Annotated in this window: 134 protein-coding genes and 3 pseudogenes (1 of these 137 running past the window's edge); 100 read left to right on the top strand and 37 right to left on the bottom strand. The window is 70.3% G+C overall.

All coding sequences use genetic code 11. The features are described 5' to 3' along the window. Positions 1–289 carry the beginning of an ABC transporter ATP-binding protein gene (locus ACZ7OY_RS37775; protein ID WP_472250105.1) on the bottom strand. 1,655 nt of this gene lie to the left of the window's left edge, so the window shows 289 of its 1,944 coding nt (coding positions 1–289); it begins with the start codon at positions 287–289; its stop codon lies beyond the left edge, outside the window. Positions 290–810: 521 nt separating this feature from the next. On the opposite strand from ACZ7OY_RS37775, the gene ACZ7OY_RS37770 reads away from it, so the two are divergent. Further along, positions 811–1,449, top strand: coding sequence for a L,D-transpeptidase family protein (locus ACZ7OY_RS37770; RefSeq protein WP_472250127.1), 639 nt, complete (start codon positions 811–813; stop codon positions 1,447–1,449). A gap of 21 nt (positions 1,450–1,470) precedes the next feature. Here ACZ7OY_RS37770 and ACZ7OY_RS37765 read toward each other — a convergent pair whose 3' ends face one another. Continuing rightward, complete coding sequence (locus ACZ7OY_RS37765) at positions 1,471–1,926, bottom strand: MarR family winged helix-turn-helix transcriptional regulator (protein WP_472250104.1); 456 nt, start codon at positions 1,924–1,926, stop codon at positions 1,471–1,473. A gap of 93 nt (positions 1,927–2,019) precedes the next feature. On the opposite strand from ACZ7OY_RS37765, the gene ACZ7OY_RS37760 reads away from it, so the two are divergent. Next, a complete protein-coding gene (locus tag ACZ7OY_RS37760; RefSeq protein ID WP_472250103.1) occupies positions 2,020–3,822 on the top strand; it encodes an ABC transporter ATP-binding protein in 1,803 nt (600 codons plus the stop codon). 43 nt (positions 3,823–3,865) lie between these two features. Continuing rightward, positions 3,866–4,747 carry an endolytic transglycosylase MltG gene (mltG, locus tag ACZ7OY_RS37755; RefSeq protein WP_472250102.1) on the top strand — a complete coding sequence of 294 codons (882 nt, stop codon included), beginning with the start codon at positions 3,866–3,868 and terminating at the stop codon, positions 4,745–4,747. Between the two features lie 12 nt (positions 4,748–4,759). Here the strand turns inward: mltG and ACZ7OY_RS37750 are convergent, their stop codons facing one another. Continuing rightward, positions 4,760–5,836 carry an NAD(P)-binding domain-containing protein gene (locus ACZ7OY_RS37750; protein WP_472250101.1) on the bottom strand — a complete coding sequence of 359 codons (1,077 nt, stop codon included), beginning with the start codon at positions 5,834–5,836 and terminating at the stop codon, positions 4,760–4,762. A gap of 54 nt (positions 5,837–5,890) precedes the next feature. Here ACZ7OY_RS37750 and ACZ7OY_RS37745 point away from each other — a divergent pair, with 54 nt between their 5' ends. Then, on the top strand, positions 5,891–6,313 hold the full coding sequence (locus ACZ7OY_RS37745) for a secondary thiamine-phosphate synthase enzyme YjbQ (RefSeq protein WP_472250100.1): 423 nt from the start codon (positions 5,891–5,893) through the stop codon (positions 6,311–6,313). 92 nt (positions 6,314–6,405) lie between these two features. Continuing rightward, on the top strand, positions 6,406–7,332 hold the full coding sequence (locus ACZ7OY_RS37740) for a CHAD domain-containing protein (RefSeq protein ID WP_472250099.1): 927 nt from the start codon (positions 6,406–6,408) through the stop codon (positions 7,330–7,332). Between the two features lie 60 nt (positions 7,333–7,392). On the opposite strand, the gene ACZ7OY_RS37735 is transcribed toward ACZ7OY_RS37740, so the two are convergent. The 3 genes from ACZ7OY_RS37735 to ACZ7OY_RS37725 form a co-directional block, all read right to left on the bottom strand. Next, on the bottom strand, positions 7,393–9,144 hold the full coding sequence (locus ACZ7OY_RS37735; protein WP_472250098.1) for a SpoIIE family protein phosphatase: 1,752 nt from the start codon (positions 9,142–9,144) through the stop codon (positions 7,393–7,395). A 141-nt stretch (positions 9,145–9,285) separates the two neighbouring features. Beyond that, positions 9,286–9,966 carry a class I SAM-dependent DNA methyltransferase gene (locus tag ACZ7OY_RS37730; RefSeq protein ID WP_472250097.1) on the bottom strand — a complete coding sequence of 227 codons (681 nt, stop codon included), beginning with the start codon at positions 9,964–9,966 and terminating at the stop codon, positions 9,286–9,288. 95 nt (positions 9,967–10,061) lie between these two features. After that, positions 10,062–10,460 (bottom strand): DUF5997 family protein, encoded by a 399-nt coding sequence (locus ACZ7OY_RS37725; protein WP_472250096.1) that lies wholly within the window; start codon positions 10,458–10,460, stop codon positions 10,062–10,064. Between the two features lie 58 nt (positions 10,461–10,518). On the opposite strand from ACZ7OY_RS37725, the gene ACZ7OY_RS37720 reads away from it, so the two are divergent. Then, complete coding sequence (locus ACZ7OY_RS37720; RefSeq protein ID WP_472250095.1) at positions 10,519–11,382, top strand: LysR family transcriptional regulator substrate-binding protein; 864 nt, start codon at positions 10,519–10,521, stop codon at positions 11,380–11,382. A gap of 17 nt (positions 11,383–11,399) precedes the next feature. Here ACZ7OY_RS37720 and ACZ7OY_RS37715 read toward each other — a convergent pair whose 3' ends face one another. Then, complete coding sequence (locus ACZ7OY_RS37715) at positions 11,400–11,876, bottom strand: Lrp/AsnC family transcriptional regulator (RefSeq protein WP_351614980.1); 477 nt, start codon at positions 11,874–11,876, stop codon at positions 11,400–11,402. A gap of 261 nt (positions 11,877–12,137) precedes the next feature. On the opposite strand from ACZ7OY_RS37715, the gene ACZ7OY_RS37710 reads away from it, so the two are divergent. Next, on the top strand, positions 12,138–13,637 hold the full coding sequence (locus ACZ7OY_RS37710) for an FUSC family protein (protein ID WP_472250094.1): 1,500 nt from the start codon (positions 12,138–12,140) through the stop codon (positions 13,635–13,637). Between the two features lie 554 nt (positions 13,638–14,191). Then, positions 14,192–15,226, top strand: a complete 1,035-nt coding sequence (locus ACZ7OY_RS37705; RefSeq protein ID WP_472250093.1) for a lactonase family protein — start codon at positions 14,192–14,194, stop codon at positions 15,224–15,226. A 191-nt stretch (positions 15,227–15,417) separates the two neighbouring features. Here ACZ7OY_RS37705 and ACZ7OY_RS37700 read toward each other — a convergent pair whose 3' ends face one another. The 4 genes from ACZ7OY_RS37700 to ACZ7OY_RS37685 all read right to left on the bottom strand — a co-directional run bounded on the left by ACZ7OY_RS37700 (position 15,418) and on the right by ACZ7OY_RS37685 (position 19,402). Further along, positions 15,418–16,341 carry a sirohydrochlorin chelatase gene (locus ACZ7OY_RS37700; RefSeq protein ID WP_472250092.1) on the bottom strand — a complete coding sequence of 308 codons (924 nt, stop codon included), beginning with the start codon at positions 16,339–16,341 and terminating at the stop codon, positions 15,418–15,420. A 95-nt stretch (positions 16,342–16,436) separates the two neighbouring features. Beyond that, positions 16,437–17,471, bottom strand: coding sequence for an N-acetylglucosamine kinase (locus ACZ7OY_RS37695; RefSeq protein WP_472250091.1), 1,035 nt, complete (start codon positions 17,469–17,471; stop codon positions 16,437–16,439). Continuing rightward, on the bottom strand, positions 17,468–18,145 hold the full coding sequence (locus tag ACZ7OY_RS37690) for a uracil-DNA glycosylase (RefSeq protein ID WP_351604188.1): 678 nt from the start codon (positions 18,143–18,145) through the stop codon (positions 17,468–17,470). Before ACZ7OY_RS37690 ends, ACZ7OY_RS37695 begins: the two co-directional genes overlap by 4 nt. A gap of 171 nt (positions 18,146–18,316) precedes the next feature. Beyond that, the gene (locus tag ACZ7OY_RS37685) at positions 18,317–19,402 is read right to left on the bottom strand and encodes a WD40/YVTN/BNR-like repeat-containing protein (RefSeq protein WP_472250090.1); all 1,086 of its coding nucleotides are present in this window, start codon (positions 19,400–19,402) and stop codon (positions 18,317–18,319) included. Between the two features lie 293 nt (positions 19,403–19,695). Between ACZ7OY_RS37685 and ACZ7OY_RS37680 the strand changes: the two genes are divergently transcribed. Further along, entirely contained in the window at positions 19,696–20,280 is a 585-nt protein-coding gene (locus tag ACZ7OY_RS37680; protein ID WP_472250089.1) for an Rv1733c family protein, read from the top strand. A 3-nt stretch (positions 20,281–20,283) separates the two neighbouring features. Here the strand turns inward: ACZ7OY_RS37680 and ACZ7OY_RS37675 are convergent, their stop codons facing one another. Then, positions 20,284–21,996 carry a DNA alkylation response protein gene (locus ACZ7OY_RS37675; RefSeq protein WP_472250088.1) on the bottom strand — a complete coding sequence of 571 codons (1,713 nt, stop codon included), beginning with the start codon at positions 21,994–21,996 and terminating at the stop codon, positions 20,284–20,286. Positions 21,997–22,072: 76 nt separating this feature from the next. Here ACZ7OY_RS37675 and ACZ7OY_RS37670 point away from each other — a divergent pair, with 76 nt between their 5' ends. Continuing rightward, positions 22,073–22,933: a PaaX family transcriptional regulator C-terminal domain-containing protein gene (locus ACZ7OY_RS37670; RefSeq protein WP_472250126.1), complete on the top strand. Its 861-nt coding sequence runs from the start codon at positions 22,073–22,075 to the stop codon at positions 22,931–22,933. A 31-nt stretch (positions 22,934–22,964) separates the two neighbouring features. On the opposite strand, the gene ACZ7OY_RS37665 is transcribed toward ACZ7OY_RS37670, so the two are convergent. From ACZ7OY_RS37665 to ACZ7OY_RS37655, 3 genes are all read right to left on the bottom strand, one after another. Next, complete coding sequence (locus tag ACZ7OY_RS37665; protein WP_472250087.1) at positions 22,965–23,771, bottom strand: pectate lyase; 807 nt, start codon at positions 23,769–23,771, stop codon at positions 22,965–22,967. A 31-nt stretch (positions 23,772–23,802) separates the two neighbouring features. Next, positions 23,803–24,780, bottom strand: coding sequence for a pectate lyase family protein (locus tag ACZ7OY_RS37660; RefSeq protein ID WP_472250086.1), 978 nt, complete (start codon positions 24,778–24,780; stop codon positions 23,803–23,805). 356 nt (positions 24,781–25,136) lie between these two features. Next, positions 25,137–26,492, bottom strand: coding sequence for an FAD-dependent oxidoreductase (locus ACZ7OY_RS37655; protein WP_472250085.1), 1,356 nt, complete (start codon positions 26,490–26,492; stop codon positions 25,137–25,139). Between the two features lie 209 nt (positions 26,493–26,701). Here ACZ7OY_RS37655 and ACZ7OY_RS37650 point away from each other — a divergent pair, with 209 nt between their 5' ends. Then, positions 26,702–27,277: a DUF6214 family protein gene (locus ACZ7OY_RS37650; protein WP_472250084.1), complete on the top strand. Its 576-nt coding sequence runs from the start codon at positions 26,702–26,704 to the stop codon at positions 27,275–27,277. Between the two features lie 34 nt (positions 27,278–27,311). Here the strand turns inward: ACZ7OY_RS37650 and ACZ7OY_RS37645 are convergent, their stop codons facing one another. Then, entirely contained in the window at positions 27,312–27,986 is a 675-nt protein-coding gene (locus tag ACZ7OY_RS37645) for a DUF305 domain-containing protein (RefSeq protein WP_472250083.1), read from the bottom strand. A 211-nt stretch (positions 27,987–28,197) separates the two neighbouring features. Here ACZ7OY_RS37645 and ACZ7OY_RS37640 point away from each other — a divergent pair, with 211 nt between their 5' ends. Next, positions 28,198–29,700, top strand: coding sequence for an LVIVD repeat-containing protein (locus ACZ7OY_RS37640; RefSeq protein WP_472250082.1), 1,503 nt, complete (start codon positions 28,198–28,200; stop codon positions 29,698–29,700). On the opposite strand, the gene ACZ7OY_RS37635 is transcribed toward ACZ7OY_RS37640, so the two are convergent. The 5 genes from ACZ7OY_RS37635 to ACZ7OY_RS37615 all read right to left on the bottom strand — a co-directional run bounded on the left by ACZ7OY_RS37635 (position 29,688) and on the right by ACZ7OY_RS37615 (position 34,161). Next, entirely contained in the window at positions 29,688–30,362 is a 675-nt protein-coding gene (locus tag ACZ7OY_RS37635) for a TetR/AcrR family transcriptional regulator (protein WP_472250081.1), read from the bottom strand. The two genes, ACZ7OY_RS37640 and ACZ7OY_RS37635, sit on opposite strands and share 13 nt — an antisense overlap. Positions 30,363–30,510: 148 nt before the next feature. Beyond that, positions 30,511–30,669: a hypothetical protein gene (locus tag ACZ7OY_RS37630; RefSeq protein WP_472250080.1), complete on the bottom strand. Its 159-nt coding sequence runs from the start codon at positions 30,667–30,669 to the stop codon at positions 30,511–30,513. Between the two features lie 137 nt (positions 30,670–30,806). Continuing rightward, complete coding sequence (locus ACZ7OY_RS37625; RefSeq protein ID WP_472250079.1) at positions 30,807–31,754, bottom strand: M56 family metallopeptidase; 948 nt, start codon at positions 31,752–31,754, stop codon at positions 30,807–30,809. Positions 31,755–31,947: 193 nt separating this feature from the next. Then, positions 31,948–33,318, bottom strand: coding sequence for an integrase (locus ACZ7OY_RS37620; protein WP_472250078.1), 1,371 nt, complete (start codon positions 33,316–33,318; stop codon positions 31,948–31,950). 432 nt (positions 33,319–33,750) lie between these two features. Further along, on the bottom strand, positions 33,751–34,161 hold the full coding sequence (locus tag ACZ7OY_RS37615; RefSeq protein ID WP_472250077.1) for a hypothetical protein: 411 nt from the start codon (positions 34,159–34,161) through the stop codon (positions 33,751–33,753). A 199-nt stretch (positions 34,162–34,360) separates the two neighbouring features. Here ACZ7OY_RS37615 and ACZ7OY_RS37610 point away from each other — a divergent pair, with 199 nt between their 5' ends. From ACZ7OY_RS37610 to ACZ7OY_RS37460, 31 genes and pseudogenes are all read left to right on the top strand, one after another. Continuing rightward, positions 34,361–34,612 carry a helix-turn-helix domain-containing protein gene (locus tag ACZ7OY_RS37610; protein ID WP_472250076.1) on the top strand — a complete coding sequence of 84 codons (252 nt, stop codon included), beginning with the start codon at positions 34,361–34,363 and terminating at the stop codon, positions 34,610–34,612. 1 nt (position 34,613) lies between these two features. Beyond that, a complete protein-coding gene (locus tag ACZ7OY_RS37605) occupies positions 34,614–34,907 on the top strand; it encodes a hypothetical protein (protein ID WP_472250075.1) in 294 nt (97 codons plus the stop codon). 103 nt (positions 34,908–35,010) lie between these two features. After that, on the top strand, positions 35,011–35,241 hold the full coding sequence (locus ACZ7OY_RS37600; protein ID WP_472250074.1) for a hypothetical protein: 231 nt from the start codon (positions 35,011–35,013) through the stop codon (positions 35,239–35,241). After that, positions 35,238–35,534, top strand: a complete 297-nt coding sequence (locus ACZ7OY_RS37595; protein ID WP_472250073.1) for a hypothetical protein — start codon at positions 35,238–35,240, stop codon at positions 35,532–35,534. Before ACZ7OY_RS37600 ends, ACZ7OY_RS37595 begins: the two co-directional genes overlap by 4 nt. Then, positions 35,531–36,175, top strand: a complete 645-nt coding sequence (locus ACZ7OY_RS37590) for a hypothetical protein (protein WP_472250072.1) — start codon at positions 35,531–35,533, stop codon at positions 36,173–36,175. Before ACZ7OY_RS37595 ends, ACZ7OY_RS37590 begins: the two co-directional genes overlap by 4 nt. Next, positions 36,172–36,360 carry a hypothetical protein gene (locus ACZ7OY_RS37585; RefSeq protein ID WP_472250071.1) on the top strand — a complete coding sequence of 63 codons (189 nt, stop codon included), beginning with the start codon at positions 36,172–36,174 and terminating at the stop codon, positions 36,358–36,360. The genes ACZ7OY_RS37590 and ACZ7OY_RS37585 overlap by 4 nt, the downstream gene beginning before the upstream one ends. After that, the gene (locus ACZ7OY_RS37580) at positions 36,357–36,815 is read left to right on the top strand and encodes a hypothetical protein (RefSeq protein WP_472250070.1); all 459 of its coding nucleotides are present in this window, start codon (positions 36,357–36,359) and stop codon (positions 36,813–36,815) included. The genes ACZ7OY_RS37585 and ACZ7OY_RS37580 overlap by 4 nt, the downstream gene beginning before the upstream one ends. Beyond that, positions 36,812–37,180: a hypothetical protein gene (locus tag ACZ7OY_RS37575; RefSeq protein WP_472250069.1), complete on the top strand. Its 369-nt coding sequence runs from the start codon at positions 36,812–36,814 to the stop codon at positions 37,178–37,180. Before ACZ7OY_RS37580 ends, ACZ7OY_RS37575 begins: the two co-directional genes overlap by 4 nt. A 173-nt stretch (positions 37,181–37,353) precedes the next feature. Next, positions 37,354–38,304, top strand: a complete 951-nt coding sequence (locus ACZ7OY_RS37570; RefSeq protein WP_472250068.1) for a YqaJ viral recombinase family nuclease — start codon at positions 37,354–37,356, stop codon at positions 38,302–38,304. Continuing rightward, positions 38,301–39,086: a recombinase RecT gene (locus ACZ7OY_RS37565; RefSeq protein WP_472250067.1), complete on the top strand. Its 786-nt coding sequence runs from the start codon at positions 38,301–38,303 to the stop codon at positions 39,084–39,086. The genes ACZ7OY_RS37570 and ACZ7OY_RS37565 overlap by 4 nt, the downstream gene beginning before the upstream one ends. A 65-nt stretch (positions 39,087–39,151) precedes the next feature. Beyond that, entirely contained in the window at positions 39,152–39,526 is a 375-nt protein-coding gene (locus ACZ7OY_RS37560) for a hypothetical protein (RefSeq protein WP_472250066.1), read from the top strand. Between the two features lie 106 nt (positions 39,527–39,632). After that, the gene (locus tag ACZ7OY_RS37555) at positions 39,633–39,797 is read left to right on the top strand and encodes a hypothetical protein (protein ID WP_472250065.1); all 165 of its coding nucleotides are present in this window, start codon (positions 39,633–39,635) and stop codon (positions 39,795–39,797) included. After that, positions 39,794–40,204 carry a hypothetical protein gene (locus tag ACZ7OY_RS37550; protein ID WP_472250064.1) on the top strand — a complete coding sequence of 137 codons (411 nt, stop codon included), beginning with the start codon at positions 39,794–39,796 and terminating at the stop codon, positions 40,202–40,204. Before ACZ7OY_RS37555 ends, ACZ7OY_RS37550 begins: the two co-directional genes overlap by 4 nt. Beyond that, positions 40,204–40,464 (top strand): annotated as a pseudogene (locus tag ACZ7OY_RS37545) (WhiB family transcriptional regulator); the annotation flags it as partial. The gene ACZ7OY_RS37550 and the pseudogene ACZ7OY_RS37545, both read left to right, overlap by 1 nt. A gap of 125 nt (positions 40,465–40,589) precedes the next feature. Beyond that, positions 40,590–42,377 (top strand): DNA cytosine methyltransferase, encoded by a 1,788-nt coding sequence (locus ACZ7OY_RS37540; RefSeq protein ID WP_472250063.1) that lies wholly within the window; start codon positions 40,590–40,592, stop codon positions 42,375–42,377. Between the two features lie 85 nt (positions 42,378–42,462). Beyond that, positions 42,463–43,638 (top strand): hypothetical protein, encoded by a 1,176-nt coding sequence (locus ACZ7OY_RS37535; protein ID WP_472250062.1) that lies wholly within the window; start codon positions 42,463–42,465, stop codon positions 43,636–43,638. 49 nt (positions 43,639–43,687) lie between these two features. Continuing rightward, complete coding sequence (locus ACZ7OY_RS37530; protein WP_472250061.1) at positions 43,688–44,614, top strand: hypothetical protein; 927 nt, start codon at positions 43,688–43,690, stop codon at positions 44,612–44,614. Further along, positions 44,611–45,057, top strand: a pseudogene (locus ACZ7OY_RS37525) (hypothetical protein); the annotation flags it as partial. The gene ACZ7OY_RS37530 and the pseudogene ACZ7OY_RS37525, both read left to right, overlap by 4 nt. After that, the gene (dnaB, locus tag ACZ7OY_RS37520; protein WP_472250125.1) at positions 45,039–46,550 is read left to right on the top strand and encodes a replicative DNA helicase; all 1,512 of its coding nucleotides are present in this window, start codon (positions 45,039–45,041) and stop codon (positions 46,548–46,550) included. The pseudogene ACZ7OY_RS37525 and the gene dnaB, both read left to right, overlap by 19 nt. 205 nt (positions 46,551–46,755) lie before the next feature. Continuing rightward, complete coding sequence (locus ACZ7OY_RS37515) at positions 46,756–47,490, top strand: hypothetical protein (RefSeq protein WP_472250060.1); 735 nt, start codon at positions 46,756–46,758, stop codon at positions 47,488–47,490. A 76-nt stretch (positions 47,491–47,566) separates the two neighbouring features. Beyond that, positions 47,567–47,785 carry a hypothetical protein gene (locus ACZ7OY_RS37510; RefSeq protein ID WP_472250059.1) on the top strand — a complete coding sequence of 73 codons (219 nt, stop codon included), beginning with the start codon at positions 47,567–47,569 and terminating at the stop codon, positions 47,783–47,785. 59 nt (positions 47,786–47,844) lie between these two features. Beyond that, entirely contained in the window at positions 47,845–48,945 is a 1,101-nt protein-coding gene (locus ACZ7OY_RS37505) for a hypothetical protein (protein WP_472250058.1), read from the top strand. After that, positions 48,942–49,226, top strand: a complete 285-nt coding sequence (locus tag ACZ7OY_RS37500) for a hypothetical protein (protein ID WP_472250057.1) — start codon at positions 48,942–48,944, stop codon at positions 49,224–49,226. The genes ACZ7OY_RS37505 and ACZ7OY_RS37500 overlap by 4 nt, the downstream gene beginning before the upstream one ends. Next, positions 49,223–49,507, top strand: a complete 285-nt coding sequence (locus tag ACZ7OY_RS37495; protein WP_472250056.1) for a hypothetical protein — start codon at positions 49,223–49,225, stop codon at positions 49,505–49,507. The genes ACZ7OY_RS37500 and ACZ7OY_RS37495 overlap by 4 nt, the downstream gene beginning before the upstream one ends. A gap of 286 nt (positions 49,508–49,793) precedes the next feature. After that, positions 49,794–50,117, top strand: a complete 324-nt coding sequence (locus ACZ7OY_RS37490; RefSeq protein ID WP_472250055.1) for a hypothetical protein — start codon at positions 49,794–49,796, stop codon at positions 50,115–50,117. After that, positions 50,114–50,356 carry a helix-turn-helix domain-containing protein gene (locus ACZ7OY_RS37485; protein ID WP_472250054.1) on the top strand — a complete coding sequence of 81 codons (243 nt, stop codon included), beginning with the start codon at positions 50,114–50,116 and terminating at the stop codon, positions 50,354–50,356. The genes ACZ7OY_RS37490 and ACZ7OY_RS37485 overlap by 4 nt, the downstream gene beginning before the upstream one ends. Beyond that, positions 50,353–50,478, top strand: coding sequence for a hypothetical protein (locus ACZ7OY_RS37480; protein WP_472250053.1), 126 nt, complete (start codon positions 50,353–50,355; stop codon positions 50,476–50,478). Before ACZ7OY_RS37485 ends, ACZ7OY_RS37480 begins: the two co-directional genes overlap by 4 nt. 28 nt (positions 50,479–50,506) lie before the next feature. Next, entirely contained in the window at positions 50,507–50,863 is a 357-nt protein-coding gene (locus tag ACZ7OY_RS37475; RefSeq protein ID WP_472250052.1) for a response regulator transcription factor, read from the top strand. Between the two features lie 32 nt (positions 50,864–50,895). Next, the gene (locus ACZ7OY_RS37470) at positions 50,896–51,513 is read left to right on the top strand and encodes a hypothetical protein (protein WP_472250051.1); all 618 of its coding nucleotides are present in this window, start codon (positions 50,896–50,898) and stop codon (positions 51,511–51,513) included. Between the two features lie 135 nt (positions 51,514–51,648). Then, the gene (locus ACZ7OY_RS37465) at positions 51,649–51,933 is read left to right on the top strand and encodes a hypothetical protein (protein WP_472250050.1); all 285 of its coding nucleotides are present in this window, start codon (positions 51,649–51,651) and stop codon (positions 51,931–51,933) included. A 106-nt stretch (positions 51,934–52,039) separates the two neighbouring features. Continuing rightward, positions 52,040–52,288 carry a hypothetical protein gene (locus tag ACZ7OY_RS37460; RefSeq protein WP_472250049.1) on the top strand — a complete coding sequence of 83 codons (249 nt, stop codon included), beginning with the start codon at positions 52,040–52,042 and terminating at the stop codon, positions 52,286–52,288. 51 nt (positions 52,289–52,339) lie between these two features. Here ACZ7OY_RS37460 and ACZ7OY_RS37455 read toward each other — a convergent pair whose 3' ends face one another. From ACZ7OY_RS37455 to ACZ7OY_RS37435, 5 genes are all read right to left on the bottom strand, one after another. After that, a complete protein-coding gene (locus tag ACZ7OY_RS37455; RefSeq protein WP_472250048.1) occupies positions 52,340–52,723 on the bottom strand; it encodes a hypothetical protein in 384 nt (127 codons plus the stop codon). Positions 52,724–52,782: 59 nt separating this feature from the next. Then, the gene (locus ACZ7OY_RS37450; RefSeq protein WP_472250047.1) at positions 52,783–52,962 is read right to left on the bottom strand and encodes a hypothetical protein; all 180 of its coding nucleotides are present in this window, start codon (positions 52,960–52,962) and stop codon (positions 52,783–52,785) included. Between the two features lie 193 nt (positions 52,963–53,155). Next, positions 53,156–53,470, bottom strand: a complete 315-nt coding sequence (locus ACZ7OY_RS37445; protein WP_472250046.1) for a GIY-YIG nuclease family protein — start codon at positions 53,468–53,470, stop codon at positions 53,156–53,158. After that, positions 53,467–54,228, bottom strand: coding sequence for a helix-turn-helix domain-containing protein (locus ACZ7OY_RS37440; protein ID WP_472250045.1), 762 nt, complete (start codon positions 54,226–54,228; stop codon positions 53,467–53,469). Before ACZ7OY_RS37440 ends, ACZ7OY_RS37445 begins: the two co-directional genes overlap by 4 nt. Before the next feature lie 97 nt (positions 54,229–54,325). After that, a complete protein-coding gene (locus ACZ7OY_RS37435) occupies positions 54,326–54,571 on the bottom strand; it encodes a hypothetical protein (protein WP_472250044.1) in 246 nt (81 codons plus the stop codon). Between the two features lie 215 nt (positions 54,572–54,786). Between ACZ7OY_RS37435 and ACZ7OY_RS37430 the strand changes: the two genes are divergently transcribed. The 26 genes from ACZ7OY_RS37430 (at position 54,787) to ACZ7OY_RS37305 (ending at position 74,043) form a co-directional block, all read left to right on the top strand. Next, positions 54,787–55,275, top strand: a complete 489-nt coding sequence (locus ACZ7OY_RS37430) for a DUF6907 domain-containing protein (protein WP_472250043.1) — start codon at positions 54,787–54,789, stop codon at positions 55,273–55,275. Continuing rightward, a complete protein-coding gene (locus ACZ7OY_RS37425) occupies positions 55,272–55,511 on the top strand; it encodes a hypothetical protein (RefSeq protein WP_472250042.1) in 240 nt (79 codons plus the stop codon). The genes ACZ7OY_RS37430 and ACZ7OY_RS37425 overlap by 4 nt, the downstream gene beginning before the upstream one ends. Then, a complete protein-coding gene (locus tag ACZ7OY_RS37420) occupies positions 55,511–55,855 on the top strand; it encodes a hypothetical protein (RefSeq protein WP_472250041.1) in 345 nt (114 codons plus the stop codon). The genes ACZ7OY_RS37425 and ACZ7OY_RS37420 overlap by 1 nt, the downstream gene beginning before the upstream one ends. Before the next feature lie 156 nt (positions 55,856–56,011). After that, complete coding sequence (locus tag ACZ7OY_RS37415) at positions 56,012–56,242, top strand: hypothetical protein (protein ID WP_472250040.1); 231 nt, start codon at positions 56,012–56,014, stop codon at positions 56,240–56,242. Next, the gene (locus ACZ7OY_RS37410; RefSeq protein WP_472250039.1) at positions 56,242–56,400 is read left to right on the top strand and encodes a hypothetical protein; all 159 of its coding nucleotides are present in this window, start codon (positions 56,242–56,244) and stop codon (positions 56,398–56,400) included. The genes ACZ7OY_RS37415 and ACZ7OY_RS37410 overlap by 1 nt, the downstream gene beginning before the upstream one ends. Beyond that, positions 56,400–56,585 (top strand): hypothetical protein, encoded by a 186-nt coding sequence (locus ACZ7OY_RS37405; protein WP_472250038.1) that lies wholly within the window; start codon positions 56,400–56,402, stop codon positions 56,583–56,585. The genes ACZ7OY_RS37410 and ACZ7OY_RS37405 overlap by 1 nt, the downstream gene beginning before the upstream one ends. Positions 56,586–56,619: 34 nt before the next feature. Further along, positions 56,620–57,729, top strand: a complete 1,110-nt coding sequence (locus ACZ7OY_RS37400; RefSeq protein WP_472250037.1) for a hypothetical protein — start codon at positions 56,620–56,622, stop codon at positions 57,727–57,729. Positions 57,730–57,771: 42 nt separating this feature from the next. Further along, the gene (locus ACZ7OY_RS37395; RefSeq protein ID WP_472250036.1) at positions 57,772–58,323 is read left to right on the top strand and encodes a hypothetical protein; all 552 of its coding nucleotides are present in this window, start codon (positions 57,772–57,774) and stop codon (positions 58,321–58,323) included. A gap of 57 nt (positions 58,324–58,380) precedes the next feature. After that, positions 58,381–60,579, top strand: a complete 2,199-nt coding sequence (locus tag ACZ7OY_RS37390; RefSeq protein ID WP_472250035.1) for a hypothetical protein — start codon at positions 58,381–58,383, stop codon at positions 60,577–60,579. A gap of 198 nt (positions 60,580–60,777) precedes the next feature. Further along, positions 60,778–61,179, top strand: coding sequence for a hypothetical protein (locus tag ACZ7OY_RS37385; protein ID WP_472250034.1), 402 nt, complete (start codon positions 60,778–60,780; stop codon positions 61,177–61,179). A gap of 86 nt (positions 61,180–61,265) precedes the next feature. After that, complete coding sequence (locus ACZ7OY_RS37380; protein WP_472250033.1) at positions 61,266–61,451, top strand: hypothetical protein; 186 nt, start codon at positions 61,266–61,268, stop codon at positions 61,449–61,451. Further along, positions 61,448–61,951, top strand: a complete 504-nt coding sequence (locus ACZ7OY_RS37375; protein WP_472250032.1) for a DUF6197 family protein — start codon at positions 61,448–61,450, stop codon at positions 61,949–61,951. Before ACZ7OY_RS37380 ends, ACZ7OY_RS37375 begins: the two co-directional genes overlap by 4 nt. Positions 61,952–62,048: 97 nt before the next feature. Next, positions 62,049–62,414, top strand: a complete 366-nt coding sequence (locus ACZ7OY_RS37370) for a hypothetical protein (protein ID WP_472250031.1) — start codon at positions 62,049–62,051, stop codon at positions 62,412–62,414. A 180-nt stretch (positions 62,415–62,594) separates the two neighbouring features. Continuing rightward, a complete protein-coding gene (locus tag ACZ7OY_RS37365; protein WP_472250030.1) occupies positions 62,595–62,837 on the top strand; it encodes a hypothetical protein in 243 nt (80 codons plus the stop codon). Positions 62,838–62,991: 154 nt separating this feature from the next. Continuing rightward, a complete protein-coding gene (locus ACZ7OY_RS37360; protein WP_472250029.1) occupies positions 62,992–63,453 on the top strand; it encodes a hypothetical protein in 462 nt (153 codons plus the stop codon). Positions 63,454–63,492: 39 nt separating this feature from the next. Continuing rightward, on the top strand, positions 63,493–63,789 hold the full coding sequence (locus ACZ7OY_RS37355; RefSeq protein ID WP_472250028.1) for an HNH endonuclease signature motif containing protein: 297 nt from the start codon (positions 63,493–63,495) through the stop codon (positions 63,787–63,789). A gap of 526 nt (positions 63,790–64,315) precedes the next feature. Then, positions 64,316–66,814, top strand: a complete 2,499-nt coding sequence (locus tag ACZ7OY_RS37350; protein ID WP_472250027.1) for a hypothetical protein — start codon at positions 64,316–64,318, stop codon at positions 66,812–66,814. A gap of 8 nt (positions 66,815–66,822) precedes the next feature. Further along, entirely contained in the window at positions 66,823–68,250 is a 1,428-nt protein-coding gene (locus ACZ7OY_RS37345) for a phage portal protein (protein WP_472250026.1), read from the top strand. After that, positions 68,243–68,965 carry an HK97 family phage prohead protease gene (locus tag ACZ7OY_RS37340; RefSeq protein WP_472250025.1) on the top strand — a complete coding sequence of 241 codons (723 nt, stop codon included), beginning with the start codon at positions 68,243–68,245 and terminating at the stop codon, positions 68,963–68,965. Before ACZ7OY_RS37345 ends, ACZ7OY_RS37340 begins: the two co-directional genes overlap by 8 nt. Positions 68,966–69,241: 276 nt before the next feature. Beyond that, positions 69,242–70,504, top strand: coding sequence for a phage major capsid protein (locus tag ACZ7OY_RS37335; RefSeq protein ID WP_472250024.1), 1,263 nt, complete (start codon positions 69,242–69,244; stop codon positions 70,502–70,504). A 72-nt stretch (positions 70,505–70,576) separates the two neighbouring features. Then, a complete protein-coding gene (locus ACZ7OY_RS37330; RefSeq protein ID WP_472250023.1) occupies positions 70,577–70,795 on the top strand; it encodes a hypothetical protein in 219 nt (72 codons plus the stop codon). 13 nt (positions 70,796–70,808) lie between these two features. Beyond that, a complete protein-coding gene (locus tag ACZ7OY_RS37325) occupies positions 70,809–71,117 on the top strand; it encodes a hypothetical protein (protein ID WP_472250022.1) in 309 nt (102 codons plus the stop codon). A gap of 108 nt (positions 71,118–71,225) precedes the next feature. Beyond that, the gene (locus ACZ7OY_RS37320) at positions 71,226–71,624 is read left to right on the top strand and encodes a phage tail fiber protein (RefSeq protein WP_472250021.1); all 399 of its coding nucleotides are present in this window, start codon (positions 71,226–71,228) and stop codon (positions 71,622–71,624) included. Between the two features lie 21 nt (positions 71,625–71,645). Further along, positions 71,646–72,782 (top strand): hypothetical protein, encoded by a 1,137-nt coding sequence (locus ACZ7OY_RS37315; protein WP_472250020.1) that lies wholly within the window; start codon positions 71,646–71,648, stop codon positions 72,780–72,782. Then, complete coding sequence (locus tag ACZ7OY_RS37310) at positions 72,779–73,582, top strand: head-tail connector protein (protein ID WP_472250019.1); 804 nt, start codon at positions 72,779–72,781, stop codon at positions 73,580–73,582. The genes ACZ7OY_RS37315 and ACZ7OY_RS37310 overlap by 4 nt, the downstream gene beginning before the upstream one ends. Beyond that, on the top strand, positions 73,582–74,043 hold the full coding sequence (locus tag ACZ7OY_RS37305; protein WP_472250018.1) for a hypothetical protein: 462 nt from the start codon (positions 73,582–73,584) through the stop codon (positions 74,041–74,043). The genes ACZ7OY_RS37310 and ACZ7OY_RS37305 overlap by 1 nt, the downstream gene beginning before the upstream one ends. Here ACZ7OY_RS37305 and ACZ7OY_RS37300 read toward each other — a convergent pair. Then, on the bottom strand, positions 74,028–74,267 hold the full coding sequence (locus tag ACZ7OY_RS37300) for a hypothetical protein (protein WP_472250017.1): 240 nt from the start codon (positions 74,265–74,267) through the stop codon (positions 74,028–74,030). The two genes, ACZ7OY_RS37305 and ACZ7OY_RS37300, sit on opposite strands and share 16 nt — an antisense overlap. Positions 74,268–74,348: 81 nt before the next feature. Between ACZ7OY_RS37300 and ACZ7OY_RS37295 the strand changes: the two genes are divergently transcribed. The 18 genes from ACZ7OY_RS37295 (at position 74,349) to ACZ7OY_RS37210 (ending at position 88,894) form a co-directional block, all read left to right on the top strand. After that, complete coding sequence (locus tag ACZ7OY_RS37295) at positions 74,349–74,690, top strand: hypothetical protein (RefSeq protein WP_472250016.1); 342 nt, start codon at positions 74,349–74,351, stop codon at positions 74,688–74,690. Continuing rightward, on the top strand, positions 74,687–74,953 hold the full coding sequence (locus tag ACZ7OY_RS37290) for a hypothetical protein (RefSeq protein ID WP_472250015.1): 267 nt from the start codon (positions 74,687–74,689) through the stop codon (positions 74,951–74,953). Before ACZ7OY_RS37295 ends, ACZ7OY_RS37290 begins: the two co-directional genes overlap by 4 nt. Positions 74,954–74,955: 2 nt before the next feature. Then, on the top strand, positions 74,956–75,435 hold the full coding sequence (locus ACZ7OY_RS37285) for a phage tail tube protein (protein WP_472250014.1): 480 nt from the start codon (positions 74,956–74,958) through the stop codon (positions 75,433–75,435). Beyond that, a complete protein-coding gene (locus tag ACZ7OY_RS37280; protein ID WP_472250013.1) occupies positions 75,435–75,914 on the top strand; it encodes a hypothetical protein in 480 nt (159 codons plus the stop codon). Before ACZ7OY_RS37285 ends, ACZ7OY_RS37280 begins: the two co-directional genes overlap by 1 nt. Positions 75,915–75,921: 7 nt before the next feature. Next, positions 75,922–76,332 (top strand): hypothetical protein, encoded by a 411-nt coding sequence (locus ACZ7OY_RS37275; RefSeq protein WP_472250012.1) that lies wholly within the window; start codon positions 75,922–75,924, stop codon positions 76,330–76,332. A gap of 32 nt (positions 76,333–76,364) precedes the next feature. Further along, positions 76,365–76,487: a hypothetical protein gene (locus tag ACZ7OY_RS37270; protein ID WP_472250011.1), complete on the top strand. Its 123-nt coding sequence runs from the start codon at positions 76,365–76,367 to the stop codon at positions 76,485–76,487. 27 nt (positions 76,488–76,514) lie between these two features. Further along, positions 76,515–81,194 (top strand): phage tail tape measure protein, encoded by a 4,680-nt coding sequence (locus ACZ7OY_RS37265; RefSeq protein WP_472250010.1) that lies wholly within the window; start codon positions 76,515–76,517, stop codon positions 81,192–81,194. Further along, on the top strand, positions 81,191–82,648 hold the full coding sequence (locus ACZ7OY_RS37260) for a hypothetical protein (RefSeq protein ID WP_472250009.1): 1,458 nt from the start codon (positions 81,191–81,193) through the stop codon (positions 82,646–82,648). Before ACZ7OY_RS37265 ends, ACZ7OY_RS37260 begins: the two co-directional genes overlap by 4 nt. Positions 82,649–82,660: 12 nt before the next feature. Beyond that, positions 82,661–83,728 (top strand): DUF5047 domain-containing protein, encoded by a 1,068-nt coding sequence (locus ACZ7OY_RS37255; RefSeq protein ID WP_472250008.1) that lies wholly within the window; start codon positions 82,661–82,663, stop codon positions 83,726–83,728. A gap of 11 nt (positions 83,729–83,739) precedes the next feature. Next, positions 83,740–84,567, top strand: a complete 828-nt coding sequence (locus ACZ7OY_RS37250; RefSeq protein WP_472250007.1) for a hypothetical protein — start codon at positions 83,740–83,742, stop codon at positions 84,565–84,567. Continuing rightward, positions 84,564–85,313: a glycine-rich domain-containing protein gene (locus ACZ7OY_RS37245; RefSeq protein ID WP_472250006.1), complete on the top strand. Its 750-nt coding sequence runs from the start codon at positions 84,564–84,566 to the stop codon at positions 85,311–85,313. Before ACZ7OY_RS37250 ends, ACZ7OY_RS37245 begins: the two co-directional genes overlap by 4 nt. Then, a complete protein-coding gene (locus ACZ7OY_RS37240) occupies positions 85,313–85,690 on the top strand; it encodes a hypothetical protein (protein WP_472250005.1) in 378 nt (125 codons plus the stop codon). The genes ACZ7OY_RS37245 and ACZ7OY_RS37240 overlap by 1 nt, the downstream gene beginning before the upstream one ends. Before the next feature lie 71 nt (positions 85,691–85,761). Beyond that, positions 85,762–86,667 carry a hypothetical protein gene (locus ACZ7OY_RS37235; protein WP_472250004.1) on the top strand — a complete coding sequence of 302 codons (906 nt, stop codon included), beginning with the start codon at positions 85,762–85,764 and terminating at the stop codon, positions 86,665–86,667. A 4-nt stretch (positions 86,668–86,671) separates the two neighbouring features. Further along, positions 86,672–87,574 (top strand): GH25 family lysozyme, encoded by a 903-nt coding sequence (locus ACZ7OY_RS37230; protein WP_472250003.1) that lies wholly within the window; start codon positions 86,672–86,674, stop codon positions 87,572–87,574. 26 nt (positions 87,575–87,600) lie between these two features. After that, positions 87,601–87,969, top strand: a complete 369-nt coding sequence (locus ACZ7OY_RS37225; protein WP_472250002.1) for a hypothetical protein — start codon at positions 87,601–87,603, stop codon at positions 87,967–87,969. A 33-nt stretch (positions 87,970–88,002) separates the two neighbouring features. Next, a complete protein-coding gene (locus tag ACZ7OY_RS37220) occupies positions 88,003–88,413 on the top strand; it encodes a hypothetical protein (protein WP_472250001.1) in 411 nt (136 codons plus the stop codon). After that, complete coding sequence (locus ACZ7OY_RS37215) at positions 88,403–88,741, top strand: hypothetical protein (RefSeq protein WP_472250000.1); 339 nt, start codon at positions 88,403–88,405, stop codon at positions 88,739–88,741. The genes ACZ7OY_RS37220 and ACZ7OY_RS37215 overlap by 11 nt, the downstream gene beginning before the upstream one ends. 15 nt (positions 88,742–88,756) lie before the next feature. Continuing rightward, positions 88,757–88,894, top strand: coding sequence for a hypothetical protein (locus ACZ7OY_RS37210; RefSeq protein WP_472249999.1), 138 nt, complete (start codon positions 88,757–88,759; stop codon positions 88,892–88,894). Between the two features lie 137 nt (positions 88,895–89,031). On the opposite strand, the gene ACZ7OY_RS37205 is transcribed toward ACZ7OY_RS37210, so the two are convergent. Next, positions 89,032–89,277 carry a hypothetical protein gene (locus tag ACZ7OY_RS37205; RefSeq protein WP_472249998.1) on the bottom strand — a complete coding sequence of 82 codons (246 nt, stop codon included), beginning with the start codon at positions 89,275–89,277 and terminating at the stop codon, positions 89,032–89,034. A 116-nt stretch (positions 89,278–89,393) separates the two neighbouring features. On the opposite strand from ACZ7OY_RS37205, the gene ACZ7OY_RS37200 reads away from it, so the two are divergent. After that, entirely contained in the window at positions 89,394–90,368 is a 975-nt protein-coding gene (locus ACZ7OY_RS37200; RefSeq protein ID WP_472249997.1) for a tyrosine-type recombinase/integrase, read from the top strand. A 220-nt stretch (positions 90,369–90,588) separates the two neighbouring features. Here the strand turns inward: ACZ7OY_RS37200 and ACZ7OY_RS37195 are convergent, their stop codons facing one another. Further along, a complete protein-coding gene (locus ACZ7OY_RS37195; RefSeq protein WP_472249996.1) occupies positions 90,589–90,930 on the bottom strand; it encodes a DUF6233 domain-containing protein in 342 nt (113 codons plus the stop codon). Positions 90,931–90,986: 56 nt separating this feature from the next. Here ACZ7OY_RS37195 and ACZ7OY_RS37190 point away from each other — a divergent pair, with 56 nt between their 5' ends. Next, positions 90,987–91,427: a hypothetical protein gene (locus tag ACZ7OY_RS37190; protein ID WP_472249995.1), complete on the top strand. Its 441-nt coding sequence runs from the start codon at positions 90,987–90,989 to the stop codon at positions 91,425–91,427. A gap of 156 nt (positions 91,428–91,583) precedes the next feature. Here ACZ7OY_RS37190 and ACZ7OY_RS37185 read toward each other — a convergent pair whose 3' ends face one another. The 4 genes from ACZ7OY_RS37185 to ACZ7OY_RS37170 form a co-directional block, all read right to left on the bottom strand. Next, positions 91,584–91,772 carry a hypothetical protein gene (locus tag ACZ7OY_RS37185; protein ID WP_472249994.1) on the bottom strand — a complete coding sequence of 63 codons (189 nt, stop codon included), beginning with the start codon at positions 91,770–91,772 and terminating at the stop codon, positions 91,584–91,586. Positions 91,773–91,806: 34 nt separating this feature from the next. Next, positions 91,807–92,043 (bottom strand): GntR family transcriptional regulator, encoded by a 237-nt coding sequence (locus tag ACZ7OY_RS37180; RefSeq protein WP_472249993.1) that lies wholly within the window; start codon positions 92,041–92,043, stop codon positions 91,807–91,809. A gap of 567 nt (positions 92,044–92,610) precedes the next feature. Further along, on the bottom strand, positions 92,611–92,844 hold the full coding sequence (locus tag ACZ7OY_RS37175; RefSeq protein WP_472249992.1) for a helix-turn-helix domain-containing protein: 234 nt from the start codon (positions 92,842–92,844) through the stop codon (positions 92,611–92,613). A 600-nt stretch (positions 92,845–93,444) separates the two neighbouring features. Further along, positions 93,445–93,984, bottom strand: coding sequence for a DUF5134 domain-containing protein (locus ACZ7OY_RS37170; RefSeq protein ID WP_472249991.1), 540 nt, complete (start codon positions 93,982–93,984; stop codon positions 93,445–93,447). 179 nt (positions 93,985–94,163) lie between these two features. Between ACZ7OY_RS37170 and ACZ7OY_RS37165 the strand changes: the two genes are divergently transcribed. Next, positions 94,164–95,897 (top strand): FUSC family protein, encoded by a 1,734-nt coding sequence (locus ACZ7OY_RS37165; protein WP_472249990.1) that lies wholly within the window; start codon positions 94,164–94,166, stop codon positions 95,895–95,897. Beyond that, a complete protein-coding gene (locus ACZ7OY_RS37160; protein WP_472249989.1) occupies positions 95,894–96,460 on the top strand; it encodes a MarR family winged helix-turn-helix transcriptional regulator in 567 nt (188 codons plus the stop codon). Before ACZ7OY_RS37165 ends, ACZ7OY_RS37160 begins: the two co-directional genes overlap by 4 nt. Before the next feature lie 149 nt (positions 96,461–96,609). Here the strand turns inward: ACZ7OY_RS37160 and ACZ7OY_RS37155 are convergent, their stop codons facing one another. Next, entirely contained in the window at positions 96,610–97,374 is a 765-nt protein-coding gene (locus tag ACZ7OY_RS37155; RefSeq protein WP_472249988.1) for a VOC family protein, read from the bottom strand. A gap of 160 nt (positions 97,375–97,534) precedes the next feature. Continuing rightward, a complete protein-coding gene (locus ACZ7OY_RS37150) occupies positions 97,535–97,927 on the bottom strand; it encodes a VOC family protein (protein WP_472249987.1) in 393 nt (130 codons plus the stop codon). Positions 97,928–97,997: 70 nt separating this feature from the next. Here ACZ7OY_RS37150 and ACZ7OY_RS37145 point away from each other — a divergent pair, with 70 nt between their 5' ends. After that, the gene (locus ACZ7OY_RS37145) at positions 97,998–98,543 is read left to right on the top strand and encodes a GNAT family N-acetyltransferase (protein ID WP_472249986.1); all 546 of its coding nucleotides are present in this window, start codon (positions 97,998–98,000) and stop codon (positions 98,541–98,543) included. A gap of 80 nt (positions 98,544–98,623) precedes the next feature. On the opposite strand, the gene ACZ7OY_RS37140 is transcribed toward ACZ7OY_RS37145, so the two are convergent. Continuing rightward, positions 98,624–99,307 carry a glycerophosphodiester phosphodiesterase gene (locus tag ACZ7OY_RS37140; protein WP_472249985.1) on the bottom strand — a complete coding sequence of 228 codons (684 nt, stop codon included), beginning with the start codon at positions 99,305–99,307 and terminating at the stop codon, positions 98,624–98,626. Between the two features lie 423 nt (positions 99,308–99,730). Between ACZ7OY_RS37140 and ACZ7OY_RS37135 the strand changes: the two genes are divergently transcribed. From ACZ7OY_RS37135 to ACZ7OY_RS37115, 5 genes are all read left to right on the top strand, one after another. Further along, entirely contained in the window at positions 99,731–101,128 is a 1,398-nt protein-coding gene (locus tag ACZ7OY_RS37135; protein WP_472249984.1) for a DUF6421 family protein, read from the top strand. Positions 101,129–101,172: 44 nt separating this feature from the next. Continuing rightward, the gene (locus ACZ7OY_RS37130; protein WP_472250124.1) at positions 101,173–101,919 is read left to right on the top strand and encodes an SDR family NAD(P)-dependent oxidoreductase; all 747 of its coding nucleotides are present in this window, start codon (positions 101,173–101,175) and stop codon (positions 101,917–101,919) included. Then, positions 101,916–102,986, top strand: a complete 1,071-nt coding sequence (locus ACZ7OY_RS37125) for a threonine aldolase family protein (RefSeq protein WP_472249983.1) — start codon at positions 101,916–101,918, stop codon at positions 102,984–102,986. Before ACZ7OY_RS37130 ends, ACZ7OY_RS37125 begins: the two co-directional genes overlap by 4 nt. A gap of 119 nt (positions 102,987–103,105) precedes the next feature. Continuing rightward, entirely contained in the window at positions 103,106–103,699 is a 594-nt protein-coding gene (locus ACZ7OY_RS37120) for a transglutaminase-like domain-containing protein (protein ID WP_384729155.1), read from the top strand. An 8-nt stretch (positions 103,700–103,707) separates the two neighbouring features. Continuing rightward, entirely contained in the window at positions 103,708–104,400 is a 693-nt protein-coding gene (locus ACZ7OY_RS37115) for a B3/B4 domain-containing protein (protein ID WP_472249982.1), read from the top strand. A 144-nt stretch (positions 104,401–104,544) separates the two neighbouring features. On the opposite strand, the gene ACZ7OY_RS37110 is transcribed toward ACZ7OY_RS37115, so the two are convergent. Then, the gene (locus ACZ7OY_RS37110; RefSeq protein WP_469393416.1) at positions 104,545–105,273 is read right to left on the bottom strand and encodes a lysophospholipid acyltransferase family protein; all 729 of its coding nucleotides are present in this window, start codon (positions 105,271–105,273) and stop codon (positions 104,545–104,547) included. 375 nt (positions 105,274–105,648) lie between these two features. Between ACZ7OY_RS37110 and ACZ7OY_RS37105 the strand changes: the two genes are divergently transcribed. The 3 genes and pseudogenes from ACZ7OY_RS37105 to ACZ7OY_RS37095 all read left to right on the top strand — a co-directional run. Next, positions 105,649–106,062 carry a TlpA family protein disulfide reductase gene (locus tag ACZ7OY_RS37105; RefSeq protein ID WP_472249981.1) on the top strand — a complete coding sequence of 138 codons (414 nt, stop codon included), beginning with the start codon at positions 105,649–105,651 and terminating at the stop codon, positions 106,060–106,062. Positions 106,063–106,296: 234 nt separating this feature from the next. Next, the gene (locus tag ACZ7OY_RS37100; RefSeq protein ID WP_472249980.1) at positions 106,297–106,806 is read left to right on the top strand and encodes a flavin reductase family protein; all 510 of its coding nucleotides are present in this window, start codon (positions 106,297–106,299) and stop codon (positions 106,804–106,806) included. A 219-nt stretch (positions 106,807–107,025) separates the two neighbouring features. After that, positions 107,026–107,120 (top strand): annotated as a pseudogene (locus ACZ7OY_RS37095) (electron transfer flavoprotein subunit beta); the annotation flags it as partial.

Raw genomic sequence — 107,120 nt, 5'->3', positions numbered from 1 at the left:
TGACCGCGGCCCGGTGCAGGAAGGTGTCGCCGACGGCGATGCCCACGCAGCACACGGCCATCAGCCCGCCGGCGAGGGCCAGTCGGGAGCCGGAGCGGTCGACGACGGCCTGGACGGCGTAGCCGACGCAGAAGGGCTGGGCGGAGACGGCCGTGAAGTGCAGCAGGCCCCAGGCCAACGACCGGATCTGACCGCCCAGCTGGTTCCGGCCGAGCCACCACAGGAACCGGGAGCCCGAACGCACGTCGGGTACGCCCGGGTCGGGATACGGAAGGTCTTGAATCTGCATGACGTCCAAGTGGCTCGTGTCAGGGGGCGGACGGGGAGAGGGAAAGGAGGGCAGACAAGGGCGGAGCCGCGAGGTGCGGCAACAAACCGTGAAAGGTTCGCGTCGGAGCGTGGTCAAAATCAACCTGTTTTTCCGAGGCGCCGAACAGTTCAGGCTTCCCGGTCCGCGCGATCCGGGGTGGTCCGGAATTACTCGGATGTGCCCAACTCTGGTTGAATGTCCGGAAAGTTCTACGAGGGTGGGGTGAAGCCGGAGTGGCTGCGCACGGTGTGCGAGAACCGGGAGTGCGACCCGCGCTCCCCTCGACGGCCGTGAAGACCCCGACGGCCCGGGCGACCCGTGCGGCCCGTACGGCTCTGTCGGTCCTGCCGGTGCTCGTGACCCTGGCGGGCCTGCCGGCCCTGTCCGGATGCGACGGCCCGGACCGGGGAAGCGGCGGGGGCGCGGGATCCGCCGCGGCCGCGGACCGCACCCACTCGGTCCGGGCCGACCCGCACCGAGTCGACCCGAGCCGAACCAGCCTGGACCGCACCCACCCGGAGCGGACCCGGCCGGAGCGCCCCCGCGCAAGGTCTGTGGATCCGGCCCGTATCCCGGGCGTCGGCGAGCGCCTTCGGGGGCGGATCCCCGCCGACTCCCGCCAGGTGGTGGCCGTCTACGGGGACGGCAGGAACTCGGCCGACTCCACGGTCGTGCTGTACGCCCGGCGCGGCGCCGCCTGGGAGCGCCTCCGCGAGTGGCCCGCGCACAACGGGAAGAAGGGCTGGACCACCGACCACCACGAGGGGGACGGGCGCAGCCCCGTGGGGGTGTTCACGCTCACCGACGCCGGCGGTGTCCTCGCCGACCCCGGTACCCGGCTCCCGTACACGAGATCCGCCGGCTTCGCGGCTCCGCGCTGGTGGGCCAGGTCGCACTGGCACGACTTCGACTACGTCATCGCCATCGACTACAACCGCGTCAAGGGCGTCGCGCCGAACGACCCGGCCCGCCCCGAGGGCGGTGCCAGAGGGGGCGGTATCTGGCTGCACCTGGACCACGGCAGCGGTACGTCGGCCTGCGTCGGCCTGTCCCGGACGGCGATGGAGTACCTGCTGCGCACACTCGCCCCGGACCGGCACCCCGTGGTGGTGATGGGCGACAGGGCGCAGCTCGGCTGACGCGGCACCGGAGCCCGCCGTTCAGCAGCCGCGCCCCCGCACCGGAGGGCCGTCCACCAGCGTGTCCAGCAGGCTCCCGAGTGCCTCGCGCTGGGCGCCCGTCAGCGGCGCGAGGATCTCCTGCGCGGCGGACACGCGCGCCCCGCGCAGTTCACGCAGGGCCTCCTGGCCGTCGTCCGTGAGTTCGACGCGGATCACGCGGCGGTTGGTCGGGTCGGGGACCCGTCGCACCTTGCCGCTCGTCTCCAGCCCGTCGACCAGGGTCGTCACGGCCCGGGGCACCACTTCCAGCCGTTCGGCCAGGTCGGCCATGCGGGGCGAGGTGTCGCAGTGCGCCAGGATACGCAGCAGCCGGGCCTGGGCCGGTGTCACACCCAGGCCGCGCTGCTGGAGGTGGTGCTTCTGGATGCGGTGCACCCGGCGCGTGAGTCGCAGGAGTTGCTCGGCGAGCAGGCCGTCGGGATCGGGGCTGGTCATGGGGGAACAATATCAGGACCAGGTTCATTGTGAGTATAGGTAACAATGAGCTATGCTCCCTGAATCCTCACCGTCTCACCCTCCGTAGGAGCCATGCCCCGCGATCACATCGAATGGACCCCCTCTCCCGGCACCTCGACGGACCAGCCCCGCCAGGTGCGCCGCATCCTCTCCCTGTTCAAGCCCTACCGGGCCCGGCTCGCGGTCGTCGGCCTGCTGGTCGGCGCCTCGTCCCTGGTGTCCGTGGCCACCCCGTTCCTGCTGAAGGAAACGCTGGACGTAGCGATTCCCCAGGGGCGCACCGGTCTGCTGAGCCTGCTGGCCCTCGGCATGATCCTCAGCGCCGTCCTGAACAGCGTCTTCGGTGTACTCCAGACGCTGATCTCCACGACCGTCGGCCAGCGCGTCATGCACGACCTGCGCACCGCCGTCTACGGCCGGCTCCAGCGCATGTCGCTGGCCTTCTTCACCCGGACCCGCACCGGCGAGGTGCAGTCCCGCATCGCCAACGACATCGGCGGCATGCAGGCCACCGTCACCTCCACCGCGACCTCCCTGGTCTCCAACCTCACCAGCGTGGTCGCCACGATCGTCGCGATGATCGCCCTCGACTGGCGGCTGACCGTCGTCTCGCTGCTCCTGCTGCCGGCCTTCGTCTGGATCAGCCGGCGCGTGGGCAACGAGCGGAAGAAGATCACCACCCAGCGCCAGAAGCAGATGGCGGCGATGGCGGCGACCGTCACCGAGTCGCTCTCCGTCAGCGGCATCCTGCTCGGCCGCACCATGGGCCGGTCCGACTCGCTCACCCGGTCGTTCGCCGAGGAGTCCGAGCAGCTGGTCGACCTCGAGGTGCGCGCGAGCATGGCGGGCCGCTGGCGGATGGCCGTGATCACGATCGTGATGGCCGCCATGCCGGCCGTCATCTACTGGACCGCGGGCCTGGCCCTCCAGCTGGGCGGACCAGGCGTCTCGATCGGCACCCTCGTCGCCTTCGTCTCGCTCCAGCAGGGCCTGTTCCGCCCGGCCGTGAGCCTGCTGGCGACCGGCGTCCAGATCCAGACCTCGCTCGCCCTGTTCCAGCGCATCTTCGAGTACCTCGACCTGCCCGTCGACATCACCGAGCGCGCGGAGCCCGTCCACCTCGACCAGGTCAAGGGCGAGGTCCGCTTCGAGGACGTCACCTTCGGCTACGACGGCAAGGGCGGCCCGGTCCTCGACGGCATCGACATCACCGTCCCCGCGGGCAGCGGCCTCGCGCTCGTCGGTGCCACCGGAGCCGGCAAGTCCACGCTCGGCTATCTGGTGCCACGCCTGTACGACGTCACGGGCGGCCGGGTCACCCTCGACGGCGTCGACGTCCGTGACCTCGACTTCGACACCCTGGCCCGCGCGGTCGGCGTCGTCTCGCAGGAGACGTACCTCTTCCACGCCTCGGTCGCCGAGAACCTGCGTTTCGCCAAGCCGGAAGCCACCGACGAGGAGCTGTACGCGGCGGCCCGGGCGGCCCAGATCCACGACCACATCGTGTCCCTGCCGGACGGCTACGACACGGTCGTCGGCGAACGCGGCCACCGCTTCTCGGGCGGCGAGAAGCAGCGCCTGGCGATCGCCCGGACCATCCTGCGCGATCCGCCGGTCCTGATCCTCGACGAGGCGACCAGCGCCCTGGACACCCGCACCGAACACGCCGTCCAGGAAGCCATCGACGCCTTGTCCGCCGACCGCACGACCCTCACGATCGCGCACCGGCTGTCCACCGTCCGCGGCGCCGACCAGATCGCGGTCCTGGACCGTGGGCGCGTCGTCGAACGAGGTGCGCACGAGGAGCTGTTGGCGCGGGACGGGCGGTACGCCGCGCTTGTGCGCCGGGACGCCCAACTGGAGCCGACAAGCTGACGATATGCCAGGTTTGTAGGGTTTTGCGGGTTACCGTGCCCCCATGCAGATGAACACTCCGCCACGGAGAACGATTCGACTGACGCGCCGGGGCAGGATCACCCTCGTCGCGACCGGGGCCGTCGTGGCCGGCATCGCCGTGGCGGTGCCGCTGCTGTACCTGGGCCACGACGGGTCCGCCAGGCCCGCCCGGCCCGCTTCGCTGGTGATCCCGGAGGGCTGGCGGGCCGGCCAGGTCTACGACGCGGTCGACAAGGCCCTCGCCCTGCCCCCCGGCACCACCAGACAGTCCCTCACGAAGGCCCACCTCAAGCTGCCGGGCGACGCCGAGGGCAACCCCGAGGGATACCTGTTCCCGGCGACGTATGCGCTGACCGGGAAGACCACGCCGCAGATGGCGCTGGCGTCCATGGTCGACACCGCGAACCGCACGTTCAACAAGGCGCCCATCGCCGCCGGCGCGCAGCACAACGCGATGAACCTCTACCAGGCGGTCACCATCGCCAGCATCGTCCAGGCCGAGTCCGCGACCAAGTCCGACATGGGCAAGGTGGCCCGGGTCGTCTTCAACCGGCTGGAGCGCGGGATGCCGCTCCAGATGGACTCCACGATCAACTACGCCCTCAACCGCTCCACCCTGCGCACGACGGCCGACGACACCCGGATCGAGAGCCCCTACAACTCGTACCAGCGGATGGGCCTGCCGCCGACGCCGATCGGCAACCCCGGCGAGGAGGCGATGAAGGCCGCGGTCAACCCGCCGACGGGCGACTGGCTGTACTTCGTGACCGTCAAGCCGGGCGACACCCGGTTCACGGCCGACTACCAGCAGCACCTGCGCAACGTCGCCGAGTTCAACGCCGTGCAGCAGAAGAGCGCGAGTCCCGGGCCCGCGACCACGCCCGCGGCCAAGACCACGAACTGAGCGGACGGGACGTCAGGCCGCGAGGGCCTCGCCCGCGAGCAGACGCCTGATGTCCCGTACCGCCGCCCGTCCGGCCCGGTTGGCGCCGATGGTGCTCGCCGAGGGTCCGTAGCCGACCAGATGGACGCGCGGGTCGGCGACCGCGCGTGTCCCGTCCAGCCGGATCCCGCCGCCCGGCTCGCGCAGCCGCAGCGGTGCCAGATGGCCGACGGCGGGCCGGAAGCCGGTCGCCCACAGGATGACGTCGGCGGCCACGTGCCGTCCGTCCTGCCACTCCACGCCGTCCGGGGTGATCCGGTCGAACATCGGCAGCCGGTCCAGGACGCCGTCCGTCAGACCCTGCCTGATCGCGTCGTTCAGTGGCAGTCCGGTGACCGAGACGACACTCCTCGGCGGCAGGCCGCGCCGCACCCGCTCCTCGACGAGCGCGACGGCCGCTCGGCCCGCCTCCTCGTCGAAGGGGCCCTCGCGGAAGACGGGCGGCCGCCGGGTCACCCAGGTGGTGGCGGCCGCGTACGGGGCGAGCTCCAGCAGATGCTGGGTACCGGACGCCCCGCCGCCGACCACGACCACCCGCAGCCCCGCGAACGCCTCGGGCCCGGGGTACTGCGCGGTGTGCAGCTGCCGTCCGAGGAAGGTCTCCTGGCCGGGAAGGCGCGGCTGGAACGGCCGGTCCCAGGTGCCGGTCGCGTTGATCAGCGCGCGGGCCGACCACACCCCGTCGGACGTCTCCACGAGCAGCCGGCCGCCGGGACCCTCGCGTACCGCGTGCACCTCCACCGGCCGTCGGATTCGCAGATCGAAGGCCTGCTCGTAGCGGTCGAAGTATGCGCTGATGACCTCGGAGGAGGGCCGTGCGGGGTCGGCGTCCGTCAGCTCCATGCCCGGCAGCGCGTGCATGCCGTGCACCTTGCCGTACGTCAGCGAGGGCCACCGGAACTGCCAGGCTCCGCCCGGACCGGGGGAGTGGTCGAGGACCACGAAGTCGTGCTCGGGGCGGAAACCGGCGCGCCGCAGGTGGTAGGCGGCGGACAGTCCTGCCTGACCTGCGCCGACGACGGCCACCTCGACCTCGCGTGTGTTGTTCACGCTTCCACCAACCGGTGTGTGGTCGCGGATCTTCCCCTGGGCGAGGATGGAGACATGTCAGACGGCTTCACCACCCGAGTCCTGCGCGTCGCCACCGGTTCCACGGAGCGGGTCGTCGACCTCACCCGTGACTGCGAGGCGTTCCTGCGGGAGGCGGCCGCCGGCCGCGACGGTCTCCTGAACATCTTCGTCCCGCACGCCACCGCCGGGATCGCGGTCATCGAGACCGGCGCGGGCAGCGACGAGGACCTCCTCGCCGCCCTGCACACCCTGCTGCCCGCCGACGACCGCTGGCAGCACCGCCACGGCAGCCCCGGCCACGGCCGCGACCACGTCCTGCCGGCCGTCGTCCCGCCCCACGCGACCCTGCCGGTGATCGGCGGACGGCTGGAGCTGGGCACCTGGCAGTCGGTGTGCCTGGTGGACACGAACCGGGACAACCCCGACCGCCAGGTGCGACTGAGCTTCCTGGGCTGAGAACCCCGACCTGTGCTCCCTGACCCGTGCGCCCTGATCTCCGTCCTCCCGCACGGACGTTTGAATCGCGCCGTCGGGTGCACGCGCCCGGTATGACCCTTTCGAAGCAGGAGACAGAGCGAGAACACGAAGCCCCGTCGGCCGCGGACGAACTCCTCGGGTACCTGGACGAGCAGGTGAACACCCTCGTGGACGTCGAACCCGCGGTACGCCGGGGCCTGCCCGACTCCGTGCACCAGATGCGCGTCACCTGCCGACGGCTGCGCAGCACGCTGCGTTCCTACCGGTCGGTGCTGGCCCGGGAGCGCACCGACCCGATCCGTGAAGAACTCAGATGGCTCGGCGGGGAACTGGGCGCGGAACGCGACCAGGAGGTCCTGGTGGAACGGCTCGGCGCGCACATCGACGCCTCGCCCCCCGAGCTGGTCCTCGGACCCGTCGCCGCCCGGCTGCGGGGGTGGAACGTCGCCCGCGCCTCGGCGGCCCGCCGGCGCAGCCTCGACGCCCTGCGCTCACCCCGTTACCCGGCCCTGCTGAGCGCGCTGGCCGACCTCACCCGGCAGCCGCCGCTGCGTCCCAAGGCCGCTCGCAGGCCGGAGAAGGTGCTGGCCAAGGCGCTGCTCAAGGAGTACGACCGACTGGCCGGCCGGGTGGCACACGCGCTGGAACTCTCCCCGGGGGCGGACCGCGACGCAGCCCTGCACCAGGCCCGCAAGGCGGCCAAGAAGACCCGGTACGCCACCGAACCGGCACGCGGCTCGCTCGGCAAGCCCGTCCGGCGGCTCGGCAAACGCGTCAAGGCCGTGCAGCAGCTGCTCGGCGAGCACCAGGACAGCGTCGTCGCGCGCGAGGCTCTGCGGAACCTCGCCCTGGCGGCGCACGCGGCGGGCGAGTCCGCCTTCACCTGGGGCCTGTTGTACGGCCAGGAGCAGGCCGCGGCGGAACGCTGCGAACAGCAACTGCCGGCCGCCTGGGCCGAGGCCTCGAAGCCCGGCCCGCGCAACGCGCTCGCCCGCTGAGGGCGCCGACAGCGGGACCGCTCTCGGCGACACCGTCGTGAGAACGGGCCGCGGCGTCGGTCATGTGTCGGGGATCGGCAGCTCGAACCAGACGACCTTGCCCGCACTGAGTCTGGTCGAGCCCCAGCGCCGGGCGATCTGGTTGACCACGACCAGACCGCGCCCGCCCTCGTCGTCGGGCTCGGCGCACCGCATCCTGGGCGCCTGGGGGGAGTCGTCGGTGACTTCGCAGCGCAGTACGTCGGTGCGCAGCAGCCGGAGCGAGATGGGGCGCGAGGCACAGCGTACGGCGTTGGTGACGACCTCGCTGACCAGGAGTTCCGTCGATTCCAGCAGGGATTCGAGGCCCCAGCGCCGCAGGGTGCGATGGGTCAGCCGACGGGCCTGGCCCGCGGTGCGCGGGTGCGGTTCCAGGAACCAGTACCTGACGCTGTCCTCGGGGAATCCGTCGAAGCGGGTGGCGAGCAGCGCGATGTCGTCGTCCCGGGTGCGCGGGCCCAGGGTGCCCAGCACCTGGTCGCACAGCGTTTCCAGCGAGGGGACGGCGACCCCTTGACCCCTGGCCCGGGGCGGGGCCTGGAGATGGGCCCGCAGCGCCTCGACGCCCGAGCCCACGTCCTGCTCGCGGGACTCGACGAGACCGTCGGTGTACTGGAGCAGGGTCGCGCCCTTGGGCGCGGGCAGCTCCACGGACTCGAAGACGACACCGCCGACGCCCAGCGGAGCGCCCGGCGGGACCCTGAGCACCTCCACCCGGCCGTCCGGCTGGAGGAGCAGCGCGGGCGGATGGCCGGCGTTCGCCATCAGCATCCGCTGCGAGATCGGGTCGTAGATCACGTAGAGGCAGGTGGCGATGTGGTCGCTGCCGAGGCGCTGGGCCTGTTCGTCGAGGTGGTGCAGGACCTCGTCCGGGGGCAGGTCGAGCCCGGCGAGGGTCTGCACGATGGTGCGCAGCTGCCCCATGATCGCGGCCGAGGTCATGGAGTGGCCCATGACGTCGCCTACGACCAGGGCGATCCGGTTGCCGGGCAGCGGGATCGCGTCGTACCAGTCGCCGCCGACCTGCGCGGTCTTGGAGGCGGGCAGATACCTGCTGGCCAGCCGGACTCCGGTGGGCTCGGGCAGCGACGCGGGAAGCATCGTGTGCTGGAGCGTGTCCGCCACGGAGGCCTCGTGCCCGTACATCACCGCCTTCTGGACGCCGAGGGCGGTGTGGGTCGCGAGCTGCGAGGCGACGAGCTGGTCGTCGCCGGTGAACGCGGGCCGGTCGGTGCGGCGCAGCAGGACGACGCTGCCCATGATGTGGTGGCGGCCGTGCAGCGGGGCGATGATCAGCCGCCGGCCGGGCGGAAGCGCCCCCGGCGCGCCGGCCACGGGCCCGAGCAGCTCGGTCACCGCCGGGGCGATCCCCGGCGTGTCGCCGAACGCCGGCCGCCCGGACAACAGCAGCCGTGCGAGCCGGCCGGAGGTGGTCAGGTGCACGCGCTCGGTGAGGTCCGAGCGCCGCGGGACCTTGTCGGGCAGGGCGGGCGCGGACCGGCCGGCCGCCGGTGGGTCCGGCGTCCGGTCGATGCTGTGCAGCTTCAGCACGCCGGGCTCGGACATCTTCTCGTCCCCGACCGGCAGGGGATCGTGCAGATGGATCAGGATGACGTCCGCGAACGCGGGCACGGCCGCCCGGCGCAGTTCCCGGAGCGTCTCGTCCAGGTCCATCCCGCCGGCGATCCGCCGGGTCGCCACGTCGAGATACCGCAGCCGGTCGGTCTGCGGTCCGGTCCCGACCGGCAGCGGGTCCAGGGTGTGTTCCGCCACGGCGCGCTCCCTCGTCCCGTCCAGCAGGTCGCCGGAGGCCCGGCCGGCCTGGGCGGGGCCTTGATGAGAAGTGCGTTGCTTCGTCACACGTTGTGTCCCGTTCAGGGGGCGCCGCGGTCCGCGGTGTCGCCTCGTGTGTGGTCAGTCACGGCGTCGGCAGCAGAGCAACACCTGCTCCTCGGGCGGCACGTCGGCGACCGCCGGGGCGTAGGTGTACGACGATTCCCGGAGGATCTCGAAGCGCCCGGCCTCGATGACCTCGTACAGTTCCTCCCGCAGGTAGCCGGGGACTCTGATCGTGTTTCCGAGGAAAGGGACGGCGAAGTCGTCCACGTCGGCCTCCACCATCGACAGGGCGAACAGACCGCCCGGTACCAGCAGGTGCCGGACCATGCGCAGCGCGAGGGGGATCTCGGCGCGCGACAGCATCGACGGGGAGAGGAAGGCCGCGACGGCGGCGAAGCGGCCCAGGTCGTGGGGACCGTCCGGCCCGAGGCCGGGGAGGTCCGGCCGATGGCACGCGGCACCGGGGACGTTCTCCCGGGCGAGCCGCAGCATCCCGGGGGGCAGGTCGACGCCGACGACCTCCAGGCCGGCGTCCGCCGGCCGGCGCGTGGTCGGCAGTCCGGTGCCGCAGCCCAGGTCGAGTACCCGGGAACCCGGAAGCAGGGAGGCGATCAGCCAGGCACCGGCGGACAGCCGGCCGTCCTTCTGCCGGAACGCCTCGTCGTAGCGACGGCCGATCGCGCCGAAGACCTCGGCCTGGCCGGTGCGGTCGATCCGGATCAGCCCGTAGTCGGTCGCGTACGTTCCCTTGACCATGAAAGTAACCCTTCATCGGGCATAAGGGATTATTTCACAGTCGAGTGGATCGGGGTCACGGGAGCGGGGCCGGGCGGAACACCGGTCCGCGGACGTCAGGAACGCAGCTCCCGCTCGGCGCGCTCGGCGTCCCGCTCCTTGATACGGGCCGTCTCCTTGCGCACCTCGGCCTGCGTGGAGCGCTCCTTCTCCAGCCACTCCGGGCGGCTGTCCTTGAGCGCCGAGATCTGCTCGGTGGTGAGGGCCTCCGTGACCCCGCCGCGCGCCAGACCCGCGATGGAGACGCCCAGCTTCGCCGCGACCACCGGACGGGGGTGCGGGCCGTTGCGGCGCAGCTCCTGAAGCCACTCGGGCGGATTCGCCTGGAGCTCGTTCAGTTCGGCGCGCGTGACGACACCCTCCTGGAACGCGGCGGGCGTGGCGGGGAGGTACACACCCAGCTTCTTCGCCGCCGTGGCGGGCTTCATCGTCTGGGTGGTCTGGTGCGACTTCATACAGTCCAGACTATCGGCCCGGGGCGAGACGTCCGACCACAGCCGGTAGCCTGGCGGGGTGACAGGCTCGGAAGATTCCCCCTCGTTCCGGCTCGCGTACGTCCCCGGGGTGACACCCGCCAAGTGGGTGCGGATCTGGAACGAGCGCCTGCCCGACGTCCCCCTGACCCTCCTTCAGGTACCGGCCGCCCAGGCATCCGATGTGTTGCGCGGCGGCGACGCCGACGCGGGCGTCCTGCGCCTCCCGGTCGACCGTACGGTGTTCAGCGCGATCCCCCTCTACACGGAGGCCACGGTCGTCGTGGTCCCCAAGGACCACCTCCTGACCGCGGCGGACGAGGTGACCCTTGAGGACCTCGCCGACGAGGTCGTCTTCCATCCCCTCGACGACGTCCTCGGCTGGGAGCGGCCGCCGGGGCAGCCGGCCTTCGAGCGTCCGGCGACCACGGAGGACGCCGTCGAGCTGGTGGCCGCGGGCGTGGGCGTCCTGGTCGTCCCGCAGTCGCTGGCCCGGCTGCACCACCGCAGGGACCTCACCTACCGGCAGGTCGCCGACGCCCCGCAGTCGAGCGTCGTGCTGTCCTGGCCGGAGGAGGCCACCACCGATCTCGTCGAGGACTTCATCGGCATCGTCCGCGGCCGGACGGTCAACAGCACCCGCGGCCGCACCCCGTCCTCGCGGGATCCGAAGAGCGAGCGCGGTACGACGGCCGACGGGCGCCGCAAGCCGGGCGAGGGCAGGCAGGGCGGCAGGACGGCGGCGGGGGCCGCGGGCAGGACCGGCGGCAAGTCCACGGGCGGCACCGCGAAGAAGGCCGGCGGCACCGCGCGCGGCGGCCGCTCCGGCAGCCCGAAGAGTGGCGGCAGCGGCGGCAGCGGCAGCGGCGGCGCCAAGCGAGGCCGGCCCCGCCGCCGCTCCTGACGTCCGCCCGGCCGGGGCTACTTCCCGGCCGTGCGGCCGATCGACTCCACCAGCGGCAGCAGCCGGTGCGGCACCCGCTCGCGCAGCGCGACCTCCGTGCGGGTGCGGACCACGCCCGGCAGACTGATCAGCTTCTGGATCACGTCCTCCAGGTGGGCGTTGTCGCGCGCCACCACCCGGGTCATCAGATCCCCGCCACCCGTGATCGAGAACGCCTCGACGATCTCCGGTACGCCGGCCAGCTCCTCGCCGATGTCGTCCAGGTGGCCCTGGGTGACCTCGATGTGCACGAACGCCAGGACCGGATGCCCGAGCGCGGCGGGGGACAGCACCGGTCCCGTGCCGGTGATCACGCCGTCGCGCTCCAGCCGGTCCAGGCGGGCCTGGAGCGTGCCGCGCGCCACTCCCAGGACCCGGGCGTACTCGCGCACGCTGGTGCGCGGCTGTTCGAGCAGCAGCCGCAGGATGCGGGTGTCGAGCTCGTCCACGGCCATGGTGCCCGGCCTCCTCGTCGGCATTCGATGATCATCTACGACTGTACCAATGGCTCAGGAAGCCGCATACGGGGTGGACCGGACGACGTGGTCCGTTGGCCTCGCCATGGACCGGTCGCGCCCGTCTGCACTGCGCCAATGGCCCAGTGGAACCGAGGTCACTTGAGCCAGTGGCGGCGGGGGTGCTCTCATGGACACGTCGATGGCGCTGCGGATCCCGCGGCGCCTTTTTCATGCCGGTTTCCGAGGGAGCGACAAGCAGTGCTGAAGAGGGTGTTCATGGCTCCGGATCCGGGGCGCGTGCGGCTGCGTTTCGCCGCGCGGGCGGTCCTCGGCATCGGACTCGCGGTCCTCGGCTGCCAACTGGCCGGGAACCCCCTCGCGGGCACCGTCACCGGCGGGCTCGCCGCACTCCTCGCCCTGTTCACCGTCACCGACGCCACGGTCCGCGGCCAGGCCCTCACCACCGCGCTGCTGCCCGCCGTCGGCCTGCCCGTCCTCACCGTCGCGGCGTCCCTGCACGACCATCCGGTCGCCCGCGACCTCGCCTTCCTCGCCGTCGTCGGCGCGGGCGTGTACGCGCGCCGCTGGGGGCCGCGCGGCCACAGCCTGGGCGTGTTCGCGTTCATGACCTTCTTCATCGCGCAGTTCCTGCACGCGACCGCCGGACAGCTGCCCCGGCTCTACGCCGCCGTGCTCCTGTCCGTCCTCACCGCGGCCGCGGTGCGCTTCGGACTGTGGTGCTACGAGCGACGCCTGACCCCGCCCGCGGTGCCCGCCCCGCCCGGCGCCACCGGGCTGGCCCGCGTGACCACCCGCCAGGCGGTCCAGGCGACCGCGGGCGCGGGCTTCGCGCTGGTCGTGGGACAGCTGGTGTCCGGGCAGCGCTGGTACTGGGCCGTGGGCGCCACCTGGTGGATCTTCGTCAACACCGCCTCGCGCGGCGAGACGCTGGTACGCGGCTTCCGGCGCGTCCTCGGCACGGTGATCGGCATCGGCCTCGGCCTGCTCGTCGCCCTTCCGGTGCACGGGGCGGCGGTGCCCACGGCCGCGCTCCTCGCCGTCTGCGTCTTCGGCATCTTCTACACCGCCGCCGTCTCCTACACCTGGATGATGCTCTGGGTGACGCTCATGGCCGGGCTGCTGTACGGGCTGCTCGGCGTGCTCAGCCCCGGCCTCCTCGCGCTGCGGCTGACCGAGACCGGCGTCGGGGCGCTCGGCGCCGGACTCGCCGTGCTCTTCGTGCTGCCCGTCACCACGCACGCCGTCACCGACGCGTGGATCCAGCGCGCCCTGCGCTGTGTCCACCTGTGCACCGCGGAGGCCGCCGCCCGCCTCTCCGGGGCGGACCACGCCGACCCGGCCCGCCGCGTCGGCGAACTGGAACAGCTCCTCGGCCGGGTGCGGCTCTCCGTCGCCCCGCTGGTGCATCCGCTGAACCCGATGCTCGGCCGCAAGCGGCGCGCCCGTCAGGTGCTCGCGCTGCTCGACGACTGCGCCCGCGAGATACGCGGCCTGGTCGCCGTGGCCGCCGACCCGGAGGCCTCGCACGACGCTCGCCTCGCCGCCGCGTGCTGGCGCGTGGAGGCGGCGGTGGAGGCGCTCACCGAGCGCGGCGACGACGGCACGCAGCCGCTGTCCGCCACCGCCCAGCCGCCGGCCGAGCCCGCGCTGGCCCACCTCCACGGCCTGGAACGGGCCCTCGCGGAACTCGCCACGCCCCTGCGCACACCGTCGGGATCACCGCTGGTCGGCGCCTGAGGGGGAGCGTCGGAGCGCCCCACGGGCCACGAGGGGGCGCAGCGGCTCGCAGGCGGCTGCGGTTCGCGGCTCGCAGCGGTTCGTTCGCGGGTTGCTGCGGTTCGCCGGGACCGGCTCGGGCGTCATTCGCTCCGCTGCTCCAAACGGTCGTACGGAGTGCGGGTCGTGGCGGGTCGAGGCCGCCCCCGGAGCCACCCGCCAAGCCGCCCGGAGAGGGGCCCGGCCGCCCGGCCGTCCGGCGCGCGGGCCCGTACCGGCTTCTGCGTCCGACCCGCGCGGCGGCCTCGCGTACACGGCACGGACGGGACCCGGGGCGACCGTGCGATCCGGCCCGACTCACCTGGTCAGGACCGTCCGGACGTTGCCTCCGGTGAGCCACCCCGACGCTCCGCGGGCAGGGTCCGGCCGGCCTGCCCGGAGCCGTCCACGGGAGGTCGGGCGCGCCCGACCGGGTGGTCCGTGCAGGACGGACGGCGGACCGGGGATTTGGTCTAGACCGCTGGCGATCGACTGCTACCGTCGCGTCCGACAGATGCGGACGAGAGGGGACAGCGGTGACAGACGGCGGCAGGCGGCAGCAGCGGGCGTTCATCGGGTCGTTCACGGCGGCCGGGGGTCCCGGGCTCGTGACGGCGGCCGTGGACGCGGCCGACGGCGCGCTGACGGTCCTGAACAGCGTGGACGGCGTCCCCGACCCCTCCTACCTGGCCCTGTCGCCCGACCGGGGCACCCTGTACGCGGTGAGCGAGACGACCGAGGGCGCGGTGGCCGCCTATCGCGTGGACGGCGACAAGGTGACGCAGGCCGGGCCGCCGGTCCTGGTCGGCGGCAGCGGACCCACCCACCTCAGCGTCTTCGACGGACACGTCCTGACCGCCAACTACGGCTCGGGCAGCGTCAGCGCCGTGCCCGTCCGCCCCGACGGAACCCTTGCCGCCGCCGTGTCCGGGATCCTGGAGCACACCGGTTCAGGTCCGCACACGCGCCGCCAGCAGGGCCCGCACGCCCATCAGGTGCAGCCCGACCCGAGCGGCCGGTGGGCCGTGAGCGTCGACCTCGGCACGGATTCCGTGCGGGTGTGCACAGTGGCCGACGGCGCGCCCGTACTGCACCGGGAGACCGCCCTGCGGCCCGGCTCCGGCCCGCGCCACCTCGCCTTTCATCCCGACGGCACGTACGCCTACGTGCTGAACGAACTCACGCCGACCGTCACCGTCTGCCGCTGGGACGGTGCGCAGGGCTCGCTGCGACCGCTGGCCGAGACCCCGGTGCTGTCCGGTGCCCCCGCGGGCGACGCCTACCCCTCCGGCATCGTCGTCTCGCCCGACGGACGCTTCGTGTGGACCGCCACGCGCGGCGAGGACGTGCTGTCCGTGCTGGCCGTCGAGGGCGAGGGACTGCGGCTGGTCGGCACGGTCCCCTGCGGCGGGCACTGGCCCCGCGCGCTCGCCGAGGCGGACGGATTCCTGTACGTCGCGAACGAGCGTTCCGGCGACGTCACCTGGTTCTTCGTCGACCCGGAGACGGGCCTGCCGCGCCGCGGCGGCAGCGTCGAGGTACCGGCGGCCTCCTGCGTGATCTTCGGCTGACCCCGGACGGCCCGCGAGTACCGCTGGGACTGCCGAGGAGCGGCCGGCACCGGCGAGGGGCGGCGAGCACCGGTGGGGACCGTTGGGGGTGGCGTGCGCCGCTCTCCGGGCGGACCGGGGCGGCAGGACGGAAGGGCCCGCTCCGGCGTACGGAGCGGGCCCTTCCGGTGTGTCGCGGTCAGGCGTCCGGGTCAGCGGGCCGGCGTGCCCTGCGGCTGCTGCGGGGCGATGCCCAGGGCCGCGCTGTACTGGGCCAGGGCCAGCTTGCCGATGGCCGGGTAGGGGCCGATCGCCTCGGCGGCGGAGCAGCCCGCCTCCTCGGCCGCGTCCGCCACCAGGGCCGCGTCGATCTCCGGGCCGATCAGGTACGGCGCCAGCGCCAGCTGCTGCGAGCCCGAGGCGCGCAGCTGCTCGGCGACGGAGGCGATCGAACCCTCCTGGTCGAGGGCCGCGGCGATCACCGGCACGGCCAGGCGCGCGGCGAGCAGCATGCCGGTGATCCCGGCGGCCTGCACGGCCTCCTCGCCACCGACCGAGGCCAGGATGATGCCGTCCGCGGCGGTGGCCACGGTGAACAGGCGGGCGCGGTCCGCGCGGGCCAGACCCGCCTCGGACAGACGCACGTGCAGCGCCTCCGCCAGCAGCGGGTGCGGGCCGAGGACGTCGGTCAGATCGGCGGCGATCCGGCTCTCCATCACGGCCTGGCGGACCTGGCGCAGCAGGGCGCTGTCCGGACCGGCCAGCAGGGGCACGACGACCGCGACGGGGCCGTCGGGCTCCTTGACCTCGAGACCGGCGGCGAGGGCCTGCTCGTAGCGGGCGGTGCGCTCTTCGGCGGCGTGCGTGAGCACGGACTGAAGGGTCGGGAACTCCGCGTCGTCCCCGTCGAGGTAACCGATGCGGGCGTCGAGGCCGGGGAGCTCGGAGCGGGCGATGCTCACGACCTCCTCGGCGAGTCCGCGGGTGGCGATACCGGGGGTGCCCGGCACGGCCAGGACAAGCGCGGGCGCGCCTTCGGGAGCCGCCAGGGGCTCGGGTCGCCGGTGCCGCCCAGGCTGGCGGGGGCGCGGCATTCGTACAGGCAGGCCGGACGCGGGCCCAGTGGGGGAGCTCATGGCGCCGCATGTTACTGGCTTACCGGGTTCCCCTGTTCGGGGAGGGTGCAGGTGAGCGGTATCCGTCCGGTTTTGTCTGATGAGTTACGTGCGGATCAGAAGTGATCGGCGTGACTTCCGGGTGAATTGTCCCGCACGGGGGTAATCCCCTTTTTGGGGGCCACGTACAGCATTGTTCCGTCACTCGGCAGGGTGAGCTCATCAGTTGCCAGGTCAGCGGCCATGCGGACCGATCCGTGCAGGGGATCGCCGTCGGCCGGAACCGGTTGCGCGTGGGGGAGCTTTTGAGCCAGTTCGATCTCCAGCGGGCGGAGCAGGGGGTCGCCCATCCGGAACAGGCCACCGGTGAGGGCGATCCGGGGTTCGCCCGAGGCCGGGCAGACGGCGGCCGCGGACTCGGCCATCTGCCGGGCGGCCGCGCCCAGGATGTCCAGGGCGACGGGGTCGCCCCGGTGCGCGCAGTCGGCCACCGCGGGCGCGAAGGAGGCCAGGACGGCGGCCCGGTCGGCGCGTGGGTAGAGCTGGCCGGGCAGGGTGGGAAGTGGCCCGAACTCCGCCTCCGCGCGGGCCCGCAGCCGGGCCGAGCCGCCGGACCGTCCGTCGTGTGCGCGCAGCGCGGCCTCCAGGCCGGCCCGTCCGATCCACGCGCCGCCGCCGCAGTCGCCCAGCAGATGTCCCCAGCCGTCCGCGCGACGCCAGTGGGTGAGGTCCGTGCCGATCGCGATCAGCCCGGTCCCGGCGGCGATCACAGCCCCCGGGCTCGGTCCGAGGGCGCCGACGTAGGCGGTGACGGCGTCGGCCGCCAGGGCGACTTTCGCCACCCCGAACTCCCGGGCCAGCGCGCCGGGGAGTTCGGCGCGCAGCGCATCGCCCAGCGTGCTCAGCCCGGCCGCGCCGACGACGGCCGCGGTCAGCTCGCGCACCCCGGTCTCGGCGGTCAACGCCCGTACCATGGGCACCAGTTGTTCCATCAGGTGCTCGGGGTCGATGCCCCGCGCGCCGGTGCGCACCGGCACGGTGGACGCCCGCCGGGCCAGGACGCCCCGGTCCGCGTCGGCGAGGGCCGCACGCAGTCCGGAGCCTCCGGAGTCCACGGCGAGCAGACCGGCCGGGGCGCCCCGGTCCGTCACGGCAGGCGCCAGTCCACGGGCTGACCGCCCTGGCCGATCAGCAGGTCGTTGGCCCGGCTGAAGGGACGGGAGCCGAAGAATCCGCGGTCGGCCGACATCGGGGAGGGGTGCACCGACTCCACCGTCGGGAGCTGCCCCAGGAGCGGGCGCAGGTTACGGGCGTCGCTGCCCCACAGGATGGACACGAGCGGCTTGCCGCGCGCGGCAAGGGCCCGTATCGCCTGTTCGGTGACCTTCTCCCAGCCCTTGCCCCGGTGCGCGCCCCGCTCCCGCGGGGCGTTGGTGAGCGCCCTGTTGAGCAGCAGTACGCCCTGCCGGGTCCACGGTGTCAGATCACCGTTGGAGGGCTGGGGCAGCCCCAGGTCGGTGTTCAGCTCCCGGTAGATGTTGATCAGGCTGCCCGGCAGCGGCCGTACGTCGGGCGCGACCGAGAAGGACAGCCCCACCGCGTGTCCCGGGGTCGGGTAGGGGTCCTGGCCGACGATGAGGACGCGTACCTCGTCGAAGGGCTGCTGGAAGGCGCGCAGGACGTTCGCTCCGGCCGGGACGTAGGTGCGTCCGGCGGCGATCTCCGCGCGCAGGAAGTCGCCCATTTCGGCGATCTTCCCGGCGACGGGTGCGAGGGCCTGGGCCCAGCCGGGTTCGACGATCTCGTGCAAGGGTCGTGGTGCCACGGGCGTCACCCTACTGCCGTACGGGCTATGACGATCAACCGGTGGCCAAGGCCGTACAAGGGCGGCCCAACAGGCTTCATCAGCAAGTGCGTTGGTTCCATCAGGTGCTTCTGTCTCCTCTTTCCTCTGCCAGGCCTTCTCTGCCGGGTCTCTCGGCCCGGGTTTCCTCCGTCAGGCGACGACCGCCGCCCGGACGCACAGCACGTCCGGCAGATGGGACACCAGTTGCCGCCAGTTGTCGCCGTCGTCGGCCGACGCGTACACCTCGCCGTTGCGGTTGCCGAAGTACACCCCCGCCGGGTCGGCGTCGTCCGTGCAGAGGGCGTCGCGCAGCACCGTGCCGTAGTGGTCCTCCTGCGGCAGGCCCGCCGACAGCGGCTCCCAGCTCCGGCCCGCGTCCGTCGTACGGAAGAGCCGGCACCGCCGGTCGGCGGGCACCCGGTCCGCGTCGGCGTTGATCGGGTAGACGTACGCCGTGTCGCCCCGATGGGGGTGCGTGGCGGCGGCGAACCCGAACGTGGACGGCAGCCCCTCGCCGATGTCGGTCCAGTGGGCGCCCGCGTCGTCGCTGCGGTACACCCCCCAGTGGTTCTGGAGGTACAGACGGTCCGGGGTCGCCGCGTCCTGGGCGATCTTGTGCACGCACTGGCCGAACTCGGGGTGGGGATCCGGCAGGAACACCGCCGAGACACCGGAGTTGGACGGCGCCCAGCTCGCGCCGCCGTCGGTCGTGCGGAACACTCCCGCCGTGGAGACGGCCACCGTCACGGCGGCGGGGTCCCGCCTGTCGGTGATCACGGTGTGCAGGCCCTCACCGCCGCCGCCCGGCACCCAGCGCGAGCGCGTGGGGTGTTCCCAGAGCGGCCGGACCAGTCCGAAGCTCTCGCCGCGGTCCTCGGAGCGGTACAGCGCGGCGGGTTCCGTGCCCGCGTACACCACGTCGGGCTCGGCCGCCGCCGGGTGCAGCTGCCACACCCGCTCCAGCGAAGCCCCCGTGTCCTTGGGGAACCTGACGGCGGGCCGGGCCGGTTCGGTCCACGTCCGCCCCAGGTCGTCGGAGTGGAAGACGGACGGGCCCCAGTGGGCGCTGTCGCCGCCGGCCAGCAGCCGCGGGGTCGTACCCCTGGTGTCGACGGCCACGGAGTACACGGCCTGGGCGTTGAAGTACGGGCTCTCGTCGAACTCCCATGCGCCACCGCGACGCCGCCCGATGAACAGGCCTTTGCGGGTACCCACGGCGAGCAGTACCTCGGTCATGTCGATCACCTCCGCGACAGAGTGCTCCCGGACATCGGCCAGTCTGCACCCCGCCTCTGACAGTCACCCCGCAGCCGACGTCCGTGCAGGTCACAGGGCGCGGTGTCGGTCGAGGGACGCCAGTCTGCGCTGTTGGACGAACAGCTTCCGGGCACTTTCGGACAGACGCCTGCGCCGGTCGAAGCACCCGTGGGAACGTCGAGCCGGAGGACTCGCCCTGAGCATCGCGGCCACCTCTCCCGTATGGGAAGGCGGTCGGGGATGTTCGTGCGCTCACGAGGAGGAAGCCTTCGATGGCGTTCCGTGGTCCGAAGGTCTGGCTGTGGCGTTGGCGGCCCAATCCGCTCAGACGCCGTGCCGACGCGATGGAGGGCTGGGTCCTGCTCGGAGCCTGGGTGCTCACCGTCCTGGCCGGCGTGCTCGCCGGGCTGACGGCGACCCGGTCCGTCGAGGACGAACTGGCCCGCGAGCGCGAGGACTGGCGCCCCGCCGTCGCCCACCTCTCCGAGCGCGCGCCCGGCACGGCCGACGCACACACCGGCACCGCCAGCGGAGACCGGGTGTGGGGGAGGGCGGCCTGGACCGCGGTCGACGGAACGGCGCACTCCGGACTCGTCCGGGTACGGCCCGGCAGCGCCGCGGGCACCCCGGTCGTGGTCTGGACGGACCGCCGGGGCGCCCTGGTGAGCAGGCCCGCCACCCCCTACGAGGCCCGGCTGCGGGCCTCCCTGATCGGCGGCCTGGCCGGCGTGAGCACCGCCGCCGTCCCCTTCATCGTCGGCCGCGCCGTCCGCGCCCGACTGGAACGCCGCCGCATGGACCAGTGGGACATCGACTGGGCGCGGTTCGACCCGCTCTGGGGACACCGGACGGGCTGAGGCTCACTCCCCGTCGGGCAGCGCCCGGCCCAGGATCGCGTCGAGGTCCGCCGAGTCGGGCAGCGTGCCGAAGGCGTACCCCCAGTCGCCGCCGAGCCGGGTCGCGCAGAAGGCGTCGGCGACCGCGGGCGGGGCGTACCGCACCAGCAGGGAGGCCTGGAGGGCGAGGGCCATCAGCTCCACCAGCCGACGGGCGCCGGACGGCGACGCACCGGCCAGACCGCTCCTGAGCCGGGACACCGTCGCGTCCAGGCGGGCGTCCGCACCCCGGGCCAGGTCGAGTTCGGCGAACAGGGCGTCCGCGGCACCGGGCTCACGCCCCAGCGCCCTGAGCACGTCCAGGGCGTTGACGTTCCCCGAGCCCTCCCAGATCGACAGCAGGGGCGCCTCGCGGTAGTGCCGGGGCATGCCCGACTCCTCCACGTAGCCGTTGCCGCCCAGGCACTCCAGCGCCTCCGCCGTGAAGGCGGGGCCGCGCTTGGTGACCCAGTACTTGCCGACGGCGGTGGCGATCCGGCGGAACGTGCGCTCACCGGCGTCCCCGCGCACCGCCCGGTCCGCCGCGCCCGCCAGCCGCAGGGTGAGCGTCGTCGCGGCCTCCGACTCGAGCGCGAGGTCGGCCAGGACGTTGCGCATCAGCGGCTGGTCCAGCAGCCGCGCGCCGAACGCGCTGCGGTGGCGCACATGGTGCCCCGCCTCCACGAGCGTCTTGCGCATCAGCGCCGCCGACATCATCACGCAGTCCAGCCGTGTGCAGTTGACCATCTCGATGATGGTCTTGACGCCCTGCCCCTCGGGCCCCACCAGCCACGCCACCGTCCCGTCGAACTCCGGCTCGGAGGAGGCGTTGGACCGGTTGCCGAGCTTCTCCTTCAGGCGCTGGATGCGGAAGGTGTTGCGGCTGCCGTCGGGCAGGACCCGCGGGACCAGGAAGCAGGACAGCCCGTCCGGGGCCTGGGCCAGCACCAGGAAGACGTCGCACATCGGCGCCGACGTGAACCACTTGTGCCCGCGCAGCGTGTACACGCCCGGCTCGGCGGTGGGCGTGGCCACGGTCGTGTTCGTACGGACGTCCGAACCGCCCTGCTTCTCGGTCATCCCCATGCCCGCGAGCAGCCCGCGCTTCTCGGTCGGCACGCGCAGCCCCGGCTCGTACTCCCTGCTGGTCAGCAGCGGTTCGTAGACCTTGGCGAGCTCCGGCTGGCGGCGCAGGGCGGGAACGGCGGCGTACGTCATCGAGGTCGGGCAGCCGTGCCCGGCGTCGGTGTGCCCCCACACCAGACCGCCGGCCGTGCGGGCCACGTGGGCACCGGGCCGTTCGTCCGCCCAGGGGGAGCCGGCCAGGCCCTCGGCGACCGCGGTCCGCATCAGCTGGTGCCAGCTCGGATGGAAGTCGACCTCGTCGACGCGGTGGCCGTAGCGGTCGTGGGTGCGCAGTTCGGGCTCGTGGCGGTTGGCCAGCTCGGCCCACTCCTGCGCCTCGGCGCCACCGGCCAGCACGCCGAGGCGCAGGACGTCGTCCTCGGCCCAGCCGGCCCCCTCCCGGCGCAGCCCCTCCAGCAGCGCCGTGTCGGCGGAGGCGTCGTACGGGGTCAGGGGAGGGGCCTGGTTGGTGACGTCGTGGGTGACATCACGGGTGGTGCGGGGGCCGGCGCCGGCCGGGGCCGGGTGCGGGGCGTCGTGCTGCGGCTGCTCGTGCGCGAGTGTCGAGACCATGCCCTCATGTTGCACCTTCGCTGCGGTTGTAGCAATGATGCAATAACCGGGCGCACGTAAAGTAAGTGCCGTGCCCCTGCGGATGAACGTGCCGGCCGAGCCCGGCGAGGTCGACCTGCGGCCCCTGTCCGCGCGCTCGGTCGTGCTGAGCCTGCTGCTCGGCGCCCACCCGCCCGAGCTCCCGGTGCGCGACCTCGTCAGCGCCGTGGAGCCCTTCGGCGTCGGCGGGTCGACGCTCCGTGCGGCGCTGAGCCGGATGGTGGCGGCGGGCGATCTGCGGCGTACGGACGCCGTCTACGGTCTCAGCGACCGGCTGCTGTCCCGCCAGCGCCGCCAGGACGAGGCCGTGCAGCCCCGCACACGCGCGTGGCACGGCGACTGGGAGATGGTGGTGATCACGGCGACCGGGCGCGGCCCCGCCGAACGCGCCGACCTCAGGACCCGGCTGACCGCGCTCCGGCTGGCCGAACTCCGCGAGGGCGTCTGGCTGCGGCCCGCCAATCTGCTGCGCAGGCTGCCGGCGGACCTGGAGCCGGTGGCCCAGCACTACACCGCGCGCCCCGGGGGAACCGCGGCCGACCGGGCCGAGGCGGGCACAGGCGCGGGCGATGGCAGGGCAGCTGACGGCCCGGCGGCCGACCGCACCTCGGCCGGGCTGGCCGCGAGCCTGTGGCCGCTGGACGCCTGGGCCGCCACCGCCCGGTCCCTGCTCGCCCATGTGGCGCGCGCCGACCGCCCGGCCGACCGCCTCACCGGCTTCGCGGCAGTCGTACGCCATCTGCTCGCAGACCCCGTGCTGCCCGCCGAACTCCTGCCGGACGACTGGCCGGGGGCGGCGCTGCGGTCCGCGTACACGGACTATCAGGGGGAGTTGGCGCGGACGGTGCGGCAGCACGGCCGCCGGGACGGCGGCGCGGCGGCCGCGGGCGCCCGGTGAACCCGGTGCCGTGCGGCCGCCGCGCGGACGGTCACTTGTAGGTGATGTCCGAGGTGGCGTACTTGCAGTAGGTGCTGTCGGGGCCCGAGCCGTTCGTGGTCGGCTCGGCGCCCGTGTTGTTGCCGATGTACTTCTGGCAGGGGACGATCTTCTTGCTGGAGTCCCCGACGATGGTGATCTTCTTCAGGGTCGCGCTGTCGCCGTAGTTGGTGTTGATGCCGACGAGCTTGCTGCCCTTGTAGGTCGCCTCGATGGTGTTGAGGTTGATCGTCCGCTTGTACTGCGTCTTGCAGTTGCCGCACGAGCGGACGAAGGTGCCGAAGGTCTGCACCGCGAAGTTCGAGACGTTCAGGGTTCCGGCCCCGTTGAACTGGAACACCTTGTCGCTGGCTTCCTTCGCGCCGCCGCCGGAGACGGTGTACACGTTGGACGACGAGGAGCCCAGGAACGTCGCCGCGTCCTCGCCGACGTCCTCCCACCAGACGTTCTGGAGCGTGCAACTGCCCAGGCAGTGGATGCCGTCGGCGGCGGGGGCGCCGATGATGACGTTCTTCAGGACGGTGCCGGCGGCCAGTTCCAGGATCGGCCCCTGGTCCTCGTCCTGGCTGCCGCTGCCCAGGTCGCCGGTGCCGTAGAGGCGCAGCATCCCGTAGTCCTTGGTGCCGGAGACCGAGATGGTGGACGAGACGGCCTGGCTGCCGCTCGCGGTGGGCCAGGTGGCCGCGTTCGCGGGGGTGAGGGCACCGCTTGCCGTGATCATGCCAAGCGAGAGGCCGAGGGCGGCCAGGGAGCCGGTGACGGCGCGCCCTCGGGCGCGTGGCCGTGCGGGTGAGGTCATGTCCCGATACCTGCTTCCGGATGGGGGGTGGTCAGATCTTTCCGGCGCCCGCGCCCGACGTCACCGAGGCGACGACGGTCGAGGCGGGTTCGGCGGTGTAGCTGTACGGCGGGCTGGTGAAGGTGCCCACCTGGGAGATCTCGGTGGCGGCGCCACCGAGGTCGTTGCCGCTCAGGTTGGCGTAGCCGTCCACGTCGCTGTCGCGGCTCGTCGTCACGGCGACGGCGGTCGAGCGGAAGACGTTGTTCTGGACGAACATCTGGGCGCCCATGCGCGAGTGCACCGCGGTGTCGGCTCCGACCACGTAGTTGTCGTAGAAGTGCCCGGTGCCGAAACGCAGGCTGGGGATGCGCGAGTTGACGTTGCTGAAGTAGTTGTGGTGGTACGTCACCCGCAGATGCCCGGTGTCCTCGCTCGCGTTGCTGTCGCTGTGGCCGACGAGCGAGCCCTTGTAGTGGTCCTTGAAGGTGTTCCAGGACACCGTGACGTAGTCCGAGCCGTGGGTGATGTCGAGCAGGCCGTCGTAGTAGTCCTTGTCGTGGTCGCGGTCCGACGAGAAGGAGTTGTGGTCGACCCACACCTTCGTGGAGGCCTGGACGGTGATGCCGTCGGCGGGCGCCACCGGCTTGCTGATGTTGAGGTTGCGGATGACGACGTTGGTCACCTTCTTCAGCCGCAGCCCGCCGCCGGTGAAGCCGGACGCCGAACCGACGCCCAGGACCGTGGTGTTGGACCCGATGTCGACCTGACCGCTCAGCGAGATGAGGCCGTTGACCTTGACGACCTTGGCCGAGTCGCCCGTCACCGCCGTCTTGAAGGCGGCCAGTGTCGTGACGGTGACCGCCGTGCTGCTGCCGCCGCCGGTGGTCCCGGCGCCGAACCCGACCGGGGAGGTGTCGGCCGCCCCGGCCGGCCGGGGGAGGACGAGGACGACGGCCGTGGCGAGAGCGGCGGCGCCGGCGGCCAGTGCGGAGCTCCGTGCGCGGGTGTGCGGGAGGCGAGTGCGCATGCGGGTGCGTCCCTTCAGTGGGGGTCAGGGTGGTCATGTATGTGCATGACGTACGCCATGTAGAACGCTGCGTGCGGTCAGCGTGCCCCTTTCGTGGCTGGCGCCCGAGGTGTCGGTCACACTGCTGAACGGAACGTAGGGTGCAAGCGCTTTCTAGTCAACGCCTTGCGCAGAACGTGTTCCGGCTCTCCCCGTCGGCAGCGAGGGCTTTCCAGGTCAGGTGCGGGAGCGCTCCCACGGCGGATTTCGAAGTCACGGCGGCCGGGTCACGGCGGCCGGGGTTCCGGTCCGGTGGACGCAGGACGCGGGGCTGTCGTCCGGCGGGGTGAAAGGCGCCGCGAGCCGGCTGCGAGCTGCTACGGACGTCCCGGTCCGGCCGGGATCCGGGCCGCGGCCAGCAGCGATTCCCAGTCCGGCAGCTTGACGACACCCCGCCCCAGGGAGGCCCCGAGCTCGGCCTCGGCGCGTTCGATCGCCAGCCAGCCCGCCCAGGTGACCGGTTCGGCCCCCTCGGCCCGCAGAGCCGTGAGGGGATCCTCGGGCAGCTCCCTCGCGCCGAGCGCGGGGGCGTCCGCGAGCAGCGAGGCCACCGTCTCCTTCGCGCACGGCCGGTTGGTGCCGATGACCCCGGTCGGCCCCCGCTTGATCCAGCCCGCCACGTACTCGCCCGGCACCACGGCTCCCGCGCGCAGGACGCGTCCGGCCAGATGCGGGACCGTGCCGTGGTCCGCGTCGAACGGCAGACCCTCCAGCGGCAGCCCGCGGTAGCCCACCGACCGCAGCACCAGCTGCGCCTCGATGTCCTCGTACCGGCCGGTGCCCCGCACCCCGCCTTGTCCGTCGGGCTCCGTGCGCTCGAAGCGCACCGCGCCCACACGCCCGTTGTCGGCGAGCACTTCCACCGGCCGCAGGAAGAAGCGCAGCCCGATCCGGCGCGCGGACCCCGTCGGCGGTCGCGCCGCCCAGTCGCGCAGCACCTCGATGTTGCGGCGCTGCGCGGCGGGCAGGCCGCCGGGATCGCCGTACGCCGGATCGACGGCCAGCTCGGCGGGATCCACCGTGACCCCGGTGTCCGGCAGGGAGCCCAGCTCGCGCAGCTCCTTGGTGGTGAAGCGGGCCTGGGACGGGCCGCGGCGGCCCACCATCCGGATGTCCCGCACCCGGCTCGCGGCCAGCGCGGTCAGCGCGGCCTGCGGCATGTCGGTGGGGCTGAGTTCGGCGGGGCCGCGGGCCAGCATCCGCGCCACGTCGACGGCGACGTTCCCCATGCCGATGACCACGGCCGAACGGGCCCCGGCCACGTAGAGGTCGTCCGCGGCGTCGGGGTGGGCGCTGTACCAGGACACGAACTCCGTCGCCGACCAGCTGCCCGGCAGGTCCTCCCCGGGGATCCCGAGGTGCCGGTCGGTGGCGGCGCCCACGCAGTACACCACCGCGTGGTACAGCTCCCGGAGCCGGGCGGCCGGGACTCCGCCGGCGCCGACCCGCACCCCGCCGAGGAAGCGCACCCGTTCGTGCTCCAGGACCGTGCGCAGGTTCTTCTGGAGCGACTTGATCTTCTCGTGGTCCGGTGCCACGCCGTAGCGGACCAGGCCGTACGGGCACGGCAGCCGGTCCAGGACGTCGACGTACGCCCGGGGGTCCAGTTCGACGAGGTTCTGGGCGGTGTAGCACCCGCTCGGCCCGGAGCCGACGACGGCGACACGCAGCACGGCGGAACTCCTTGTCCGAGGGGTACGGGGGATCGGAGGAGGTCGCTGACGACTTCAGCATCGCACCGCTGCGGCTGCGCTGACAGGGTGCTGTGGCGTTCGGGCGTGCGCGTGTCCGTTCTTATGGAATGTGATCATGCGGTTACGTCACGTGTGTGCTGGATGCATCCTTTCTTGATCTTTCGGATCGCTCCGCCTCGGACGGTGTCGTGTCCGTGTGGCCGGCGTGGGAGCTGCGGGAGGGGGCGGAGTCGACCGCGTGGTTCGACGTCAGGCTGGTCTTCGCCGACGGAGCCCGGGTCGACGCGCTCGCCGTGATGTCCGGCGGCCGCGTCTCCATCGAGGAGGTCCGGGCGCAGCCGCCTCTCTCCTTCGGTGACCTCGCAGTTCTTCCGGACTGGATCAGGCGTCCGCTGTACGAGGTGTGCGGGCCGCCCGTCGAACGGGGGCAGGAGGTGGGCGAGGGTCCGGCCGGGGCGCCCGAGTACGGCATCGGTGAGACCGTCTGCGGCCTCGGCCTCGGCCTCGGCCTCGGCTTCGATCCCGGTCCCGGCCCCGGCACCGGCGCCGTGCCCTCCGGCGCGCGCCGCGCCCGGCCCGGCTGGCCGCGCGGTGTCGAGGGGAGGTGGCTGGTCGCGCAGGAGTACCGGGCGGCCCAGCGGGATGGTGTCGACCCCGTGCTCGCGGTGATGTGCGCGACCGGGCACAGCCGTCGAAGATCGCTCAGGATGATCTCGCAGGCCCGGGACGCCGGGTACCTGGCTCCGCGCCACGCACGGCGCTGACGGGGGCGGATCCTGCGGCGCGCGGCTTCCGGCCCTACGGCTGTTCCGTCTCCCGCATCCTCCGCATCCGGGTGATCTCGCTCGTCTGCTGGGCGATCACGTCGTCGGCCATCTCCTCGATCCGGACGTTGTTGCCCTGCGCCTTCACCTCCGTGGCCATGCTGATCGCCCCTTCGTGGTGGGCGATCATCAAGGTGAGGAACAGCTCGTCGAAGGCCTTGCCCCTGGCGGCGCGCAGCTCCGTCAGCTGATCCGTGGTCGCCATGCCGGGCATCGAGGTGTGCTCGTGCGCGTCGGCGCCGCCGTCCTCGGCGTAGGGCTTCAGCCAGCTCTCCATCGCGGTGATCTCCGGTCCCTGGGCCGCCGTGATCCGCTCGGCGATCCGCTTGACGCCGGTCGACTCCGCACGGCCTGGGACCAGCCGGGTCATCTCCAGGGCCTGGGCGTGGTGTTCGATCATGTGGCGCGCGTATCGGAGATCCGCCGCGTTGGGGGTGTCGTCGTCGGCGCGCTGCCGGGCCGCCTCCTCGGCGGACAGGGTCCGGTTCGCCTCGCCGGGTCCGCCCGGCACGATCACCGAAGGGCCGCCGGTGCCGTTCGGCCCGGGCCCGGATCCGGGAGCCGGGTCGCAGCCCCCGAGCGCGAGTACGGCCAGGACGGCCGCGCAGGCCAGGGCGAGGGACGTGCGGGACGAGTGGCGAGGGAGCACAACGACCTCCTGTGGCAGGCGGGTTGAGCAACGGGAAGTGCGGGGCAGGCTGGTACGGACAGGGGAGGCGGGGCGGGAGAGGTGCCCTGCGTGTCATGGATCGGGCGGTTCCCCGACTGTCCCGTTGCCCTCTTTTGGTATGTGCATGACGAAGACGATACTTCGGGGGAACGTGAACCGTTCCCGTGTGCATGCGACGAGGGAGGATGCAGTGACCCTGTCGAACCATCCCCGAACACGGCACAGAAGAACCGGAGTCGGCGCGGTCGTGGCCGGACTCGTGGCCGCACTGCTCACCGCGGTACCGGCGGCCGCCACCCCCGACCCGGGGGACGGCCCGGCGGCGCGCCAGGAGGTCTCCTCCGGGGCCGGAGCCCGGGCGGCACGGGCGATCGCCGACGGTGAGATACCCGGCCAGGACGAGATCGTCCACTCCGCCAACATCGAGCACCTGGCCAACGTCCCCAAGGAGGCCTTCACCGGCCTCAACTCGGATCTGGCCTTCCAGGGCAGGTACGCCTTCGCCGGTAACTACGACGGCTTCCGGATCTTCGACATCGGCAACCCGAAGGCGCCGAGGACGGTCGCCCAGGTGCTGTGCCCCGGCTCGCAGAACGACGTCTCCGTCTCCGGCGACCTGCTGTTCCTGTCCACCGACTCCTCGCGCAGCGACAGCAGTTGCAACAGCACCACGCAGCCCGCGACCGAGAAGTCGTCGTGGGAGGGCATGAAGATCTTCGACATCAGCGACAAGGCGAACCCGAAGTACGTCGCGGCCGTCGAGACCGCCTGCGGTTCACACACCCATTCCCTGGTGCCCGAGCGCAGGAACGTCTACATCTACGTCTCCTCGTACTCGCCGAGCGCCACCTACCCCGACTGCCAGCCGCCGCACGACGGCATCTCGGTGATCAAGGTGCCGCGCAACGCCCCCGAGAAGGCGGCGGTGGTGAGCTTCCCCGTCCTGTTTCCCGGTGAGGGCCCGGACGGCGGCGGCAACCCGGGCTCGCCCACCAACCCGGGTGTCTCCAGGACCACCGGCTGCCACGACATCACGGTGCTGCCGGACAAGGACCTGGCCGCGGGCGCGTGCATGGGCGACGGCATCCTGTTCTCCATCAAGGACCCCGAGCACCCGAAGGTCCTCGACCAGGTCGAGGACAACGTCAACTTCGCGTTCTGGCACTCGGCGACCTTCAACCAGAAGGCGAACAAGGTCGTGTTCACCGACGAACTCGGCGGCGGCGGTGCGGCCACCTGCAACGCGACCGTGGGCCCGGACCGCGGCGCCGACGGCATCTACGACATCGTCGGCAAGGGCGACCGGCGCAAGCTCGTCTTCCGCGCCTACTACAAGATCCCCCGCCACCAGGCCGACACCGAGAACTGCGTGGCCCACAACGGCTCGCTGATCCCGGTCAAGGGCAAGGACATCATGGTCCAGGCCTGGTACCAGGGCGGCGTCTCGGTATGGGACTTCACCGACTCGACCGCGCCCAGGGAGATCGCCTACTTCGAGCGCGGTCCGCTGTCCACGACGACGCTCTCCATCGGCGGTTCGTGGTCGGCGTACTACTACAACGGCTACATCTACTCGAACGACATCGCCAAGGGCTTCGACGTCCTGAAGCTCGACGACCGGCGCACGGATCCGGCCGAGCGGGTGCGGTTGCGCGAGCTGAACGTGCAGACCCAGCCGGACTACTTCGACTGATCGACCGGCCGGCCGTCCGTCGCGAAGAAGCGCGACAGATCCGTCTGCTCCGTCCCGCCGGGCGCCTCGGTGTCCGGCGGGACCCCCATCTCCCAGTCCAGTCCGTAGCGTTGGAACAGTTCGGCGCGCAGGGGCGTGATGGGCAGGGGGATGTTCGGCATGACCATCGCGTAGACGGCGCCCATCAGCAGGGAGCGCAGCATCGGGTAGTCGGCGTCGACGTTCTGCGAGCCGCGCCGCACCACGGTGTCCCGCAGCAGCTCGGCCAGTCGCTGCTGTTCCGGACACTGCACGAAGCCCTCGGCCTGGAGCAGGCCCGCCATGTGCTGGCGCATCAGCACGGGCTGGTCGCGGGCCAGTCCGAGGACCGCGTCGACGGCCCGTGCCATCCGCTCCCGCCCGTCCTCGGTGTGCGGCTCGCGCTCCAGTGCCTCGTCCAGGGTGCGGTGCATCAGCCGGTGCACGGCCGACTGCACGAGGTGGCGTTTGCCGGGGAAGTAGTAGGAGACCAGGCCCCGCGCGGATCCCGCACGGTCGGCTATGTCGCCGAGCGTCGTGGCCTCGTACCCGCGTTCCCGGACCAGTTCGACCGCTGCCTGAAGGAGCCGTTCCCGGGAACGCCGCCGCAATTCTTCATTGACCGAGGCGCTGCGCGGGGACATGCTGGAACTCCTGCGTTGACTGGCCGACAGCCAACTATACTCAACGCGTCCTGGCCGACCCCTGTGCGGGGCCGGCCGGGCTGTCGTCCGCCTCGGGCGACGCGGGGGATCGTCCGAGGCGGGCGTCCTTCCCGCACTGGTAGTTGCCTTAGGCGATGTGTGCTGTGTCCTGGGTGTTTCCGATGTCCCGGGTCAACTCGGTCCCGGAGACGGCGAGATCGGCCTCGGGGAGCACCGCGCGCTGCCAGGGGTCGACGGACTCGATACGGCGGAGAGCGCCGCGGAAGTCCGACAGGACGGCGCTCATGCGCGGGACCCTACCCGGTTGCCGTCCGGGCCTGTCCGCGGGGACCCGGCCCGCAGGTCGGCTGCGCGAGTCGGGCGTACGAGTCGGGCGTACAAGCCGGGTGGGGGAGCCGGGCGTGGGAGTCGGCCGGGCAGGCCCTAGCCCAGTGTCCGCAGTGCCGGTACGAGTGCCACCAGGACCGGGACCAGCGGCACCAGCGCGCCCGCCGCCGTCAGCCGCAGACGGTGCGCGGCGGTGAGCCGGTGCGCGGGAGCGAGGAGGCGGTCGACGCGCTGCGGAACATGGGCGTGCGAGGCCGGGCCGGGGCCGAACACGCCCCGGTCCTCGTTGAGTTCGACCAGCGCGAGGGCGGTCGTCAGCCGGCCGAAGCGGCGGGAGGCCATGTCGTCGGCGGCCAGTTCGACCAGCCGGTGCATCTCGGCCTGAAACGCGGCGAACACCGGTACCTGCGGAAACCCGTTGGCCAGCGCGGCCGAGCAGTGCAGCAGCCAGTCGTGCCGGGCCTGTGCGTGGCCCTGCTCATGGGCGAGGACGGCTTCCAGTCGGCGCCCTTTGAGGCGGCGCAACGCGCCGGTGGTCACCACCAGCCGGGGCGTCGGCCCCGGCAGCCACCAGGTGTCCGGCCGCTCGCCCTCCAGCACCACGAGCCGGTCGCCGGGTGCGGTCTCGCCGGGCAACAGCGGTGCGCGCACCAGCAGTTCGCTCCGGCGACGGCGTCGCCCGAGCCGGGCCCGGCCGACCTCGCGGACCAGCATCGCGGCGCTCCACAGTCCGCCGCACGCGAGTGCCACCGCGATCGTCGCCGCGAACTTCGCCGTCCAGGGGCCCGCCGCGCCGAGCGCGTAGGCCTCCACCACCGCGCGCGGTGCCGGCCCGAAGACCCGGCCGCGCACCGCCTGCCAGGCCGCCGCGGCGCTGAGGGTCATCGACAGCGCACAGCACACCAGTACCGCCACCACCACGCACTGCCACACCCACAGCGCGACCACCGGTTCCCGTTCCGTCCAGTCCGCGCGGGCGAGCAGCCGGGGGGCGAGGACGGCGGTCAGGGCGCCGAGCAGCAACAGTGCCGCGGGGACCATCATGGGAGCACCCTATGAGCGCCGCACGGCCCAGGGGTACGGGCCGTCCGGGCAAAGTGACGCAAGCAACGATTGCGCGTGGCACGGACGTTGGCGGCTTCGGGCCATCCGCGCCGATTTCGCACGGTGCGGGTGTCCCGGGACCTCGGCGAGTGCCCGCGGGCTCACAGTGTCAGCAGCATCGCCACCATGCCGATTAAGCGTCCTGCGGAGTCCTCCTGACCTGCACAGAAAGGGGATCCGGCGACCCTTCTGGGAGAGTAATGGGAAACGGAGGAGCCCACCAGACCCCCATGCTCCAGAACGTTTCCCACCGCTCCTGCAGCGTGTCAGCGATCCGCTTCTCCATGACGGGCGTCAGGTTCGAGTACAGCCCCTCGACACCGGCGACCTCGTGCCCCATCCGGGTCTCCATCGCAATCCGCGAGTGCCCGTCCTCCTCCAGCCACTCACGATGCCCATGCCGCAGCAGGTAGATCCGCTTGCCGACCATCTCCGGCACCGGATGGATCTCCTGCCGCACACGGTCCCTGCGCGCGCTCCTCGCAGGCGAACCGCCCCTGATGTACGGCCAGTACGTCTTCCCCCACTGCGTGCCCATCTGCTCACCGCCCAGCGCCGGGAACACCCAGTCGCTGTCGTGGGACGCCAGCAGCGCGGTGTGCATCTCGTGCAGGAACGGCGGCACGACCAGCGTCCTGTACGAGTCGTACTTGGGGCCGACCTGCGTGCGCTGCCTACCCTCGTACTGACTCTGGAACTGGACTCGCAGGGCCGGCATCATGTCGGGCCCGTATCGTTCCCCCATGCGCTCGCTGCGCTCTGAGTCCGGGTCGCTGGTCGGCCAGGTCGGTGAGGCGAATTCCCGTCGGAGGCCCCACATCTCTCCGGGCGGCCGCATGCCGGTAAAGGCCAGCGTCCAGATGTACGTCCACCCGGTGAAGCCCCACACTTGATAGGCGTTGGCGGCCAGCGCGTGCAGCACCGGCATCTGCATCGGCCGCTTGTCCTCGCGCGGCTTCTTGCGATACCGGCCGCGGCGGCGCTGCACGATGACCGGCGACTCGCTGCGCAGCTTGTACTTGACGACCGCATCCGTCATCAGCATTCCGAAGAGGCTGGTCAACTGGTCGACGTAGTGGTGGGAGATCTCCTCACGGGCGGAAGCCGCCTGCAACGACTTCTTCCAGGCCTCGTACTCCCATGTCGTGATGTCACCAACGGCATGGTCGCCCCAGTAGGGAACGATGCGAGAGCGCAGGCGGGACCGGTACCTGCTGACCGATGTCGCCCTGAGATCCTGGGCCGCGAGCCAGAGCCAGCAGTAGTCCTTCATGAGGGTCTTCGAGTCGACCCGGCGGATGTGCGTGCCATGCCGGACGTCGTACTCGCGGTCGAGGCCGTAGTTGTACGCCTCTTCTTCGTCCTCGAATGGGACGCCGGGCTGAGGGCCGGACATCGACTCGTACTTCTTGCGCTTGGTGGGCCTGCCGTCGGCGTCGAGGTGGTACTCGCCGTTCCACCACTTCACGCGGATCGAGTTGCCGCGACTCTCCACGTAAGGCATGGCTCTCCCTCGGGTGGTGTGGGGCCGCGGAGCCTGGCAGGTACCCCTTACCGGCAAGGCATCCGCGCCCGGCTGCTCAGGCGCCGAGCCAACAGCCCCGGCATCCCTCGCAATCTCCTCCAGCGCGCCTCACGACCTCGCGCATCGAGCTCCGTGCCAGCTCGCTGCGAACGATCTCGGTAGGCGCTACACAGATCATTCTCCCATCGGCCGGTCCGGCCCATCCTGCGAACTTCGGGCCCAAGTCGACTATGGACAGACTGCTCTGCATAGTGGCCCCCTTACTGGGTGCTTCGGGGAACCCCCAAGGTGTTACAGCGACTCTGCCACGCCCCGGACCAGTTGGAACCTGGAGGGACCAAAGTGGTTCAGTGGAAAACAGCAACAAAGCGTTGATGGCAAATGGTTGTACGACTATCGGCCGAGTTTGAACTAGAGAACGCCCCGTTCGTGCAGCTCCTCGATGACGCGCCGGTTCAGCTCGAGGATCTCATCGCCGGTCAATGAGCCCTTCGTAGCGATGGCGGCGGTCTTCACCGCATCCCCGACGAGCCGCTCCAGTTCGGACTTCGGCACCTCGGCGACCTTGACGCCCTCGGTGAGGGGCTCGTTGATGACGGGGTCGCCGCCGGCAAGGGTCAGTTGGCAGCTGCCCGGAGCCCACTGCATAGCCGCTTCGATGCCGCCGTAGGTGCGGTCCCACACCTTCTGGCCCGCCTCGACGCGCTTCCACGTGTCCTTGGAGATGCCGCCCAGCTTGGCGGCAGGCTCGACGCCGAGCCGTAGCTCGGTGCGTCGCTTCTGTACGAGCACCGCGAGGCGCTCCAGGTCGGGGCTGGTCATGCGGTCATCTTCGCAGGACCCGCTAGGACCGGCTAGGACTGGGCCAAAGCAGTCCGGAACGTGGTGGCTCGAAGGCGCACAGTGACCGAATGCGCGCTGGCACACGCGTTCGAACAGAGCTACCGGCAAGTAAGAACTTGCGCTAACTTGCGCGAGCTTTCGCTAGACATGGGCCGCGAGCTTCCGCTAGCTTCTACGCATGGAAGCAACCCCTCCCACCTACCAGGTGAAAGGGGCGGAAATCCGCAAGCTCCGCATGCAGGCAGGGCTGAGCACAACCGAGATGGCTCAAAGAGCGCTCATAAGTCCGCGCTACCTCAACCACCTCGAAAACGGATACCGCACCCGCATGAGACCAGGTCCCTACCAGCGGCTCCGTGAAGCCTTCGGCCTGCCGGCCGACTCCGCCCAGCTCCTCGCACCCCCAGCGAACCAACCCGAGAAGAGGTGACATGCCCACCCGAAAGGCTCCCCCCACCAAGACGCCGCTCAAGCTTGAGGGCTTCTACAACGTCAAGCAGGCCACCGTCAGGCTCGGCCTCGCCACCGAAGACGAAGACGACCTCCGCGGCCAGCGTTGGCTCCGCGACGGCGTCAACCACGGCGGCTTCCCCCACCACCGCATGAGCCGGGTCCTGATGTTCTCCGACTCGGACCTCGCGGAGATCGCCGCGATGCACCGCAACGCCCCCACGCGTGCCGGTCGCCCCCGCCGCAAGCCGGCGTCGGCCCGTATCGCCGCCTGATGCGGCAAAGCCCCAACCGCCGGAGTGCGATCCGGCAGCCGGGGCCCCGCGACCCGAAGGTCGCCCGATCCACCCTCACCACCAAGAAGAGAAGGGCAGACCGATGCCTTCAAGTATCCCCCCAGTCCCCGGCGCCTCACCCCTCGTCGAGCACATCGACAGCAGCGTGAACGAGATCCGCATCATGCCGGGCTTCGGGAACCGGCTGCAGCTGGTGCTGTGCGGCAACGACGGCATGCCGGAGCCGATCCAGGGCGCCCTGTCCGCGGTGACCGTGTACGGCGACGGCCGCATCGAGTACCACCCGGTCACGACCGAGGACGGTGCGAAATGACCACCGTCCGCCCGATCGGCGACCTGGATGTCCCGCTGTCGCGGCTGGAGTCCGACATGCACGCCCTCGTCGAACGCCAGCGTGAGGCCGCCGCCACGGACGCCTCCGTCGACAAGCTGCGCTGGCTGCTGGCCGAGCAAGCTCACCAGCTCGACCCGGCCGACAGTGCGTTCGCCGACCTCGCCTGCAAGTGCCCGGTCAGCGCCTGCTCGTGCGATGCCGACTACCCCGGATTCGCCGCCTGGGTCGCCGCCCGCGAAGCCGACAACCGCCGCGTCAGGAGGACGAAGTGAGCGACTACCCAGAGATCGCCGAGCGGTTCGCCCGCGACACGGCCCGCCACCAGATGATCGTGCTGCACGACGACGGGCTGTATCGGCACCTGCGGTTCACCAGCAACCCGCGCGGCTACGGCGAGTACTGGTTCGACCTGATCACCTGGCCCGGACGGCTCGCCATGTGCGGTGACCTCGGCGACGACTACGTCTTCAGCCGCATGCCGGACATGTTCGAGTTCTTCCGCGCCGACCGCCGGTGGGGCATCAACCCCCACTACTGGGCGGAGAAGCTCGGCGGCGGGCGCCAGTCCGTCAAGGAGTACTCCGAGGAGCTGCTGCGGCAGCGCGTCATCGAGCAGTTCGTTAACGACGCCAAGTGGGGCGGAGTCCCTGCCGGAACGGGCAAGCACCTGCGCACCTGGGTCCTGAACGAAGACCTGAGCGACGAGCACACGGCACGGAACGTGCTGGAGGACTTCGCCTTCCAGGGCTACGAGTTCAAGGACGTCTGGGAGTGGGACTTCCACGACTACGAGTCGTCCTTCATCTGGGCCTGCTACGCGATCCAGTGGGGCATCGCCCGCTACGACCGGGTCCGCAAGTACGGCCTGCAGAAGCTCGCCCTCCCAGCGCCGACGCCGGGGCCGGTCCGGTGACAGCGTCGCTCGACCTCCCGCCCACCTCGGTCACCGCGGCCCCGGTCATCGTGCCCGGCCTGCTCGCCGGCCTCGGCATCACCCGCCGCCCGGTCCCGGCCTGGGTCACCGACCCCAGCCTGATCGCCTCCATCGAGGCCGGCCTCATCGACATCGACGACGACTTCATGGGAGACACCCAGTGACCACCCGCACCCTGCCGCACCAGCCCTACATCGACGCCGTCGTCGGCGCGCTCACCGAGGCGAAGATGGAGCCCGAGCAGGCCGACGCGTTCGTCGAGGACTCCTACGACGTGCCCTACCTGCGGGGCGTCTTCACCCTCACCCCGGAAACCTCCGGCATCCCCGCCGACCGGTTCCGGCACGGCCTGATCCTCATCTGGGACTGGCACACCGGCCGCGACGAGGAGTTCGACCAGGGTCCCGTCTGGCAGTGGACCCGCCTCAACGAGGACGGCTCCGGCAAGTGGCCCTTCGAGGAGCTCCCGGTCCCCGGCTGGGTCGCCCCCGCGATGCTCGCCGCCACCGTCGCCACCCTCGCCCACACCGGCAAGCCCACCCCCATGAACAGCCTGTGGCACGACCATCTGCGTAAGCCGGTCGAGGCCGCCATCGAGGCCTGGGGTGCCGAGTCGTGAGCGGCCGCCATTGCTGGACCAGGGCCGGACTGAAGCTGGAGATAGACCGCCTGCAGGCCGCGCTACGTGCAGCCGAGTCGAGGATCGACCGAGCTGACCGCCAGCACCTGACGGACCGGCGGGAGATCGCTCGCCTGCAGGCCGCGCTGCGGGCGTGGGAATGCCGGTGGGCGAACGCGCACCCCATCCACGTCCCGGCCCCGCGCGACCTTCGCGCCGCCGACGAACGCCCCACCGTGCCGACCGACGTCTCCAGCGTCCGCGTCATCACCCCGGTGCCGAGCCCGGAGCGACCGGCCTTCATTGTCACCGAACGGCCCGCCGTCCCCGACGCCACCGATCCGGCACACATCCCCGCCGCATAGACCCGCCGGCCGGGCGGTGACCACCCGCCCGCCCGGCCGGCGCAGCAAGCCACAACCGAAGACCGGCGACGCGTCGAGCCCCCCACTCCGCGCCGCCACCCAGGGCCCGCCGCTCGCGGCACCCCCCTCCGCAGCGGCGGGCCCTCCAATCCTTGCACCCGAAAGCAGGACAGATGAGCCTCACAGACACCACCAGCCACCCCTATCCGGCGCCGGACGGCATCCTGATCGGCCACCTCACGCCGGGCACCGCCGCCTGGGAGGAGGCCCGTACCGGCCTCACGATCACCGCCACCGAGATCGCCGCCGTCGTCGGCCTCTCCCCGTGGATGAGCCGCTTCAGCCTGTGGCACAAGAAGGCCGGCCTGCCCACCCCGCCGTTCGAGATGACGTCGGCGATCGAGTGGGGCAACCGGCTTGAGGACGTGGTCGCCCAGAAGTGGGAGGACGAGCACCCGGGTTACCTGGCGGCCCCGGCGGGCACGTGGCGGCACCGGGAGCGGGAGTGGCAGCGCGCCACCCCGGACCGGCTCATCTACCCGCAGCCCGCAGGCGAGTTCGAGATCCCCGACAAGGCGGACGCCCTACTGGAGGTGAAGACCAGCCCGTTCGGCGACGAATGGGGACCGGCCGGCAGCGACACCATCCCGATCCACTACCGCTGCCAGGTCATGTGGCAGATGGACGTCCTCGGCCTGCACCGCACCCACTTCGCCGTCCTCATCTCCGGCCACGACTACCGCGAATACACCGTCGACTACGACGAGGCCGAGGCTAAGACCCTGCGCGATGCCGCGAGCCGCTTCCTCGACGACGTCCGCACCGGTGTTCGCCCCGACATCGACGGCGACACCGCCACCTACCAGACCATCCGCGTCCAGCCGGACGGCCTCGAGGACCGCGACGTCGAGATCTCTACCGAGCTCCGCAATCGCTGGGACAACGCCTACCGGACGCTCGCGTCCGCCAGCGCCGACCTCACCCAAGTCCGCGGCGAAGTCCTCGACCTCATCGGCAACGGCAGGCGCGCCGTCTGCGGCGAACGCAAGGTCGCCTACCGCACCGTCCGCGACGGCAAGACCTACAGCCTCAACCCCTACACCAGCAAGGACACCGCAGCGTGAGCCAGATCAGCAACGAGATCGCCAAACGGGACAACGGGCCCGAGGCGATCGTCCGCCAGCACAAAGACGACCTCACCCTCGTCCTCCCCTCCCACATCAAGGGCGAGACCTGGATGCGCCTCGCCTACGGCGCCCTCCGCTCCAACCAGCAGCTCCTGCAGACCGCCACCCGCAACCCGGGCAGCCTCATGAACGCCCTACAGGAATGCGCCCGCCTCGGCCACGAGCCCGGCACCGAGTCCTTCTACCTCGTCCCGTTCGGCAACGAAGTGCAGGGCATCGAGGGCTACCGCGGAGTCGTCGAACGCATCTACCGGGCCGGCGCGGTCAAGGCAGTCAAGGCGGAAGTCGTCCACGCCAACGACCACTTCGAATACAGCCCCGACATGGACCGGCCCGTCCACAAGCCGGACTACTTCGGCGACCGCGGACCCATCGTCGGCGCCTACGCCTACGGCGTCTTCCAGGACGGCTCCACCTCGAAGGTCGTCGTCATCAACCGGGCCTACATCGACAAGGTCCGCAAGGAGTCCAAGGGCAGCAACAGCGCCTCCAGCCCGTGGGTGAAGTGGGAGGACCAGATGGTCCTCAAGACCGTCGCTCGCCGCCTGGAGCCGTGGGTGCCCTCCTCCACCGAGTGGCGCAAGGAGCAGCTGCGCGCCGCCCGCGAGGTCGCCGCCGAGCGCACCAACAGCCCGCAGCAACCGGCCGTCTACCGGGCTCCGGACTCGCGCGAGGACTTCAACGACAACGAGCCCCTCGAGGGCGAACTCGTCGACTGATCAATCGCCTTCAGGGCTGCCGCGGCCCGAACCTGCGGCAGCCCCGCTACCCCAAGGAAACCACCATGACGAAGCGTCTGTCTGTCGCCGAGCGGCTCGCGTCCACCGAGAAGGACGCCCTCCTCGACGACATCACCAAGCACTCCGAGTGGGACCGGTTCCTCGTCGAGCAGGCCGTCCTCCACTTCGGTGCCGCCGTCACCGAGTTCTCGTGCAACCAGTTGCGCGAGCTGCTGCCCGACCTCGGGGCCGGCTTCCTCGGCGCCGCGATCAACAGCCTGCGCACCGCCGGGGTGATCGAGCACACCGGCCGAATGGTGCCGTCCACCCAGGCCAGCACGCACGGCCACCGAATCGCCCTGTGGCAGCTCACCGCCAAAGGCCGCCGCATAGCCATCCAGCGCCGCAACGCCCGCATCGAGCAGCGGAGGGCCGCCTGATGCTCGACCGCCTCCAGCACATCAACCTCGCCTGGCTGCCCGTCATCGCCGTGCTCGGCGGGCTCATCGGCCTCGGCCTCGACTGGCTCACCAGCCGGAGGCCGCGATGACCGCCGCCGACTGGGTGATCAACCAGCTCGCCGACCACGGGCTCTGGCTCGTGCTCGCCATCGGAGTCCTCGGCGCCCTCGCCATCTGGTGGGCCGCCAGCGCCCCCATCAATGCCATCAGCCCCGCACAGGCCCGCCGCCGGAAGGAGGACACCCCGTGATCATCCAACGCGCCCTGACCGCCAGCCACATCCGCGAGCAGCGCACCCCCTTCATTCCGCCCGCCACCGAGGACGAGTTCAGCACCGAGCAGGTCGACTACTACGCCGTCGAGCGTGCCATCAGCGGCGAAGACCCGAGGCCGCAGCTCAACCGCGACGAACTCCGCGAGGCCGCCCTCTGGCTGCGTCGGCACGGCGTCGAGCGCCGCGCCGTGTCCATCCAGCTCTGCGTGTACGAGCGGCTCGTCAAGGAGTGGGAAGCCGACGTCGGAATGCTCGGGCCGGACCAGCTGTGCACCGTCGACGACTGCGGCAAGGCGCGCGTCGGCCGCGGGCTGTGCACCGGACACCTCCTCGCCGACAGGCAGTGGCGCAAGGCCCTCGCCGGACTGGAGATGGCCGCGTGATCAGCAGCGACTGGCACCACCGCGCCCAATGCCGCGAGTACGACCCCGAGCTGTTCTTCCCGATCGGCAACACCGGTCTTGCACTGCTTCAGACCGAGGAAGCCAAGGCCGTCTGCCGTACCTGCCCTGTCATGCAGGAATGCGGGCAGTGGGCGCTTGACGCCCGGGTCGACGAAGGCGTCTTCGGCGGCATGAGCGAGGCCGAACGCCGCACCATCCGCCGACGCCTCTCCCGAAACGCGACCAGGCGCGAGCCCGCCAAATGCGGCACCCGCCCCGGCTACAAGCGCCACCACCGCGAAGGCACGCCCGTCTGCGACGCCTGCACCAACGCCAACCGCGCCTACGCCAACCAGCGCCTCAAGACCAGGAAGGAAGCCGCCTGATGTACCGCAACGACAGCGACGCGCTCACCGTCATGGACTGGTTCTGTGGCGCCGGCGGCTCCAGCCAGGGCATGCACTCCATCCCTGGTGTCCGCATGGAGCGGGCGGCGAATCACTGGGAGCGGGCGATCGAGTCGCACGCCGCGAACTTTCCCACCGTCGACCACTACCGCGGTGACATCCGCGAGGCGCCCGTCGAGCAGTGGCCGGTCACCGACATCTTCTGGGCGAGCCCCGAGTGCCCGCAGTGGTCCAACGCCCGCGGCAAGCGCCGCGACTTCGACCGCTCGCTGCAGGGCGACCTGTTCGACGGATTCGGGCCGTCCGAGGAGGTCGAGCGCTCCCGCGCCCTGATGGAGGAAGTGCCGCTGTACCTGCGCGGCGTCCAGCAGCGAGGCGGCCTGGTCAAGGCAGGCGTCGTCGAGAACGTCGTCGACGTCCGGGCCTGGGACCAGTGGGACCGCTGGCTCGGCGAGCTCCACAAGCTGGGCTACTGCACCCGGGTCATCGCCCTCAACTCGATGCACGCCGACCCGCGCGCCGTGCACAAGGCGCCCCAGTCCCGCGACCGGCTGTACGTCGCCTACTGGCACGCCTCCCTCGGCCGTACCCCGGACTGGGACAAGTGGCTCCGGCCGCGCGCCTGGTGCGCCGGATGCGACCAGTACGTGCAGGCCGTCCAGCGGTTCAAGCAGCCCGGCCGCGACATGGGCCGCTACCGCCAGCAGTACGTCTATCGGTGTCCCAACGCCCGCTGCCGCAACCAGATCGTCGAACCCGAGACCCTGCCCGCCGCCGTCGCCATCGACTGGGCCCTGCCCGGGCAGCGCATTGGCGACCGAACCAAGCCCCTCGCCGAGAAGACCCTCGCCCGCATCCAAGCCGGCCTCGACAAGTTCGCCCGCCCCATGGTCGTCCCCGCCGGAGGAACCTGGCGCAACGATGCCGTCCCCGCCGACGAGCCGATCCCGACTCGCACCACGCGGGAGAACGACGGCCTCGCTATCCCGCCCTTCATCACCGAACTCCGCGGCGGCAGCAGCGTCCGCCAAGTCACCGACCCGCTCGCCACCGTGGCGACGTCCGGCGGACACCACGGCCTGGCCGTCCCGCCGCTCCTCATCCCCGTCGAAGGGCGCGATGGCAAGGAACCCGCCTCCGCCAACAGTCCGCTCCGCACGCAGACCGCCCGCAACGAAACCGGGCTCGCGTGGTTGCCGTTCATGGTCACCATGCGCGGCGGCGGCGACCAGCTCCGCGGCCGCTCCATCAACGAACCCGTCGGCACCGTGTCCGCCAACGGCAACCACCACGGCCTCGTCACCCCCGACATCCCCGCCATGGTCATGCGGAACAACGGCAGCAAGGGAGACGGCGGCGAACACTGCACCAGCGCCGCCGACTACCTCCGCACCATGACGACCGCCGGCCACCAGTCCCTCATCACCTGGGAGCACCTGCTCGTGCCTTACTACGGCAACGGCCAGGCGCGCACCATCCAGGAGCCCGTCGGCACCCTGTCGGCCCGCGACCGGTACGCCCTCGTTCGCGGCGACGTCGCCATCGAGGACGTCCTCTTCCGGATGCTCGAGCCCCACGAGATCGGCCGGGCCATGAGCTTCGCCGACCAGTACATCGTCCTCGGCTCCAAGCGCGAACGCGTCCGCCAGTACGGCAACGCGGTCACCCCGAACTGCGCCGAGGTCATCGTCTCGGCGCTCGTCGAGGCGATCACGGGCGAGGACATCGAGCGCCACGCCGAACCCCAGCTGACAGCCGCCGCGTGACCGCGACCCGCCCCGCACGCGCCGGGCTCTGACCGGCAGCACGCCATCAACCGTCCGCCAGCCCAACCGGAAGGAGCGCGTAGACATGCTGAACAACCAGATCATCGTCACCGATCCCGGCCTGCGCGCCTACGCGCACCGCAACGACCGGGGAATCGTCGATGCCGTCGAGCTCACCAGCAGCGAGTGGGAAGAGTTGCGGGCCCGGAACGCGAACTCGACGAAGGTCCACCTGGTCCAGTGTGCCAAGTGCTGGGAGCTCTACCACGACGTCCAGTGGCTGAAGACGTACAACCTCCGCGACACCCGCGTCATCAGCCACCAGCCGGGCGAGTCCCGTCCGGACCACGACTACGAACCGGTGGAGACGGAAGAACACCGGGCCTACAACAACCGCGCCTTCATGATCGGCGAGGCCGAGGGCTACAACCCGCGCAAGGAAGCGTGGGCGCCGAACAGGAAGACCCGCGCTGACGTGCTCCTTACGGGGACGCTGACGATCGCCTACGAGCACCAACACTCCCCGTTCAGCGCCACCGGCCGCTACAGCGCCCCGGAGCGGGCGCGTCTCGCGGCGGCCGTCGGACGCACCGCGATGTGGCACACCACCAACGACAAGGTCCGCGGCCAGGTACCGATACTGCGCACCGACGGCGGGCTGCCGCCCAAGGTCATCCTCAACCCCAACTACCGACACGAGTTCCGAGGCGGTATCTACCGCATCGAGATCTACACCTGCACCGTGCGCGAGGGCTACGAGTGCCCGAACGGCAGGTTCAGCGGCTGCGGCAAGCCGCACGCCCGTGGGCAGGTCACGGCCGGCCAGCTCGACGACGTTCTCCGCGGCGCCCCAATCGGCGCCTACATGCCCGTCGTCGACGCCCAGGTGATCCGGGCGCCCAAGTTCTTCTGGACCGACATGGGGTCCTACGGCCAGTACCTCGCCTACATAGCCAGCCCGGCCGTCCCGCACGCCGACGGCTCGACGGCCGGACGGGCCTGGACCCGGAAGGGCCGCCGTGCCGGGCACTCCCGATCCAAGGAAGCGGAGCTCGAAGCGATGCGCTCTCAAGCCGTCGATCTGTCCATCCCGCAGCAGCGCACCACCTCCGCACCGGCGCCGACCACGGCCGCCTCGCAGCGTCCGAGACCTGGCGCCTGCGACACCGGCCGCCCGACGTGCGGCAGGCCAGCGCGCTTCTACCCCGCCGGCTGGCGGTGCGACGAACACCGCCCCACCAGCTACTGGCGCGCGCCCTAGCAGGCACGCCCCCGACCACCTCAGCCAGCACACACGAGAGAAGCCTCTTATGCCCTGGGTCAAGCTCGACGACCGCTTCCCTTCCCACCGGAAGGTCGCGCTGTTGTCGGATCGAGCGTTCCGGCTGCACGTGTCGGCGATCTGCTGGTGCGCCGAGAACCTGACCGACGGGCGGATCAGTGTTCGCGAGCTGCCGCTCGTGGCGCACGTCCGGGGCATCAAGGCGACCGCGAAGGAGCTGGAGGAGGCCGGCGTCTGGGACCGCGCCACCGACGGCTGGGTGATCCACGACTACCTGGACTACAACCCGAGCCGCGAGCAGGTACTGCTGGACCGGAAGAAGAACGCCGAACGGCAGGAGCGGTTCCGGCAACGGAAGAAGGGCGAGCCGACGCCCCCCGACGGGTCTAGTAACGGGCGCAGTAACGGCGTTACTTCAGGCGCCGTCAGCACCCAGAAAGAGTCAAATCGAGGTCAAACGCTGCACGACGGCGACATGAGTGCACGGGGAAACAATTCCGTTTCTGAGATAACGCCGCAGGTCATCGAGCTGCGTAACGCTGTTACTAACGGCGCCCCGACCCGACCCGTACCCCTATATAGGGCTGATGCAGGTGGTTCTTCTACAGGTAGTGGCGCCGAAAGCGGCCAGCGGCCTGACGGCCTCCACTCCATCCCGGACGACTTCCACCTGAACGACACCATGCGCCGCTGGGTTGTCGCCCTCTACCCGGCTCTCGACCCCGACTTCGAGACCGAGCAATTCATTCGCTACTGGCGCAGCGAAGGCCGCCGCAAGCGCAACTGGCACGACGCCTGGCAGAAGTGGATCGCCGACTCCGCCAAGAGAGCCCGCGACCGCCAGCAGAACGCCCCCGCCGGCAGCCCCCACCGCCCAGGCAGCGGCTCCCGCGCAGAGACGCACACCGCAGACGACTACACCAACTCATCCGTAGAGGACCTGTTCGCATCATGATCACCACCGACCACCACGCCTGGCGGGCCGAAGCCCAGGCCGAAGCCGTCGCCTACCGCCTCGAAGCCTTCCTCAACCGCATGCCAGCCGCCTTCGCCGAGCCGGGAGAACTGCGCGCCGACGTCCACACCTGGATGGACGCCTTCCTCGGCGGCCACCACGGCTCGCTCATCCTCACCGGCGAGATCGGCACCACCAAGACGTGGCACCTGTGGAAGCTCAACGAAACCCTCATCCGCCGCGGCTGGCGCGGCCAGTTCCGCATCGCCACCACCTACGACGTCAAGCTCGCCACCGACCGCCCGATCGACCACGAACAGCTCACCTCCTGGCGCGAGGCAGACCTCTACGCCATCGACGACCTCGGCGCCCGCGCCGTCAACGACTGGACCGCGGACGCCATCAGCGAGCTCATCGACGCCCGCTGGCAGAACCGCCGCCCAACGCTCATCGCGACGAACCTGACAACCCCCGAGATCCGCAACGTCCTCGGCGACCGGGCCGCCTCACGCATCGGCGACGGCGCCACCGTTGCCCACTTCACCGGAGCCGACCGCAGGAAGGGCGCGACCAAGTGACCTACGACGACTACGAGTCCGAGCCGCAGCGCGAGTCCCTGCCTCCTCAGGACATGCCAGCGGAGATGTGCGTCCTCGGCTCGATGCTGCTGTCCCGCGACGCCATCGCCGACGTCACCGAGATCATCAAGAACCCGGCGGATTTCTACCGGCCGGCCCACCAGACGGTCTTCCAGGCGATCGTCGCCCGCTACAACCTCGGTGCACCCGTCGACCCGATCGTCCTCGCCGACGACCTGGCCAAGGCCGGAGACGTCAGCCGCGTCGGAGGTGCCGCCTACCTGCACCACCTCGTTCAGCAAGTGCCCACCGCCGCTAACGGCGAGCACTACGCCGAGATCGTCCGCGAGAAGGCGGTACTGCGAAACCTGCAGTCGGCCTGCACCCGCACCCTGCACGAGATCGCCGACGGCACTGCAGAGACTGGCGAACTCCTCGACGACCTGCGTGCCGAGGTCGACGGCATCGTCGACGACACCAGCCGCGGCGACGAGGACACCCTCATCGGCACGGACGGCGAGGACTTCCTCGAGCAGCTGGAGAACCTGCAGAAGCACGGGCCGGCCCGAGGAGTGAAGACCGGGTTCACCGACTTCGACTCGCTGACCAACGGCCTCCAACCCGGGCAGCTGATCGTCATCGCGGCCCGGCCCGCCATCGGCAAGTCCACGCTCGGCACGGACATCGTCCGCCACGCGACGATCGTCGAAGGGCTGCCAGCCGTGTTCTTCAGCCTGGAGATGTCCCGAACCGAGCTGAAGATGAAGATCGCATCGGCTCAGGCAAAGATCGCCCTGCACCACTTGCAGAGCCAGAGCGGCATGACGGACGACGACTGGACCCGCCTCGCCAAAGTCTGGCCAGTGATCAACGCTGCGCCGCTCGACATCGTCGACGACCCCGGACTGACGTTGACGAAGATCCGCTCCCACTGCCGGCGCATCGCGCGCAAGCGGGACCTGCGCCTCGTCGTCGTCGACTACCTGCAGCTGATGGAAGGCGAGCTGACCGGCCGCAGCGAGAACCGGCAGCAGGAAGTCGCAAAGATCAGCAGGAGCCTGAAGAAGCTCGCCGCAGAGCTTCAGGTTCCTGTGATCGCAATGTCGCAGCTGAACCGGGGTGCGGAACAGCGCACCGACAAGAAGCCGCTCCTGTCCGATCTGCGCGAGTCCGGGGCGATCGAGCAGGACGCCAACATGGTCATCCTCTTGCACCGCGAGGACGCCTACGACCGGGAGAGCCCTCGCGCTGGCGAAGCCGACTTCATCGTGGCGAAGAACCGCGGCGGCCCGACGGCAACGATCACCACCGCGTTCCAGGGGCACTACTCCCGCTTTGTCGACATGGCCCAGACGTGATCGCCATGACCGACACCTGTCCCAACTGCTGCCGCCGCGGCGTCCGGCCGCGAGCCGAGCGATCCGACGGCACTCAGAACCGTTCCGCCTACCGCTGCCCCCGCTGCGGCCACGCCTGGATCACCAGCCGACTCCGCACCGCCTACCCCACCACCTGACCGCACCCGTCCGGTTCCAGCCGCCCACACGACAGAAGGACACCCCAATGACCACCAGCCCGCTCACCGCACAGCAGCTCAACGAGATCACCGAGTCCCACCCCGGCGACTGGTACGCCGGTGAATGGCGCAGCGAGTACATCGACAGCACCGACGACCAGCCCGCCCGCTACATCGTCAAGCACGAGGAGTCCGGCACCGTCCTCGCCGTGCTGCCGGACTGGGCGGGACCGATCGCGCTGTTCATCGCTGACGCGCACGAGACACAGCCCGCGCTGCTCGCCGAGATCCGCCGGCTCCACGACGAGCTGGTCGCCTCTCGTGCCAACACCTTTGGCGAGGCAGCCGGTATCGCCGAGGGCGCCGTGGGCCTGTTCGCCGACAGCGACGAGGCCGCAGCAGCAGCGGGCGCGATGGAAGGGCTCGCGATCCGCTTCCGCCGCATGGCCACAGCCGTGGAAGCGTCGGTCACCCAGGCCCCCACCGAGACCGGCATCGGCTCGATCACCATCCGCAGCGAGAGCATCCAGCTCGACAACGGCGAATGCCTCCGCGACCTGGCCGTCGGCGACAGCGTCGAACTGCGCCCCGGCACCGGCCACGAGGGGCTGTGGATCGCCGCCGCCTTCCACGGCGACTACCGGGACCGGATCACGCTCCAGTACGCCGAGGTCGTCGAGGACTGCGGCAACGACCCCGTGACCGCCTGCGAGTTCAGCGGCACCCGGCACGCGCACCCGGTCGACCTTGACGGCAAGGTCCGCCCCCGACCTACCCCGTGATCCATGAGCACGGCCGCGGGCGTTCGAGTCGCCCGCGGCCGGCCCGCCCGATTCTCGCACCGACCAGGAGCAGCACATGCCGTACCCGCCCGCCGATGACCGGCTCCGCCACCTCCTCGCCCAGCGGATCAACCCCCACGTCGACACCTGGAAGCTCGCGTTCTTCATCGCCGGCGCGATCGTCGACGAGCCGGAGATCCGCGCCGAGTTGAACCGGATCGCTGCCGCTCACGCCGCGGGCGAGCACTGCGGCGACAGGAACTGCCCGGACTGCTTCGCCGCCACCACGACCTGACCTCGCCTGCCTGTGGGGCCGTCCGTCGTGGCGGCCCCACCCCACCCCAGGAGCAACCCGTGACCGAACAAACCGCCGCTGACGCCCTCGCCACCGCGCGGGCCACGAACCAGCGTCTCAACCTCCGAGTACAGCAACTGGAGTCCGAACTCGCCGCGTACCGGCGCGCCGTCACCGACTGGGAGATCACAGACGACGGCACTTACGTGCCGCTGCGTTCCCTCGCTGTGATCGCGAAGGCGGCAGGCGTCGCGGTACCCGAGCGGTGGGAACTCCACTATGAGCGGCTGGCGCGGGCCGAGGCTGCCGTCGTGTCCCCGCCCGCGGACCGGGCCGACCTCCGCCAGCGCATTGCCGCCGCCATCTGGGAGCGGCAGAACCCCGGCCGCCACTGGGCCGACTGCGAGTACCGGTGGCGGGCCGACGCCGAGGAAGACGCCGACGCGGTCCTCGCGGTGCTGCCCGGCATCGACGCGGCCTCAGTGCGCGTCGAGACGCTGCGAGACGTCGCCGAGATCTGCGACGAGGCAGGGTCGGTGTACGCCGGGAAGGCGCTCAACGACCACGCAGCCGCAGCGTTCACGCTCATGGAGCGCTTCCTCCGCAAGGCGGACGAGGCCGAGTACGTGGCCACGCCGTGCGCCCCGATGGCTCTGTGCGAGGACGGCGGCGAGCCGTGCCACATCCATGAGCGGCTGATGGCGCACTCGGAGGGCGACCACGAGCTGTGCGCGCCGGACTGTGGCGGCTCGTGGCCGCGCCGGATGGCCGACGAGGCGCAGCAGCCCGAGACCGCTGCGGGTCGGGCCGACGAAACACTAGGCACCGAGACGGCGGCAGCCGACGACGAGGGTCTACGCGCCAAGGTCGTTGAGGCCACCACAACGCTGCGCCGCGTGCGCTCCAGCCTGGCGACGTTGAAGGAGCAGGGCGCCACCGGCCGGACGTACCACCAGGTGATCACCAACGCCCTCGCAGGCCCGCGCCCCGACGACGTGCCGGAGCCCCAGACCGAGGAGGACATCGTCCGCGAGCACGTGACCACCCTGCACCTGATCGGGGAACAGCTCGCCGAGGTCGAGTCGTGGATGTGGGCCCGCCTCGCCGACGTCCGCGCCGCCACGTCTGTTGCTGCCGCGCCCGCGAAGGAGCGGCCGTGATCGCCGAGTTCGTGGCCGTGTGGGCCGCGCTCGCCCACGCCCTGGATCTCGTCGAGCGGCTGCTGTGGGCGGCACTGGCGGCCGGGATGGTCGTGCTGTGCACGCTGCCGCTGACCGCACCGCACGCCCGAGGCGGGACGCAGCGGGGGCTAGGAGTGCCGCAGGGGGCCTCGCGGGACTCTCGCGCCACCGGAGACGCTCCCGAGCCCGCAGACGGGCGTGTACGCCCTCGCCCCGCGTGGGCCACCAACCAGCCGACCGACATCGAGGAAGCCGCATGACCGAGGACGAGCGCGACGACCTGATCGACCTGCTCCCCAAGGACATGGTCGTCTGGACCGACGACGAGGAACTCCAGCACTTCGGGCACGCCACCATCCGCTGGTGGCTCGACAACCTCGACCACCCCCGCAGCGGCCCGACGCACTCCTGCTGCAAGTCCTGCGGCTGCGGCGGCCCCTGCACCCTCGGCGCCTTCCATGACGCGCTCGTCACCAGCGTCGTCCGGGAACTCGACCGCATCGGCGCCCTGATCACCCCGCCACCCGCGACCACCGCCTGACCGCCCGTCACGGTGCCGTCCACCCAGACGGCACCACCCCGCACCAGGAGCGCAGCATGACCAACCCCATCCCGGACGACGTCCGCGCCCTACTCCTTGCAGCACTCAACGGCGAAGCCCCGGCAATCGTCTGCCTGACCCGATGCGAGCCCTGCATGTACGGCGAACACCACGACCCGCCTGCCCCACACCAGTGGGCCGGACCCGAAGACATCGAACACGCCGCAGCAACGGGCCAGCCCGAGCCCACGGGCAACTGCGGATGCCGCTGCGCGAGGAGTACGACATGACCTGGGGCCCCCGCGCCTGCCGGGCCGCCGCCACCGTCAGCCTCACCCTCGGCGTTATCGCCGGAACCTGGCACCCGCTCCTCGCCCTGCCCGGACTGGCCGGCGCCGCGATCCTCGCCTGGGGTGTAGCCCTGTATCGAGCCGAGGCTCGAGTCGCCGCGATCCTCGCCGAGGAAGCCGCGCGCCCGGTCACCGACCCCGCGCCGCCCGACGGCGTCCGACCGCCGCTGCCGCGCCGCGACACCTACCGCCTCGACGCCGCCACCCAGGCCGCCTTCGAGGCGATCAGCGCCCACTACGACGACCGGAGCGCGGCATGAGCAGCCCGCCCACCGCCGAGGACCAGCTCCGCACCCACGTCCGCGCCGCACTCACCGCCCGCGGCATCCCCCAGGCCGAAGCCTGCCGACAGCTCGGCCTCTCCACCAAGCACCTGAGCCAGATGCTCACCGGCCGGGCCACGCTCACCCTCACCTGGGCTGAGGGACTGCTCGGCCTGTGCGGACTGGACCTCGTGATCGGCACCCGGCCCGACTCCAGCGAGGAGCAGCACACATGACCGAGCACTGGACCACCCACGACCTCCCCGGCATCCGCTGGGACCCCGACGACGAGCCGCCCGACGACGAGGACACCGGCCGCCGCATCACCACCATCCACCTGGTTGGAGACCTCCTGTGACCACCCAACTCCCCGGCGGGAGGCCGATGTGAGAAACCCCGGTGTCGAAGGGCAACCGCTCAGCCCCGGCCAGCTGGCAGCGCTCCGTCTCGCCGCCTCAGGGCTCACCAGCCGACAGATCGCCAACCGCCTCCAGACCACCGAGCAAGGCGTGCACCTGCGGCTGAAGGAAGCAGCGGTCCGACTGGGGGCCCGCAACCGCACCCACGCCGTCGTGATCGCCCTGCGGCGGCACCTCATCCGCTTCGACGAACTCGACCTCAACGAACCCAGGAGCCGGCCGCCCGCCCGCATCACCAACGCCGCCACCTCTCGCACCGGCCCCACGCCCGCTGAGGAGGGCCGCCTGGACCGCGAGTACTGGACCGCCAGATACGACCGCTAGCCCTGCCCGCACAGCCCGCAAGGAGCACCGACGTGAACGCCTGCACCGTCTGCCACCGCGACCTCTACGCCGACGAACTGGACCATCAGGCCTGCCGCCCCTGCATCGACCGCGTCGACCTGACCCTCCGGGCGCTCGCTGGCCCCGACGGGCTGTACGCCCGGCTCGCCGACTCCCTCCACCCCGGATCCGGCAGCGGCGGGCCCGCCGTCTCCGGCAGCCGCACCGCGCCCCTGCCGGTGCGACTCGACCCCCTGAGCCTCGCCGCCCGCGGGGGAGTGGTGACCATCCTGCAGACCTGGCTCGTCGACTGGCACGACCTGCTCGGCTACCGGCACCCCCGCTGGGACGGCGATCTCCAGCAGCAGTGCGACCAGGTGGTGAAGCGGCTGCGCGTCCTGCTGCCGTGGGCAGGTGAAGTCCATGGCGCGTTCGACGAGTTTGCCCGCGAGGTCGGGCAGCTGCGGCGGCAGTGCGAGGCGGCCACCGGCGGCGAGCGGCCGGCGCGCCGCGTTCCCGTCAGCTGCCCGTGCGGGCACACGCTGCGCGTCACCCTCGACACCGCCGGCGTCCGCTGCCCCGGCTGCGAGACCAGCTACGGACACAGCGAAGCGCTCCGGCTGCCGCTCGCCGAGAGGCGGGCGGCGTGAGCCAGCGGACGGCAGATCGCGTATAGCGGATCGCGTATAGCGGATCGCGGATGAATCTCGGCGGGCGGCATCACTCCGATATCGCCCGCCAGATAAGCTGGAGGCGCAGTGACATTTTCTCACTCGGAGGCCGGGATGAGCGACGAGCCGTGGACCATCGAACGGATTCGCGACGCCCTCGGCAACCCTGCCCTGGCCCAGCGCTTCCTCGGCGAGATCAACCGGGCGCCGGCGCACGAGCTGCTCGGCGTCTTCGCCCGCTGGGAGCGGATCGCGAAGGACACCCTGGCTGCTGTAGAGCGTGGCCGGGAGATCGCTGCTGCTGAGGCCCGCGGCGAGGAGCCGGCCGGTGAGTGGACTGACGTCACCGATCGGGTGCTCGCCGACGCTGCCCGCATCCGGGCCCGCGGTGCCGCCTAAGCGAAACCGGGCCACGCACGGTCACCACTCCGCTACGCTTCGATTCACGTCACCTACCACGGACCGGGGCACAACTGCTGTTGATCAACCATGCCGTGGAGCCAGCGTGAGCTACCGCCTCAAGTACGACCCGGCCGCCGAAGCCGTCCACGAAGCGATGCCGGCCGCCGCCAGCGAAGCCCTCACCCTGGCTCTTGCCGACGCCTGCCACGATCCCATCGGGGCGACCGCCCCCTACGGCGACGTCGAGGACGACGTGATGCGGATGATCGTCGCCGGGCAGGCCTTCGCCGTCCTCCTCGTCGGACAGACGCTCAAGACGATCACCGTGCTGCAGGTCACCTACCTCGGCTGACAGAGAGCGCCCCCGCCCAAATCACTTGGGCGGGGGCGCTTCGTCATGCCGTCAGACCAGGCGCACGAACGCCCGCTCCCCGTTGTGGAAGTGGACCGTCACGCCCGGGCTGCGGTCCCGAGCCGACCACACGTCGATGCGTTCTGTGTCCGCCGGCTCCGATCCGCCGATCACCCCAGCCAGCCACGCATCCGGCGCACCATCCAGCGGCGCCTCCGTGAACGCCGGCGGGCCCGCCGTGACTGGAGGCGTGGGAGCGTCGTGCTTGGCGCCATCGGCCAGCTGCCCGACCACCTGCCAGCGGCGCTCCCGGCCGCCGACCGTCATGGCCAGCGCATACGGGTGCGGGCCGCTCTCGATGGCGTCCACCTTCCCGACACCCGGGGTGTTCTTCAGCAGGCCGATCAGGTAGTCGCGGTACTGCAGGGGTCGCATCTCGTTCCTCTCCCGGTGGGGCCGGGCCAGCCTATGTGCTGACCGGGCCGAAGGTGGGATCAGGCGGCCTCCTCGACGGCCGCCTTCTTCGGGTTCTTGATCACATATCGGACCCAGGACTGCGTCAGCCCCAGCCGTGCCGCGAGCACCTCGACCGGGACACCCCGCCGGTGCGCTGCCCGCACGACACGGTTCCGGCGCAGCTTCCACTGGGCTACCGCGGTCTTACTTGCGATCATCCGTTCAAGCACCGCTGCCAGCCCGAGCAGCAGCCGGCCGGCAGCATCGTTCCAACCCCGCCCCATGCAATCCCCCTTGCGTCGAGGACAACAGCAACCGCACTCCACCGTCACGACAGGGGAGTACAGCCACAAGGGCGCACGGCGGGGCGCACGACAACGCCCCCAGCCAGCAGGCCGGGGGCGTTGATCGTCAGGCGGACTTCGGGTAGCCGCTCCAGGGTTCGTCGTCGCAGTCCGGATGGTGCATTCGGTTGTGGAGCGGACGCTCTGACCGGATGGCCTTGATCTCGGCCGTCTCTGCTTCCTCGCGCGTGTCCAGCCACTCGGCGGTGTAGCTGGCGATGTCGTGTCGCCACAGGCGGGGCTTGTGCCACCGATGCGAGTCGTAGCGCTTTGCCGGGTTACACGAGATGCCGATGTAGAGCAACTGGCCCTGGCTGTCGAATAACCGGTACAGGCTGGTGCGGCCCTGGTCCGGCATGTTCTTGTACGGGCGGCGGGTCACTCGGGCCTCCGGCTGTACTTGCCAATCGTCTTCTGGGTGGTGGACGAGTCCTCGAGGCGCAGCTCCCAGGGACCGGTGTTGATGTCCATCTCCTTGCCAAAGCCGACCCACTTGCCGGCCATGCGGGTGCCGGTCGGTTCGATCAGCATCTGGATGGCGCCGTGGTAGCGGGCCCCGCGGTAGTAGCCGTCGGTCGCGGTCTGCTCGACCCAGGTGCCGGTGATGACGCTGCCGTCGACCGTGAGGTCCATCGTCAGCGGCGAGTCGGGGTTCGAGGACGCCTCCGGCAGCGAGCGCACTGTCAGCCGGTTGCCGTGCTGGAGCACGACCACGTAGTGCATGCCGATGAAGCTGGAGTCCCGGCCGCTCGAGAAGTACTCGTAGCGCGACAGCCAGACGCCGCTGTAATTGGCGTGCGGTGAGGCCGCTGGAGTAGGGCCGGGAACGGGTGCGGCCACGCCAGCTGTCGATGGGTGGACGTCGTGGCCACCTGCGCCGTCCGCGGCGACCCGGGCCATGGCAGGGGAGGCGAAGCCGAGGGTATCGATCGGCATACCAGTGACCGCTTCGAGAGCGCGGGCGTATCGGGGGCTAGGGGCGGCGATGGCGCCGGACTCCCAGCGCTGAACGAGCCGCTTGCTGGGCTCGATCGGGGATCCCGCGCGCACGCCTGCCTCTCGGAGCGCGGTGGCGAAGTCGTCCTGACTGAGCATCATGGAGATGCGAACCGCCCGGAGCGTGGAGTTAGGGGTGGTCATGCACTCACGGTAGCGGGATGTCGCCACGATGTCGCCTCAGATGTCGTCGCGCTCGATGCTGACCGGCTGTCACCTTGTAGGCATGCAACGGACTCGGTTACCGACCCGTGGCGATCTGTTCGGCTCTCGATCCCGACATGCCGAGCAGCTCGCCCACCTCGCGCCATGGCCTGTCCTGCTTGAGTTCGCGGACCGCCGCTCGCTCCAGTTCGCGTGCCTTCTGATCGCCGACGTTCAGCACCTCGCGAAGTTCGCGGGCTGCATGGAAGCGCTCGATGGCGTCGGGAATCTGTGCGAGGCGTCCCGTCTCGGACTCGATGGTGGAGGTGAGCGCTTCTGTCATGGACGTAGCGTATGGGCGAATTGGCGTCACTTCAAGACTCCTCTTGACACCCCCGCTCGCGACGCTACAAGATGTCTCTTGAAGCCGACGGGGCTCCACCCTCGGAAGGCCTCACTGCCGCTCCACCGGCACCCACAAACGAAGACGGCCCCGGCGCAGCGACTCCACTCGCTGACCGAGGCCTAACCGATCAGGTACCTGCTAGGGAGACCCTGATGGCTGCAGACCAGCTTAGCGGTGCGTCCGTGCGCACCGACCACTCCACCTCCATCCCGGCGACCGCGCCGGGTCACCACCTCGCCCCGGTCGCGCTCGGCGCCCCCGGCCCGAAGCAGCAGATCGTGTTCGTGCCGTGCCCGGACTGGTGCACCACGAACCACGTCGGCGAGTGGGTCCACTTCATTGAGGACCTCGACCACGCGGGTCGCGAGTTCTCCGCCCGGATCGGGTCGTTCTTCAACGGCGACAAGCCCGTATACACGCTGAGCACGACGGTCGGCGTCGACCCGATGTCGTCGGACCTGCAGATGCGGGCCGCGCACGTCATCGTCGGGGACGCCGGTAGTGTCGACGCCTATCTGACGCCGGTCATGGCGGAGCAGGCGGCGGCCGACCTGCGCAAGCTGGCCGACAAGCTCGACGAGAACGCCCGCACCGCCCGCCTGCACAACGCGGCGGCCGAGGCGAAGGCGGTCGTCGCATGAGCGCCCTCTCCCTCGCTGACCGTCTCGCCCACGAGGCCGGCTCGCACGTCCGCCGGACCCCGGCCGAGCCGAAGCCGTCCCGCCGGGTGCTGGAGTCGTTCCCCGCTGGTGCCCCGCGCGGGCAGTGGCCGGCCGAGTCCTTCGCCGCCGAGCAGCGTCGCCAGGGTGTCCCGGCCCGGGTCGTCATGGACCTGGACGCGGACCGCTTCCTCGTGATCGTTGAGGTGGCGTCGTGATGGCCGACAACAAGATGATGCTGCGCTGGCAGCGTGAGGCGCACCGCGCGGTCGGCGACTTCCTGGCCGCCGCCACCGCGCTGGGCCTACCGGCCGCCGCCTGGACCATCGCCGAGACCGGCGCGGTCACCGGCGCGGTCCACGGCCTGGGCCGCACCCCGGAGGAGCAGCGCGCCAACGTCACCGCGTGGGCTCGCTACTTCAACCTCCCGATCGCCGAGCGCGCTCTGAGGGACGGGAGGGTCACCCTGACCGTCCGCTTCAAGACGGAGACGATGGTCGGCGGCGTGATCCGCGCGGACATCCACCCGCCGATGGACGACGAGGGCGGTGATCGGTCGTGACCGACGCCGAGCGTGCCGAGCTGTCGAAGAAGGTCGCCGAGGCCAACCGCCGCAGCGAGGACCGGCCCAAGTAGTACCCCCAGTACCGCCGCGGGCGAGCCATCCCCCCGTCCTCGCCCGCGGCACCCCCTTCCCTGCCACGCGAAAGGCACAGCCATGTCCGTTCCCGTCCTGTCCCTCGTCTCCGCCGATGACCCGTTCGAGGCGCTGGTCGCCGACGCCGAGGCCGCCATCCGCGCCGGCTTCATCGCCGACTACCTGGCCGCCACCAACCCGATCACCAGGGCGCACGTCGCCTACGAGGTCGAGCTGTACGACGCGGCGAACCCCGACGAGCCGCCGCTCATGGACGAGATCCGCGGCCTGCACACCCCGGCCGCCGCCTGATGGCCGGCGCGCACCGCGCCCACGTCAGCTGCACCGCCAAGGGCAACGGCCGCTACTCGCATAGCTGGACCTGCACTTGCGGACGCCAGGGCGGCAGCTACGGCACCCCGGCCGGCGCCCTGGACGCGGCCCGCAAGCACGAGGGAGGTGGTCGGTGATGGACACCAGAAGCGCCGACGAGCTCCACGACAAGGTGCGCCGCTCGCGGGAGATCGGCCGTCAGATCGCAGAACTCCTCAACGAGGCGGCCAGGCTCGCGCCCGGAGCGGTGTCCGCTCAGGTGTCTGGCCTGGGATTCCAGATCCGCGGAGCCGGCGGCGGTTTCGTCGCCATCACCCGGTAGCCCACCCGAAGACCACACGAAAGGACCGAGTCCCGTGAGCAGCTGGCACGAAGAGCGTCGCGCCGATAAGGCCGCCGACGCCGCCGAGCGCCGCCGCACCGACGAGCACCGGGCCACGCTGCGTCGCGACGAACGCCGTAAGGACCGCGACGAGGACCGCGAGATCAAGGCGCAGGAGCGCCGCGACAAGGCCGCCCGCCGCCAGGCCCGTGCTACCCGTCGGGAGAAGACCCTCACCCCCGGCAACGTGTACCGGCGCGGCACCCTCGCTCTGGTCACCGCGTCCGCGCTGGCGTCGCTGCCCGCGCAGGTCGCCCACTTCGCCGGTGTCTCTCTAATGCTGCTGCCACTGCCGTTCGCGCTGGAGGGCGCGGCGTGGGTGATGGCCGCGGGCGTCGCCTACGCCGACGAGCGGAAGCTGCCCGCCTGGGTGCGGTGGCTGCTGCGCGGGCTGTGCCTGAGCGCGGCCGGCTACGCCGCCTGGATCAACTACGGGTACGGGCTGGAGACCAGCCCATCGGTCGCTTACGGCCTGGCCGCCGTGTCCCTGCTCGGCCCGCTGTTCTTCGAAGTCCGCCAGTGGGTGACGACTCTGTCCTTCGATGCGGGGGAGCGGAAGCGGCGTGGGGAGGCGAAGGCCCGCCGTAAGCACGAGAAGCAGCGACGTAAGGACCACAAGGACGTCGTGAAGCTGGCCCACCGGCTGGTGTCCGCCGCCCCGTTCGGGACGCTCGACTTCGAGGACGCCTTCGTCGCCGCGTGGCAGATCTTCTACGGCTCCGAGACGCCCGGCATGACCCCGGCGATGCACGCCCAGCAGCTCGCCGCTCGGCAGTCCCTCGCTCAGGCGATGGATGCCGCGAACGGTTCACCGATAAGCGCTCGCAGCCGACTGCTTCAGAGGCTCCACCCGGCCCCCTCAGTGCTGCTCTCCGCCCCTGGATCTTCGCAGGTCGCGTCCGATCTACCCCCCGCCCCCAAGGGGCCGCAGAAGACGGCTCAGAAGGGTGGCCGTAAGGCGCCTCCGCTGCACCGCCGCACCAAGGGCGACTCGGAGCCGTTCCATCCCATCGCCAAGAACGAAGCCGCCCTCGAGCGCGGCGCGACACCCCGCCGGATCCCGGCCGTTAACGGCCACCACTGACCCCGCCCGAACGACAACCCACTCACCCAGAAGAGAGAAGCCATGAACCCCACCATCCGCCGGATCGCCGTCTCGGGCAGCGCGGCCGCCGCCCTCCTCGGCGGCGCCGCCGCCATCACCGCCGCCAGCACACCGCAGGCTTCCGCCGTCGAGATGCAGACCGCCAGCCACCACGCCGTCACCGCCCCCGTCAGCCTTCCCGACGGCCGTACCGTTCGGATCGTCGGGCTCGGCGGCTACGGCCACACCGCCACCGCGACTCACGTCGCCACCATCGCCGGCTTCCACAGCGACGGCAGCACTGGAACCCAGCTGCAGAACCCCTACAGCACTGGCCAGGTGCCCGCCGACTACAACCAGCAGATGCAGACCAAGTCCGGCGGGGGCGCCATCGGCGTCGGTGTCACGACCATCGCCCTCCTCGGCATCGTCGTCTTCTACAAGGTGCGGCACGGAGGCCTGAAGGTCAGCGACGCGGTCATCGGCGGCCTGTTCGGTATCGCCCTGTCCGGCACCGTCATCGGCGCCATGGGCAATCAGCTCACGACCTCTCTCGTCGGATCCCTCGGCACCATGCTCGGCGGTCTCGGCTAGCCACCCCCAGCGGGGCCCCAAGTGGGCCCCGCCCCCATCCATGGAAGGACAAGGCCAGTGACCACCGAGATGCCGCCGCGCCCCAAGCACGCACCCGACGCGCCTCACCAGCCCACCGACATAGGGCCCACCCGCGGCGACCGCATCAAGGCTGCATTCGCCGTACAGCGCGGCCACGCCACCGCCCGCTCCCGCGAGTGGCTCGCCACCCGCGACCTCGCCGACGCCGACATCATCGACGCCGCTGTGCGCGAAACCGAGCAAGACCGCCACCAGGCGGAAGCCCAGCTTGAGCGGCGCATCGCCCAGCAGCGGGCACGTCTCGCCCCCCTTCGGGCAGTCGCGAAGCACGACCCGAGCGAAGCCAACGCTTCATACATGGCCCACCTCGCCGGCGAGATCGCCATGCTGGAGAGCCAGCTCGAGAACCTCCGCGTCCAGATGCCGGCACTCATCACCGACCGGGAGATCGACAAGACCCGCACCAAGAAGAAGGCGCAGCGTGCAGGCCTGGCAGCCGCTGGCTTCGTCGGAGCGTTCCCCGTGATGGGGCAGGCCGTCGAGCTGGCGGCTAACGGCCAGCCCATCCTCCTGGCCGCCCTCGGTACCGCTGCCGGCTACGGCTGGTACCTGGTGTCGCGCCCTTTCGACGCCGGCCAGCCTGCACCTGCCCCGACCATGGAGGCACAGCTGGCCGCCCCGGTGGACATGACCAAGCCGGAGTCGCAGCCTGGAGCGCGGGAGTTCAACGCCCCGCCGCCGCCCGCACTGACCGCGCAGCAGCTTGAGGAAGCCCTCCGGAAGATCGGCATGGTGAAGGGTGACGACCAGCTCGCCATCCTGGCCGTCCCACAGCGCGAGAAGGACGGCAACACCACCGTCGTCTTCGACCTGCCTGCCGGGCAGAAGGTCGCCACCCTGCAGCAGAAGATCGAAGAGTTCGCCGGGGCGATCGGCCGCGACTCGACCATGGTCGACATCCAGAAGGCCGGCAGCGCCGTTCGCACCAGCCTGTGGATCACCGACCAGGACCCGTTCGAAGACACCCGGCCCTCACCGCTCCTCAAGGCTTCCGGGCAGATCGACGCCTTCAAGGACGGCGTGCCCGTCGGCTGGGGCAAGCGCGGCAACACCATCAAGCTGCCGATCAGCACCTCCAACATCGCCATCGGCGGCGGCACCCGCTCCGGCAAGGGCGTCGGCGCCTCCAACCTGGCCGTCGGCTCCACCTTCGACCCGCGCATCAACCTGCGGATCGTCGCCGGAAAGAACAACGGCGAATGGGACCCCTACGCCAAGGCCGGGATCGCGTCCACATACTTCAAGCCCGACCCGGCCCGACTCCTTGCCCTGCTGCAGGCCCTGATCGCAGACAAGGACCGGCGCGAGGCCGAGCTCGGCAAGCTCGGCAAGAGCAAGCTCGTCGCCCCCGTCATCGACCAGATCGGCGGCCTGGAGCTCCTCATCATCGACGAACTCGCCACCTACACGCGGCCCGGCAAACCGCTCGCGGAGGAGATCCTCGAGGCGCTGGTCCTCCTCGCCTCGGTCGCCGCGGGAGCCGGGATCCTGCTCGGAGTCATCACCCAGTACCCGGGTGTCGACGTCTTCCCGACCGAGCTGGCCATCAACTTCACCACCAAGTGGGCGATGCGCGTCGACACCGCGCAGCAGTCCAACGCCATCCTCGGTGCCGGATCGTCCGGCATGGGCCGCGACGCCTCCAAGTTCGACCCGCCCCGCCCGGGCCTGGGCTGGCTCGTCAACCCGTTCGCCGGCCTCACCGACAAGGCCCGCTCCTTCGACCTTGACGAGGACGAGCGCGGCGAGATCACGATGCTGCTGCAGCGCGCGGCCAAGCTGCGGTCCGCGGCAGGCCGGCTGGCCGGACAGTGGGACGACCCGATCGAACGTCACCTGCTGAACGCTACCGGCCTGTCCTCGGCGGCTGGCGGACCGAAGCGGGACGGCATCCCGGGCCGGAACGTCCTCAACCACACGCCCGAGCAGCGCATGCAAATGGATGCACTGCGCGGCTGCCTGAAGGCGATGCAGGCGCTCGGCCGGGACGTGGCGCAGCTCGCGGAGATGGCCGAGCTCGTCGGTGGCGGCATGGCGGAGAACCGGCTCGGCAAGCTTCTGCGCGACGGTGGCGCGGGTGGCACCGTCAAGGTCGACATCGAGGGCCGCGGCCGGGTGAACGGCTACCAGAAGGCCGACATCGCCGATGCGCTCAGCCTCCTTGAAGGCAACTGACATGTGAGCTTTGACCCGAAAAATCACCCGGACATCGACCTATATGCCCCGGTCTGTCCATCTGGGCGACCCGGACGGCGCCCGGACACCGCCTGGGCCATGTCCACCCACCGTCCCACTCCTCAATGGGTGCAGACCGGGGCAAACCATGCCCTGTCCACCCGTACATACCATGATGAAACGGAAGGAAGTGCCCTCATGGCTCGCACCTGGCAGCCCCAGCAGTCCAAGGAGTTCGCCCGCCAACTCACGCTCGGCAAGCCCTACTACGTGACCATGCCGGTGTCCCGCCCCGTCGCGCCCTACGAGGACTCGAGGCTGGCCAGCACCCACATCTTCACCAAGCGGCTGCCGCTCACCCGGACGCCCTGCACCGACTTCGGCTCTGACGCCGAGACGATCTGCCGCCTGTACGGACCGATCTCCGACACCCCGCCCCGCGGCGTCCGCAACATCGCCGACCCCACCCCCCAGGTCGGCGCCCCCCTCGGCCACGACTACCGGGCCCAGCTCGACGAGGCCGAACTGCGCGGCCTCGAGAAGCACGTCCGCGACGGCAGCGACCCCATCACCCGGCAGCGACTCGGCCGCCGACGCTGAGCCGGGGCGCCCCTCGAATGCCTGCAAGCGACCAGGGGCGCCCCGCACCACCTGCCCGATCAAGATCAGACAAGGAGAGCCCCATCATGCCTCAGCGCATGACCGATCAGGAATGGGAGGCGCAGAACGGCGACCTCTCACCCGCCGAAGCGAACACCCGCGGGCTGTGCTGGCACTGCTCCGGCAAGGGCGCCAACTTCACAGCCTTCGGCAGCGTCCAGCGCAGGGTCCCCTGCCCCGAATGCCGCGGCAACGGCAAGGCGACGCGGTGACCACCGCCACCGTCCGCGCGAGCGCACCAGCCGAACTCGACCTCGACGCGCGCCTCGCAGCCCGCGAAGCCGCCATGACCGTGCGCCTCGACGAAGCCGCGGTTGAGTTCGAAATCCGCACCGCCCACATCCCCGGCGCCGACCCGCTCCCCGAGATCACAACGCCCGTGCCGCTCACCCCCACCTCGGCGCCGACCCCCTACACCACCCCGATTGCCGCCACCCTCCACCGGGCCCGCCACCGCCTCGAAGTCGACGGCTGGACCACGGAAGCCGCGGTATCCGAAGCCGGCGCCCGCTGCCCCATCGGCGCCATCCGCGTTGAAGCGGCGACTCACTGGCAGGCCGACGACGCCTGCGTGCTCCTCCTGGAGGTCATCCGCCGCGACTTCGCCGACGCCGAATCCATCCCGTCATGGAACGCCCAGCAGTCCGGTCCGCGGCTCGCCCTGCTCTACCTCGGCCGCGCCGCCGAACTCGCCCACGCCCGAGGGCTGTGAGGCCCGCCGATCTCGAATCGGTGAATGCGCAACCGAACCACCCACTCCTGCATCATCCGGCGATACTCTGCCGATCCATCACAGTCCTGGGGGGACCATGACGACCGATCTGCCACCCGCGCCCGGCACTCCGCCCATGCCCGACCACGCGCCGAAGCCGGCAGCCAAGAGACGCCGCAACCTGATCGTGGCCGCCGGTCTGGCCATCGCCCTCGGCATCGGAGGCACCGCCTACTGGCTCAGCCGGCCGTCCTACGACGACATCGCCCGCGACTGCGCCCACGCCCTGAAGGAGCGGGCCAAGGGCGACAAGGAGAAGCCCGCCGCGTGCGACGGGCTCACGAAAGACGACTACAGCGCGCTGCTCATGTCGCAGACCATGGACGACCTCGGCTGGCTCGACGACGACGGCAACTTCGACAAGAACAAGATGCTCGAAGACAGCCTCGACGGCACGCCGTAACCGCTAGCCGGCAACGCCTGAGCCCTGGCCATCGGTCGGGGCTCTCGCCGTATCCACGTCCTTGCTTGACCTCGGCGATCACCGTATGTCACAGTGCCCCCAGGGCAGTACACGTGTGCCCGCAAGCCTCTAAGGCCCCCAGCCACTGCCGGGGGCCTTTTGCGTGCCCGGGGGTGGACCATGCATCCGACCGAGCTGTACCCCGACGACCTCGTCTTCGAGGACCAAGCCGTCGCCGCAACCGGCGTTCCCGGGGCCGTGATCCGACAGTGGGCCCGACGCGGAAGGATCCGCCGCTACCAGGGCGACAGTCGATACTCCGGCAACGGCCACGAGTACAAGACCATGTACGCCCTGCCCGAGATCGAGGAACGGGCCAAGACCTACCGGCCCATGCCGCAACGCCGGCCCAAGGCCGCGTGATGTGCGACGTGGACGACGAGGACGACCCGCCTGTGCAGTGTTGGCACATCGAGGCGGACAGTCCCTGCGACTGGGATATCTGTCGCCAGCCTGAACGGCTGGCCGCTGGGGACTACGGCACCGACCCAGCGATGTAGCGGGGAGGAGCGGACTGATGGCCAAGCTCGCCCTACCTGAAGGCCGCCGTGACGCCCTCTGCGAATGGCTCACCGCGAGCGGGATCAGCCCCAATGATGTTCCCGTCGATGCCGACATGACCATCGACAAGGGACCCACCGGCCGGTTCCTGCGCTGCGAGGTCTTCGATCGCAGTCCCGACGGGCGCATCCAACTCGATGAGCGGCGCGCAGGCCCGGCCCTCGTGGTCGTCAATGTTCCGCTTCGAGTTGAGCCGCCCGAGTGGTGGGAGCCGCACGAGAAGCCGACCCGTGAGCAGCTCCTCGCTTCGGTCGAGCGCGTGCTGAAGCTGCACGCGGAGGAGTACGGCTGCTGCTCCCACTGCACACGTGAGGACTCGGTCATCTACCCATGCGCGACAGTGCGCGCCCTCGATGGAGGTAGCAGCACCAGCGCCACCCTCACGGTGCAGCCCAGCAGTACACCAGGTATGTCCTGAGTGGGCAGCAGGGCCACAGCCCAGGCAGTGGAGGTGACCGTGGCCTACAGCAAGGGACGATCGGGTACGCCGTGGCTTCGAGTGCAGGCCCAGGTCTTTGCCGAAGAGGCGGACTGCTGGCTGTGCGGAAGGTACGTCGACCAGTCTCTCGACGGCCGGCGGCACCCTATGGCCAAGACGGTGGATCACATCCGTGAGCTGTGGCAGGGCGGCGATCCGCTGGACCGGGCGAACTGTCGGCTCGCGCACCGGCGGTGCAACACGGCGAAGTCGAACCGGCTGAGGGCCCGGTCGAGGCCGAAGCCCCGGATTTCGGTGGACGTGACAACCCTCTGACCTGCACGTATGTCAGAATGTCCAGTTCGATCCGATTTTTTGATCAAGCCCGCGCTGACCCCGCCCCCACCTAAAAGCCCTCTCCCCCCGCGAAAAATACACAGGGGGAGATGATCATGGAGGGGGTCTGGAGTGGTGAGGAAGACTCCGCCGGATCTTGGTCCTCGCGGTAAGCGGCTCTGGCGGGAGATGGCGGGCTCTGGCTCTCTGACTCCGGCGCACTGGGTGCTTCTGGAGGAGGCTTGCCGTCTCTCTGACCGGCTCGATTGGCTCAACTCCATTCTCCAGCGGACCTGTTCGCCGGTCAAGGCGAACGACGGAGACAACGAGGGTGAATCTCCAGCTGTTGGGCCTCTTCTCGCGGAAGCTCGGCAGCAGCAGACGGCTCTTCGGGGGCTCGTGGCGGAGATTCGGCAGGCTTCGAAGGGGTCGGTGCCGGCTGCGGTGCCGAAGGCGGGGGGTTCTGGTGTCTCGGACCTCACGGCGCGAATTGCTGCGCGGCGCGGCCAGGCCTCGAGTTGAGTGCGTGCCGCCGTCGGCCTACTCGCTGGGTGACGAAGCGGTGGAGCTCGCGCGGCGGGCCGGCCTGGTGCTGGATCCGTGGCAGGCGGATTCGATCCGGCTGATGCTGTCGGTACGCGAGGACGGCCGGTGGAGCTGTTTCGAGTACGGGGAGATTGTCAGTCGGCAGAATGGGAAAGGTGCGATCCTCGAAGCGCGTGCCCTCGCCGGCCTCTTTCTCCTCGACGAGCGTCTGATCATGTGGTCGGCGCACGAATACAAAGATCTCGACCTCACCACTCCGATGCTCACGCCACGGGGTTGGACAACTATGGGGGAAATCCATGAGGGCGATGAGGTATTCGCCCCCGATGGAACCCCCACCAAAGTGCTCGCTGCCCACCCTGTACTTCGGGACAGCGACTGCTACCGCGTGACCTTTGCCGACGGGCAGTCCCTCGTTGCCGGCTCCGGACACCTTTGGGCGGTCACGGAGGTTGCGCGTAGCGGTGCCACGAAGCAGTGCGTCGTAACGACGGACGAGATCCGATCCGCTGGGCTCGTCCACCACTGGGACCGGCCCAACGGCCGTGACCGCAACGTCTACCGCTGGCGTGTGGACCTTCCTGGGCCGCTCCAGTGCGAGGACGTTCACCTGCCCATTGACCCCTACCTCCTCGGCGCGTGGCTAGGCGACGGCGCCACGCATGACGGGCGGCTCACGGTCGGCAAGGACGACTTGCCGGAGCTCCTGGCGCAACTCGATGTGCTCGGAGAGCGGTACGCCGTGCACGAGGACAAGCGAACCGAGGGGCGCGTTTTCACTGTTCGCGTCTACGGGCTTCGTGCTCGACTGCGAGATCTCGGAGTGTTGGGCGACAAGCGGATTCCCGTGTCGTACCTGACATCCTCGGAACGCCAGAGGCGGGACCTGCTTGCTGGAGTCATGGACACAGACGGAGGCGTGTCCGGTCACCAGCTCATGGTGACGATGATGAACCAGCTCCTCATGGATGACGTCACCACGCTTATCCGCTCACTCGGCTACCGCGCCACGCTGCGACAATTCGAGGCCAAGTTGAACGGCCGTGATGCAGGAGCCATGTATCGGGCGCAGTTCGCCCCGAATGGCATCAGCCCATTTCGGTTGCAGCGGAAGAGCGCTGCGATCCGCAAGCTGAAAACCTCTCGGTCGGCGTACAACGCAATCGTGTCCATCGAACGCGTGCCGATACGGCCGACGCGCTGCATAACGGTCGCGCATGAGTCGGCCAGCTACCTGGCGGGCGCGGGGCTGATCCCGACCCACAACACCGCCATGGAGGGCTTCCGGCGTTTCAAGGCGGTGTTGAAGGGCTTGGGCGAGCCGCTGTCAGAGAACCTGATCGATGTCGACGGCGTCCCCATAAAGATCATCAATACGAACGGCGAGGAGTCGTTCGAGAGGTTGGACACCGGCGCTCGGGTGAAGTTCATCGCCCGCTCGAAGGGCTCGGGCCGAGGCTTCTCGGGCGACGCGAACCTGATCGATGAGGCGTTCGCGTACACCGCGGTCCAGCAGGACGCGCTGATGCCGACGATGTCGGCCCGCCCGAACCCTCAGATCGTCTATACCTCGTCACCGCCCCTGGACGGCGACGACGGCAGCGGCGAGGTGATGTTCGCGCTGCACGCGCGGGCGGAGGCCGGTGGAGACGACAGCTTCGGCTGGCGGGACTGGGGGATCGCTGGCGACCTCGACCACCTGGACGACATCGACCTCGACGACCGGCAGCTGTGGGCGGCGTCGAATCCGGCGCTCGGCTACCGGCTGTCGGAGGAGGCGGTCCTGCGGGAGCGCCGCTCGATGGGCGATGCCGGCTTCGCGCGCGAGCGTCTCGGCGTCTGGCCGCGCAAGTCGCAGGGCAACGCGGTCATTGATGCCGCGGCGTGGGTGGCTCTGGCGGATGCGGAGTCGCAGCGGGACCGCGAGTCGGGGGTGGCGATCGGCTTGGACATCAGCCCGCTGCGTGACTACGCCGCGGTGCAGGTGTACGGGCTCCGCGCGGACGGGCTGGGGCACACGCAGTTGGCGGACTACCGTCCGGGCACAAAGTGGCTGGTGCCGCGGCTGATTGAGTTGCGGGAGACGCTCGGCCCGATCTCGATCGCGATGGGGCGGGGGACGTTCGCGTTCCTGGAGACGGCGCTGGATGCGGCCGGGTTCCATCGGCCGGAGGATCCGGACGCGCCGCAGTCCGGCGATCTGGCGGTGACGAACGCGGTCGACATGGCCGCGGCTGCCGGCCAGCTGCTGGAGGCGGTGCGCGAGGAGAGCTTCCGCGTCGTTCCGAACCGGCATCTGGACGTGGCGGTCGCCTCGGCGAAGACGAAACAGACGGGCGAGACGATCGCCTGGACGGTGAAGGGCGTGGACGGCGACATCAGTCCGCTGGTGGCGATGACGCTGGCCCGCTGGTCCTACGTGACCCGGTCTCACCTGCTTGAGGGCAGCCAGTACGACGTTCTGCAGTCGATCTGTTAGGGGGCGTGATGGCGTTCGGACGATGGTTCCGTCGCGCTCGGCAGCCGGCTGCAGCGGACGATGCCGGGCCGGTCCTGGTGGGCGATATCTGGATGGACGGTCGGGGTCAGAGCGCGAGCAGTTGGCGAGCAACGGCGCGAGCGACCTGGGGCCGGCGCCTCGGCCTCGTGGCGCGCGGCTTCCGTCAGGCCGGCGCGTGGCTGGTCGGGGTTGAGACCCGGTCGGGAGTGGAGAAGCGCTCGATCGACTCAGTGCCGTGGGGACACGGCGGTGGCGTCGGCGGCGGATCTGTCAGCATCGATCGCGTGCTGCGACTGGCCCCCGTGTACGCGGCCGGGCGGCTCCTGGCGTCCAACATTGCGGCGGCCCCGCTGCGGCAGTTCCGGGAATCGGGCGGCACAGTCCAGCAGTTGCCGCTGTCCAGTCTCTTCGCGAGTCCGTCGGTGCAGGGCAACTTCAACGACTGGATCTGGCGAGCCATCCTGTCGATGGTCTACCGCGGCAACGCGGTCGGCTACGTCACCGCGAGGGACTACTACGGCTACCCGACGATGATCGAGTGGCTTCCGATGGATTGGGTTTCGGTTGTCGACTCGATGCCGTCGGGTGAGGGTTCTTTCGTCAATCCGATCTGGTTCATCCTCGGTAACCGCGTGCAGGATCCCAACGACATCGTCCACATCCCGTGGTTCACGCTGCCAGGCAAGGTGCTCGGGCTCAGCCCGATCGGCGCGTTCGCCTCGATGGCGACGACGAACCTGGCCGCGCAGGAGTACATGGAGGCCTGGCACGCCACCGGTGGCGTGCCGCCCGGCACCTTCAAGAACACCACGCAGACGGTGGACCAGGCGGACGCCGCGGTCATCAAGGCGCGGCTGATGGATGCGATCCGCACCCGGCAGCCGATCGTGTACGGCAAGGACTGGGACTACAGTCCGATCACCGTGCCCGCCTACGAGGCTCAGTTCATCGCCACGTTGAAGCTCGGGGCGACGCAGCTGGCGGCGATCTACGGTGTGCCGCCGGAGCTGATCGGCGGGGAGACCGGCGGGTCGATGTCGTACAGCAGTCCGGAGCAGCGCGAGGTTGAGCTGATTCAGCTGACCCTGACGCCATGGATGAGCAAGCTGGACTCGCACCTGTCGATGCTGATCCCGCGTGGCCAGTGCGTGAAGTTCGACGCCGACTCCTTGATCCGTCTCGATCCGCTCACGCGCTGGACGATCTACGAGAAGCAGCGGCTGATCGGCGGCGCGAACACCGACGAGATCCGCAACAAGGAGAACATGCCGCCACTGCCGAACGGTCAGGGGCAGGACTACACGCCGCTCCCGATTCTGGCTGGCCAGCAGATCTCGTCACCTGCGATCCGCAGCGACCCCGAGGAAGATGCCCGTCTGCGGTTGATCCGGGGGAGCGAACAGAAGCATGGCTAACAACGACAGCACCACGCCGACCGCCACTGGAGGCAGCACCGTGGATATCGAACGCCGGTACACCTCCGGCGACACCGGCAAGGCCGAGCTGCGCGCCGACAACGGCGAGAAGCGCATCGGCGGGTACGCCGCCCAGTTCAACCGCCAGAGCAAGAACCTCGGTGGCTTCATTGAGGTGGTCGACCCGATCGCCTTCAACCAGTCCCGCGGCGATGGCTGGCCGGACGTCATCGCCCGCTACAACCACGACGATATGGCCCTGCTTGGCACCACCGCGGCCGGCACGCTGCGGATGAGCCTCGACCAGTACGGCCTCTCGTATGACGTACTGCCGCCGAAGGCGATGGCGCACGTGGTGGAGCTCGTCGAGCGCGGCGACGTCCGCAAGAGCTCGTTCGCGTTCCGCACGGTGACCGACGACTGGTCGACTACCGACCAGGGATACCCGCTGCGGCGCCTCACCGGCGTCCAGCTCGTCGACGTCGCCCCGGTCAACAACCCGGCCTACAACGACACCAGCGCCGGACTCCGGTCACTGGCCACCAAGTTCGACGCTGACTTCGAAGAGGTCCGCTCGATGGCCCAGGCCGACGAGCTGCGGAAGTTCTTCGTGCGCACAGACGGCCCGCAGCCCAAGAAGCCGGCCCGCAGGGGCATGTTCGGCCCGGCTGCTGCCGCGGCGCTGCTGGCCCGCAAGGAAGACCCCTACGTCTGAGGCTCTCAGCCTCCTGCAAGACAAGACCCCCGTCATGCGGGGGCGGTACGCCGTCCTTGGACCGCATAGCCGCACTGCCACGGCGTCGACTTGGGCTCTCCCGGTCGATGTCCGCTCTGGGTGCGGTGAAGCACACAACGGGCCAGCGTGCGACACGAGGAAGTGATCAGCGGACCGCCGGTTGCGCAAAGGCGCCGGCCGCCGACACCCCACGGGGTGTGGGACCGCGTGGGCTCCGCGTTCGAGATCGATTTCGAGCGGACGAGGAGTCCATCCATGTCGGACATGGTTCAGAGGCTGCGCGAGCGGCGCGCCAACGTGTGGGAGCAGATGAAGGGGCTCGCCGACAAGGCGGCCGACGAGAACCGCGCCTTCGAGCCCAGCGAGCAGGGCTCTTGGGATGCGATGAACGACGAGCTGGACAAGCTCGACGAGCGCATCAAGTCGGCGCTGGACACCGAGCAGCGGGCGAAGGAGGCCGACGACGCCTTCGACCGGCTGCACGGGCAGGGTGGCCAGCGCGGGGGCGCCGCGGCCGGCGGCCAGGCTGCTAACCGAGGAGAGCAGCAGGGTGGCGCGGACCGTGGCGAGGAGCTGCGGTCCTTCCTGCGCGGTGAGCGGGGCCGGTTCTACGACGTCAACCCGGACGGGCCGGTCGACTACCGGTCGCTGACCAAGGGTTCGGCGACGGCGGGCGGCAACACGGTTCCGACGTCGTTCTACGACCGGCTGATCGCTCACCTCATCGAGGTGTCCGCGATCATGCAGGCCGGTGCGACGGTCCTGAACACCAACTCTGGCGAGGTCATCCAGGTCCCGAAGACGACGGCGCACTCCAGCGCGTCCATCGTCACCGAGGGCAACGCCATCAGCGCCTCGGACCCGGCGTTCGGTCAGATCCCGCTCGGCGCCTACAAGTACGGCACCATGATCCAGGTGTCGCGCGAGCTCCTGGACGACACCGGTGTCGACCTGGAGGGCTACCTGGCCATGCAGGCCGGCCGTGCGCTGGGCAACGCGTTCGGCGCGCACGCCATGACCGGCACCGGCACCTCGCAGCCGCGTGGTGTCATCACCGACGCCACGCTCGGCGTGACCGGCGGTACGGGCGTCACCGGTGCGTTCTCCGGCGACAACCTGATCGACCTGTTCTTCTCGGTGATCGCGCCGTACCGGGCGTCCGCCTCCTGCAAGTGGATCATGAAGGACTCGACGGTCGCCAACGCCCGCAAGCTCAAGGACACGACCGGGCAGTACATCTGGCAGCCGGGCCTCCAGGCCGGTTCCCCGGACATGATCCTCGGCAAGCCGGTCCTGACCGACCCGAACGTCCCCGCCACCGCCCTGTCGGCGAAGTCGCTCGTGTTCGGCGACTTCAGCCAGTTCTTCGTCCGCTTCGCCGGCGGCGTGCGCTTCGAGCGCTCCGACGACTACGCGTTCAACACGGACCTGGTCACCTTCCGGGCCCTGCTCCGTGCCGACTGCTCCCTCGTGGACCTCACCGGCGCGATCAAGTATTTCCAGGGGAATGCCGCCTGACCTGCATGTTCACGGTTCGGGGGCGGGCTTCGTGGCCGCCCCCGCGCCACCCCTCACCATCAGGAGAACCTCATGGCCAAGGGCCAGCAGAGCCTCGGAAGCGATCTGGCGTTGGCGACTCGCTCTGCGCTCACCGACCTCACCAGCGCCACGGGCACGCCCGCGGGTGGCACCGTCGACGTGACGGGCACCCCGACCCAGGCAACGATCAACAACAACTTCGCGACGCTCGTGCAGCGCGTCAATGCCCTCACGGCTGCCCTGCGCGACGCCGGAATCATCGCCAACTGAGGAGGCCGAACCCATGCGTGTTTGTATGAAGACCGACGTGTCCGGGTCCCGGGACGGCGTGCCCTGGCCCAAGCGTGGCGAGACTCTCGAAGTCTCGGACTCCGAGGGCGCCGACCTGTGTTCCTCCGGGCTCGCCGAGCCGGTCGCCGACTCCGAGCACGACGTCGAGAAAGCCGTGCCTGCCGAGGACGCCGAAGAGCGGGCTCTGACGACGGAGAACTCCGCCGCTGTGACCCCGGGGGCCTCGGAGGAGAAGCCGTCGGCCCCGGCGAAGAAGACCGCGGCAAAGCGGACCCCGGCCAAGCCCGCAGAGAGCAAGTAGAGCTGTGGAGCAGCGCACGTTCGTCCTGACGCTGGAGGCTTCCGGCGAGGTCACGCCAGCGACCTCCGACGACGACTCCACGGAGCCCGATCCCGAGGAGGCTGAGCAATGACCGCAGGACTCGCTTCCAGTCTCGTCTCCGGCTGGCTCAACACGCTTCGCAGCGCGGGCTCCGCGTACAGTGCCGTGACCGCCACCTACGTGCAGCTGCATGTAGGTGATCCCGGCGCGGCCGGCACCAGCAGCGTGAGCGCCGGATCCATCACCCGCAACTCCTTCACCTTCGCCGCCTCGTCCTCCGGGTCGGCGCTGGCGCTCAGCTCCGCACCGTCTGCGTGGACCAACGGAGGCACCAGCGAGACACTCACGCACATCTCCGTGTGGACGGCCAGCACTTCCGGAACGTTCCTGTTCTCGGTGGCCCTGACGGCGTCGCGCGCCTGGGCCTCGTCGGACACTTTCACGCTGTCCACGCTCGGAGCATCGCTCGGGGCACAGGCGGCATGACGCCCTGACGGGGAGGGCGCCGTGACGACCTTTACCGACGACTTCAACCGTGCCAACGGCGCCCCCGGAGCCAACTGGGTCGACGGGACCGGCCTCTGGACCATCGTCTCCAGTCAGCTGTCGTCGGGGGCCGTGGGCGGCACAATCGTCATCCGTGCTGCCACCGCGATGGCCACGAACGACAACTCGGCGCAGGTCACGATCGCCGCCACCGCAGCCGTTAGCCACGGCATCTGGTGTCGCGGCAATACGGGCTTCACGCAGGGCTATCTCTGGCGCAATGACGGCAGTAGCTGGACGTTGTTCAGCGTTGTCGGCGGCTCCTTCACCTCCATCGGCTCATTCGCCGGGGCGGCCGTCGCAGGCGACGTCGCGAAGGTCCAGGCGATCGGCTCCACGATCAAGGGCTTCGTCAACGGCGCAGCCCGCGTGACCGTCACCGACACGGCCGTGACCACAGGCACCAGCATCGGCCTCAGGGCCGAATCCACGTCCTTGCTCAAGTTCGACGACTTCACCGCGGCGGATGTCACCAGCGGTGTCACAGGCGACGCCTCCCTCTCGGTAACCGTCTCGCTGTCGGCCAGCGGCTCGCGAGCCACCACCGGATCTTCGGCACTCTCGGCAACTGCAGGTCTGACAGCGTCGGGTCTACACGCCACGGCGGGTGATTCCGCGCTGACCGCCACGGCCGGGCTGACCGCCGACGGAGTGCGAACCACGAGCGGGACCGCCGGCCTGTCGTCGACGGCGAGCCTGACGGCCGCCGGCACCCGAGGCGTAGGTGGGTCCGCTGCCCTTGTTGCGGCGGTGTCCCTGACTGCCGATGGTGCGGTGGCCGCCAGTGGCACCGGCAACGCGACACTCACCGCGACCGCAATCCTGACCGCTGCAGGCTCTGCCGGGTGCCGCCTCGACGCATCACTCGCCGGCACAGCCGCCCTCGTGGCGGCCGGTGCGGTGGGGGCAGCATCCGGTGGCAGCCTCGCCGTCACCGCAAGCCTCCACGCTTCCGGACAGGTCGCCGGAGCGATCGTCCGTGGCAGCGCTCGGCGAGGAGCAGGATCCCAGGCCGGGGCGCGGCGTGGAGAGCCTGCCGGGCCGCGGGCGCAGCAGGCACAGCCAGCCGCACCGACAGCGAGGGGAGGAGCCCAGTGATCGACCTCGGAGCTGTCTACCAGGTGGCGGTCGATGTCGCCGATGCATCCGGCGCTCCTGCGGACCCGGCGTCAGCGACCCTTACGATCACTCTTCCTGACGGAACGATCGCGAGCCCCTCTGTTCCGCCGCCAGCGACGACTGGGCAGGTGCGCGTCGACTACGTGACCACCCAGGCGGGCCGGCACGTGTGGAGGCTCGTCACGAGCGGCCCGACGACGGCGTATGCGGACGTTTTCGACGTGCAGCCTGCGTTGCCGGTCGGCATCGTGTCGCTGGCGGATGCGCGTGCCCAGTTGAACATGGGCCCGCTGGAGACCGCCGACGATGACGAGCTGCGCGGCTTCGTTGCTGCGGCGACGGGCGCGGTGGAACGGGCGCTGGGGCGGGTTGTGGTGCGCCGGACCATCGTCGAGCGTCAGCAGGTTGGTCGGGCGAGCGAGGTGCTTCTCCGGCGGGTTCCGGTCTTGGCCCTGACGTCCGCGGCGTCGGCAGACGGCTCGACGAGCTGGGATACGGCGAACCTGCGTGTCGACGCCGAGACGGGGCTCCTCACGGTCACGGCTGGCGAACCGTTCGCGGGTGCCATGGACTTCACGTACCAGGCGGGCGCGACCGTCATTCCGGAGGACTACCGGCTCGCAGCGCTGATCATCGTTCAGCACCTGTGGGAGACACAGCGCGGCACGATGGGCGTGCAGCTCGGCGGCGACGGTGAGGCGTACTCACCGGGTCGCGGCTTCGCAATCCCGCGCCGGGCGCTGGAGCTCCTCGACCCGCAGCTGCCGGGGGTGGCCTGATGGCGTGGACGTCCAAGCTCCCCGAAGCGATGGATGCCCTCGTGGCCGCATTCGCGGCCTGGCCCGGACTGGAAGGCGTCACGGTTCGAGACGGGCCGTCGACCTCACAGGCCGCGGTGCAGGAGATCGTGTCGGTCGGCTACACGGGCGGCGAGAACGAGACCGACGCCGAGTCCACGCTGATGACTGAGGGTGTGGGCGGGGGCGTGGATCGCGAGCAGTTCACCATCCGCTGCGCCACCGCGGTCCTCATTGGCGGCGACGGCGCTGCTGCCGCCCGGCGACGTGCTTACGCGCTGCTCGCCGAGGCGGGTGCGGCTATCGCTGCCGACAGGCGCCTCGGTGGCAGCGTCATGCGGGCGATGATCGCATCGCACGCTCTGACGATGGACCAGACGCCCAAGGGGGCGCAGGCGGTCGTCGTGTTCGAGGTCTCCTGCGACGCCTACAGCGGCTCTTGATCGGTCGAAGCGCCGGCCTGACGCTTGTAGGCGTTGACCAGGCCCACCACGGCCCACAGTGTCTGGAATCCGAACAGCGCGTGAAACCAGGACGGGGCGGCTGACAGCGAACCCCAGATGAGGAACGCGAGCAGCGTCATCCCGCCTGTGAAGATCAGCAGCCATGCCCACGCCTTGCCCACCGACGCAGGCCGCTGCTGGGCCTGCTTGTCGTCCGTATCCACGATCGTCCCCCCTGTGCGCTCTAGGCGCGGATCGTCCCATTCCCCGGTATCCGGGTCAACGTAATCGACAAGGAGAAGCGGATGACCGCGCTCGTCACCCAAGTCGTCCCGAATGTGGGCGTCGACATCTCTACCTCGCTGGTGGCAGCCACCAACGGGGACACGGCCGCATGCGGATCCGGCACGTTCCTGCTCGTCAAGAACGCGAGCGGCGCAGGCATCACCGTCACGCTGACGACGCCCGGCGTGGTCGACGGCCGTCTCGCCATCGCGGACAGCACGTCGCCGTCCATCAACCTGACCACCGGTCTCGGCCTCATTCCGCTGCCCGCCTCGCTGTACGCGGACCCGACGACGGGCCTGGCGACGATCAACTACTCGGCCACGTCGTCGGTGACCGTCGCGGTGGTGAGGGTCCCGTGAGCGACACGATCGTCATGCGGCACCCCACCTTGCCGCCTGCCCAGGAGATCGAAGTTCCGCGCGACGCCATGCCGCACTACAGCGGCGCCGGCTGGCAGCAGGTGCCGGCCGAGGAACTGGAGCAGCGAGCCGCGCTGAAGGCGCAGGCCGAAGCCGACGCCGCCGAGACCGCAGACGAGCCGGAGCAGACGGAGCCGGCGGAACCCACCGAGAAGCCGGCGCGGTCGCGCGTCAAGGCGTCCCAGAAGACCGAGGAGAGCTGACTATGGTCGCCACGCCGATCACCGCCACGTCCCGCTACATCCCGCCGGGCACGACCCGCTACTACTGGGTCGCGACCATCGCGAACAAGAACTCGCCCACGAGGTCGGAGCTGAACGCGGGTTCGGACCTGACCGCGGAGATCGCGTCCGTCTCGGGCTTCGCGACGAACTCCGACCAGCAGGACACCCCCGACCTCGGCTCGCGCTTCGTGTCGAAGATCCCGGGCCGGATCACCGCCGACGACAGCTCGATCACCCTGTACATGTCGTCGACGTCCAGCGACGTGCGCACCCTGCTGCCTCGCGACACCGCCGGGTACATCTGCATCTTCCCCGAGGGCGACACCGCGGGCCTCAAGTACGACGTCTTCCCCGTGAAGGTCACCGGCCAGCCGAAGAGCAGGGACGTCGAGAACCCGGCGCAGATCACCATCCAGTTCTCGGTGACCAGCATCCCGGTCGAGAACATCACGGTGCCGTAATGCCCGGCGAGTGGGGGCTGCGCCACGGGAACGACCTGCGGCGCATCTCCCGCGAACTGCGCGGGATCGACAACAAGGAGATCAAAAAGCGGTTCACCCGGGAGCTCCGCGCTGCCGCCAAGCCGCTCGTCCCCGTGGTCCGCAACTCGATCCGATCCATCCCCTCGAAGCGCGCCTACAGCCCGGAAGGGCTGCGTGGGAACCTTGCCCGCGCCACGAGGCTGGAAGTCCGCACCGTCGGGCGCCAGGCCGGAGTCGCGATCCGCGTCGACGGCCGCAAGATGCCGACCCATATGAAGGGTCTACCGAAGGCCGTCGAGGGCACCAAACGCTGGCGGCACCCCGTCTTCGGCAACCGCGAGAACTGGGTCAACCAGCCGAAACAGCCCTACTTCTTCCACGTCGTTCGACCGCTCGGCCCGGCCTCCCGCAGGGCTGTCAACCGCGTCCTCGACGGGATCTCACGAGACATCCGCTAGGAGAACCATGGCCCTGTCCCGCGACGGCATCCTCGGAGCCGTAGACGTTCAGATCGAAAAGGTCCCCGTCCCCGAGTGGGGTGACGAGGTCATCATCCGCGGCCTCACCGGCGACGAACTCGACGCCTTCCAGGGATCCGTCAGGCAGTTCCGGCCCACCTTCGACGGCAAGGGCATGGAGGCCGTCCTCGTCCAGGAAGGCATGCGCGCGAAGCTCCTCGTGAAGTGCCTCATCGACGAGGCCGGGGAGCGCCTGTTCACTGACCAGGACGCCCCCGCGCTCGGCGCGAAGAACGGCGCCGTGATCGACAAGCTGTACGACGTCGCCGCCCGCCTCTCCGGCCTGTCCGAGGAGGAGAAGCAGGAGCTGGAGGGAAACTCCGATCCGGCGGAGAGCGCCGGTTCTACTTCCTCCTAGCCCGAGACGTCTTCCACTGCTCGGTGGCCGCGATGCTCCGCCAGGTCTCAGCTCACGAACTGGCGGAGTGGGAGATCTTCTACCAGATCGAAGCCGAGGAACGCGAAGCCGCCGAGAACGAGGCCACCGAGTCCCACAACCGCAACTGGCCCTGACCTGACCACCCGATGAAGGGAGGCGTCATGGCCAGCTCCAGCATCATCTACCGGCTCATCGCCCACGACTTGGCATCGAAGACCTTCAACAACGTAGGCCGGTCGGCCAGCAAGACGGAATCGGCGCTGGCGAAGCTGGGTGCCACCGCCGTCAAGGCCGGCGCGGCGCTTGCCGCCGGTCTTGCCGTGGGCCTGGCCAAGGGCGCCAAGGATGCGAGCCGCTTCCAGGCAGAGATGACCCGCATCTCCACGCAGGCTGGCGGCACCGCGAAGGACGTGAAAGTCCTGAGTGACGCGGTCCTGAAGCTCGGCACGAGCACCCAGCAGGGCCCCCAGCACCTCGCCGAGTCGCTGTACCACCTCAAGAGCGTCGGCATGGACAACGTTCAGGCGATGAAGGCGCTCAAGGAGGCCTCCGACCTGGCCGCGGTGGGGCACGCCAACCTCGAGGAGACCACCAACGCACTCGCGGGCGCGTGGCGTACCGGCATCAAGGGCGCCACCTCGTTCCATGAGGCCGTGTCCACGGTGAACGCGATCATCGGCGCGGGCAACATGTCGATGGACCAGTTCAACGCGGCCATCGGCACCGGCATCCTCCCGTCGGCGAAGACCTTTGGCCTGTCGATGAAGCAGGTCGGCGCCGCGCTCGCGCTGATGACCGACGAGGGCATCGACTCCGCGTCGGCCGCGACCCGGCTGCGCATGAGCTTCTCCCTGTTGGGCGCCCCGTCCGGTGCGGCCGAGAAGCAGCTGAAGAAGATCGGGCTTACCGGTCTCAACCTCGCGGACGCCATGCGCGGCCCCAAGGGCTTGATCGGCGCCATCGGGCTGCTGAAGGAGCACCTCGACAAGTCGGGCCTGTCCGCGTCCAAGCAGTCTCAGCTGCTCTCGCGTGCATTCGGTGGCGGCCGCTCCTCGAGCGGCATCCTGCTCATGCTCAACAACCTCGACGTGCTCGAGAAGAAGCAGGAGCAGATCAACCACTCCACGGGCAAGTTCGACGACGCGGTCAAGATGCAGCGCAAGACCGCGGAAGCCCAATGGCACCTGCTCACCTCGAATCTCGAAGTGATGGGTATCCGGGTCGGTACGAAGGTGCTGCCGCCCGTCACGGACTTCGTCCACTTCCTGGCGACGACCGCGATGCCCGCGGCGGCCGACTTCGGCAAGGTGATGCGGGATCTGATCCCGGTCGGTGCGATCAAGCGAAGTGTCGGCGAGGCCAAGTCGACGCTGTCCGGCTTCTTCTCCGGCCTCACGGGCGGAAAGTCACCCAGCTCCATGCTCGGCGACTTCATGGACGGCCTGACCGGCAAGGGCTCGAAGAAGGCCGCGCCGAAGCTCACGAGCCCGTCTGTGGCCCTGACGGTGCCGCAGGCTCCCCGGTTGCTGGCGAAGCCTCAGAAGGCCGTCACTCCCGCCCTGAAGGCGCCTGCGGTGCCTCGGCTGCTGGCGCGGCCTGGCTCGCTCAACGCTCCCGCGCTGTTCAAGCCGAAGTCGGATCCCGGCATGCTGGCCCTGCCGAAGGCGGTGAAGCCCCCGAAGTCCGCTGCGGAGAAGATCGGCGCCCAGATCCGCGACGCGATCAGTGGCGGCTTCAAGGACATCGACTGGAGTGGTCTCGGCAGCATCCTCGGCAAGGGCCTGGGGGATGCGATCGGCTGGGTCGCCCAGCACACCGCCGATTTCACGAAGAAGATCGCCAAGATTCTCGGGGGAATCGACTTTGTGCAGATCGGGAAGTCCTTCGGTGCTTCCGCGATCCCGCTCGCGATCGGTTTCATCACCAGCCTCTTCGACCCGCTCTTCAGCCTCGACTTCTGGAAGAAGCACTGGCTTGACACGATCATCGCGGTCATCTCGATCATCCCGATCGGCCGTGTCGCCGGAGCCCTCGGCAAGGTATTCGAGCACCTGCCGTTCCTGAAGATCTTCGAGCCGCTGCTCCGCGGCGTCAGCAAGCTGGGCGGCTATCTAGAGAAGGCCGTCGGCAAGGCCACGAAGTTCTTCGGAAAGAGCCTGTGGGAGGGAATCGCCAAGGTCTTCCCCGAAGCCGCCCGCGTCCTGGAGCGCGAGGCCGGACTGCTCACCACGAGGATCGGCTCGTTGGGCCTGGACCTCATGGCGAAGGGCAAGGGAGCGATTCTCTGGCTCGGCCGCGGCATCCGCGACGGTGCTGGGTTCGTGATCTCGAAGATCGGCGAGGTCATCGCCCTGCTGCTGAAGCCGTTCGCGAAGGCCGGCAGCTGGCTGATCAGCAAGGGTCGTGTCCTGCTCACTGGCCTCAAGGATGGCGTCGTCGCTGGCGCCAAGGGCATCGGTGGCTTTCTGTGGAGGTGGGTGGGCAAGCCCGCAGTCGACGCTTTCAAGAGCTCCGGATCCTGGCTGTTGTCCAGGGGGCGCAGCATGGTCGGCGGATTCAAGTCCGGCTCGGTGGCCGCAGCGAAGGGCATCGGAGGCTTCGCGAACAAGTGGGTCATCCGCCCCGTCGTCGACGCCTTCAGCGGCGCCGGGTCCTGGCTCTGGACGAAGGGCGCAGGGCTGGTCTCGGGCTTCAGGTCGGGAACGGTGTCCGCAGCGAAGGGCATAGGGGGCTGGATCAGCCGCACAGTGATCAAGCCCGTCACCGGCGCGTTCAGTAAGGCCGGGTCGTGGCTGGTGTCGGCCGGCGGCCACCTGCTGTCGGGTCTGAAGTCGGGCATTGTCGGCGCCATCAAGGGCATCGGCGGCTGGATCAAGAAGTGGTTCATCGACCCGATCGTGACCGCGGTCAAGCACTTCTTCGGGATCAAGAGCCCGAGTCGTGTCTTCATGGGTATCGGTGGCCACTTGGTCGGCGGCCTCCTCAAGGGCATGGCTACAACTAGCGGGACCGCCATCGCGAAGAGGATCTTCGGTGACCTGCCGCACGCGTTGTCCAGCATCGTTCACAAGGGGCTAGTCGCCGTAAAGAAGCTGCCGGGCAAGGCCGTCGATGCGCTGAGCTCGATCGGAGACTCGATCGGCCTCGGCGACAGCTCGACGTCTGGCAGTGCCCAGCAGTTCGCTCAGGCGGCCCTCAAGAGCTACGGCTGGGGACCTTCGCAGTGGCCTGCCCTGAAGGCGCTGTGGAACGGCGAGTCTGGGTGGAACTACCGGGCCACCAACGCCTCGTCGGGCGCCTATGGCATTCCTCAGGCGCTGCCGGCGAGCAAGATGGCATCGGCCGGATCGGACTGGAAGACCAACGCTGCCACCCAGATCCGGTGGGGTCTGTCGTACATCAAGTCGCGGTACGGCAGCCCGGCCAACGCGTGGTCGCAGTGGCAGGCCCGCAGCCCGCACTGGTACGCCAAGGGCACGGGTGGCGCAGCCCGGGGCTTGGCGTGGGTCGGCGAACGTGGTCCTGAGCTGGTGAATTTCAAGGGCGGCGAGGACGTCCTGTCCAACCCGCAGTCCATGGCGTTCGCCAAGGCCAACGGCATCAAGCTGCCTGGATACGTCTCCGGCACCATCTCCAACGCCGCGGACCGCATTCGCCGGGACAAGCAGCGGGTCGAAGACGCGAAGGACGCGCTGGCGGCGGCTAAGCGCCGGCACAAGGGTGTTGCCGCGGCGGAGAAGCGGCTCAAGGCGGCGGAAGCAGAGCTGAAGGCCGCGAACATTTCCCTGTCCAACGCCCGGCGGTCCTCGAAGACCAGCATCGCCAACACGATCGCGACCGGCCTGCAGAAGACGCTGGCCACGGGAACGTCGTCGGCAATCGCCTCCGCGATCAAGAGCCTGGCCACCAAGCTCCTGAATGCTGGCTTCACCGGGACCGCGAAGTCCGTCATGTCGAGGGGCAGCTCTCTGGGGAGGCTCGCCGACAAGCGGGCGTCGATCCAGGCGTCGATCAACGCGGCGAACCAGTACGCGTCCGATCAGGCGTCGAACATCCGGGACTTCCTCAATGTCAGCGGGACGACGGCTGTGGACGTCGGCACGCTCATCGCCCAGATGAGCAGCCAGCAGAAGACAGCCTCTGGCTTCGTGTCGCTGACCAGGTCCCTGAAGGGGCGCGGCGCATCGAAGGATCTCCTTGCGCAACTGTCGGAGGCCGGTCCGGGCAGTCAGCTCGCGACGATCCTCGGCGACACTGCGGTCACCACGCAGGACATTCAGAAGCTGAACCAGCTGGTTGCCTCTGGCGGCAAGCTGGCCACCAGCTTCGGCCGGGACATGGCGGACCTGATGTACGACAGCGGCAAGGACGCCTCACGGGGCTTCTTGGCCGGTCTGCAGAGCCAGCAGAAGGCTCTGGAGAAGCAGATGTCCGCGCTCGCGGCGGCCCTGGTCAAGCAGGTCAAGAAGGCCCTGAAGATCAAGAGCCCGAGTCAGGTGTTCCGCGACGAGGTCGGCAAGAACGTCGTCCTCGGCATGGCTCACGGCATCGACCTGCACGGCCACCTCGTCGGCGCCGCAACCCAGCGGCTCGCCGACACCGCTACCGGCGTCTCCATGCGTCGCCGTTACGTTCCGACCGCAGCCAGCAGCCGGAACACGCCGGACCTGGAGGAAGTGTGGCAGCGCCTCGCCACCGCGATCGAGGCCTCCGGCTCCGAGGTGCACGTCCACTTCAACGACGACCGGCTCCGCGACCTCGTCGACGTCCAGATCAAACCGAAGATCAAGGCGTCCGAGGACCGGCAGGCACACCGGGCAAGGGTGGGGAGGCGCGGGTGACGATCTCGTTCGGGACTGCGGGAACGCAGGCCACCCACACCGACACGGTGACGCCCGCCCTGGTGGGCGCCGCCGGCGACCTGGCGATCCTGCAGGTCCTCTCAGGGCACCCGAACGACTCGCAGCCGTCCACGCCGTCCGGCTGGGTTCTGGTGGGTTCGGTCTCGGGCGGCGGAGGCACGTTCGGTGCCTCCGCCGGCCCCAGGCGGCTCACCTGGTTTGCCCGCGTCCTGACCGGTGGCGACGGCAACCCGACCACCTCAATCCCATCCGGGTCGGCTGGCTCCGTCATCGCCGGCCGCGTCCTCAACCTGACGCGGACGGCGGGGACCGGGTGGCGATGGGCTGCCACCTTCGGACAGGACACGACGTCTGGCACCGCCTTCTCCGTGGCCTGCTCCGCAGCGCTCACCTTCAAGACCGGCGACTTCACCGTCCTCGGGTACGGCGTCGCATCCAACGCCGACTCCTACAGCGTCGAGGCCGTGACCGCGAGCGGTATCACCTTCGGCACCGTCACCGAGCGGAGCGATGCAGCTGTCGCGACGGGCAATGGTGAAACGACGGCCCTCGCCACTTGCACCGTCTCGTCCGGCGCGGCCACGCAGGCGCCTACGGTTACCGCGACCCTGGCGGCAGCATCCACTGGCATTGCCGGCGTGCTTCGCGTGCGGGAGGCCAGCTCGTCCGTCACCGCCAGCCCGCAGACCGCGTCGCCACCCCGCAACCTCGTGTCGGCGACGGGTCTGACCGGCGACGACATCACCACCGTCACTCTGTACCGGCAGGTCGGCACCGACCTCACGCCAGTACGGGCGGCCAGCGGAATCGACGTCACCGGGCAAAGCAGCCTGCTGCGCGTGGATGCCGAGCAGCCGTTCGGGATCTCCCTCACCTACGCTGCCGTCCTCACAGATGTCAACGGCGCCCAGTGGACCGTGTACTCCAGCCCGATCACATCCACGGTTGCCGCCGATGTCATCTCGGATGCGGTCCGCGGCGTCGGCGCCGCAGTGAAAATTGAGAGCCCACTGGAGAAGAAGCGCGACCGGGACGCCACGAGCTTCAACGTCGGCGGCAGGATCGTCGTCGTCGGACGCCCCCGGTCCGCCCCGTCTTCAAGCATCACCGTTCGCACCGAGACCGACGAGGACGGAGACGCCCTCAACGAGCTGCTGGACAACGCCACCGAAGGCGTCATCCTCCTGCGCAAGCAGACTAGCCTTCCGCGCCTGGACGGCTCCTACGCGCTGCTCAGCGACAACGAGGCACCCACCTGGTACGACGAGTTCCGGTGGTTCACCCTCGACGTCGTCAAAGCCGACGACTGGCCCGACACCATGGAGGCGGCGGGGTTCACGCTCGCTGATATCGCCAACAATTTCTCGACCCTCGCTGACCTGTCCGCAGCCTTCGCAACGCTGCTTGCGATCGCCCAATACGACTTCGGGTGACCCATGCTGGACATGTCCGATGTGGCGTTGAGTGTCGTCCAGCGCAGCTTCACCATGCGCGTCCGCGCCGAATCCTGGCGCGACGGTGAACTCCTTGCCGCGGACATCCCCGTCGCCGACGGCAGCGAGGACCGTGACCGATCCCTGAACATCCCAGAGCGGATCTCCCTCACCGTGCCCCGTCGGGACCGGGGGTTCACCTGGGACCCCGGCGCCGACCCCGACCATCCCCTCGCCGCCTACGGGCAGCAACTCCACATCTCCTACGGCGTCGACATCGGCGGCGACTTCGAGTGGATCGACCGCGGCTGGTTCCTCATCACCGAATCGTCGACCGACGGCGACACGATCAGCGTGACCGCGCAGGGCCTCCTCTCTCTGATCGACGAGGCGAAGTTTGTGGGCCCGTTCCAGCCGTCAGGCACGCTCACATCGACAATCCGCTCCCTCGTCGAGCCCGCCCTCACCGTCGAGTTCGATCCCGGGCTGACGGACCAGTCCGTGCCCGTCGGGATGCAATGGGATGACGACCGGCTCGGCGGCCTCACCGAAGTCCTCGACTCGTGGGCTGCCGACGCTCACGTAACGGTCGACGGCACGCTTCTCGTTGAGGCGCTCACCGATGCCGGCAGTCCCGCCCTATCCCTGACGGACGGTGTCGGCGGGACCGTCCTGCGATGGCAGGGCAGCACAAGCCGCGACGGCGCCTTCAACGTCGTCGTAGCGCAAGGAGAGGACGGTGTCGGTAACCAGATCCAGGGTGTCGCCTACGACACGGACTGGAGGAGCCCCTACCGGTACGGCGGCCCCTTCAACCCGCTTCCTGTCCCGTACACGTTCAGCACGCCGCTGATGACGACACTCGCGCAGTGCCGCACCGCAGCCGCCGCGAAAATCCTCCAGCTGCGGCGGACCGCATCACGACGCCTGGGGGTGACCATGGCGCCCCACCCCGGACTCGTGACCGGCGACATCATCTCCGCGACCGGCGCAGGCCTCGTCAACGCCCGATGCATGATCGAGTCCATGTCGCTGCCCTACGGGCCCAGCGAAATGAGCCTGTCCGTCCGCGTTCTGTAGGGGAGGGCGTCTTGGCTGACTGGGCAGACACCCGCATCACGCTAGCCGGGCAGGGATCGCTGTTCGGGACCGCGTTGAGCGCATCCGCGAGCGGCGCCTGCCTGGCGGACATCGGCGGCATCCAGGTCACCGTCCGGTGCGTGCCGAGCGTCACCGTGGCGGCCGGGAACACCCTGCTGATCGTCCGGAAAGGCAGCATCTACTGGGCGATCGCCGTGCTCACCGCGGCCCCGGCATTGCCGTCCCCGCCACCTGCACCGAGCGATACGCCCGTCAAACCGCCCAGCGACCCTTCACCCGCACCGAAGCCGACGGTGACCACGGGCTCCCTGGTGTGCACGCCGGTCGCGACGTCGACGTGGCGTGACGGAGGCTGGCGAACTGACACCGGCAGCTCCACCAGCGCCGACACCTACCAGGGCCGCTACGGTGGCAGCAGCTTCGGCCGCAGCTCGGGCTTCGCCTTCTACGGCTCCAAGCCCAGATCGATCTCCGGAGCCACCGTCACGATGGCCACCGTCAAGCTGCGCCGTCTGACCTCGGGTGACTACGGCAGGCGCTCGCCCACGCTGCGCCTCGTCTCCCAGTCCACCAGGCCAGGTAGCTTCCCCACCCTGAACGAGACCACCAGCGGGCCGGCACTTGGTGTACAGGGACAAGTCAGCCCGTCCGAGACCACATTCACGCTGCCCAGCAGTTGGGGGCAGGCCATGGCCGACGGCAGTCGGGGCGGCCTGTGCATCACTGTCGCATCCGACGACCCCTACATCCGGCTGGCCGGTCGCGGTTCCTGGTCCGCCGCCTGGACCTTGACCCTGTACTGGAGGCGCAGCTCGTGAGCCAGAACACCTCGAACGGGATCACCTACCCCGAGTCATCCGACCACGCCCGGATCTGGGAACACATGCAGACGATGGCCGCGTCCATCGACGGGCAGCTGTCCCAGCCCAGCCAGCAGGTCTTCACCGCGAGCGGCACATGGACCAAGCCGGCTGGCGCCAAGGCGGTGTGGGTCCGCGTCCAGGCGGGTGGTGGTGCTGGCGGTGGGGTGGCGGCCACACCTTCCGGCGAGAATGCCGCAGCTGGCGGTGGGCAGGGTGGCGGCTATGCGGAGAGCCTGATCGCCGCATCGTCGGTGGGTGCCACGGTTGCAGTGACCATCGGAACTGGCGGCACTGGCGTCTCGGCTGGCACCGGCAACACTGGCGGCACCAGCTCGTTCGGAACGGCCGTGTCTGCGACCGGAGGTATCGGCGGCGGCGCGGGCGCCAGCGGCAGCGCAAACAACGCAACTGGCGGCGGTTCCAGCACCCAGACCCTGGTCGGCGACATCCAGGTCCAGGGGACAGGCGGCGGCGCCGGCCTCAGAGTCGGCGGCACAGCGGCTATGAGTGGCGGTGGAGGTCCGAGCGACCTGGGCGGCGGTGCCCGCGGGCTCGCCGGTAACACATCCGCTTTCGCAGGTGTGGCAGGCGCCAGCTACGGCGGCGGGGGCGGAGGAGCAGTCGCAGGCTCCAGTGTCTCAAGCGCGCTCGCAGGCGGCGCAGGCGGCGACGGCGTCGTCATCGTCACCACCTTCTTCTGATGTCGACGCCACCCGAAGAGCCCCTTGACGTCTGCGGCCCGGTCGTCGAACAGCGCGACACGTCCGTGGTCGAGCAGTGGGACCTCACAGCCCGCGTCTACCGCCGGTACGACTGCGGGGCACTCGTGGAACAGAGGCCCTTCACAGACGCTGAGAACGCCTCCGTCGACCAACAGATCGCAGACGCGGCACGCGCCGTAGCTCAAGCCGCCCTGCTTGAGCAGGCCCGTACCGACCTCGCCACCAACGTGGCGTACCTCGACGCCGTCACCGCAGGTACGGCCACCACCGACCAGGCGATCGCGCAGGTTGCCGAACTGACACGGCAAGCGATCGGCTTCATCCGCCTCACCGTCGGCGCCGACCTGCTCGACTAACCGGCCAGCCTCCGCACCACCCCGCCCTCGCCCCGCATCGACGGGGCCTTTTTCATGCCCGGGAGGGCTCCTTGAGCACGTATCCCCTCGGCAAGCTGCCTGCGCAACCCGCGCGACCGCAGCTGCGGCTATCCGCCGTACTACAGGAGCGACTGGCAGCACCACCGGCCTCCGCGGACTGGCAGGCCGACAGCATCTCCTGGCCGATGTACGCCAACGACAGCATCGGCGACTGCACCTGTGCCGGTGTCGGCCACATGGTCAACCAGCTCACGTTCTACGGCTCCGGCGCCGAGGTCATCCCGACCGAGGAACACGTCGTCGCCATGTACTCGGCGATCAGCGACTACAACCCGAAGCGCCCGTCGTCGGACATCGGCGCCTACTGCCAGGACGTCCTCGCCTACTGGCGGAAGACCGGACTCGAGGGCCACAAGATCGTGGCCTACGCAAGCCTGGACGTCTCCAACCTCAACGAGGTGAAGCAGGCCATCGCCCTGTTCGGAAGCGTGTACGTCGGGATGGCCTTCCCCGATAGCGCCATGGACCAGTTCAACAACGGCGAAACGTGGGACGTCGTGAAGGGCGCCCGCAACGAGGGCGGCCACTGCGTCATCGTCGGCGCCTACGGCAACGGCAAGCTCGGCCTGGTCACCTGGGGTGCCGAGACCGAGATGACCGAAGCGTTCTGGAAGAAGTACGTCGACGAAGCCTGGGTCGTCCTCGACGCCGACGGGCTGACAAGGGCTGCCGCCTACTTCACCGGCGCGCCCTCCTTCTACGAGCTCGGCCAGCAGTTCGCCGCGCTCACGGGGGAGACCAACCCGATCAACGCACCGCAGCCGACACCGTCCCCGGTGCCCACCCCTCCTCCCTCGCCCGCTCCTTCTCCGACTCCTGACCTGGATCCTCACCTGGTTCAGGCGTGGCAGTCGATGAACGAGTGGGCGAAGGCGAACAACCTGACAGGAGCCTGACGAGATGATCCACGGGATTGACGTCTCCGGCTACCAGCCCGCGACGTACAGCACCACAGGCCTGGACTTCGTCATCGTCAAGGCGACCGAAGGGCTCTCGTACACCAACCCGCTCCTCGCCGCTCAGGCAAAGCGGGCACGCGATGCCGGTCTCGTCGTCGGCTTCTACCACTACCCGCACATGGCCAACGACCCTGTCGCCGAGGCGAATCGCTTCCTCGCGAAGGCGCCCCTGCAGCCCGGAGACGTCATCGTCCTCGACTGGGAGGGCTACGACACCGCGAACAAGGGCGTCTCCAAGGCGCGGCAGGTCGCCTACCGCGACGCCTGGCTGAAGTACGTCAAGGGCAAGATGCCGAACTACCGGGTCGGCATGTACTGCAACACGGACTACTGGCTCCACGTTGACCGGTCGTCCAACTGCGGCGACTTCCTGTGGATCGCTACCGCGGGCGCCACGGCGGGCAACCCCGGCATCGAGCACGCGTGGACCTTCCACCAGTACAGCACTGCAGGCGGAATCGACCACGACGTAGCGAACTTCCCCAACCGTGCCGCGCTCGCTGCATGGGCCAACCCGGCGCAGCCGCCCAAGCCGCCCAAGCCGCCGACCACCAAGCCGAAGGTGTCCCTCGCGCACGTCGTGTACGCAGCGAAGCATGATCCGGCTGCGGCGCAGGGCCACACCACACACAAGGCCGAAGTGCTCCTCGTGGAGCGGGCGCTGCACGCCGAGGGGCTTCTGTCCGCCAAGTACGTCGACGGGTCCTTCGGCACCAAGACCCGGGCCGCCTACACCGCCTGGCAGAAGCGCCTCGGCTACACCGGCTCCGGTGCCGACGGAATCCCCGGGCAGACCAGCCTGAAGAAACTCGGCGACAAGCACGGCTTCACCGTCACCACCTGACCCCTACTCGCAGAACGGTTCCTCCCATGCCTACAGTCAAGCTCTTCGGGCGTGAGCCCGCCGCGGTCCTGGCCCTCATCAGCGTCTTGGTGAAGCTGAGCTCCGCTTACCTCTTCCACGCCACTGTGCAGCAGCAGGCCACCGTCAACACCGTCGCCGCGTGCGCCGTCGGCCTCTTCATCGCCATCGCCGCTCACGACAGCATCGGTGCCGCGGTCTTCAACCTTGCTCAGGCGGGCCTCGCCGCCGCGGTCGGGTTCGGCCTCCGACTCGACGCCGACCATCAGGCCATGTGGCTGTCGCTGGTGACCGTCGCCATCGGACTGTGGTCCCGCACCCAGGTCACCGCCCCGGTGCCAGCCGCAGCAGTGTCCGCCCCGCCTCGGGCGGTCTGAGTGCAGTGCCGTGCGGCCCGGCGGCTGATGCGCATGCTGGGCCGCCGCGGCGCGTTCCTGCTCGCTTTCGGCGCGGTGTGGGGGCTGATCGGCTACGGCCAGATCTCCGCCCCGCAACCGGACCAGCGCGGCCTGCACCTCCTTCTCGACCGAGTCCCGCTCGAGGTGTGGGGCTGGCTCTGGATTACGGCCGGGGCCGTGGCGATCGCGTCAGCGTTCCTGCCGCAGGGCAGTGACCGCTTCGGCTTCGTCGCCCTGTCGCTGATCGTCCTGCCGTGGGTCATCTCCTACCTCGTCGCCTGGTGGCAAGGGCAGTTCCCCAGAGGGTGGATCGCGAGCGCACTGTACGGCGGCCTCGCGATCGGAATCATGGTCGTGGCAGGCTGGGGGGAGCCTCCGCGGCCCAAGAGAGATCCCAGAGAAGAGCCACCGTATGACTCCTGACGCCAACACCCTTGCCTCGATCCTCGGTACGGTGGCGACCGGGGGTCTCGCCGCGTGGGCCGCACGGTCGGCGAAGCGCACGAAGTCGCAGGAGCGGCGCGACGACTTCACCACGGTCACGAACCGCATGGACAAAGAGATCAAGCGGCTCGAACTCCGACAGGTAGAACAGCAGGACCAGATCACCGGTCAGGGGGCGGCGATCGCGTGGCTCGTCACCGACCGCGGACGCCTCGTCGGCTACATCCGCAAGGCAGGCGGGGAGCCGCCGGCGCCACGCCCGATACCGCCGAAGGCCCGCCCGTACCTGGATTCCATCGACGTGTGAGAACTGGAGTGCGAGATGCCCGATCCGCGCCCGGTGGAGCCGCGCCGCGACGACGGCGCCGCCGACCTCGCCAGCCTGGTCGCGATGGGGATGGAGGATCCGCCGCCGATCGCGGAGCCGGCCGCCCCACCGCCGCTCGTTGAACCGGGGTGAGTTGTGGTCGACGATGACGAGCCCCCGTTCTGGCTGAGCCCGCGGCCCTTCCGCGAACCCGACTGGCCACCCGACGACGAAGAATGAGAACGCCCCGCCCTCCTGCTCCGGCAGGAAGGGCGGGGCGCTTCGTCGTGTCAGCGCTTGCCGAGCGCGTCAGCAGTCTCGTCGAACCCGAACTCCCGCAAGGCTGCCACCGGATCGGGTGAGGCCAGACACTTCGCGACGTAGTGATCGAAGACCACCGTGAGCTGCCGGGCCAGCGCGTTGTTGCCGTCAGGGTCCTGCGGGTTGCGCTCGGCGGCTATCAGACGCTGGAGGTAAGCGAAGGGGAGTCCGACTCGCTCTGACGCCGCGCGTAGCGCTTCCTCGGTGTAGGCCATGCCCATCAACTTACCGCAGATAATGCCCTATTATCTGCGATACAGCCGAACGTGAGCAGGGAGAACGGAGCCCGGCGCCTGCGCGAGGCGACCCCGTTATCTGCGGCAGGAGAATCGTGGGCACCGTCGTACAGCTCCCCACCGGCAAAGCACTCACCGTCCAGGCGGCGGCCGACCGCTACCTCGATGCGCTCGGCAACCCCAACACGGCACGGAACTACGGCATCGGCGTCAGCAAGACCGTCGAACAGCTCGGCGCTGGCAGGCCACTGGAGTCCGTCGCGGACGACGAGATCGGCGAGACGCTCGAGCACCTGTGGGGGAGTGCCGCAGTCAACACCTGGAACACCCGCCGCGCCGCAGTCCAGTCCTGGCTCGCCTGGTGCCACGACCGCGGCTACAGCGGGCCGTCCGTCCCGGCCTGGACTAAGCGCGTCACCCCACCCGACAGCGAGACGCCTGCCCACTCCAAGGCAGAGGTCGACCGCCTCATCGGCCGCCGCGACATCCACCTCCGCGAGAAGACGCTCTGGCGGATGCTGTACGAGACCGCAGCCCGATCCGACGAGATCCTCGCCCTCAACATCGAAGACCTCGACTTCGCCGGCCGCCGCTGTCAGGTGAAGGCCAAGGGAGCCAAGTCGAAGACCCGCCGCCGCGGCGAGACCCGTGACGACTTCACGCTCGAGGCCGTCTACTGGGACGCCGGCACTGCCCGGCTCCTGCCGCGCCTACTGAAGGACCGCACCCGCGGCCCGGTATTCACCACCCACCGCAAGCCGGGCCCCGGCAAGGTCGTCAGCTCGCGCGACCTCTGCCCAGACACCGGACTGGCCCGCCTCTCCTACGGCCAGGCTCGCATGCTCCTCGACGAGGCCACGGCCACCGCCGGTCCCGGTACCGGCTGGGACCTCCACGAGTACCGTCACTCATCCCTGACTCACCTTGGCGAGCAGGGCGCCTCTCTGCTGATGCTGATGGCGAAGTCTCGGCACAAGAAGCCGGAGAACGTCCGCAAGTACTTCAAGCCGTCCCCCGAAGCCATCGCCGAGCTGACGAGTCTGCTCGCTCCTGGAGACAGTCAGCGCTGACTTCAACAACGCCCCCGCGGCCATCGCTGCGGGGGCGTCCTGCTGTGCGGGTTCATCCCCAGGTGGTGTCGTCCATGCAGCCTCCCCGTGAGCGCTGGGTGCGGCCTGCCGGAGGGGTGAACCCCACAACCCCGGAGGGCCGCTGCGAACGGCGGCAGGCCGCTTGATCACGGTACGAGGCGGATGGTCGCCGTGTCATCACTCGTGCACGATGCGGCTGTCACCCCTCCAGGAAGCCCAGCTCGCTGTCCGGCCGGCAGTGGCTGCACGCGGGCACTCCGTCGGCGAGGGCTCGCAGTGCCTGATCCCGCGCTGCGCCGCGGCTGCGCTTGCCCGCCATATGGCAACCGCCGACATGCACGTACACGGCTGCGGTCCCCACCCCGATGCTCTCCTCGATGAGCCAGTCCGGATCCGGCGGCCGGGCTGCGGCGCCGCGCTGCCGCTCCTGCTCGCGACGCTCCTCGTCTGCGATCCAGCGGCGGGTGCGCTCGAGGTCGGCTTCCTGGACGCGGGCGAGGAAGTGCAGGAGGTCGAGGCGGGAGGCGGCGCGGTCGTTCACATGTTCGATATTACGGCGGTACGCTTCCAGCAGCACCCGCGGGCAGAGGAGGAGTCATGGACGTACCCGACCTGCTCGAACGCCTCACCGTCGACCCGGCCACACTCGACCCCGCCCCGGCCTGGGCACCCACCCGCGGCAGCGGCAGGCAGCGCCACGCCAAGCAACGACGGTGCATGCTGTGCGGCGCCCCCGCCACCATGGCTGGCGTCACGCGGATACCCGGCCGCGGACTCTGCTGGATCGACCGGTGCGCCCCCTGCCTACTCGCCACTACCCAGGGGCACCCCATGCGCGTTGACGCAGCCGGCCGCTACCGCGTCACCCTGTACACGGGCGACCGTCCGATCATGCACGGGCACTGGAACAGCCTGCCGACAGCTGAGCGGAAGTTCGTCGGCTGGATCGGCGAGCACGGCAGCGTCGACGGCGCCCGCATCACCCTCGTCGACGAGGCGGAGCAGCGGGTCGTGCGCAGCTGGCCGGACGAGACCTGAGCTACTCCGCGGGGTTGGCGTGGCGGACGGGGGCCTTCACGGCCGCCGTTGTCAGCGGCGGCCAGTAGTCTGATCCGAACAAGCATCCAACGATCAAGTCGGGGATGCTGCTGAAGCCCCGCCCGGCGTGATGCACCGGGCGGGGCTCGCTGCTGTCTAGGCAGCCTCGACGATGCCCCCGCGCTCGGCTGCCGTCGCCACGGTCCACTCGTCGCGCAGCACTTCGTACCGCAGCCGCGTCTCCCCGTACAGCCAGCCGCCGCACGCCACGACCAGGGCGCGGATCTCCTCATTCACGTCCGCGGCAGACCGCACCGGGCCCGGTGGCGGGGGAGTGGAGGACATGGCGATCAGCGTAGTGGCCCGCTCGGACAGTGAGCTATGAACGCGGCTCGACGAACGTTCCGAGCCCGACCTCGCTGCGCACCAAACCCTCTGCCTTGAGATGGCGCAGCACCTTCTGCGCAGTGCTGGCAGCGACCTCGAACTCCGCGGCCAGCTCAACCACCGAAGGGACGCGCGCCCCTGCGGGGTAGGTGCCGTCTTCGATGCGGCCGACGATGACGGCCGCGATCTGCCTCCATACCGGCCGGGTCCGGTCAAGATCAATGCTCACGCAGTTGACCGTAGGTAGCCGCAGTACACCGCGCGACCGCAGTACAGTGCAGTAGACCGCGGTAGACCGCGAGCAATGAGCCCCCGGGACACGGGCCACGCATCCCGGAGGCGGCCGACGATCGGAGCGTCGACATGGACGAGGGTAGACCCGACCCCCCAGCCGCGGACCCATCCCGACTCGCCAGGCTGAGCCCCCTTCAGTGCGCCTGGGCCACGTACAAGCGGCACACCGCCAGCTGCGATGACTGCCGGTCCGTAGACGGCGCCCGCTGCGAGGAGGCCGGCCGTCTATGGCGGGCGCACCGCGACCTATGCGACGAGGCCTACCGTGCGCTCGCCGCCGTCGAACCCCGAGGGTCCTGATCTCCTGCCTGCCGGGCAAGGCAAGCCGTTGCTTGCTGTCTCACAGGAAAGCCATGGCCAACGCCTCACGGCGGGGTATTTGTCAATGCGGTGAATGTATGGAGACTGTGGAGATGATTGAGGCGTGAAGCTTCCGTTTCCGCTGTCACACATGTTGAATCTTCGCCAGCAGAACGATCGTTAAATTGGCCGGTCGGACGCGTCACCTGTGAAGGAGGTCGGTTACGTGCACCCTCAGGGCCTCAGCCACGAGGAGCAGGTGCGACAGCTTCATCTCGTGGCCGGCTTCCATCCTCTGCACCGTGGACCGGTCGACGCCGGTCGTGTAGGCGAGGGACTCCTGCGTCATGTTCATGTGCAGCCGTCGGACACGGATGCGGTCGCCGACGGCCCGGCGGGCGTCGAGGACCCACTGGGGGTGGTCGGGGGCTGGCACCTGGTCAACGGTTTACCGACCATGATCATAAGTCAGCAGCAGTTTTGCGGCATCTTTCGATCATGAAACTCGCGCGATGGTCGGACCGGCCTGCCGCGTAGAGGAGGCGATACCCCCGCATGCTGCGGCGCACTGGCATATGCCCGAGCGGAGCGCGTAGGGTCGCTGTTCGAATGTTGTTCGAAAGCTTCGGTGCTGCGGATACCTGAACGCCGCAGCATCGATGGGTTCACCGCGCCGGCCGTCTACCCCACGGTCGGCGCGGTGGGCCTGAGTGGGTGCTAGTCGCTACGCGGCAGGCACCCGCTCGAACGGGTGACCTTGTGTCCGTGCTGTGCGGCCCAGGGCATTCGTTGTCCAGGGAGCCGGACCCGGAGTCGACCGCTACCCCCAAGGTGAGCAAAACGACCCCGGGTCCGGTTCCTCTATTTACGCAGTCAGCCCGCTCCGTTGTTCACGGAGGGCGGGAAATGGGAGAGGGATGGGAGATGATCAATGCAAGCGTCCGCTAACTTCTGCGATCTCCATCGAGCTTCTGCTATGCCCACTCTTGAGTCTCGCAGGTCAACGCGGCTGATCAGCAGGTAGAAGGCCCGGCGCTCACAGTGTCAGCAGCATCGCCACCATGCCGATCCCCATCGACAGCCGGCACGCCCGCGCCAACTCCGGCCGGTCGCCCCACCCTCCGCCGACGGTGCCGCCCGCGGCGGGCAGCAGCCGGGTGCCGGACAGCAGCACGTATCCCGCGAAGTAGAGCAGCAGCACCCCTGTCACCACCGGCAGTCCGGAATTGCCGTGACCGTGGTGGCGGTCCGGGGCGGCCGCCATCACGACCGCCATGTACACCATGGCCGCCGTGCCGACCAGATGGTGCAGATGGTGTGCGTCGGCCCGCGCCGCCCACAGGGCGCGCACCCCCGCCGCGCCGAACACGACCGCGTAGGCGGGCCAGGCCCAGGACGGCGGGGTGAACACGGCCGCCGGCACGGCCATCACGGCCATGCCGAAGCCCATGAGCGCCTCGCCGCCCGCGGCCCGGCGCTGCTCCTCGACCTTGCTGCGCATCCGCAGCAGGCAGTAGGCCCCGGTCGCCGCGCAGAGCGCGACCAGCAGCCATCCGGGTGACGCCGGTCCATGCACACGCGCCTCCCCGCTCGGCGGTCCTGGACGGTCGGTCAAGGGATGCCCAGGTCGGGCGGAGCGCAAGCGAGCGCAAGGGTGTACACGGGGAGCACTCGGCGGAGCATGGCAGGTCACCCCAGGTGTCGACCGGGTGACGGGAATTATTTACAGGTAAAACACATGCTAATCTTGTCGGTATGAGCAGTGCGACCCCCACCCCCGCCACCCCGCGCCCCCGGCGTCTCCCGCTGGCCGGTGTGCTGCGCCTGGGCCGGCCCTCCGAGATCTGGTTCAAGCCCGCCCTCAGCGCGGTCGCCGCGGTCGCCCCGCCCAACCTCGCCCTGCTGGCGCTCGGCCGCCTCGACCTGGCCATGTACACGATGGCCGGGTCCCTGTGCGCGCTGTACGCCCACAACCGTCCGTACGCGGCCCGCGGCCGTGTCCTGGCCCTGGTGGTGCTCGGCATGACCGGCGGCCTCGCCGTCTCGCTGCTCGCCGCCTCGCTGACCGCGAACGCCGTCGTCCTCGTCACCGTCGGCGCGCTGCTGGCCGCCGTACAGAAGGTGCTGTGCGACGCGAGCCGGGTCGGACCGCCCGGCAACGTGGTCCTCACCTTCATCAGCTCCGCCTCCCTCTTCGCCCCGCAGTCCCTCGGCCAGGTCCCCGGCCACCTCGCCCTGGCCCTGGCGGCGGGCGCCTGGGCCTGGATCGTCGGCATGGCTCCCGGGCTCGTACGCCCGCACGGCCCGGAGCGACGGGCCACCGCCCAGGCCCTCGAAGCCGCGGCCGCGTACGCCGTCGCGGCCGGCGGCACGGCGCAGCCAGGCGTGGCGGGCGGTGCGACCGAAGGCGCGGGGGCGGCTGCGGGTGCCGGTCTGTCGCGGGCCCGGGCCGCGACGGCCGCCGCCGTGCACGCCGCCTGGCAGACCCTGCTCGCCGCCGGCGCCCGCTCCGGGTCCCGGCGCGCGCTCGAACGGCTCGTGGTCCGTGCCGAGGTCGCGCTCGCCGCTCCCGGCGACGCGGATCCCGAGCGGCTGCGTGCGTGGGCGCGCGCCCTGCGCGGACGCGGCCCTGTGCCGCAGGTCGACGAGCCGGCCGCGACCGCCGACGAACTCCTCGGCGTCGAAGCCGAACTCGGCGCCGCGAACCGGCCGTTGTGGACCAGGCTCGGCCCGCTCACCCCGCTCGCCGTCCGTACCGCCGTCGGCTGCGCCCTCGCCGGATACGCCTCCCTCGCCCTCGGGGTCGGCCGCCCCTACTGGGCCCTGGTCACCGCGGCCTCCCTCTACCAGGCCAACCTCACCCTCACCTGGAGCCGCGGCGTCCAGCGCGTGGTCGGCAACCTCGTCGGGGTGCTCGTCTTCGCCGCGCTGGTCCCGCTGGCCCACCTCCACCAGGCGGCGCTCGTCCTGTGCTGCCTCGCCCTGAACTTCGGCGCGGAGGCGCTGATCAGCCGGAACTACTGGCTCGGCAGCATCTGCGTCACCCCGATGGCGCTGCTCATCACCGAATTCGCCCGGACGCAGGACGCGGGCGAGCTGATCACCGAACGGGTCCTGGACACCCTGATCGGCGCGCTGGTCGGTCTCGTCGCCGCGATCGCCGTCACCAACCGGCGTTCGGGCGACCGCCTCGAACAGGCGCTGGCCGCCTCGGAGCTCGCCCGGGAGCGCGCCGCCCGGCTGTCGGCCGAGCCGCGCGTCGCCCCCGGCGCACTGGAGTCCGCCCGGCGTGTGCTGGCCGGTGCCCTGGTCGACCTGCGGGCCACCGCGGACGCGGCCGCCGGTGAGTGGTGGCAGCGCGCACTCCCCATGGAGCGGGTCGTGCTCGCCGAGCAGAGCGGACACCGTACGCTCGCGGCTACGGTACGGCGCCAGGGACTGCTCCTGGACCGGCGCACGAGCGGCAGAGCGGAGGACGTACGGTCATGACGCCGACGCAGGGAAGACCGACGGAAGGGGCCGGCGCGGCCGGGGCCGGCGGGGCACCGCGCGGGGACACGGTCGCCGCCGTGGTGGGGCAGTGGCAGAGCGTGCACCCCGAACTCGACACCGGGCCCATGGAGATCATCGGCCGGGTCAACCGCTGCGCCGCGCTTCTGCAACAGGCCGAGGACGCCCCGCTGCGCCGGGCCGGTCTCAGCCGCCCCGAGTTCGATCTGCTCGGCGCGCTGCGCCGCACGGGACACGAACTGACCCCCAGCGAAGTGGCCCGCGAGACCTTCTCCTCGGGCGCCGCGGTGACCAAACGCCTCAAGCAGCTCACCGAACGCGGCCTGGTGGAGCGTCGCGGCGACACCCGGGACCGCCGCGTCGCCCACGTCCGTCTCACGGATGCCGGCCGCGATCTCGTCGACGCGATCCTGCCCGAGCAACTGGCCTACGAGTCTGCCGTGCTGGAGGTGCTGGACCCGCCGAGCCAGGGTGAACTGTCCGCGCTCCTCGCCGAGTTGCTGGGCCGGCTGGAGGGCCACATGGGCGCGCTGCGGGCCTGACGGGCAGCCTGCCCGCAGCCCGCCCGCAGGCGCCCCGCCTCAGCCGCTCCGGCGGGCTCGGCCGTCCGCGCGGCAGCCGATTCGAGGGTTCGCGTCGTGGGGCGTGCTCAGTCCCCGGCTCTCAGCCTTCGGCTCCCAGTCCTCGGCGCTCAGCCCTCGGCCCCTGCCGAGTAGACCCCGAAGACCGCGCCCTGCGGATCGCGCAGTACCGCGAGCCGTCGTCCTCCCGCCATGGTGGTGGGCTCCATGAGCACGCTGCCGTCGCCGGCCGTCGTGGTCGCCGCCGTCGCGTCCACGTCCTCCACCGCGAAGTACGGCAGCCAGTGCGGCGGCACCTCGGGCGGGAACTTGTCGTCCATCGCGATCATGCCGCCGAAGTCGGCGCCGTGGACGCCCCACTGCGTGTAGTGCTCGGAGGCGTTCACGGTCCAGCCGAACAGCGTCGTGTAGAAGGTCTCGGCGCGCTCCGGCGAACGGGTCAGCAACTCCACCCAGCCGAGCGAGCCGGGCGTGTTGAACATCCCCGCGCCAGGGAACGTCCCTGCCTGCCACAGCTGGAAGGCCGCGCCGCCCGGATCCAGGGCCACCGTGAAACGGCCCGCGTCGAACACCTCCATCGGTCCGACCAGGACCTTTCCGCCCGCCTCCGTCAGCAGCCGCGCGGCGACGTCGGCGTCCGTCACGGCGAACGACACGTTCCACGCGACGGGCTGCGACTCCTGGTACAGGGGTGAGAGGGCGGCGACGGCCGCGTCTCCCAGGTGAGCGATCGTGTATCCGCCCGCCTCCGGCCGCGGATCCGTCTCCGGCCGCCAGCCGAACACCTGCGCGTAGAACCGCTTCGCGCCCTCCAGATCGCTGGTCCCCAGTTCGGTCCAGCAGGGCCCGCCGGGCACCGGCTTGTCGAGCTTCATGGCGTTCCTTCCGATGGGGGCCCCTTCAGCACGCTAGTCCCGCCTCCCGCCACCGGCCATCCGGCACTCGGTGCCACGCCCCGGCGGCCGCACCGGTGCCGGACCCGGCACCGTGGTGTGGCACCGGGGTGGTCGCCGGGTCTGCCGCCCCGGGCGGGCTCTAGATGCCCGGCCGGTAGCGCAGCGGATGCTCGGCCGGTACCTCCACCAGCACGATCCGGGTGCCGTCCGGGTCAACGATCCACATCTCGACCAGTCCCCACGGCTCCGTCCGCGGCGGACGTACGATCTCGACGCCGCGGGCCAGCAGCTCGGCGTGTGCCGCGGCCACGTCCGCGACCTGGAGCCACAGCCGCAGGGGAGGGGACGCCGCGGTCTCCGCGCGCCCGGAGAGCTCCAGGAAGCCGCCACCGAGGAAGTAGACGGTGCCGCGCTCGGGACCGGTGCCGAACTCGCGGTAGACGGCCAGGCCCAGCCGCTCGCCGTAGAAGGCGCGCGAGGCGTCGGGGTCGGTGGGGCACAGGAGGGTCCGGCTGCTCAGTACATGCACCATGCAGCCGGAGCCTACCGGCGGGCTACCCTCGTCCCTGCCGAGCCGCGCCACAGATCGGAGAGACCCGCCCATGGACACCGTCGCCACCACCGGACCGACCTTCCGCGACGCCACCGCAGCCGACGTCGACGCGCTGGTCGAGCTCGTGCAGTCCGCGTACCGAGGGGACGCCAGCCGGGCCGGCTGGACCACCGAGGCGGACATCCTCGAAGGTCAGCGGACCGACCCGGAAGGCGTGCTGGCGGTCATCACGTCGCCCGACAGCCGGGTGCTGGCGGCCGAGCGCGACGGTGAGCTGCTGGCCTGCTGCCAGATCGAGCACCGCGGTGCCTACGCCTACTTCGGCATGTTCGCGGTCAGCCCCACCCGGCAGGGCGGCGGCCTCGGCAAGACCGTCATCGCGGAGGCCGAGCGGCTGGCCCGCGAGACCTGGGGTGTCGCGGAGATGCACATGACCGTCATCTCGGTGCGCGAGGACCTGATCGCCTGGTACGAGCGCCGCGGCTACCGCCGTACGGGCCGGATGACCCCGTTCCCGTACGGCGACGAGCGTTTCGGCATCCCGCAGCGCGACGACCTGGAGTTCGAGCTGCTGGTCAAGGAGCTGACTGCCTGACCCGCCTCGTGTGCGCGGGCGGCCGGCTGTCGTGCGGCGCGCCCGGCCGCGCCGCACCGCCGCCCCGGCCGCTCCTGCCGTCAGGCGGTGAAGCGGCCCGTGCGCTTGATGTCCGGGTAGTCGGTGGTCGCGCCGTCCAGCTGGAGGGCGCGTACCAGCCGTAGGTGGTCCTGGGTGTTCACCACCCAGCCGATGATCCTCAGGTCCGCCTCCCGGGCCCGCTCCACGATCTCCAGGGTGAGGCGGCGGATGTTGAGGCAGAGCGTCGAGGCCCCGGCGTCGACGGCCCGCCGGACGATGTCGACGTCGTACCGGCTGCCGACGAGCGCGGTGCGGACGCCGGGCACCAGCCGGGCGATCTCCGTGATCGCCTCGTCGTGGAACGAGGACACCTCCACGCGCCCCAGCAGATCGAGCCTGGTCATGACCTCGGCCAGGGCCCGGGCGGCCGCCACGTCCTTGATCTCGGCCTGGAGCGGTGTGCGTACCGCGTCCAGCACCTCCTCGAAGACCGGGACCTGCTCTCCGCGGCCCGCGTCCAGGCCGCGCAGTTCCGCGAGGGTCATCTCGGCGATCGGGCCGCAACCGTCGGTCGTGCGGTCCACGTCGGCGTCGTGCATGACGACGAGGGCGCCGTCCTTGCTCAGATGCAGATCGAGTTCGATGACGTCCAGCCCCGCCTGCTGGGCTGCGACGAAGGAACGAAGGGTGTTCTCGGGCTCGACACCCATGACCCCGCGATGACCGATGGTAAGGAAGTTCAAGGTTCAACTCGCTTCCGTCGACGGCGGCTCGGCGCGCGCGCGGAGCAGAGGCGGACGGAGCGGACGGCACTGTCCACGCGGCAGAGCCGCAGCCTAGTGGTCAGGCCGCGCGATGGACCCGCTCGTACGCAGGGCATTGGTGTGGCGTCGGCGTCCGAGCCGGTCCGTGGCGCCGGGACGGCCCCCGTGGTGGGCGAGCCGCCGGTGGATCGGGTTCCGCGGGGTGGCCGGATCCGGTTCCCGGTGCCGGGTGTGCGCCGTGTCCGAGTGGGTAGCGGAAGCGTGGGCCGTTCCGGTGTCACACAGGAAAAAGTGCGGTGACGTGCGGACTACGCAGAATAATTTCCCGAGGATCCACTTGCTGGGGGGAACCTCGTATGTATACGGTCTCCTTACGTGATGTTCTCCCGTGGAGGATGGGAAATGCCGGAAATTCTTGTGCAGGTGGGTTCGGAGGAGCGGGTTCCTCCCGTGAGCAGGGTGGTCGAGCACCCGGCGTGGCCCGTGCTCAAGGATGCCGTGGAGCAGATCCGGCCATGGCAGTCGAAGGACGGTTCGATCGACTTCGACGCCGAGGGCGCGCCCGGCAAGGACGAGGCCGAACTCGCCGTCGGGCGTGTCGCCGACGCCGTCGAGGAACTCTCGCCGCTGCTCCCGCACGACGTCGCGTACCACGAGGCCCTCGTCAAGGACCTGCGCCGCTGGGCCGACGGCGGCTTCGGGGTGCCGGACTTCCTCGACTCGCTGCTGGCCTTCCAGCCCGCCGCGCGGCGCGAGGACGGCCTCCAGCACCTGGTCGTCTTCCCGATGTACACCCAGAACGGCAACCCCGACCGCAACCTCGAGGCCGTCGTCCTGCGCATGGTCTGGCCGGACTGGCTGGCCGAGCTGGAGCGCACTCGCTACGACAACCCGCTGTTCTGCGGGATCACCTTCGAGGACTTCACGGCCGGCTACGACACCAACTCCGCCGTGCTCTTCCCGGAGACCATCGCCGTCCGCGAGGCGCCGGAACGATTCACCTGGGGTGGCATCTTCTGCGACCGCGAGGCGGCCCGCTTCCGTCGCGTCACCGACGCCGCCGTCGACGTCCTGGGCCTGGAGCTGCCCGAGGACATCGCCGCCATGGTCCACGACCAGAAGCGCTGCGAAGAGGCCTTCGTCCTGTGGGACATGGTCCACGACCGCACCCACAGCCACGGCGACCTGCCGTTCGACCCGTTCATGATCAAGCAGCGCCAGCCGTTCTGGATGTACGGCCTGGAGGAGCTGCGCTGCGACCTCACCGCCTTCAAGGAGGCCGTGAAGCTGGAGGCCGACGGCGTCCCGCAGGCCCGGGACGTGCAGTACGCGGTGCTGTTCGACCGGATGTTCCGCTTCCCGGTCACCGGTGACCGGGTGCGCAACTACGACGGTCTGGGCGGCCAGCTGCTGTTCGCCTACCTCCACAAGCACGACGTCGTGCGCTGGACCGACAACAAGCTGCACATCGACTGGCAGCGCGCCCCGCAGGTCACCAACCAGCTGTGCGCCGACATCGAGCAGCTGTACCGCGACGGGATCGACCGCCCCAAGCTGGTGCACTGGTTCGCCGGGTACGAGCTGGTCTCCGGATACCTCGCCCCGCACCCGGGCTCCACGTGGGCCAAGGGCCCGGACGCCCTGGACCTGTCCCAGCCGCCGCGCCGACTCGTGGACGACGTGCTTCCGGACGAGTTTCCGCTGAGCATGTTCTATGAGGCCCTGTCCAAGAAGCTCAAGAACGTGATCGCCTCGACCCGGGGCATCACGGCGGACAGCGCCGAGCGGATCGCCGCGTGAGCGAGCGCGGCACCGAGAACACTGCTCAGGAGGCGAAGAACATGGTGGGGAACGGTGCTCTCAGTGGTGCTGTGATCGCGGTGGCCGGCGCGGGCGGACCCGCCGGACGTGCGGCGATGATCCGTCTCGCCGACGCGGGCGCGACCGTCGTCGGCGCCGACAACGATCCCGAGCGCCTGGCGGCGGCCGTGGACGAGGCCCGCTACGGTCACGGCGGGGCCACCGTCGTCGGGGAGACGGTCGACCTGCTGGACGTCGACTCGACCCGCGACTGGGCCCGGCACGTCGAGAAGGACTTCGGCCGCGTCGACGGCGTGGTCCACCTCGTCGGCGGCTGGCGCGGCAGTGAGACCTTCACCAAGACCAGCCTCGACGACTGGGACTTCCTGGAGCTGCTGCTCGTCAAGACCGTGCAGCACACCTCCCTCGCCTTCCATGAGGCGCTCCAGCGCAGCGAGCGCGGCCGGTACGTGCTGATCAGCGCGTCGGGCGCGAGCAAGCCCACCGCGGGCAACGCCGCCTACGCCGCCGCCAAGGCGGCCGCCGAGGCCTGGACGCTGGCCCTGGCCGACTACTTCCGCAAGGCGGGCGGCGAGGAGGGGCCGACGTCCGCGGCTGCCATCCTTGTCGTGAAGGCGCTGGTGCACGACGCGATGCGCGCCGAGCGACCCAACGCGAAGTTCGCGGGCTTCACGGACGTCAAGGACCTGGCCGAGGCCATCGTCGACGTCTGGAACCGGCCCGCCGCAGAAGTGAACGGAAACCGTCTGTGGCTCACCGAGAAGCCGTGAACCCTCCGAAGACCGACGCGCGCCGCCACCACGACCCGCAGATCCGCGGATTCGCCAGCGACAACTACGCCGGGGCCCACCCGGAGGTGATGGCCGCCCTGGCTCTGGCCAACGGCGGTCACCAGGTCGCGTACGGCGAGGACGACTACACGGAGAACCTCCAGCGGATCGTCCGCAGCCACTTCGGGCCCACGGCGGAGGCGTTCCCCGTCTTCAACGGCACCGGCGCGAACGTCGTCGCACTCCAGGCGGTCACCGACCGGTGGGGCGCGGTCATCTGTGCCGAGAGCGCCCACATCAACGTCGACGAGGGCGGCGCCCCGGAGCGGATGGGCGGCCTCAAGCTGCTCACCGTGCCGACGCCGGACGGCAAGCTCACGCCCGAGCTGATCGACCGGCAGGCGTACGGCTGGGACGACGAGCACCGGGCGATGCCCCAGGTCGTCTCGATCACCCAGAGCACCGAGCTGGGCACCCTCTACACGCCGGACGAGATCCGCGCGATCTGTGACCACGCCCACGCGCACGGCATGAAGGTGCACCTGGACGGCTCCCGGATAGCCAACGCGGCCGCGTCGCTCGACATGCCCATGCGCGCGTTCACCAACGCGGTCGGCGTCGACATCCTCTCCCTGGGCGGCACGAAGAACGGCGCCCTGTTCGGGGAGGCGGTCGTCGTCATCAACCAGGACGCCGTCCGCAGCATGAAGCACCTGCGCAAGCTGTCCATGCAGCTCGCCTCGAAGATGCGCTTCGTGTCGGTGCAGCTGGAAGCCCTGCTCGCCAAGGACCTGTGGCTGCGCAACGCCCGCCACGCCAACGAGATGGCCACGCGACTGGCCGAGGGCGTGCGTGCCGTGCACGGGGTGGAGATCCTCCACCCGGTGCAGGCCAACGGTGTCTTCGCGCGGCTGCCGCACGACGTGAGCGAGCGCCTCCAGAAGCGCTTCCGCTTCTACTTCTGGGACGAGGCGGCCGGCGACGTGCGCTGGATGTGCGCGTTCGACACGACCGAGGAGGACGTGGACGCGTTCGTCGCGGCGCTCAAGGAGGAGATGGCGCGCTAGCTACGCGTGCAGCGATGTGCGCAGTGATGTGCGCAGCGACGCCTGCAGAGATGCATAGATATGCGGTCACCTGAAAAGTCATTGACTCTCGGGTGACCGCATTTCTATGCTCTGCACTCATGGAGCTGATCCAGAACACCCCAGATCTGTCCGCCTACCTGGCGGCTGACGAGGTCGTCGACCACCACCATCCGCGCGTGCGGGAGACGGCCGCCCGGCTCGCCGAGGGGGCGGTCGACTCGTATGCCTATGCGCGGGCGGCGTACGAGTTCGTGCGCGACACCATTCCGCACTCCCAGGACTCCGGCGATCCGCGCGTCACCTGGCGCGCCTCCGACGTCCTGGAGAAGCGCACCGGGATCTGCTACGCCAAGGCCCATGCGCTGGCCGCGCTGCTGCGTGCCGAGGACATTCCCACCGGGTTCGCCTACCAGCGGCTGACGGACGACGACGGCGGCGGCCATGTCGTGCACGGACTGGTCGCCGTGCGGTTCCACGGCTCCTGGCACCGGCAGGACCCGCGCGGCAACAAGCCGGGCGTGGACGCCCGGTTCTCCCTCGACGGCGAGCGGCTGGCCTTCGTCGCCGATCCGCAGTCCAATGAGTTGGACTATCCGGTCCTGTACTCTGAACCTCACCCGGCCGTGCTCGGTGCGCTCGAGGCAGCCTCCGACCGGCCGCACCTCTGGAAGACGCTTCCCACCGCACTCTGAGGCAGGCGATGACCCTCTCCCTGATCGTGTCCGACGACGTGCGCACCCTCGCGCCCGGGTTCACCTGTGTCGCCGTCGAGGCGCACGGCCTTGTCAACGGGCCCGGTACGGACGCCGGTGCGGCGGTCCTCGACGACGCGGCCCGCCGGCTCGCGGCCCGGCTGGACGGCCGCGCTCCGCACGAGGACCCGCACATGGCGGCCTGGCGGGAGGTGTACACCGCGTTCGGCTCGAAGCCGTCGCGTACCCGCAACTCGGCCGAGGCGCTGGCCAGGCGGGCGCTGACGGACGCGGGTCTGCCGCGCGTCAACCTGTTCGTCGACCTCTACAACGCCGTGAGCGTCGCCCACCTCATCCCCGTCGGGGGAGAGGACATCGACCGCATCCAGGGCGGTATGAGCCTGGTGCGCGCCACCGGTGACGAGGACTTCGCGACCGTCGCGGGCGGCGAGGAGAGCGTGGAGCACCCCGACGCCGGCGAAGTGGTGTGGCGTGACGAGGCGGGGGTGACGTGCCGTCGCTGGAACTGGCGCCAGGGCCCGCGCACCCGGCTCACCGAGACCACCACCTCGGGCATCTTCCTGCTGGAGGGGATGGCCCCGATGCCGCTGTCCGACGTCGAGGCGGCCGCGACCGAACTCGCCGAACTGCTGGAGAAGTTCAGCCCCGGCGCCCGCATCACGATCCGGCACGTGGGCTGACGGACGGACGGACGGGCTGACGTATGGGCGGGTGAGCGCCCTGCGGCCCGCCGGCGTCGGCGCTCCGGCCGATGGCGGCGGGCCGGCCCGGCAGGCCGGTCGTACCGGCACGTTGCGCCCGGACCGGCCGGGCGCACGGCGGCGTCAGCGCGCCTCTGCGGCCCGCACCTCTTCCGGAGTGGGCGCCGTGCCGCCGAGGTGGGCCGGCATCCACCAGGTGTCGTCCGCGCCCTTGGGGCGTACGGGATAGGCGCGCTGTGCGGCCTCCAGCAACTCCTGGACGCGCTCGCGCAGTCGGCGCGTGATGGCGCCCGCGTACTGGTCGCGGGGGGCCTCCACCGGCTCGCCGACACGGATGGTGATCGGGGTGTGGCTGCGCTTGAAGTTGCGCTGGTGCCCCTTGGTCCACAGCCGCTGCGTACCCCACACCGCCATCGGGATCAGCGGGACGCCCGCCTCCTGGGCCAGCCGCGCGGCACCCGACTTGAAGCTCTTCAGCGTGAAAGACTGTGAGATGGTGGCCTCCGGGAAGACCCCCACGATCTCACCGGACTTCAGCGACTCCAGGGCGTGCGCGTACGCCGCGTCGCCCTGTTCGCGGTCCACGGGAATGTGCTTCATGCCGCGCATCAGCGGACCGGACACCTTGTGCCGGAAGACGGACTCCTTCGCCATGAAACGAACGAGACGTTTCTGCGGCAGAGCGGCCAGACCGTCGAAGATGAAGTCCAGATAGCTGATGTGATTGCTCACCAGTACGGCGCCGCCCGAACGTGGGATGTTCTCCGACCCCTTGCAGTCGATCTTGAGGTCCCACACCTTGAACAGCGTGCGCGCGAGACCGACGACGGGGCGGTAGACCAGTTCAGCCATGGACGGGGTGGGCCCTTCCTTATTCTGTCTGGGAAGGGATCTCCCAGCCGGAAACTTACGCAGCCGTAGGTTTACGGCATCCCGCAGATCGTGCCCGAATAACGGCCGGGGAGCCAGTCCTGGTGCCCGGGTGCGGCGAGATCCTCGTCACGTCGGCCCCATGATCCACCTGCGCTTTTAACCCGCCTTTACTTCACGCGCACCGTGACGCGCCGGGTGAGCAGGTACAACTCGTGGCCCAGGCGGTACCCGAACGCGCCATCCGGGAAGGTGGCGCGAACGCGGCGCCCGGTCGCCGCGAGCCCGACGCCCGCGCGAACCCCGCGTGTCGCGGACCCGGGAATCTTTGCGCTCCCCCGAACGCTGGTGGGGGTGATGCCCGGACGTGTGCCGCGCGGGGCGGTGCCCGCGAGGGCGGGTGTCCATGGAGTGCCGCGTCGGCGGCGGAGCGGGGGAGTGCGGGTGCGCGGGCAGGGCGACGGACAGCGGCTCGGGGCCGACCGGTTGGGCGGGGAACTCGGCGAACGGGCCACGCTCGTACAGTTCTCCAGCGCCTTCTGCGCCCCCTGCCGGGCCACCCGGCGGATCCTCGGCGAGGTGGCCGCGCTGGTTCCGGGCGTGGCCCACGTCGACATCGACGCGGAGGCCCGGCTCGACCTCGTACGCGAACTCGGCATCCTCAAGACCCCGACCGTGCTCGTCCTGGACGCGGACGGGCGGATCGTGCGACGCGCCGCGGGCCAGCCGCGCAAGGCGGACGTCATCGCGGCACTGGGGGAAGCCGTCTGACGGCCCCGCACCCGGCGCAGGGGGCGCACGGTGCGACACGGTGAGACATCTCCCACATGCCGGTACGCACTTGACTGTGCGTGGCACCTATCGTCAGCCTGACCGTATGCCTAGGGAACTCCTTCTCTTCGGGCGGGTGCACATCGACCTCGCCCGCACCGCGAGCGCGTGCTGTCCGGACTGTTGAGCAGTCACGGCCCCACGCCCACGCCCCTGCCGCAGAAGGACAACTCCATGACGGCCACGCCCGACCTCGCAGCCTCCCGCCTCGCCTCGCCCGACCTGTTGCGTTCCGTCTTCCGGCGGCACGCGGCGGGAGTCGCCGTGATCACCGCCCGTGGTGCGGCGGGGCCGGTCGGCTTCACCGCCACCTCGCTCACCTCCGTGTCGGCCGAGCCCCCGCTGCTCTCCTTCGGGATCAGTACCGGCTCCTCCAGCTGGCCGGCCGTCTCCACGGTCACCCATGTGGGCGTGCACATACTCGGCGAGCACCAGCGGGAGCTGGCCGGCACCTTCGCGCGCAGTGGCGCCGACCGGTTCGGTGCGCCGACCGCCTGGCGCGAGGGCCCCGAGGGCGTCCCCCTGCTCGACGACGTCTCCGCCTGGCTGGTGTGCCGCGTCGTCACCCGGGTGCCCGCGGGTGACCATCGCATCGTGCTGGCCGAGGTCGCCGTCGGCGATCCCACGGGCCCCGGGCGTCCGCTCGTCTACCACCAGGGCCGGTTCAACGCACTGCGTGACTGATCACAGCACCCTGCCCCTGCGAAGTCGTCGACTTCCGATTACGCTGCGTTGCGAAGGTCACAGTTCAAAGCGCTTGCTTAGCGGGAACGAACTGGGTGTACTGACGAGTAATATTTCGTTCGGAGCGCGGGCCGCCCCGACCGGGATCGGCCGCTTGGGGCGCCTATGCTGCCTGCAAGTAGGCAGCCGAAATAGAGACGATGCAGTAGGAGAGCCGGCGTGAGCTTGAGGATCGTTGTCACTGTGAAGTACGTGCCCGACGCCACTGGCGACCGGCACTTCGCCGATGACCTGACCGTGGACCGGGACGACGT

This window comes from Streptomyces sp. NPDC107559, assembly GCF_055657365.1.
Note: the sequence above shows the minus strand (reverse complement) of the source record. Positions and strands in the feature narration are given on the sequence as shown.

Bases quoted from the DNA above. Each gene is read 5' to 3' on its own strand.
- ACZ7OY_RS37225 (WP_472250002.1), top strand. From the start codon at position 87,601: ATGCCTACAGTCAAGCTCTTCGGGCGTGAGCCCGCCGCGGTCCTGGCC.
- ACZ7OY_RS37345 (WP_472250026.1), top strand. From the start codon at position 66,823: ATGGCGTTCGGACGATGGTTCCGTCGCGCTCGGCAGCCGGCTGCAGCG.
- ACZ7OY_RS37665 (WP_472250087.1), bottom strand. From the start codon at position 23,771: ATGACCTCACCCGCACGGCCACGCGCCCGAGGGCGCGCCGTCACCGGC.
- ACZ7OY_RS37425 (WP_472250042.1), top strand. From the start codon at position 55,272: ATGAGCGCCCTCTCCCTCGCTGACCGTCTCGCCCACGAGGCCGGCTCG.
- ACZ7OY_RS37385 (WP_472250034.1), top strand. From the start codon at position 60,778: ATGGCTCGCACCTGGCAGCCCCAGCAGTCCAAGGAGTTCGCCCGCCAA.
- ACZ7OY_RS37635 (WP_472250081.1), bottom strand. From the start codon at position 30,362: ATGTCCCCGCGCAGCGCCTCGGTCAATGAAGAATTGCGGCGGCGTTCC.
- ACZ7OY_RS37620 (WP_472250078.1), bottom strand. From the start codon at position 33,318: ATGCCTTACGTGGAGAGTCGCGGCAACTCGATCCGCGTGAAGTGGTGG.
- ACZ7OY_RS37205 (WP_472249998.1), bottom strand. From the start codon at position 89,277: ATGGCCTACACCGAGGAAGCGCTACGCGCGGCGTCAGAGCGAGTCGGA.
- ACZ7OY_RS37615 (WP_472250077.1), bottom strand. From the start codon at position 34,161: ATGACCAGCCCCGACCTGGAGCGCCTCGCGGTGCTCGTACAGAAGCGA.
- ACZ7OY_RS37430 (WP_472250043.1), top strand. From the start codon at position 54,787: ATGGCTGCAGACCAGCTTAGCGGTGCGTCCGTGCGCACCGACCACTCC.
- ACZ7OY_RS37185 (WP_472249994.1), bottom strand. From the start codon at position 91,772: ATGTCCTCCACTCCCCCGCCACCGGGCCCGGTGCGGTCTGCCGCGGAC.
- ACZ7OY_RS37215 (WP_472250000.1), top strand. From the start codon at position 88,403: ATGACTCCTGACGCCAACACCCTTGCCTCGATCCTCGGTACGGTGGCG.
- ACZ7OY_RS37280 (WP_472250013.1), top strand. From the start codon at position 75,435: ATGCCCGGCGAGTGGGGGCTGCGCCACGGGAACGACCTGCGGCGCATC.
- ACZ7OY_RS37760 (WP_472250103.1), top strand. From the start codon at position 2,020: ATGCCCCGCGATCACATCGAATGGACCCCCTCTCCCGGCACCTCGACG.
- mltG (WP_472250102.1), top strand. From the start codon at position 3,866: ATGCAGATGAACACTCCGCCACGGAGAACGATTCGACTGACGCGCCGG.
- ACZ7OY_RS37715 (WP_351614980.1), bottom strand. From the start codon at position 11,876: ATGGCCGTGGACGAGCTCGACACCCGCATCCTGCGGCTGCTGCTCGAA.
- ACZ7OY_RS37560 (WP_472250066.1), top strand. From the start codon at position 39,152: ATGACGAAGCGTCTGTCTGTCGCCGAGCGGCTCGCGTCCACCGAGAAG.
- ACZ7OY_RS37240 (WP_472250005.1), top strand. From the start codon at position 85,313: ATGTCGACGCCACCCGAAGAGCCCCTTGACGTCTGCGGCCCGGTCGTC.
- ACZ7OY_RS37160 (WP_472249989.1), top strand. From the start codon at position 95,894: ATGACGCCGACGCAGGGAAGACCGACGGAAGGGGCCGGCGCGGCCGGG.
- ACZ7OY_RS37275 (WP_472250012.1), top strand. From the start codon at position 75,922: ATGGCCCTGTCCCGCGACGGCATCCTCGGAGCCGTAGACGTTCAGATC.
- ACZ7OY_RS37440 (WP_472250045.1), bottom strand. From the start codon at position 54,228: ATGACCACCCCTAACTCCACGCTCCGGGCGGTTCGCATCTCCATGATG.
- ACZ7OY_RS37610 (WP_472250076.1), top strand. From the start codon at position 34,361: ATGGAAGCAACCCCTCCCACCTACCAGGTGAAAGGGGCGGAAATCCGC.
- ACZ7OY_RS37515 (WP_472250060.1), top strand. From the start codon at position 46,756: ATGACCACCAGCCCGCTCACCGCACAGCAGCTCAACGAGATCACCGAG.
- ACZ7OY_RS37495 (WP_472250056.1), top strand. From the start codon at position 49,223: ATGACCGAGGACGAGCGCGACGACCTGATCGACCTGCTCCCCAAGGAC.
- ACZ7OY_RS37210 (WP_472249999.1), top strand. From the start codon at position 88,757: ATGCCCGATCCGCGCCCGGTGGAGCCGCGCCGCGACGACGGCGCCGCC.
- ACZ7OY_RS37625 (WP_472250079.1), bottom strand. From the start codon at position 31,754: ATGATGGTCCCCGCGGCACTGTTGCTGCTCGGCGCCCTGACCGCCGTC.
- ACZ7OY_RS37370 (WP_472250031.1), top strand. From the start codon at position 62,049: ATGACGACCGATCTGCCACCCGCGCCCGGCACTCCGCCCATGCCCGAC.
- ACZ7OY_RS37255 (WP_472250008.1), top strand. From the start codon at position 82,661: ATGTCCGATGTGGCGTTGAGTGTCGTCCAGCGCAGCTTCACCATGCGC.
- ACZ7OY_RS37285 (WP_472250014.1), top strand. From the start codon at position 74,956: ATGGTCGCCACGCCGATCACCGCCACGTCCCGCTACATCCCGCCGGGC.
- ACZ7OY_RS37700 (WP_472250092.1), bottom strand. From the start codon at position 16,341: ATGAGCTCCCCCACTGGGCCCGCGTCCGGCCTGCCTGTACGAATGCCG.
- ACZ7OY_RS37335 (WP_472250024.1), top strand. From the start codon at position 69,242: ATGTCGGACATGGTTCAGAGGCTGCGCGAGCGGCGCGCCAACGTGTGG.
- ACZ7OY_RS37230 (WP_472250003.1), top strand. From the start codon at position 86,672: ATGATCCACGGGATTGACGTCTCCGGCTACCAGCCCGCGACGTACAGC.
- ACZ7OY_RS37535 (WP_472250062.1), top strand. From the start codon at position 42,463: ATGCTGAACAACCAGATCATCGTCACCGATCCCGGCCTGCGCGCCTAC.
- ACZ7OY_RS37660 (WP_472250086.1), bottom strand. From the start codon at position 24,780: ATGCGCACTCGCCTCCCGCACACCCGCGCACGGAGCTCCGCACTGGCC.
- ACZ7OY_RS37630 (WP_472250080.1), bottom strand. From the start codon at position 30,669: ATGAGCGCCGTCCTGTCGGACTTCCGCGGCGCTCTCCGCCGTATCGAG.
- ACZ7OY_RS37320 (WP_472250021.1), top strand. From the start codon at position 71,226: ATGACCGCAGGACTCGCTTCCAGTCTCGTCTCCGGCTGGCTCAACACG.
- ACZ7OY_RS37120 (WP_384729155.1), top strand. From the start codon at position 103,106: ATGGAGCTGATCCAGAACACCCCAGATCTGTCCGCCTACCTGGCGGCT.
- ACZ7OY_RS37405 (WP_472250038.1), top strand. From the start codon at position 56,400: ATGGACACCAGAAGCGCCGACGAGCTCCACGACAAGGTGCGCCGCTCG.
- ACZ7OY_RS37595 (WP_472250073.1), top strand. From the start codon at position 35,238: ATGACCACCGTCCGCCCGATCGGCGACCTGGATGTCCCGCTGTCGCGG.
- ACZ7OY_RS37305 (WP_472250018.1), top strand. From the start codon at position 73,582: ATGGCGTGGACGTCCAAGCTCCCCGAAGCGATGGATGCCCTCGTGGCC.
- ACZ7OY_RS37410 (WP_472250039.1), top strand. From the start codon at position 56,242: ATGGCCGGCGCGCACCGCGCCCACGTCAGCTGCACCGCCAAGGGCAAC.
- ACZ7OY_RS37165 (WP_472249990.1), top strand. From the start codon at position 94,164: ATGAGCAGTGCGACCCCCACCCCCGCCACCCCGCGCCCCCGGCGTCTC.
- ACZ7OY_RS37135 (WP_472249984.1), top strand. From the start codon at position 99,731: ATGCCGGAAATTCTTGTGCAGGTGGGTTCGGAGGAGCGGGTTCCTCCC.
- ACZ7OY_RS37270 (WP_472250011.1), top strand. From the start codon at position 76,365: ATGCTCCGCCAGGTCTCAGCTCACGAACTGGCGGAGTGGGAGATCTTC.
- ACZ7OY_RS37155 (WP_472249988.1), bottom strand. From the start codon at position 97,374: ATGAAGCTCGACAAGCCGGTGCCCGGCGGGCCCTGCTGGACCGAACTG.
- ACZ7OY_RS37295 (WP_472250016.1), top strand. From the start codon at position 74,349: ATGACCGCGCTCGTCACCCAAGTCGTCCCGAATGTGGGCGTCGACATC.
- ACZ7OY_RS37685 (WP_472250090.1), bottom strand. From the start codon at position 19,402: ATGACCGAGGTACTGCTCGCCGTGGGTACCCGCAAAGGCCTGTTCATC.
- ACZ7OY_RS37765 (WP_472250104.1), bottom strand. From the start codon at position 1,926: ATGACCAGCCCCGATCCCGACGGCCTGCTCGCCGAGCAACTCCTGCGA.
- ACZ7OY_RS37555 (WP_472250065.1), top strand. From the start codon at position 39,633: ATGACCGCCGCCGACTGGGTGATCAACCAGCTCGCCGACCACGGGCTC.
- ACZ7OY_RS37265 (WP_472250010.1), top strand. From the start codon at position 76,515: ATGGCCAGCTCCAGCATCATCTACCGGCTCATCGCCCACGACTTGGCA.
- ACZ7OY_RS37105 (WP_472249981.1), top strand. From the start codon at position 105,649: ATGCCCGGACGTGTGCCGCGCGGGGCGGTGCCCGCGAGGGCGGGTGTC.
- ACZ7OY_RS37380 (WP_472250033.1), top strand. From the start codon at position 61,266: ATGCCTCAGCGCATGACCGATCAGGAATGGGAGGCGCAGAACGGCGAC.
- ACZ7OY_RS37115 (WP_472249982.1), top strand. From the start codon at position 103,708: ATGACCCTCTCCCTGATCGTGTCCGACGACGTGCGCACCCTCGCGCCC.
- ACZ7OY_RS37110 (WP_469393416.1), bottom strand. From the start codon at position 105,273: ATGGCTGAACTGGTCTACCGCCCCGTCGTCGGTCTCGCGCGCACGCTG.
- ACZ7OY_RS37150 (WP_472249987.1), bottom strand. From the start codon at position 97,927: ATGGTGCATGTACTGAGCAGCCGGACCCTCCTGTGCCCCACCGACCCC.
- ACZ7OY_RS37510 (WP_472250059.1), top strand. From the start codon at position 47,567: ATGCCGTACCCGCCCGCCGATGACCGGCTCCGCCACCTCCTCGCCCAG.
- ACZ7OY_RS37220 (WP_472250001.1), top strand. From the start codon at position 88,003: ATGCTGGGCCGCCGCGGCGCGTTCCTGCTCGCTTTCGGCGCGGTGTGG.
- ACZ7OY_RS37570 (WP_472250068.1), top strand. From the start codon at position 37,354: ATGAGCCTCACAGACACCACCAGCCACCCCTATCCGGCGCCGGACGGC.
- ACZ7OY_RS37435 (WP_472250044.1), bottom strand. From the start codon at position 54,571: ATGACAGAAGCGCTCACCTCCACCATCGAGTCCGAGACGGGACGCCTC.
- ACZ7OY_RS37680 (WP_472250089.1), top strand. From the start codon at position 19,696: ATGGCGTTCCGTGGTCCGAAGGTCTGGCTGTGGCGTTGGCGGCCCAAT.
- ACZ7OY_RS37730 (WP_472250097.1), bottom strand. From the start codon at position 9,966: ATGGTCAAGGGAACGTACGCGACCGACTACGGGCTGATCCGGATCGAC.
- ACZ7OY_RS37530 (WP_472250061.1), top strand. From the start codon at position 43,688: ATGCCCTGGGTCAAGCTCGACGACCGCTTCCCTTCCCACCGGAAGGTC.
- ACZ7OY_RS37415 (WP_472250040.1), top strand. From the start codon at position 56,012: ATGTCCGTTCCCGTCCTGTCCCTCGTCTCCGCCGATGACCCGTTCGAG.
- ACZ7OY_RS37490 (WP_472250055.1), top strand. From the start codon at position 49,794: ATGACCTGGGGCCCCCGCGCCTGCCGGGCCGCCGCCACCGTCAGCCTC.
- ACZ7OY_RS37455 (WP_472250048.1), bottom strand. From the start codon at position 52,723: ATGCGACCCCTGCAGTACCGCGACTACCTGATCGGCCTGCTGAAGAAC.
- ACZ7OY_RS37450 (WP_472250047.1), bottom strand. From the start codon at position 52,962: ATGATCGCAAGTAAGACCGCGGTAGCCCAGTGGAAGCTGCGCCGGAAC.
- ACZ7OY_RS37325 (WP_472250022.1), top strand. From the start codon at position 70,809: ATGCGTGTTTGTATGAAGACCGACGTGTCCGGGTCCCGGGACGGCGTG.
- ACZ7OY_RS37145 (WP_472249986.1), top strand. From the start codon at position 97,998: ATGGACACCGTCGCCACCACCGGACCGACCTTCCGCGACGCCACCGCA.
- ACZ7OY_RS37340 (WP_472250025.1), top strand. From the start codon at position 68,243: ATGGCTAACAACGACAGCACCACGCCGACCGCCACTGGAGGCAGCACC.
- ACZ7OY_RS37725 (WP_472250096.1), bottom strand. From the start codon at position 10,460: ATGAAGTCGCACCAGACCACCCAGACGATGAAGCCCGCCACGGCGGCG.
- ACZ7OY_RS37100 (WP_472249980.1), top strand. From the start codon at position 106,297: ATGACGGCCACGCCCGACCTCGCAGCCTCCCGCCTCGCCTCGCCCGAC.
- ACZ7OY_RS37465 (WP_472250050.1), top strand. From the start codon at position 51,649: ATGAGCGACGAGCCGTGGACCATCGAACGGATTCGCGACGCCCTCGGC.
- ACZ7OY_RS37365 (WP_472250030.1), top strand. From the start codon at position 62,595: ATGCATCCGACCGAGCTGTACCCCGACGACCTCGTCTTCGAGGACCAA.
- ACZ7OY_RS37675 (WP_472250088.1), bottom strand. From the start codon at position 21,996: ATGGTCTCGACACTCGCGCACGAGCAGCCGCAGCACGACGCCCCGCAC.
- ACZ7OY_RS37745 (WP_472250100.1), top strand. From the start codon at position 5,891: ATGTCAGACGGCTTCACCACCCGAGTCCTGCGCGTCGCCACCGGTTCC.
- ACZ7OY_RS37480 (WP_472250053.1), top strand. From the start codon at position 50,353: ATGACCGAGCACTGGACCACCCACGACCTCCCCGGCATCCGCTGGGAC.
- ACZ7OY_RS37360 (WP_472250029.1), top strand. From the start codon at position 62,992: ATGGCCAAGCTCGCCCTACCTGAAGGCCGCCGTGACGCCCTCTGCGAA.
- ACZ7OY_RS37600 (WP_472250074.1), top strand. From the start codon at position 35,011: ATGCCTTCAAGTATCCCCCCAGTCCCCGGCGCCTCACCCCTCGTCGAG.
- ACZ7OY_RS37190 (WP_472249995.1), top strand. From the start codon at position 90,987: ATGGACGTACCCGACCTGCTCGAACGCCTCACCGTCGACCCGGCCACA.
- ACZ7OY_RS37330 (WP_472250023.1), top strand. From the start codon at position 70,577: ATGGCCAAGGGCCAGCAGAGCCTCGGAAGCGATCTGGCGTTGGCGACT.
- ACZ7OY_RS37605 (WP_472250075.1), top strand. From the start codon at position 34,614: ATGCCCACCCGAAAGGCTCCCCCCACCAAGACGCCGCTCAAGCTTGAG.
- ACZ7OY_RS37395 (WP_472250036.1), top strand. From the start codon at position 57,772: ATGAACCCCACCATCCGCCGGATCGCCGTCTCGGGCAGCGCGGCCGCC.
- ACZ7OY_RS37485 (WP_472250054.1), top strand. From the start codon at position 50,114: ATGAGCAGCCCGCCCACCGCCGAGGACCAGCTCCGCACCCACGTCCGC.
- ACZ7OY_RS37540 (WP_472250063.1), top strand. From the start codon at position 40,590: ATGTACCGCAACGACAGCGACGCGCTCACCGTCATGGACTGGTTCTGT.
- ACZ7OY_RS37740 (WP_472250099.1), top strand. From the start codon at position 6,406: ATGACCCTTTCGAAGCAGGAGACAGAGCGAGAACACGAAGCCCCGTCG.
- ACZ7OY_RS37420 (WP_472250041.1), top strand. From the start codon at position 55,511: ATGGCCGACAACAAGATGATGCTGCGCTGGCAGCGTGAGGCGCACCGC.